The organism is Enterobacter sp. PL_is379 (assembly GCF_055817355.1).
In genome coordinates this window covers 1-115,343 of the sequence record NZ_JBVPGT010000029.1, presented here as the reverse complement: position 1 = coordinate 115,343, position 115,343 = coordinate 1, and the positions used below count along the sequence as shown (strand labels likewise).

Genomic DNA, 115,343 nt, shown 5'->3' with positions numbered 1-115,343 from the left:
TTGTTCATTTTACTCTGTGATGATTTATTTGTCCGATTGTGGCAATGGTTTATTTCTTTAAGTTTTATGAAACAGCTTCGTGAATTAACCGGGAAAAGTCATCAAACGGAACACATATCGCGTGCGGAGCAAGGAAAATGCAGTGAAACGATTAATATTCTCCACCTTGCTATGCGCAACCTCTATGGCCGTCGCTGGGGACGCAAAACGCGCATCCTCCTGATAACCGGTACGGCGGCTGAAGTTGAGCAACTGAATCCCGGCCTCACCACCCAGCTCTGGCAGGAAGATCGCGGCACGTTGCTGTTGTGGGGCGGTGACCTCAACACCCCAGCCGACAGTGTCTGGCTGACCGCACTGCGTAAGCTGCGCCGCCGTCCGGTGGATGGCATGGTGTGGGTCACCTCAGCATTTGATAGGCTTTTAGCGCCGGGGTTGGAGCAACCGTTACCGGTTCCCTCTGAAAGCATCATGGATTCCCTGTCTCATGCCATCAGTAACCGCATGGATGCGCTTGGCTGGAAACTCCCCCTGTACGTCTGGTCCCTACATCCGCGCGCCGGTAAGCCGGAAGGCCGCATCGTGCAGGCGACAGGTTGTCTGCTGCCCGCCGGATGCAGTCTGGAAGCGCTGGCTGACCAACTCGCGGCACTGACGCCGGCATTGACCTCACAGGGTGTGCAGCAGACCTGTGACAAGGTAAGGCATAACTTCCTGCTGTCCCTTGCCGATCAGCTCATTCGTGAGCCGGAAAGCGTGACCGCACCGCTGTCGGTGATGCTCAATCCGTATCGCCCGCTGCCGCTGGCCGGTGTGGTGTTCAGTCAGCCTTCAGCCGGTGCAGAACGCACTGTGCCGCACCACTGGGGCATGGATAAGCGCTGGAATGTTCTGCCTGAATCAGTCCGGACGCTTCCTGACGGGCTGCGTCCTCGCAAGCCCGGTATTCCATGGCGCAAGGTAATGGCATCTGCTGCTGCGCTCACGATGGTGAGCTGGGTTATGTGGATGGGCATCGCGTATGTCACCAACCGCAGCCAGATTGCTGATGCGAATGCCCAGACCGCACTTGCCGCCCTACAGAATCAGCCGCTGGAGCAGCGCCTGCACGCGCTGTCTGAACTTCAGAAAACCATGGCCCGTCTGCAGTACCGCTCTGAGCATGGCGTGCCGTGGTATGAAAAGGCCGGGCTGAGCCAGAATAACGCCCTGCTGGCCGCACTCTGGCCACGCTATCAGGACAGCGCGTTGCCGCTGTTGCGGGATGCGGCTGCAGACCATCTGCAGAAGCAGATCAGTGCCTTTAACGCGCTGCCTCCGGATAGCCCGCTGCGCGAGCAGAAGGCAAAAGCGACCTATGACCAGCTGAAACTTTACCTGATGCTGGCGCGTCCTGAGCATATGGATGGTGCCTGGTTTAGCACGGTGCTGCTTCAGGACTGGCTGAAGCGTGACGGTGTGAAGGACGGTATCTGGCTAGGCGTGGCCCCGTCGCTGCTGTCGTTTTATGGTGCACAACTGGTCACACATCCTGAGTGGAAACTGCGAGCTGATGAAAACATGGTCAGCCAGGCGCGTTCCCTGCTGGTTCGCCTGATGGGGGTGCGTAATAGCGAATCGACTCTGTACCAGAAAATGCTATCACAGGTGGCGCATCTGTATGTCGATATGCGTCTCGAAGATATGACCGGCGATACTGATGCAGCCCGCCTGTTCAGCACCACTGAGATCGTGCCAGGCATGTTTACCCGCCAGGCCTGGGAGCAGGCCGTCCAGCCTGCCATCGAGAAGGTGGTGAAGGCGCGCCGGGACGAACTCGACTGGGTGCTGACTGACAGCAAACGTCCGGTCAATAAGCAGGATGAAATCTCCCCGGAGGCACTTAAAAATCGCCTGACGGAGCGTTATTTTGCCGATTTTGGCGGCGCCTGGCTGGAATTCCTCAACAGCCTGCGCTGGAACCTGGCCACCACGCTGTCGGACTCCATTGACCAGTTGACCCTGATGGCCGACGTGCGTCAGTCGCCTCTGGTGGCGCTGATGAACACTCTGAATGTTCAGGGGCGTACCGGACAGACAGGCGAAGCGATATCAGATTCACTGGTGAAATCAGCCAAAAATCTGCTGGGTGGCGACAACAAAGATGCCATTGACCAAAGTGCCGGTGTTCATGGCCCGCTTGATGCGACCTTTGGCCCGGTCCTGGCACTGATGGATAAAAGCCGCACGGGAGCACAAGAGCAGAGACTGCAGTCGTATCTGACACGTGTGACGCAGGTGCGTCTGCGTCTGCAGCAGGTGACCAATGCCGCCGACCCGCAGGCGATGACCCAGACCATTGCCCAGACCGTATTTCAGGGTAAAGCCGTGGACCTCACCGAAACCCGCGACTACGGCAGCCTGATTGCCGCCGGTCTGGGGCAGGAGTGGAGCGGCTTTGGCCGAACGGTGTTTGTGAATCCAATGGAGCAGGCCTGGCAGCAGGTGCTGACCCCTGCGGCCAACAGCCTCAATGCCCAGTGGCAGCAGGCGGTAGTGGCTGAGTGGAACAGTGCCTTTGGTAGCCGCTATCCGTTTAACAACTCAAGTAGTGATGTCTCGTTGCCGCTGCTGGCCAAATACCTCAACGCGGATTCCGGGCGTATCGCTCAGTTCCTGCAGACCCGTCTCAAAGGCGTGCTGCACAAAGAAGGAAACCACTGGGTGCCGGACAGCATCAACTCGCAGGGGCTGGCCTTTAACCCAGAGTTCCTCAATGCCATTAACACCCTGAGTCATATCTCCGATGTGGCCTTCACCGAAGGCAATGCAGGGATGAACTTCGAACTACGTCCAGGTACTGCCGATGGCGTGATGCAGACCACCATGATTATCGACAGCCAGAAGCTGATATACGTTAACCAGATGCCAGCCTGGAAGCGCTTCACCTGGCCTGCGGATACTGAGGCTCCTGGTGCGAACCTGAGCTGGATAAGCACCCAGGCAGGCACCCGTCAGTATGCGGATATTCCAGGCGCCTGGGGCTGGATACGACTGCTCGACAAAGCTGCCGTCAGTGCTTATTCGGGCGTGGGTAGCAGCTACAGTCTGAGCTGGACGGCGCAGGACGGTCGAACACTCAATTACACCCTGCGTACCGAAGCGGGAGAGGGTCCTCTGGCGCTGCTGAAACTGCGTAATTTCCGCCTGCCAGAGACCATCTTCAGCACGAAAGGCGTGGCAGCATCAGACCAGGTCGCCAGCGCAAGCAATGATACAGAGGACGTATATTGATGAGCACGCTCAACGCTTTACTCCGCGCCTGCCAGACTGAGCAGGAACCACTCCTTGCGACCACCCGTGAGCGGGTTAGGCTCTGGGATAGCTGGCTGCAGCCGCTGTCCGGTCCATCTCCTCAGGGTGACGACCCGGGTTATGACGATGACTTTCAGCAGATGCGCGAGGAGGTCAACAAACTCTCAGGTGCAGATACCGAACTTATCTGCCAGCTTGCAGAGAAGCTTCTGACCACGACCGCCAAAGATATCCGTGTGGCCACCTACTACTGCTGGGCAAAGCTGCACCGCGAAGGTGAGCAGGGGCTCGCTGAAGGTCTTGAACTGCTGTGCGGCCTGCTGGAGCGCTTTGGTACACAACTGCATCCACAGCGTGAGCGCAGCCGTAAGGCGGCACTGGAATGGCTGGCGGGATCGCGAATGACTGACTCTCTTTCCCTGTACCCCGAAGTGGTCAGGAACGATGCGATACGTACCACCGGGGCACTGCTGTTGATAGAGCAACTGACGGAAAATGAGCCGGATGAAATCCGACCGGAACTCAATACGCTGTATGGTGCTCTTGAAAGCCGCTTGCAGAAAGCGGGTGGTGTGGATGCGGTTGTGCCGCAGAACGCCAGTGCCTGCGAAACCCCTGCGACTGCTAGCCACTACGATGCCCCGGTCATCGGACGTATCACCTCCGGTCAGGATTTGCTGGCACAGGCCCGCACGCTCGCCGAATATCTGCGCGAACAGCCGGACGGGTGGCTGTCCGCACACCATCTGATGAAGAGCCTGCGTCACGATACTCTGCGGGCAATTCCGGCCCCGGATGCGCAGGGCCGTACCCGCATCGAACCGCCAAGAGCAGACCAGCGCGCGTTACTTAAACGTCTCTATCTGCAGCAGAACTGGGTAGAGATGCTTGAAACGGCAGATAGCGCCTTTTCCCGCGGTGCTAATCACCTTTGGCTGGATTTGCAGTGGTACATCCACCAGGCCCTGACGAAATCAGGTCAGGACACTCTGGCTGGCATTATTGCCGCTGACCTGAAAGGGTTGCTCACCCGTCTGTCCGGTCTGGAAACGCTCGCGTTCAGTGACGGAACGCCATTTGCGGATGAAGTAACGCTGAACTGGATCCAGCAAAGCGTGATGGACACAACTGGCGGGTGGGGCAATGACACCCCATCCGCTCAGATGTCTGCCAGCAATGATGACATTCTGGCGCTGGAGCCAGAAGCCGTGGTGCTGGCGGACAGTGAAGGCCCGGATACTGCGCTGGCCTGGCTACAGAAGCGCCCGGGTGTGACCACCGATCGCCAGAAGTGGCTGTTACGTCTGCTGATGGGCCGCATTGCTGAGCAGTACGGTAAAAATGAGCTGGCGATGCATCTGTTTGCTGAACTGGGTGATCGCGCCAGAGACGTGACTCTCAGCAACTGGGAGCCTGAGCTGCTGTTCGAGGTACAGGCCCGTCATCTGAAACTCCTGCGCCTGAAAGCCGGCCGCAGTGAGGCTGATAAGGCACGACTTACACCGTTAATGGACAAGTTACTTGCCGGGCTGATCGCTGTCGATCCAGCACGTGGTGCCGTGCTTTGCGGTTAAATGCACAGGAGCAGAAAAAAATGGAAGATTTGACTCTGCGTTATTACGACGCGGAAATGCGCTACCTCCGTGAAGCGGCTAAAGAATTTGCCCAGACCCATCCGGACCGGGCAGCCATGCTGGACCTGGATAAAGCCGGCACACCCGATCCGTATGTAGAGCGCCTGTTTGAAGGCTTTGCTTTCTCTATGGGGCGGCTGCGCGAAAAGATTGACGACGACCTGCCGGAGCTGACTGAAGGACTGGTCAGTATGCTCTGGCCACATTACCTGCGGACCATTCCGTCACTCTCGGTGGTCGCGTTCACGCCTGCGCTTCAGACCGTTAAGATGGCAGAGGTGATGCCCGCGGGGCTGGAAGTGTACTCCCGCCCGGTGGGGCCGAAAAATACGGTCTGCCGTTACCGCACAACCCGCGATGTGATGCTCAACCCGCTGAATATCTCTCGGGTGACCATGACCACTGAGCCGGACGGGCGCTCGTTACTGCGAATGCGCTTTGCCTGCAGCACACAGGCGGACTGGTCCCATGCGGACCTCAGTGACCTGAGCCTCTATCTAGGGGCGGATGCACCGGTCAGCAGCCAGCTACACCTTATGCTGACCAAACGGCAGGCCGCACTCTATATGCGCCTGCCTGGTCAAACTGACCGTATCCGGCTTGACGGATATTTCTCACCGGGCGGCTTTCGTGACGAAGACTGCCTGTGGCCGAAAGGCGATACCGCGTTCAGCGGCTACCAGCTTCTGCTGGAGTATTTCACCTTCCGCGACAAGTTTATGTTTGTCCACCTTAACGGCCTTGAGGGCATCACGCCGCCAGCGGGGGCTGAGTATTTTGATGTTGAAGTGGTGTTCAGTACGCCATGGTCATCTGACCTACCGGTCACTGATGATGCGGTTCGCCTCCACTGCGTGCCGGTGATTAACCTGTTTACGCTGGAGGCTGACCCGCTCACCATCACCGGGCTTGAAAACGAATACCTGCTGCGTCCAAAACGTCTGCAGGACGGACATACCGAGATTTATTCGGTGGATTCAGTCACTGGCTCAAACCGCACCAATGACGCGGAGTATGTTCCGTTTAGCAGCTTCAGGCACAAGGGCGGGATGATGCGCCGTTATGCTCCCCCCCGTTATTACCACACCCGCGTTAAGCGCAGCGTGACCGGGCTCTATGACACCTGGCTTATCCTTGGCGGGCACCAGTGGGAAGATGACCGCCTGTTTGAGCGTGAGGCCGTGTCGCTGCAAATCACCGGCACCAACGGTCAGTTACCACGCCGGGCATTACAGAGCACACTGCTTGACCGCTGTGAGCAGGTGGTGAGTACGCAACTTTCAGTACGTAACCTCTGCAAACCAACGCTGCCAGTCTATCCGCCTTCTGAAGACCGCTTTCACTGGCGGGTTCTGAGCCACCTGGGATCCGGTTTCCTGAACATGATGAGTACCGCCGAAGTGCTGCGCGGCACGCTTGCCCTGTATAACTGGCAGGAAGATGAAATGAACACCCGGCGTCTGGAGGCGATTCAGCATGTAAAGCACCATCGCCTTCAACGCTTTGAACAGGGCTACCTGCTGCGGGGGCTGGATATTGAGGTAACCCTCGACAGCAACGGCTTCACCGGTGAGGGTGATATTCACCTGTTCGGTGAAATGCTCAACCGATTCTTTGCGCTGTATGCCGATATGAACCAGTTCAACCAGCTTACCCTCATTGTTCAGCCAGAAGGAAAATGCATCCGGTGGAAAGAGAATCACAGTCCGCGTCTGCCAGGCTGATAGCGCAACTGGGCGACCGGCTGCCGTACATGAATTTTTACCGTTTCTGTCAGCTACTGGAGCAGAGCCAGCCGGATAAACCGGTCACCGGCAGCACCTGGCAGGTGCGACATGAGCCGGTTCGTTTCCGACCCCATGCGGGGATGGGGTTCCCAGCCTCTGAAATCAAAGGAGCAGAGCTACCGGAACATCCGCACCTTCCACCCACAATCCGTACCACCTTTATGGGGCTCTACGGCGTGGAGTCTCCGCTGCCGACGCACTATATCGATGACATCGCTCAGCGACGGGAAGGGTACGAAGCTAACGCGGACTTCCTCGATATCTTCAACCACCGGCTGATTGCTCAGTACTACCGTATCTGGCGTAAATATTCGTATCCGGCAACGTTTGAAGAAGGCGGTAAGGACAAAACTTCACAGTATCTGCTGGGTTTGGCTGGGCTTGGGATTGACGGCTGCACAGAAAGTATAGCGGCGCCTGCCTCACGCTTTCTGGCGCTGCTGCCGGTGATGTTGTTGCCAGGACGTACTGCGGAAGGCATGGCTTCACTGGTACGTCTTCTGGCGCCTAATACGCAGGCGAAAATCTGGCACCACGACAGGCGTCGGGTACCGCTGAAGAAACCTTTGAGAATGAGCATTAGCCAGCCTGTCACACTGACGCATCGCCCGGTGATGGGCAGTTATGCCACCGATGTGAACAGCCAGGTACTGATGCGTCTGACCACCACAGACCCTGTGGAAGTACCGGGTTGGTTGCCCGGCGGGGTGCTTTACACGGATCTGATGGCGCTATTGCACGTCTATCTTGGCTCTCGCCTGGATGTCCACCTGCAGCTGTGTGTCGACCGTAGACTGCTGCCGGACGCGACAATGAGCACTCAACCCAAAGCGGGTGCAGTGCAACTGGGCCGCACTGCCGTGATGCGACCGCTGAATGCGGCTAAGACAACATCACACCCAAAAACAATAACCATCAATCTTGGCCGCTACGAGCGCGTACAGGAAAACATTCACCGCAAGGAGACTGATGAAGATGGCGATTACCGCTGGTAAATTTCCTCTGGTTACGCTGGCTGTAGGCATTACGCTGATGCTGGCTGGCTGTGGACTTACTCAGAGTGTTACGGACGGCACTGTCGCCGTGACTAAATCGATTTTTTATAAGCAGGTGAAGATCCTGCATCTCGATATTCGTGCCCGTGAAGCCGTGAACAGCAATGCTGGAGGTGTCGCTCTGTCGACGGTGGTGCGTATTTATCAGCTTAAAGACCGCAAAACCTTTGACAGCATGGACTACCCGTCATTGTTTAAAGACGACAGCCAGGCCGTCAAGGCAGACCTCGTGGCGGAGAAAGATATAAGGCTGCAGCCGGGGGGGGCGGTAACGGTTGATATGCCAATGGAAAAAGATGCGCAGTACGTGGCAGTGGCCGGGATGTTTATGTCACCTGACCTGGAGAACAACACCTGGCGTGTAGTATTGAGCCGCGATGAGCTTGATCCGGAGAAGGCCCGGGTGATTGACGCGGGCAGCAATCGACTGACTCTGCAGGCGCTGAAAGATGAGTGAGTCATCCCGTCCTTCACTGTATGAAACACTTTATGGCAACTTCACCGGCGGCCTCGACCTGCATCAGGTCAGCGAGCAGAACCAGGTCATCCTCTCGGTACTGGATAACATGCAGCGTATCCTCAACTGTCGTGCCGGCACGCTGGCGCATCTGCCTGACTACGGCCTGCCGGATATGACCAAAATCCTGCAGGGCATGCCGGGAACGGCTCATGAGCTGATGGGCACATTGTCTGCCGTCCTGTTCAAATACGAACCACGCCTGAAAAAAATAACCGTTGTCCTGCTGGAACAGAACGTCCCCGGTGAACTGCGCTATGCCATTGATGCTGAACTTAAAGGGATTGGCCTGGTGCGCTACGGGACTGAATTTATGCCCGAAGGACGGGTCCTGTTAAGGCATCTCAGACAACAGCAGTATCTCGACGCCACTCTTCGTATATAAGGTCCGATAACATCATGTCTGTAAAATTACAGTTCCTGAAGAAGTTGCAGGCACGCCAACCTGCACCTGTTCCTGCCATCAGCAAGAGTCAGGCTGATATTGCAGAGTTTCGCCAGCGAATGGCCCAGCTTCAGGATCAAATGGACGCGTGGCTGACGGATACGGGACTGAAAGTGGAGCCACTGACCGTATCCGTTCCGGATCTGCTGGTGGAGGGCGGGGTTTTTGAGATTTCCGGTATCGTTTTGCGCTATGACAGCCGGGCGGTCAAATTTATGCCGATCTTTCTGTATGGACAGGGCGTCGCCGGTTGTGTCGAGGTGACTTTCTATTCCGGGGACAAGGTGATTTCTCAAGGACGCCTGTTCATGAGGGTGGGGAACGCAAATGGCTGGATCTTTACTCCCCCTGATACCTCATCCCGGTCCGGACAACTATTTGATGAAGGTGTATTTTTCGGTCTGATTTTAGCGCTGCTGCCATAGGGATATTTCTGAGTCATTGCACTTTTAAACGCAAAATAGCCCCTCACATCAACTGACGAAATTAACCACACGGATATGCAGGCCCTCCAGGATGACCACACATATAACGTTAAAAACCGGCGGTGACCCGCGCACGCTGCCAGATTACGCCGCCCTCCGCGATGAGCTCAGCAAGCTGACGCATCCTGCTCGCCCGGATGTGAACTGGCAATATGTCGAAAAACGCTGCCTCTCTCTGTTTGAACAAAACGGTGTGGAGTTGCAGACTGCGGCCTGGTTCACCCTTGCCCGGACTCACCTGTCTGGATTGGCTGGCCTGAACGAAGGGCTGGCGATTCTGGAGGCCCTGATTAGCCATCAGTGGGACGTTTTCTGGCCGAAGACGCTACATACTCGTCTGGAAATTCTTAGCGGCCTGAGCCAGCGCCTGCAGCAGCGCATGCGTATGCTTCCACTCAACAATAGCCATCTTAGTGAGCTTTATCGTGCTGAAGCGTTGCTTACCCGGCTGAGTGCGGTGCTCCAGCGCCTTGAACTGAAACACCTAAGCCAGTTCGATACGTTACGAACAATGATACGTTCGAATGCTGAACGGCTGGAAAGCAGTAATGACGCATCCGATCTGAATGCACGCATGATGCCCGGTTGCGAATTACCTCAGGAAAGGGCAGAGCCGGTTGACGAAGTGAAATGGGTTTATGTTGTGCAGCCGGAAAATCAGCCCAATGCAGAGGATCGTGCGACAGCGCATGGGGCTGTCAGACCATGGAAACCCTTTGTCGCCGGGATGTGTTCTATGCTGGTGGTCAGCGTCGCCGTGGCGTGGGGAGGGGGCTTTCTGTCCAGACCCGATCCCTTAACGGCTCAGGCTATTGCCTCGCTGGCACCGTTACCTGAAGCGCTTACACCTGCTCAGCAAGACGCGTTAGCACAGCGAGGCACTTTCCCGTCCACGTTTATCACAGAAACGCAGCAGCAGCTTGCCCGACTGGATAAATTGCCTCCTGACTGGAATATTTCCTACAGCCTTCAGCTGTTAGCGCAACTCCAGGCATTGCGGCCGGAGGAAGCAAAGCCGCTCGCCGTACAGTGGCAGCAAAAATTTAACGCGGCGGCGTTGCCTGCTGAGGCCATGAACAGCTGGTATCAGGGAATGATGAAGCTTCAGCAACTGAGCCACCGGCTGAGTAGTCTGGATGAACAAAAAGGAAAATACATCACGGTGAGTGAGCTTAAATCGGTGGTTTTTTCGACTATACAGTCATTTAACCAAACAATACCGGCTGAAGAACAACTCAGACGCCTGTCACAGCATCCAACAGGAGGTGTGCTTCCTGAAGCCGAAAAGACCCAGCTGGAGTTGCGTCTTAAACAGCTGGCAACGCGTTACGCTCAAATAAAACGGGATTCTTCTTCGCAGTGAATTCTGCGGTGGACAGGCGAATTTGTTCAACAACGCGTGGAAGTCAAAGTGTCCCCTGCAGGAATCGAACCTGCAACTAGCCCTTAGGAGGGGCTCGTTATATCCATTTAACTAAGGGGACGAGGCGGCACGAGTATAGCCTTATTTACACTGTGCGTTAAGCGCATCGCCGCCTGACTGCTCAAAGAGTCACCATTCAGGACAATTTTTTTGTCGATTTATCATCATTTTCCCGTGCCTTAAGCTCAGCTTTGCGTTTGTTCGACATGTCGTTACGGATTTGAGCATGGCTTAACAGCGCGAAGATAAACGTTCCGCCGCAGATGTTTCCTGCCAGCGTCGGAAGGGCGAACGGCCAGAAAAAATCGCTCCAGTGAAGCGTACCGTTGAAGACCAGATACAGTATTTCAACGGTACCGACCACGATATGCGTGGTGTCCGCGAGCGCAATCAGCCAGGTCATCAGTATGATCACCACAATTTTGGCGCTCCCCGCTGAAGGAAACATCCAGACCATTGTGGCGATGATCCAGCCGGAGATGATGGCATTCGAGAACATCTCCACCGGGGTGTTTTTCATCACATCCATGCCAATTTTCACAAACGCGTCCCGGGTGGGTTCATCAAAGATCGGCATGTGTTCAAACGCCCAGGCCGCGATGCCCGTGCCGATGATATTACCCAGCAGAACGACGCTCCACAGACGCATTAATAAACCGAAATTGCCGAGGGTGGGGTTTTGCATTACAGGCAGAACGGCGGTCACCGTGTTTTCGGTAAACAGCTGCTGGCGGGCCATGATGACAATAATAAAGCCGAAGGTATAGCCGAGATTCTCGAGTAAAAATCCGCCGGGTACACCCTCCAGCTGCACATGAAATATCCCTTTCGCAAGCAGAGATGCGCCCATTGAGAGCCCGGCAGCGATGGCTGACCAGAAGAGGGCCATCGCGTCGCGCTCCATCTCCTTTTCACCATCCTGACGTATATGTTCGTGGATGGCCATCGCGCGGGAGGGGAGGCGATCTTCATCAATTTCTATCTTCTCGCCGCGCGCTTTCTCCTCGCTTTCAATTTCAAGTTCCTCACTGTTCTCGCCAATTTTTTCTTCGCCCACGTCTTTCATATTTGCTCCCGGAGGTTGATCTTTTTGTTAAGCGTAGCGGCTTTTATCGGAATGCCTGTGGGGATGCTCTTAAATTGGCGGCAATGGCAACAAAGGTGATACATCTCTTTCAAAAGACATTATAAAATTGCCAGCGAAACGAATTCCAAAAGCCAGGCTATGCTGAGATCAGAGTCACGGTGGTTACTGCCCGTAATTGTGCTCATAGACATCGGTAAACGTGCTGTTACAATCGCTTGCACGTTTACAGACGGAGCGTCAACGGCTCCGTTACGGATGGCAATCAACGATAGCCATACTGAACAGGGAGATATTTATGAAACTTCGGCTGTCGGCGCTTGCGCTGGGCGCGACGATGCTTGTGGGCTGCGCCAGCTCCGGTGAGCAAACGGGACGCTCCGATCCTCTCGAAGGATTTAACCGCTCAATGTATAGCTTCAACTACAACGTGCTGGACCCGTATGTGGTTCGCCCGGTGGCAGTAGCATGGCGCGATTATGTTCCACAGCCCGCGCGTAACGGATTAAGTAACTTTACCAGCAACCTCGAAGAGCCTGCGGTAATGGTGAACTATTTCCTGCAGGGCGATCCGTATCAGGGGATGGTGCACTTTACCCGCTTCTTCCTGAACTCCATTCTGGGGATGGGCGGCTTTATTGATGTCGCAGGTATGGCGAACCCGAAACTGCAGCGTGAACAGCCGCACCGTTTTGGTAGTACGCTGGGGCATTATGGCGTTGGTTACGGCCCTTACGTTCATCTGCCGTTCTATGGCAGCTTCACCGTGCGTGATGACGGCGGCGATATGGTCGATACGCTATATCCGGTTCTGTCGTGGCTGACCTGGCCGCTTTCTGTGGGTAAATGGACGGTGGAAGGGATTGAAACCCGTGCGCAACTGCTCGACTCTGATGGTCTGCTGCGCCAGTCTTCTGACCCGTACATTATGGTGCGTGAAGCGTACTTCCAGAATCATGACTTTATCGCCAACGGCGGTAAGCTGAAGCCGGAAGAGAATCCAAACGCGAAGGCTATCGAAAACGAACTAAAAGATATCGATTCACAGTAAATAAAAAAGGTGAGCAATGCTCACCTTTTTTGATTCCAGTACGATTAGAACGCGTAGTTGAAGTTCGTACCGAACAGCCAGGCTTTACCTTCAGAGGTAAACTCGTAAGGGCCTTCCTGGAACGTCACTTTCTGACCGTGCATATAAGAAACGCCCGCATCGATGGATGCATTCTCGTTGAACGCATATGTCGCGCCTGCACTTAACCAGAAGCGGTCCTGATCCGGAATCGAAATGGAACGCTTGTCTGCCGGAACCGGGCTGTCGTCAAATGCAATACCGGAGCGGAAAGTCCAGTTTTTATCGTAGTAGTAGGTGGTACCCAGCGCAATACGATAGGCGTCGTGGAAGCTTTCGTCCTTATAGAACAGCGTTTGACCATTGGTTCCGGTCGCTTTCAGCTCCTGGAACTGGCTCCAGCTGGTATAGGCCAGGCTATAGTGAATAGCCCATTGTGGTGCAACGCGGTTGTAACCGGACACTTCCCACATTTCTGGCAAATGCAGCGACAGTGAACCTGGAACGGTCTGGTTTGACGTTCCCCAAGGAATGGTGGTACCTGCACCGGGAACCAGGTTGTTCACAGGCTTCAGGATGCCGCTCTTGTAATCGCCGTCGAAGTCAATTTTCACTTCGGAACGATAGGTCAGACCCCAGCGGTTGTTTTTATCCAGTTCGTACAGGATACCGGCGTTCCAGCCATAGCCCCACTCATCACCTTCAAGGCTGGCAATTTTATTGCTGTTTTTTGGCAGGCGAGCAGTCTGTTCCCCGGAATAACGTTCGATTTTGGCATCGGCGTAGACGGCATCAAAGCCCAGGCCAAAACTCCAGTTATCGTTCAGGCGATACGCACCGCTCAGGTTGAGGTTCAGCGTGGTAAGGTCTGTTTTACCGCCGTATTCACCTGCCGGGTAGTTGTTATTGAACTCAGTAGCAAGGCCGTAGTTAGACGTTACGGATGCACCCCAGCCAAACTGTTCATTGATAGGCGCAACGAAGTGCAGGTTAGGGATCCATGCTGTTGGGGCAATATTGTCCGCTTTAAGACTCGCACCCGTATAAGGCGACTTACCGGAAATGTTTACATCAGGATCGATATAAACCGCACCGGCAGAGAAGGTCGGACGATCAAACATCATGATCAATGCAGGGTTACGACTCGCGTTACCTGCATCATCAGCAATAGCGCCTTCCCCGGAATATGCGCGGCCAAGGCCAGAGGAAGAAAATTCGTTTAACTGAAAGCCCGCTGACCATGCGGAAGTGGAGACGAGTGCCACTGCGACTGCCAGCGCAGTCTTGTTGAACAGGGTTTTCTGGCTCATGACCATAACCTCATTGAGTTATTTTTATTCAATAATTGTTACATACCGTAACAGGAGCGCGAAGTGTAGGGTCTGAGGTATGACAGACAAATCAGACCAGTGGCCAGAGTATAGGTCTGACCAGCCGGAATGTTGCAAGTTTGTTTATTAATATTTTCAAACATGTTTCGTGAAACGAGATCTGGTTGGCAAAATTGTGACCATCGAGACTCACCCAAAAGGGTGGTTTTTGTTTTAGATCATTTTTTAGTGTGATATTGGTCACTTATCCGATTTTGCGCCATTAACGGCTGGAGAGAGCCCGCGCCGGGGCGTAAAATAGCAGCATCGTGTTTATCTCGCGCGCTGCGCGAATACAGAGGAAATTGAGCTATGAGTAAATGCAGTGCTGATGAAACCCCGGTTTGCTGCTGTATGGATGTTGGGACCATCATGGACAACACCGATTGCACCGCCTCTTACAGCCGCGTATTCACCAACCGTGCCGAAGCGGAAGAGACCCTGACTGCGCTGAGCAAGCGTGCGCGTGACGTTGAATCCGATCCTTGTGAAATCAAGTCTACCTTTACCGAAGTGGAAGGCGGCGTGAAGCTGGACATCGACTTTGTTTTCGCCTGCGAAGCAGAAACGCTGATTTTCCAGTTAGGCCTGCGTTAATTTCTGCGGCCTGATGCCCTCACCCCGGCCCTCTCCCACGGGAGAGGGCGCAAACATTAAAAACGGTAACCTACGGGTTACCGTTTTGCTTTTACCTTGCGCACCCGGCAACATACCGCACAAATGCCCCTGCCATGCAGGGGCATTTTCTTTTTCTTCTCTGTGTTTTAGCTCGCACTTTTTCGTTTCCCCGATTGGCTGAATGTAAAAAAATGGTTAAGACTATTATCAGGTCAGACCACTTTGAGTTTGCAAAAATTTTTTACAGGGGAGTGTTATGAGTCAGGCATTACCGCTTATTACCCGTCAGGGCGATCGCATTGCCATAGTCAGTGGATTGCGCACGCCATTTGCGCGTCAGGCAACGGCGTTTCATGGCATACCGGCCGTCGACCTGGGGAAAATGGTAGTGGGGGAGATGCTGGCTCGCAGCGAAATTCCGCCTGAGGTCATCGAACAGCTGGTTTTCGGCCAGGTCGTGCAGATGCCTGAAGCCCCCAACATTGCGCGGGAAATCGTCCTTGGTACCGGGATGAATGTGCACACCGATGCCTACAGCGTCAGTCGCGCCTGTGCGACCAGTTTCCAGGCCGTGGCGAACGTCGCCGAAAGCCTGATGGCGGGGACTATCCGCGCCGGGATTGCGGGCGGGGCGGACTCCTCTTCGGTACTGCCGATTGGGGTCAGTAAAAAGCTGGCGCGTATCCTGGTCGATGCTAACAAAGCCCGTACGACGGGTCAGAAACTCAAACTCTTCTCGCGTTTACGTCTGCGCGATCTGATGCCCGTGCCACCTGCCGTAGCGGAATATTCCACCGGTCTGCGCATGGGCGATACCGCCGAGCAGATGGCGAAAACCTACGGCATCACCCGTGAACAGCAGGATGCGCTGGCGCATCGCTCGCATCAGCTTGCGGCAAAAGCCTGGTCGGAAGGCAAGCTGACCGACGAGGTCATGACTGCCTATATTCCCCCCTACCGGGAACCGATCGCGGAAGATAACAATATTCGCGGCACCTCGACGCTGGCAGATTACGCCAAACTGCGCCCGGCGTTTGACCGCAAGCACGGCACGGTGACGGCGGCGAACAGTACGCCGCTGACGGACGGGGCCGCCGCCGTGCTCCTGATGACCGAATCCCGTGCGAAGGAGCTGGGCATTACTCCCCTGGGCTATTTACGCAGCTATGCCTTCACCGCCATTGATGTCTGGCAGGACATGCTGTTAGGTCCGGCGTGGTCCACGCCGCTGGCGCTGGAGCGTGCGGGGCTAACGCTGGCCGATTTAACCCTGATTGATATGCACGAAGCATTTGCCGCGCAAACCCTGGCCAACGTCCAGCTGCTGGCAAGCGAGCGTTTCGCACGCGATGTGCTGGGCCGCGCCCATGCTACAGGTGAAGTGGATCAGAGCAAATTCAACGTGCTGGGCGGCTCTATCGCCTATGGTCATCCGTTTGCCGCCACCGGCGCGCGAATGATCACGCAAACATTACATGAACTCCGTCGCCGTGGCGGCGGGTTTGGCCTTGTTACCGCCTGTGCGGCGGGCGGCCTTGGCGCAGCAATGGTTCTGGAGGCTGAATAATGGATATGCCATCTGCATTTAATCTGACGGTTCGCCTCGATAACGTGGCCGTTATCACTATTGATGTGCCGGATGAAAAGATGAATACCCTGAAGGCCGAATTTGGCGTTCAGGTGCGCGCGATGCTAAAGCAGATCCGCGAGAACAAAGCCATTCGCGGCCTGGTGTTTATCTCTGCCAAACCCGACAACTTTATAGCCGGGGCGGATATCAACATGATCGCCCGGGCGCAAAGCGCGCTGGAAGCCGAAGAGCTGGCGCGTCAGGGCCAGCAGGTCATGGCGGAGATAAACGGCCTGCCGATCCCGGTTATCGCCGCGATCCACGGTGCCTGTCTGGGCGGCGGGCTGGAGCTTGCGCTGGTGTGCCACAGCCGTATATGTACCGACGATCCGAAAACCATTCTGGGTCTGCCGGAAGTGCAGCTGGGCTTGCTGCCTGGCTCCGGCGGAACGCAACGACTGCCGCGCCTGGTGGGCGTCAGCACGGCGCTGGAGATGATCTTAACCGGTAAACAGCTGCGAGCTCGTCAGGCGCTGAAGGCCGGTCTGGTCGATGACGTCGTGCCGCAGTCCATTTTGCTGGAGGCCGCCGTTGAGCTTGCGCTGAAAGGGCGTCAGGCAAGACGTCCTCTACCGGTACGCGAGCGCGTGCTGGCCGGCCCGCTGGGCAGAACGCTCCTGTTCAACATGGTGGGCAAAAAGACCGAACAAAAGACCAAAGGCAATTATCCGGCGGCAAAGCGGATCCTGGACGTGATCGAAACCGGGCTGTCGCAGGGCAGCAGTAGCGGCTATGCCGCGGAGGCCAAAGCCTTTGGCGAACTGGCGATGACGCCGCAGTCACAGGCGCTGCGCAGCATCTTCTTCGCCAGCACGGACGTGAAAAAAGACCCGGGCAGCGAGGCATCGCCTGCGCCGCTGCGTGCCATTGGCGTACTGGGTGGAGGACTCATGGGCGGCGGTATCGCTTTTGTTACCGCCAGCAAAGGCAAATTGCCTGTACGCATCAAAGACATTAATCCTAAGGGGATCAACCACGCGCTGCAGTACAGCTGGCAGAACCTTGATCAAAAGGTCAAGCGCCGCCATATCAAGGCAAGCGAGCGTGATAAAACCCTGGCGATGATCTCCGGCACAACGGATTACAGCGGTTTTGCGCACCGCGATCTGGTGATTGAAGCCGTGTTTGAGGATCTTGCGCTTAAGCAGCAGATGGTGGCAGACGTTGAACAGCATTGCGCCGCGCATACCATTTTTGCCTCCAATACGTCGTCATTACCGATTGGCGATATCGCGGCGAAAGCCACGCGTCCGGAGCAGGTGATCGGGCTGCACTTCTTTAGTCCGGTGGAAAAAATGCCGCTGGTGGAAGTTATTCCACACGCAACCACCAGTCCGCAAACCATCGCCACGGTAGTCAAGCTTGCGAAGAAGCAGGGTAAAACGCCGATCGTGGTCGCAGACAAAGCCGGCTTCTACGTCAACCGCATTCTGGCGCCCTACATTAATGAAGCCATGCGGCTGCTGACGGAAGGTGAGAAGATCGAGCACGTTGACGAGGCGCTGGTAAAGTTTGGTTTCCCCGTTGGCCCAATCCAACTTTTGGATGAGGTGGGAATAGACACCGGCACTAAAATTATACCTGTACTGGAGGCGGCTTATGGCGATCGTTTTAGCCCGCCTGCAAACATTGTTTCTGCAATTTTGAAGGACGATCGCAAAGGCAGAAAAAATGAACGCGGTTTCTATCTTTACGGCGCGAAAGGGCGTAAAAGCAAGAAACAGGTCGACCCTTCGGTTTATGGGCTTATTTCGACCACCGGTCAGGGAAAACTGTCCGCCGTTCAGTGCGCTGAACGCTGCGTGATGATGATGCTCAATGAAGCGGCGCGCTGCTTTGGTGAACAGGTTATCAAGAGCGCGCGCGATGGCGACATCGGCGCGGTATTTGGCATTGGTTTCCCGCCGTTCCTTGGCGGCCCGTTCCGTTACATGGATACGCTCGGCGCGGGTGAAGTGGTTGCTATCCTGCAACGTCTGGCTTCGCAATATGGTCCACGGTTTACACCGTGTGACGAATTATTGCAGATGGCGGAACGGGGCCAGACATTTTGGCCTGCAAGGGAAACTGTCCTCGTAAGCTGAGGTCAAAGAAGGGTAAATCCTGAAGTGAATGAACCTGTTCTGGCGATTTTGTAAACAGAGATTGACTATACTTACGCCATTGAGGTAAAAAACAGCGTTTCATTCACCGAATGGATCAGGCACAATGCCCGACCATCGGGTTTTCTACCTCGCAGCATTTATCGCGGGTAGTTAACGCCGGTGATTCTGGTTAACAAAAGCGGTGCAATATGCAAGTTTTTATCATGCGTCACGGCGACGCGGCACTCGATGCCGCCAGTGACTCAGTACGTCCTTTGACCGTCTGTGGCTGCGACGAATCTCGTCTGATGGCGAACTGGCTTAACGGTCAAAAAGTGGACATCGAACGCGTTCTGGTGAGTCCGTTCCTGCGTGCAGAACAGACGCTGGACGTGGTAGGGGAGTGTATGAACCTGCCATCCAGTGTGGATGTTCTCCCTGAACTCACCCCGTGTGGTGATGTCGGCCTTGTCAGCGCCTATCTTCAGGCGCTGTGCAATGAAGGTGTCGCTTCCGCGCTGGTCATTTCCCACCTGCCACTGGTTGGCTATCTGGTATCTGAGCTGTGCCCTGGCGAGACCCCGCCGATGTTCACGACATCCGCCATTGCCAATGTTTCTCTCGACGAAACGGGCAAAGGTGTCTTCAACTGGCAAATGAGTCCGTGCAACCTGAAGATGGCAAAAGCCATCTGACGTGACGTGCGATATGGCGGGGTGCAATGTGCTTCCCGCCATTCTGTCAGGGCAACTCTGGCGGCTGCCACTCTTCCACTTCAATCAACACCAGCAATGCGGCATCTCCGCCGTACTCTTTTGGTGCCTGATGAAACGCCATCACGTGTGGATGCTGAGCCAGCCACAGCGGCGTCTGCTGCTTGAGGATATGTTTACCGTGGCCATGCATCACGCAGGCGCAGAAAACATGTTCACGACGACAGGCTGCAATCAATGCCCCCAGTTCCTGTTTCGCCTGCATCTGCGTTAAACCGTGCAGATCGAGAAACAGCTCCGGCGAATAATCTCCGCGACGTAACTTTTTCAGCTCAAAATGGCTGATGTCTTCGCGTACATATTTCACCGCACCCTGAGTATTGAGCAGCGGCTGAAATTCATCTGAAAAATAGTGGCTGTTATCCGCCTGCTCCTGCAGCAGACGTTTGACCGGTACTTCGCTGATTTTTTTACGCTGCGGGCGATGGACAATCGTGTCCTGCGTGATTTTACGCGTCCCGGTCATTAGCTGCCGGAAGAGCGCCTGATCCTCCTCGCTGAGCGATGTTTTCTTTTTCATTCGTCATTCTCATCTCGTATTTCCGACAGTGTACCCGACTAAACGCATTTTTTAACCTCAAGCGAGACGCGTCATTGCTGATTTATCGCCGTCTTCATGGCAAACTAGCCGCCGAAAATTATGCGAGCATGCCCTGGAGGAAAGAGTGGATAAAATATTTGTCGATGAAGCAGTAAACGAGCTGCATACCATACAGGACATGTTGCGCTGGTCGGTTAGCCGCTTCAGCGCCGCCAATATCTGGTACGGACACGGTACCGACAACCCGTGGGATGAGGCCGTGCAGCTGGTGCTGCCGTCCCTCTACCTGCCGCTGGATATTCCGGAAGACATGCGCACCGCGCGCCTGACCTCCAGCGAAAAACACCGCATCGTTGAGCGCGTGATCCGCCGCGTGAACGAGCGAATTCCGGTCGCCTATCTGACCAACAAAGCCTGGTTCTGCGGCCACGAGTTCTATGTCGATGAACGCGTGCTGGTGCCGCGCTCGCCGATTGGTGAGTTGATTAACAACCACTTTGAAGGCCTGATTGGCCATCAGCCGCAGCACATTCTGGACATGTGTACCGGCAGCGGCTGCATCGCCATCGCCTGCGCTTACGCCTTCCCGGAAGCGGAAGTAGACGCCGTTGATATCTCCACCGACGCGCTGGCCGTGACCGAGCACAACATCGAAGAGCATGGGCTGATCCATCACGTTACGCCAATTCGCTCTGACCTGTTCCGCGATCTCCCAACGCTGCAGTACGATCTGATCGTTACCAACCCGCCGTACGTTGATGCGGAAGACATGTCCGATCTGCCGAACGAATACCGTCACGAGCCGGAGCTGGGTCTGGCGTCAGGATCTGACGGCCTGAAGCTGACCCGCCGCATTCTGGCCTGCGCGCCGGATTATCTGACCGACGACGGCGTTCTGATTTGTGAAGTGGGCAACAGCATGGTACATCTGATAGAGCAGTACCCGGATGTGCCGTTCACCTGGCTTGAGTTCGACAACGGCGGTGACGGCGTCTTTATGCTGACGAAAGCGCAGCTGCTCGACGCGCGTGAACACTTCAGCATCTATAAAGATTAATCCAGCGGGCTTCGGCCCGTTTCACAACGCTCAAACACAAACAACAACATCGGAGCCGTGATGGCAGGAAACAGTATTGGACAGTTATTCCGCGTGACCACCTTTGGCGAGTCGCACGGGCTGGCGCTGGGCTGTATCGTTGATGGCGTACCGCCAGGCATCGAACTGACCGAAGCCGATTTGCAGCACGACCTCGACCGTCGTCGTCCGGGCACCTCTCGCTACACCACGCAGCGTCGCGAGCCGGACCAGGTCAAAATTCTCTCCGGCGTCTTTGAAGGCCGCACTACAGGCACCAGCATTGGTCTGCTGATTGAAAACACCGATCAGCGCTCCCAGGACTACGGCGCCATCAAAGACGTGTTCCGTCCGGGCCATGCCGACTATACCTACGAACAAAAGTACGGCTTCCGCGACTATCGCGGCGGCGGGCGCTCTTCCGCGCGTGAAACCGCGATGCGCGTGGCGGCTGGCGCCATTGCCAAAAAATACCTGCAGCAGAAATTTGGCATCGTTATCCGCGGCTGTCTGACCCAGATGGGCGACATTCCGCTGGCGATCAAAGACTGGGATCTGGTCGAGCAAAACCCGTTCTTCTGTGCCGATGCCGACAAGCTGGACGCGCTGGACGAACTGATGCGCGGCCTGAAAAAAGAGGGCGACTCCATTGGGGCGAAAGTGACCGTCGTGGCCGACGGCGTCCCACCAGGCTGGGGCGAGCCGGTATTTGACCGTCTCGACGCCGACATCGCCCACGCGCTGATGAGTATCAACGCGGTGAAGGGCGTTGAGATTGGCGACGGTTTTGACGTGGTATCCCTGCGCGGCAGCCAGAACCGTGACGAGATCACGAAGGCGGGCTTCCAGAGCAACCACGCGGGCGGCATTCTGGGCGGTATCAGCAGCGGGCAGCAGATTATTGCCAACATCGCGCTGAAGCCAACCTCCAGCATTACCGTGCCGGGCCACACGATTAACCGCGATGGCGAAGAAGTTGAGATGATCACCAAAGGACGTCACGATCCGTGCGTGGGGATCCGCGCGGTGCCGATCGCAGAAGCGATGCTGGCGATCGTGCTGATGGATCACTTCCTGCGCCAGCGCGCGCAGAATGCGGACGTGACGACCACCATTCCACGCTGGTAAACATGAAAAAAACCGCAATTGCTCTGCTGGCGCTGCTGGCCAGTGGAGCCAGTCTGGCCGCAACGCCATGGCAAAAAATCACCCACCCGGTGGCGGGGAGCGCGCAGTCCATTGGCGCCTTTTCCAACGGCTGTATCGTCGGTGCCCAGGAGCTTCCTCTCCAGTCTGATACCTATCAGGTGATGCGCACCGATCAGCGGCGTTATTTCGGCCACCCGGATCTGGTGCTGTTCATCCAGCGTCTGGGAAATCAGGTGCATAACCTGGGGCTGGGCACGATGCTGATTGGCGATATGGGGATGCCTGCCGGGGGTCGCTTTAACGGTGGACACGCCAGTCACCAGACCGGACTGGATGTCGATATCTTCCTGCAGCTGCCGAAAACCCGTTGGACCTCCGCCCAACTGCTGAAACCGCAGGCGCTGGATCTGGTGGCGAGCGACGGCAAGCGCGTTGTGCCGTCCCTGTGGACGCGAGACGTATCCAGCATGATCAAGCTGGCCGCGGAAGATAACGACGTCACGCGGATTTTCGTCAATCCGGCCATCAAGCAGCAGCTCTGCCTGGATGCCGGAACCGATCGCGACTGGCTGCGCAAAGTGCGTCCGTGGTTCCAGCATCGTGCGCACATGCACGTTCGTCTGCGCTGCCCGGCGAATAGCCTGGAATGTGAAGATCAGCCGCTACCGCCGCCAGGCGATGGCTGCGGTGCGGAACTGCAAAGCTGGTTTGAACCGGCAAAACCTGGAACCTCAAAGCCTGAGAAGAAGACACCGCCTCCGTTGCCGCCTTCCTGCCAGGCGCTACTGGATGAGCATGTACTTTAATGGATAATTTCGTCGATCTGTTTATGGTGTCACCGCTACTGCTGGTGGTGCTGTTCTTCGTGGCCATGCTGGCCGGTTTTATTGATGCCCTTGCGGGCGGTGGCGGGTTATTAACCGTACCCGCGCTGCTGGCGGCGGGCATGAGCCCGGCGCAGGCGCTTGCCACGAACAAGCTGCAGGCCTGCGGCGGCTCGCTCTCGGCGTCGATCTATTTTATCCGCCGCAAGGTGGTGAGCCTGGCCGACCAGAAGCTCAATATCCTGATGACCTTTATCGGCTCCACGTCGGGCGCGCTGCTGGTTCAGCACGTGCAGTCGGATATTTTGCGGCAGATCCTGCCGGTTCTGGTCATCTGCATCGGTCTCTACTTCCTGCTGATGCCAAAGCTCGGCGAGGAAGACCGCCAGCGTCGTCTGCACGGCCTGCCGTTTGCCCTGATTGCCGGGGGCTGCGTCGGCTTTTACGACGGATTCTTCGGCCCGGGGGCAGGCTCGTTTTACGCGCTGGCGTTCGTGACGCTGGCCGGGTTTAACCTCGCAAAATCGACCGCTCATGCCAAAGTGCTCAACGCGACCTCGAACCTCGGCGGCCTGCTGCTGTTTATCATTGGCGGCAAGGTCATCTGGGCAACCGGATTCGTCATGATGGCAGGGCAGTTCCTGGGCGCACGCGCGGGTTCGCGTCTGGTGTTAAGCAAAGGACAAAAACTTATTCGCCCGATGATTGTCATCGTCTCGGCCGTAATGAGCGCCAAACTTCTTTATGACAGCCATGGACAGGAGATCCTCACCTGGTTGGGGATGCACTAATGAACAGTACGCATAAATACGAACAGCTGATTGCGATTTTCGACGGCTGTTTTGCTGACGATTTTAATACCCGTCTGATTAAAGGCGACGACGAACCGATCTATCTTCCTGCTGATGCAGAGGTTCCGTATAACCGAATCGTCTTTGCCCACGGCTTTTACGCCAGCGGCTTGCACGAGATTTCACACTGGTGCATTGCGGGGAAAGCGCGGCGCGAGCTGGTGGACTTTGGTTACTGGTACTGCCCGGACGGACGTGATGCCGCCACCCAGGGGCAGTTTGAGGATGTGGAAGTGAAGCCGCAGGCGCTGGAATGGTTATTCTGCGTCGCGGCGGGTTTCCCGTTCAACGTGAGCTGTGACAACCTTGAAGGCGACTTCGAGCCAGACCGTATCGTCTTCCAGCGCCGCGTTCATGCGCAGGTGATGGAATATCTTGAGAAAGGCATCCCGGAACGTCCGGCGCGCCTGATCGAGGCCTTACAGAATTATTACCACACGCCGGCGATAGCGGCGGAATGCTTCCCTTGGCCGGAAGATCTTTAACAGAGGAAAGAAGATGATCGCAGAATTTGAATCACGCATTCTGGCGTTAATTGATGACATGGTGGAACACGCCAGTGATGATGAGCTGTTCGCCAGCGGTTATCTGCGTGGTCACCTGACGCTCGCGGTAGCCGAGCTGGAAGCGGGTGACGATCACTCTGCCGACGCCGTTCACGCTGAAGTCACCCGCAGCCTGGAAAAAGCCATTCTGGCCGGGGAGCTCTCTCCGCGCGACCAGTCACTGGTGCTGGGCATGTGGGACAATTTGTTCCAGCAGGCGAAAGCGAAGTAAATGTTTCACCACCCTCTCCCTGTGGGAGAGGGACGGGTGAGGGCACCTGACCGCACCCTATTTAACCTTTTTCCCCTTCAGCAGTTTCCGTACCCACAAGCGATTCGGATTCAGCCCCGCAAGCGTAACTCTGTCCAGCGGAATCGGCTCGTCGCTCATTTGCGCGGCTAACACTTCTGCCAGCAGCGGGGCAGAGCACAACCCGCGAGACCCTAATCCACCCAGCATATACAGCTCCGGATAAACCGGCGCGCTTACCGCTTTATCCCGGTTATCAGCAAGATCCTGATAGGCCTCAAGCGTCGCGTCGTAGTCCGGCACATTTCCCGCCATCGGCAGATGATCGCGGGTGGCACAGCGAACGCCGCAGCGCGCTTCCCCCTCGCTGACGTCAACCTCTTGCGCCCATGCCGCATCCGGGAAACAGTCAATCAGGCGCTGGCGGTTTTGCGCCTGATCCGCGTCGCTGTAGCGCATATCCGTTTCGCCACGATGATAGCTGGCCCCGATGCAGTGATGGCCATTAGACGGATTTTGTGGCGTCAGGTAGCCGTCATAGCACAGCACCTGACGCAGTTTGCTCAGTTCAGGTGCGGAAGGAATATGGCTCACCTGGCCGCCGACCGGATAAACCGGCAACGTTTCTGTCTGGATAAACTGATTGATGTTATGCCCGTTTGCCAGCACAACGCTGGCATGGCTTACCGCTTTGCCATCCGCAAAACGCAGATTCCAGCGCTCGCTTCGGCTCAGCGATTCAACGGTGTGAGCATAATGCGCCGTCAGCCCGCGCGACTGCGCCAGGGAAATGACCGCCGCGGTCAGTTCAGCCGGGCACAGCCAGCCGCCGAGCGGATACTGAATGCCCCCACAGCCGGTTTCCACGCCAGCGGTGGCTGCCACCTCCTGCGCGCTTACCGCGCGAGCAATCTCGTCAGGCAGGCCCAGCGACAGCATCTGCGTGATTTTTTGCTGGCTCTTTTCATCCCAGCCGAGCTGCGTCACGCCGCACCAGTCATGATCGAACGCCACCGGCAGGGCGTCGTAGAGGCGACGAGCAAAGGTAAACGCCGCCGGGAAAAACCGGAACAGGGCCGGATCGTGCGCGCTTAAAAGCGGATAGAGCGCCCCCTGGCGGTTGCCGGACGCGCCGCTAGCTGGCGCATCGTCAGCACAGTAGAGCGTGACCTGCCAGCCACGGTGGAGAAGCGCGAGAGACAGCAGGGCGCTGGCGATCCCCCCGCCGACTATCGCCACCTCACGTGATGCACTGGCGCGGCGTGCAAACCAGGGCGCCTGAGCGGGAACGTCCAGCGTCTGATCCATCCTGCCGACCAGCATGTCGCGCTTGCGGCCAAAGCCTTTGGTCTTCTGCATGGTAAAGCCCGCCTCCTGCAGCCCGCGGCGGACAAAGCCCGCCGAGGTGAAGGTGGCAAGCGTTGCGCCAGGGCGCGCCAGCCGCGCCATCGCGCTAAACAGATGCTGGCTCCACATGTCCGGGTTTTTGGCGGGGGCAAAGCCGTCCAGGAACCACGCGTCGACCTTCTGATTCATCGAATCATCGAGCGTATCGGTCAGGTCATTGATGTCGCCAAGCCATAAATCCAGCGTCACGCGTCCGCCGTCCAGAATCAGACGGTGACAGCCGCCGATGTGAGGCGGCCACTGTGCCTGAAGCTGTTCCGCCCAGGCGGCAAGCTCTGGCCAGCGCTGATGAGCGAGCCGCAGATCGTGCGCGGTGAGCGGGAATTTTTCGAAACTGATGAAATGTAATCTTTGTAGCGTAGCCTCGGGGTGAGCAGCGTGGAACTGGTTAAACGCCTGCCAGAGGGTTAAAAAATTCAGCCCGGTGCCGAATCCACTTTCCGCGACCACAAACAGGCTCCGCGGGTGCGCCGGGAAGCGGGTGCTGAGCTGGTTTCCGTCGAGGAAAACATAGCGAGTTTCTTCGAGTCCGTTATCATTAGAAAAATAGACGTCATCAAAATCTCGGGAAACAGGTGTACCCTCAGCGTTGAATTCGAGGTTGGCGGGTTGTATAGCGTTTTGTTTCACGTAAGTTACTCGTCTGACAGGCAGTGGCACGATCTTAACGATGTGAGTCCATCGGTGCAAATTTCCGCAGAAAATGTCTGATCGGACTTGTTCGGCGTACAAGTGTACGCTATTGTGCGACTCGAAACTTACTATAGTGCGACTTACAGAGGTATTGAATGAAACGTGCAGTGATTACTGGCCTGGGCATTGTTTCCAGCATCGGTAATAACCAGCAGGAAGTCCTGGCATCTCTGCGTGAAGGACGCTCCGGGATCACTTTCTCTGAAGAGTTTAAAGATTCAGGTATGCGTAGCCACGTATGGGGTAACGTCAAACTGGACACCACCGGTTTGATTGACCGCAAAGTGGTTCGTTTCATGAACGATGCCTCTATTTATGCTTATCTCTCCATGCAGGAAGCGATCAAAGATTCTGGCCTGAGCGAAGAGGTTTATCAGAACAACCCGCGCGTGGGTCTGATCGCCGGTTCTGGCGGCTCATCTAAAGCGCAGGTATTCGGTGCTGACGCAATGCGTAGCCCGCGTGGTCTGAAAGCGGTAGGTCCGTACGTGGTCACCAAAGCCATGGGCTCTGCGGTTTCCGCGTGCCTGGCGACCCCATTCAAAATCCACGGTGTGAACTACTCCATCAGCTCCGCGTGTGCGACTTCCGCGCACTGCATCGGTAATGCTGTTGAGCAGATCCAGCTGGGTAAACAGGACATCGTATTTGCTGGCGGCGGCGAAGAGCTGGGCTGGGAAATGGCCTGTGAATTCGACGCGATGGGCGCACTGTCCACCAAGTACAATGAGACCCCGGACAAAGCATCTCGTACCTACGATGCACACCGTGACGGTTTCGTTATCGCGGGCGGCGGCGGTATGGTTGTGGTTGAAGAGCTGGAGCACGCACTGGCGCGTGGCGCGCACATCTACGCTGAAATCGTGGGCTACGGTGCAACGTCTGACGGCGCCGACATGGTTGCGCCATCCGGCGAAGGCGCGGTGCGCTGCATGAAGATGGCGATGCACGGCGTTGACACCCCAATCGACTACCTGAACTCCCACGGTACCTCTACGCCGGTAGGCGACGTAAAAGAGCTGGGTGCGATCCGTGAAGTCTTCGGCGACAACAGCCCGGCGATCTCCGCGACCAAAGCCATGACCGGTCACTCTCTGGGTGCGGCTGGCGTGCAGGAAGCGATCTACTCGCTGCTGATGCTGGAAAACGGCTTTATCGCTCCAAGCATCAACATTGATGAGATGGACGAGCAGGCTGCTGGCCTGAACATCGTGACCAAACCAACAGAAGCGACGCTGACCACCGTCATGTCCAACAGCTTCGGCTTCGGCGGCACCAACGCCACGCTGGTCATGCGTAAGCTGAAAGCATAAGTTTTATGTTTGATTCAGAAGGGGAGCCATAAGGCTCCCTTTTTTTATGCATTGACAAGCAGCTGATCTCACAGGCAAACTTCACCACTCAACATTATCCTCACGATAATGCGTAAGCGTTTAACGTCAACCAACGCACCTTAATCCTGATAATCAGGTAGAGGGGGCGTGGCATTTCCCCGCCTTACTCTTCATTTCGGAGTAAAGCATGACTGCAGTAACTCAAACAGAAACAACCCCTTCAGCGAACGTCTCGCTGTTCCGTATCGCCTTTGCGGTATTTCTGACCTATATGACCGTTGGCCTGCCGCTGCCGGTGATCCCGCTGTTCGTTCATCAGGAGCTGGGCTATGGCAACACCATGGTCGGCATTGCCGTGGGCATTCAGTTTTTAGCCACGGTATTAACCCGCGGTTACGCCGGACGGCTGGCGGATCAGCACGGTGCTAAACGCTCGGCGCTGCAGGGGATGTTTGCCTGCGGGCTGGCGGGCGGCGCCTGGCTGCTGGCGGCTCTTCTGCCGGTCGATGCTGCATATAAATTTGCGCTGCTGGTGCTGGGCCGTTTAATTCTTGGCTTCGGTGAAAGCCAGCTGCTGACCGGCACCCTGACCTGGGGAATGGGGCTGGTGGGGCCAGCACGTTCCGGCAAGGTGATGTCCTGGAACGGCATGGCCATCTACGGCGCGCTGGCCGCCGGTGCACCGCTTGGCCTGCTGATCAACAGCCAGTTCGGGTTTGCGGCGCTGGCTGCAACGACCATGGCGCTGCCGCTGGTGGCATGGGCGTTTAACGGCTCGGTGTGTAAGGTACCTGCGCACAAAGGCGAGCGTCCTTCCCTGTGGAGCGTGGTTGGTCAAATCTGGCAGCCGGGCCTGGGCCTGGCGCTGCAGGGCGTGGGTTTTGCGGTAATAGGGACGTTTGTATCGCTCTATTTTATGAGCCGCGGCTGGGCGATGGCCGGTTTTACGCTTACTGCCTTTGGCGGCGCGTTTGTGCTGATGCGCGTGCTTTTTGGCTGGATGCCGGATCGCTTCGGCGGCGTGAAGGTGGCGGTGGCATCGCTGGTCATTGAAGCTATCGGTCTTCTGCTGTTGTGGAATGCCCCCGTGGCATCCGTGGCCCTGCTGGGTGCGGCGCTGACCGGCTGCGGCTGTTCTCTGATCTTCCCGGCGCTGGGTGTTGAAGTGGTGAAGCGCGTGGCCCCGCAGGTGCGCGGGACGGCGCTCGGCGGCTATGCGGCGTTTCAGGATATCTCATACGGGGTAACCGGGCCGTTGGCCGGGGGGTTAGCCACCTCGTTTGGCTATCCGTCCGTCTTTCTGGCCGGTGCGGTTTCTGCGGTGGTGGGGATCGTGGTGACGCTGGTGGCGTTTCGCAGGTCGTAGTTTTTGCCCGGTGGCGCTTCGCTTACCGGGCCTACAACCGCACTAGCCGTAGGCCGGGTAAGGCGAAGCCGCCACCCGGCAGTGTTAAGCAACCAGCCAGAAAATCGCCAGGGCAATCAGCAGTGCAATAAACATCAGCCCCGGACGCGCAGAGAGCGTTCTGAATGTCTCGACGACCGGCGCAAACAGCGGGCTGTAGATCGGCTGAACGTTTCTCACCTCCGGCACGCCGCCTTCACGTTCGGCGCGACGAACGAAGATTTGATTGAGCAGATCCTGCACCTGCGCGGTGGTCAGCACCGTCTGCGGCGTGGCCTGCCAGTTTTGCTGGGCGTAATCCCGAATCACGTCGAACTCGTGCGGCTCAAGCGGCTGTTTCAGCGCGGCCTGGACAGTATGCAGGGTAGGGGCATTCTGGGTGCTGAGCGTCTGGCGCGCCTGGAGCCAGGTCACCAGATGGGTAAACTGTTTGGCCGGGATCAGTTCACCCGCCTTCACGCCGGACAGCTCCAGCATGGATTGCCAGATAAGCTTCGTCGGTTCGCCAGTGGCCGCAGCCAGCTTGGTCACCATCTGCTTGAGCGTGTTGTGCTCGGCGGGCAGCAGCGGACGCTCGGTCGACGGGCGCACCTGAGGCTGCGGAATTGACAGCTCGTTGTTCTGCAGCAGGGTCAGCACGGTTTTGAGCTGGTCCGGCGTCAGCTGCCCTAGCGCGGTCTGACCATACTGCTGGCGAATAAAATCACTCACCGCCTGGCGGTTATTACCCTGGCCCAGCAGCTCCGTCAGCTGAGCAACAATCTGGCGCGTGGTGTGGTTCTGCTGCGCGGTCGTAATACGCTGGTTCAGATTTTGCTCGGCAGCAGGGAAATGACGCGACTGCAGCGGTGCGTCGTTCCTCACGCCTAAATCATGCTTTACCCCGGCCCAGACTTCCGCATTCTGCTGTGAAGTCAGCGCAATCAGGCGCGTGATCAGTCGCTCCAGCACGGTGCGCTGTTGCGTGGATAGCGGTTGTTCACCGGCAACGTTTGGCGTGACGGGGCCTTCACCCGGAGGGCGTGGCGGCGTACCTGAAATGGGCTGCATCGTCAAAAATCCTTAAAGTCAAAACTCAGCGTAAACCAGGTATACGTATATGCCTGGCGGCCAGATTATGGCACACTTGGCAGGTTTTCTTCCTCTCAAACAGGTACTCAGACGTGAAAATCCTCGTTGATGAAAATATGCCTTATGCCCGTGAGCTGTTTAGCCGCCTGGGTAACGTTAAGGCTGTCCCTGGTCGCCCGATCCCGGTCAACGAACTGGATGACGCAGACGCGCTGATGGTGCGCTCGGTGACCAAAGTAAATGAGGCGTTGCTCGCCGGTAAAGCGATTAAGTTTGTCGGAACCGCAACGGCAGGGACCGATCATGTGGATGATAAGTGGCTGACGCAGGCTGGAATCGGTTTTTCCGCCGCGCCGGGCTGTAACGCCATTGCCGTTGTGGAATACGTTTTCTCCTCGCTGCTGATGCTGGCCGAGCGCGACGGGTTTGCGCTGAAGGACCGCACCGTGGGGATTGTTGGCGTGGGTAACGTCGGCGGACGCCTGCAAAAGCGTCTTGAAGCGTTAGGGATCCGCACGCTGCTGTGCGATCCGCCGCGCAAAGACAACGGTGATGACGGGGATTTCCGCTCGCTGGACGAGCTGGTCGAACAGTGCGACGTGCTGACTTTCCACACGCCGCTGTTTAAAGAGGGGCCGTATAAGTCGCTGCATCTTGCTGACGAGGCGCTGATCCGTCGGCTGAAGGCTGGCACTATTCTGATAAATGCCTGCCGTGGCCCTGTGGTCGATAACGCTGCGCTGCTGACATGTCTGAATGAAGGACAAGACCTCAGCGTGGTGCTGGACGTCTGGGAGCCGGAGCCGGATCTCAACGTTGAGTTGCTTAACAAGGTGGACGTGGGCACAGCGCATATCGCCGGTTATACCCTCGAGGGGAAAGCGCGCGGCACGACGCAGGTCTTCGAGGCCTACAGCGCTTTTATCGGCCATCCGCAGCAGGTGGCGCTGGATACCTTACTCCCCGCGCCTGAATTTGGCCGCATTACCCTGCATGGTCCGCTCGATCAGGCAACGCTGAAAAGGCTGGTGCATTTGGTGTATGATGTGCGCCGCGATGATGCGCTGCTGCGTAAAGTGGCGGGGATCCCGGGTGAGTTTGATAAGCTGCGCAAGAACTATGTTGAGCGCCGCGAGTGGTCTTCCCTGTATGTAATGTGCGACGACGCCTCGGCGGCGACGCTGCTGCATAAGCTGGGGTTTAACGCCGTTCATCATCCGGCACGTTAATGTCTTCTTAATGCTCCCTGTCGGATACTCCGACAGGGACGCTTTTTTATTTCTGGAGTAAACCACCATGTCTGAAGGCTGGAACATTGCCATTTTAGGTGCCACGGGTGCCGTGGGCGAAGCCCTGCTCGAAACCCTTGCTGAGCGTCAGTTCCCGGTGGGCGATATCTATGCGCTGGCGCGTACCGACAGTGCAGGTGAGCATCTGCGTTTTAACAGTAAATCCGTGATGGTCCAGGACGCGGCAGCATTCGACTGGACCCAGGCGCAGCTGGCGTTTTTCGCTGCGGGCGCTGAAGCGACTGCTGCGTATGTTGAAGAGGCGACCAACGCAGGCTGCCTGGTGATCGACCTGAGCGGCCTGTTCTCAATGGAGCCGGATGTGCCGCTGGTGGTGCCGGACGTGAACCCGTTTGTGCTGGCTGACTACCGCAACCGTAACGTCATTGCGGTGCCCAACAGCCTGACCAGCCAGCTGCTGACTGCCCTGAAACCGCTGATCGACGACGGCGGACTGTCGCGCATTACCGTCACCAGCCTGCTCTCCGCGTCCGCGAACGGTAAAAAGGCCGTTGACGCGCTGGCCGGGCAGAGCGCGAAGCTGCTGAACGGTATCCCGATTGATGAAGATGATTTCTTTGGCCGCCAGCTGGCGTTCAACATGCTGCCGCTGCTGCCGGACCGCGAGGGTTCCGTGCGCGAAGAGCGTCGTATCGTCGATGAAGTGCGTAAGATTTTGCAGGACGATGGCCTGATGATCTCTGCGAACGTCGTGCAGTCCCCGGTCTTTTACGGCCACGCGCAGATGGTCGGCTTTGAAGCGCTGCGTCCGCTGGCAGCAGAAGAGGCGCGCGATGCGTTTGGCCGCGGTGAAGACATCGTGCTCTCTGAAGAGAGCGAGTTCCCGACCCAGGTGGGCGATGCCACCGGCAGCGCGCATCTTTCCGTTGGCTGCGTGCGTAACGATTACGGCATGCCGGAACAGGTTCAGTTCTGGTCCGTTGCCGACAACGTTCGCTTTGGCGGCGCGCTGATGGCGGTCAAAATTGCTGAAAAACTGGTGCAGGAGTACCTGTACTGATGTCAGACGTGGAACAAAAGCCGGTCCATAGAATTGCCCTCGGCATTGAGTACGACGGCAGTAAGTATTATGGCTGGCAGCGTCAGAACGAGGTGCGCAGCGTCCAGGAGAAGCTGGAAAAAGCGCTCTCTCAGGTGGCAAACGAGCCGATTAACGTCCTGTGCGCAGGACGTACGGACGCGGGTGTTCACGGTACGGGGCAGGTCGTGCACTTTGAAACCACCGCCGTGCGTAAGGATGCCGCCTGGACCCTGGGTGTAAATGCGAATTTGCCTGGTGACATTGCGGTGCGTTGGGTAAAAGCTGTGCCGGATGATTTTCACGCGCGTTTCAGCGCCACGGCGCGTCGCTACCGTTATGTCATCTACAACCAGCGCCTGCGTCCGGCGGTGTTAAGCCAGGGCGTGACGCATTTTTATGAACCGCTTGATGCTGAACGTATGCATCGCGCGGCGCAGTGTCTGATTGGTGAAAATGACTTTACGTCGTTTCGTGCGGTGCAGTGTCAGTCCCGCACGCCGTGGCGAAACGTCATGCACATAAACGTCAGCCGTTTTGGCGCGTATGTGGTGGTGGATATCAAAGCCAATGCCTTTGTACATCATATGGTTCGGAATATTGTGGGCAGCCTGATGGAAGTGGGCGCCGGACACCAGCCGGAGAGCTGGATTGCAGACCTGCTGGCAGCGAAGGACAGAACGCTTGCGGCAGCTACGGCGAAAGCGGAAGGGTTGTATCTGGTCTCGGTAGACTATCCGGATCGGTTTGACCTGCCGAAACCGCCAATGGGCCCGCTTTTTTTAGCGGACTAAACAAAGGTGCAATTAGGGCTTAGACAATATGGACGTAATTCGTTTTTTGATTGATTTCATCCTGCATATTGATGTTCACCTGGCGGAGCTGGTCGCGCAGTATGGCGTCTGGGTTTACGCTATTCTGTTCCTCATTCTGTTTTGTGAAACCGGTCTGGTCGTTACCCCATTCCTGCCAGGGGATTCCCTGCTGTTCGTTGCCGGCGCGCTATCGGCGTTACCCACTAACGATCTGAACGTGCATCTTATGGTGGTGCTGATGGTGATTGCCGCTATTGTCGGTGATGCGGTCAACTACACGATTGGACGCGTATTCGGTGAGCGGCTGTTCAGCAATCCGGATTCGAAAATTTTCCGTCGCAGCTATTTAGACAAAACCCATGCGTTTTATGAACGCCATGGCGGAAAAACCATTATCCTTGCGCGCTTTGTGCCTATTGTGCGCACATTTGCACCGTTTGTGGCGGGAATGGGGCATATGTCCTATCGTCATTTTGCCATGTATAACGTCGTGGGGGCGCTGTTGTGGGTGCTGTTGTTTACCTATGCAGGCTACCTGTTTGGCGATCTCCCGGTGGTTCAGGAAAATCTTAAGTTACTGATTGTAGCGATTATTGTGCTTTCCGTACTGCCGGGCGTTATCGAAATTATTCGTCATAAACGTGCGGCGGCAAAACAAGCGAAGTAAATGCACGCTGGCGGTTCGACCACTTTTTTATCCAAAGTTTCGGGCTGTTATGTTTTAATGTGCAACATTCATGGTCTGTTGGAGGCAAAAATGGCATTATTCGCCTCTTATAGCAAAACTGGCAAACGACCAGGTTCAGGCAGAAAGGTTATCAATGAGCTGGATTGAACGAATTAAAAGCAACATTACCCCAACGCGTAAAGCGAGCATTCCTGAAGGGGTATGGACGAAGTGTGATAGCTGCGGTCAGGTTCTGTATCGCGCAGAGCTGGAGCGCAACCTTGAGGTGTGTCCGAAGTGTGACCACCATATGCGTATGTCGGCGCGCAACCGCCTGCATAGCCTGCTGGACGAAGGCTCTCTGGTAGAGCTGGGTAGCGAACTTGAGCCAAAAGACGTGCTGAAGTTCCGCGATTCCAAAAAATACAAAGATCGTCTGGCCTCTGCACAGAAAGAGACTGGCGAGAAAGACGCGCTGATCGTCATGAAAGGCACCCTGCATGAGATGCCGGTTGTTGCCGCTGCGTTTGAGTTCTCCTTTATGGGCGGCTCAATGGGCTCTGTGGTTGGTGCGCGCTTCGTGCGTGCCGTTGAGCAGGCGCTGGAAGACAACTGTCCGCTGATCTGCTTCTCTGCCTCCGGCGGTGCGCGTATGCAGGAAGCGCTGATGTCACTGATGCAGATGGCGAAAACCTCTGCTGCGCTGGCGAAGATGCAGGAGCGCGGTCTGCCGTATATCTCCGTGCTGACCGACCCAACCATGGGCGGCGTCTCCGCGAGCTTCGCAATGCTGGGCGACCTGAACATCGCTGAGCCTAAGGCCCTGATCGGCTTTGCCGGTCCTCGCGTTATCGAGCAGACCGTTCGTGAAAAACTGCCGCCGGGCTTCCAGCGCAGTGAGTTCCTCATCGAGAAAGGCGCCATCGACATGATCGTCCGCCGTCCGGAAATGCGCCTGAAGCTGGCGAGCATCCTGGCGAAGCTGATGAATCTGCCAGCGCCGAACCCGGATGAGCCGCGCGAAGGCGTGGTGGTACCGGATCAGGAACCCGAGGCCTGATAACTGAAAAGGGCAGGGCCGGTTGGCGCTGCCCTTTTGCTTTCTAATCTGTTAATGACAACCGGGCATTATGGAAAATAAAAGCATTCCCCAAGCCACGTCGCCCCTGGCCGCGTGGCTTTCTTATCTGGAAAACCTGCACAGTAAAACCATCGATATGGGGCTTGAGCGCGTAAGCCAGGTCGCCGCGCGTCTTGATGTGCTCAAACCGGCACCTTTCGTGTTCACCGTCGCGGGGACCAACGGTAAAGGCACGACCTGCCGCACGCTGGAATCTGTCCTGATGGCCGCGGGTTACAAAGTTGGCGTGTACAGCTCGCCACACCTGGTCCGCTATACCGAGCGCGTTCGTGTGCAGAACCGCGAACTGCCGGAATCGGCGCATACGGCGTCGTTCGCGGAAATTGAAGCCGCACGAGGTGAGATCTCATTAACCTATTTTGAATACGGCACCCTGTCGGCGCTGTGGCTGTTCAAACAGGCGCAGTTGGATGTGGTGATTCTTGAGGTTGGCCTCGGCGGACGTCTTGATGCGACCAATATGGTGGATGCGGACGTGGCGGTGGTCACCAGCATCGCGCTGGACCATATCGACTGGCTGGGACCGGATCGTGAAAGCATTGGCCGCGAGAAGGCCGGTATTTTCCGCGCAAATAAGCCCGCGGTGGTTGGCGAGCCGGATATGCCGCATACCATTGCTGACGTGGCGAACGAGAAGGGCGCGCGTCTGCTGCGCCGCGACGTTGACTGGCAGTACGAGGTCCAGGATAACGGCTGGCGCTTTAGCGACGCGCAGGGCGCGCTCGACAACCTGCCGCCGCCGCAGGTACCGCAGCCGAACGCGGCAACCGCGCTGGCGGCACTGCGCGCCAGTGGCCTCACGGTCAGCGAGCAGGCGATCCGCGACGGCATTAAGAATGCGCTGTTGCCCGGGCGTTTCCAGATCGTCAGCGAATCACCGCGCCTGATTCTGGACGTGGCGCATAACCCCCATGCGGCGGCGTATCTCGCGGGACGTCTCAATTCGTTACCAAAAACCGGGCGCGTGCTGGCGGTTATCGGTATGCTTCATGATAAAGATATCGGCGGGACGCTGGCCTGCATGGAGAGTGTGGTCGATAGCTGGTATTGTGCTCCTCTGGAGGGGCCGCGCGGCGCGACGGCTGAGCAACTGATGGAACATCTCGGCAAAGGCGCAATCTACAGTAGCGTGGCTCAGGCCTGGCATGCCGCGATGGCGGATGCTAAACCAGAAGATACCGTGCTGGTGTGTGGGTCATTCCACACGGTGGCACATGTCATGGAAGTGATGGACGCGGGGAGAACCGGTGGCGAGTAAGTTTCAGAACCGTTTAACAGGAACCATTGTGCTGGTCGCGCTCGGGGTGATTATTCTCCCGGGTCTGCTCGACGGGCAGAAAAAGCATTATCAGGATGAGTTTGCCGCTATTCCGCTGGTGCCGAAGCCGGGTGACCGCGATGAGCCGGATATGCTGCCTGCGGCGACGCAGGCGCTGCCTGCTCAGCCGCCGGAAGGGGCGGCGGAAGAGGTGCGTGCAGGCGATGCCGCCGCACCATCGCTCGATCCGTCTCGCCTGGCGGCAGCGAGCAACAGCGATATCGATCCGGTGCCGGTCGAGCAGCCTAAACCGGTTGAAAAACCGAAGCCGGTTGAGAAGCCGCAGCCGCAGCCGAAACCGCAGCGGGATAAAGCCGCAGAACAGCTAGCCGCGGCGTCAGAGACACCTCCGCCAGCAAAACCGGCGCAGCAGGATGCCGCTGCCCCAACGGGTAAAGCCTACGTGGTGCAGCTTGGTGCGCTGAAAAACGCCGATAAGGTCAACGAGGTCGTGAGCAAACTGCGCAGTGCGGGATATCGTGTTTACACTTCACCTTCCACGCCGGTGCAGGGTAAAATTACCCGTATCCTCGTGGGGCCAGAAGCGTCCAAAGATAAGCTTAAAGGTTCGCTCGGTGAGCTGAAGCAGATCTCCGGCCTGAGCGGTGTGGTGATGGGCTACAGCGCGAACTGATAAGATCTTACCCATTCCCGGAATGGTTTGCTCCCTCTCCCTTGAGGGAGAGGGTTGGGGTGAGGGGGGAGCAGACGTCCACAGAGACGTCAAATGGACCGTGGCGTTGAACATTTTTTCAGCGCCTTTTTTATTTACGCGCGGGAAGGAAATCCCTACGCAAACGTTTTCTTTTTCTGTTAGAATTCGCCCCGAACTGGATGACAGGGCGTTAAATCGTGGGACACATATGGTCTGGATTGATTACGCCATCATTGCGGTGATTGGTTTTTCCTGTCTGGTTAGCCTGATCCGTGGCTTTGTTCGTGAAGCGTTATCGCTGGTGACATGGGGTTGTGCTTTCTTTGTTGCCAGTCATTACTACACTTACCTGTCTGTCTGGTTCACGGGCTTTGAAGATGAACTGGTCCGAAATGGAATCGCTATCGCGGTGCTGTTTATCGCAACGCTGATTGTCGGCGCTATCGTGAATTACGTGATAGGTCAGCTGGTCGAGAAAACCGGTCTGTCAGGAACGGACAGGGTGCTCGGGATCTGTTTCGGGGCATTACGAGGCGTGCTGATTGTGGCCGCGATCCTGTTCTTCCTGGATACCTTCACCGGGTTCTCCAAAAGCGAAGACTGGCAAAAATCGCAGCTCATTCCAGAGTTCAGCTTCATCATCAGATGGTTCTTTGACTATCTGCAAAGCTCGTCGAGTTTTTTGCCCAGGGCATAAACCCTGAGATGTGGCTTAACGAGGAAAAGACGAATGTGCGGTATTGTCGGTATCGCCGGTTTCATGCCGGTAAACCAGTCGATTTATGACGCGTTAACGGTGCTTCAGCACCGTGGGCAGGATGCTGCGGGTATCATCACCATTGATGCAAACAACTGCTTCCGTTTACGCAAGGCGAATGGCCTGGTAAACGATGTGTTTGAAGCCCGCCATATGCAGCGTCTGCAAGGTAATATGGGGATCGGTCACGTTCGTTATCCTACTGCTGGCAGTTCCAGCGCCTCTGAGGCACAGCCTTTCTACGTCAACTCACCGTATGGCATTACCCTTGCTCATAACGGCAACCTGACCAACGCGCATGAGCTGCGTAAAAAGCTGTTCGAAGAGAAACGTCGCCACATTAACACCACCTCTGATTCTGAAATCCTGCTCAATGTGTTCGCCAGCGAGCTGGATAACTTCCGTCACTATCCGCTGGAAGCAGACAACATTTTTGCCGCGATTGCCGCGACAAACCGTCAGATCCGCGGCGCGTACGCCTGCGTTGCGATGATCATCGGTCACGGTATGGTCGCCTTCCGCGATCCTAACGGCATTCGTCCGCTGGTGCTCGGTAAGCGCGACCTCGGCGATGGCCGTACTGAATATATGGTTGCCTCTGAGAGCGTGGCGCTGGATACCCTGGGCTTCGAATTCCTGCGCGACGTTGCGCCGGGCGAAGCGGTCTACATCACCGAGAAGGGCCAGCTGTTTACCCGCCAGTGTGCCGACAACCCGGTCAGCAACCCGTGCCTGTTTGAATACGTTTACTTTGCCCGTCCGGATTCCTTCATCGACAAGATTTCCGTCTACAGCGCGCGCGTCAACATGGGCACCAAGCTGGGCGAGAAGATTGCCCGCGAGTGGGACGATCTCGACATTGACGTGGTGATTCCTATCCCGGAGACCTCCTGCGATATCGCGCTGGAGATCGCCCGCATTCTGGACAAGCCATACCGTCAGGGCTTCGTGAAGAACCGCTACGTTGGCCGCACCTTTATCATGCCGGGTCAGCACCTGCGTCGTAAGTCCGTGCGCCGCAAGCTGAACGCCAACCGCGCGGAATTCCGCGACAAGAACGTTCTGCTGGTGGATGACTCCATCGTTCGCGGCACCACCTCTGAGCAGATTATCGAGATGGCGCGCGAAGCGGGTGCGAAGAAAGTCTATCTGGCCTCTGCTGCGCCGGAGATTCGCTTCCCGAACGTGTACGGCATCGATATGCCAACCGCCAACGAGCTGATCGCTCACGGCCGTGAAGTGGATGAAATTCGCCAGATCATCGGTGCCGACGGCCTGATTTTCCAGGATCTGAACGATCTCATCGACGCGGTGCGTGCCGAGAACCCGGAAATTCAGCAGTTTGAATGCTCCGTGTTCAACGGTATTTACGTGACCAAAGACGTTGACCAGCAGTACCTCGACTATCTTGATTCGCTGCGCAACGACGATGCGAAAGCCGTCCAGATGCAGAACGATCTCGAAAGTTTAGAGATGCACAACGAAGGTTGATGCTCCGGCAGGTGAGGGCGAATGTCCTCACTTGCAACTCCCCGCAAAATCCTGCACAGTCTGCCCTGAAATCAGTAAGGGCGAAAATCATGAAACGACTCATTGTTGGGCTCAGCGGCGCCAGCGGCGCGATTTACGGCGTACGTCTGTTACAGGTTCTGCGTAACGTGGCGGAAGTCGAGACCCATCTGGTGATGAGCCAGGCGGCGCGTCAGACCCTCTCTCTGGAAACCGATCTCTCCCTGCGCGATGTTCAGGCACTGGCGGACGTGGTTCACGATGCCCGTGATATCGCCGCCAGCATCTCCTCAGGCTCGTTTAAAACGGCTGGCATGGTTATCCTGCCCTGTTCCATTAAAACGCTCTCCGGCATTGTGAACAGCTATACCGACACCCTGGTAACGCGCGCGGCGGATGTGGTGCTGAAGGAGCGTCGTCCTCTGGTGCTCTGCGTGCGGGAAACGCCGCTGCACCTCGGGCATCTGCGCTTAATGACGCAGGCTGCGGAGCTGGGAGCCATCATCATGCCGCCGGTACCGGCATTTTATCATCGCCCGACCTCGCTGGATGACGTGATTAATCAGACCGTTAACCGCGTGCTGGATCAGTTTGACATCGACCTGCCTGACGATCTCTTCACCCGCTGGCAGGGGGCCTGATTCTGTGCACAAACAGAGTGCATGAAAAGACAAGTTGCCCTGTTTCAGGGCAATTATGCAACGGCGATCATATCCTCGACATTTAATTCGTTTTTTCCCTTTTTCTCTCTCCGGTTCGTTCGGCAGACCTGCTATCTTTCACCATTAAGGCAGTATCGCAACGTTTTATTAACATATTTAACGTCGAAGTTTTGACCAGACGGCAATGTGGCATAAGACCTGCAAGATGAAGCCTGCAACACAACACACAACACAATACATAATAAAATCACGGTACTTGAGGGTAAATGTATGAAGAAGACGGTTCTGGCTCTGTCTTTGCTCGTGGGGTTAAGTGCGGCAGCAGGTAGCTACGCAGCGCTTCCACAGACGGTTCGTATCGGTACAGACGCAACCTACGCGCCATTCTCTTCCAAGGATGCGAAAGGCGATTTCGTGGGGTTTGATATCGATCTGGGAAATGAAATGTGCAAGCGCATTGCGGTGAAATGCACATGGGTGGGCAGCGACTTTGACGCGTTAATCCCGTCGCTGAAAGCCAAGAAAATCGACGCCATTATCTCTTCTCTCTCCATCACCGAAAAACGCCAGCAGGAGATTGCCTTCTCTGACAAGCTCTACGCCGCGGATTCTCGCCTGATTGCGCCGAAAGGCTCCCCGATTAAGCCAACCATCGACTCGCTGAAAGGCAAGCATGTTGGCGTGCTTCAGGGATCGACCCAGGAAGGTTATGCCAATGCCACCTGGCGTGAGAAGGGTGTCGACGTGGTGGCTTACCAGAACCAGGATCTGATCTACTCTGACCTGGCGGCAGGCCGTCTGGATGCGGCATTCCAGGATGAAGTCGCCGCGAGTGAAGGCTTCCTGAAACAGCCTGCGGGGAAAGACTACGCGTTTGCGGGCCCGTCGGTGAAAGACAAAAAATACTTTGGTGACGGCACCGGTATTGGCCTGCGTAAGGATGATACCGAGCTGAAAGCCGCCTTCGACAAAGCCTTTGCAGAGCTGCGTAAAGACGGTACTTACGACAAACTGGCGAAGAAATACTTCGACTTCAACGTATACGGTGAATAATACCTGACGCTAACGCACCGGAAAGGTGCGTTACGGGAACGGTTGACCCAATACGGTGCGCTCGTTGCACCGTATTGGATCGCTTTGTGCATACTTACGCATTTATAATGCAAAAATTCCCGCCTGAAGGGCATTAGTCTTTGCCTGTCAGAGGGAATTAATGGCACATTAGCACCACCCCGTCGTCGTAAAAATCCCGTATGAAGACAGTTTGTTGAGGACAAATATGAAAAAACTCGTGTTGTCACTATCTCTGGTGCTGGCCTTTTCCAGCGCTACCGCGGCATTCGCAGCCATTCCGCAGAAAATTCGGATCGGTACCGATCCCACCTATGCGCCGTTCGAATCGAAGAATTCAAAGGGTGAACTGGTTGGTTTTGACATCGATCTGGCCAATGAGCTGTGCAAACGCATCAAAGCACAGTGTACCTACGTTGAGAACCCGCTGGATGCGCTGATCCCGTCCCTGAAAGCGAAAAAAATCGACGTGATCATGTCCTCGCTCTCCATCACTGAAAAACGCCAGCAGGAGATTGCCTTCACAGACAAACTTTACGCGGCCGATTCTCGTCTGGTGGTGGCTAAATCGTCTGACGTTCAGCCAACGCTGGAGTCCCTGAAAGGTAAACGTGTCGGCGTGCTGCAGGGCACTACCCAGGAAACCTACGGTAACGAACACTGGGCGCCGAAGGGGATTGAAATCGTCTCCTATCAGGGCCAGGAAAATATCTACGCTGACCTGACGGCAGGCCGAATTGATGCGGCATTCCAGGATGAAGTCGCGGCAAGCGAAGGCTTCCTGAAAACGCCGGTCGGTAAAGATTACAAGTTTGGCGGCCCGTCCATTAAGGACGTGAAGCTGTTTGGTGTGGGCACCGGTATGGGCCTGCGCAAAGAAGACAACGAGCTGCGTGAGGCGCTGAACAAAGCGTTTGCTGAAATGCGCGCTGACGGCACCTACGACAAGCTGGCGAAAAAGTACTTTGATTTTAATGTTTACGGCGGCTAATCGCCCCGTCAAATAACGTGCGGCCCCTCCCTCTGTGGGAGGGGGAAAGACACGGTTCCACCACTCACGATACGACAGGGCTCGCGGTATGCTGTACGGATTTTCTGGCGTTATTTTACATGGCGCGCTTGTCACCCTTGAGCTGGCTATCAGCTCCGTGGTGCTGGCGGTGCTGATAGGTCTGGCAGGCGCAGGGGCGAAGCTTTCGGCTAACAAACCGCTGGCGCTAATTTTTGAAGGCTACACCACGCTTATTCGCGGCGTTCCCGATCTGGTGCTGATGCTGCTTATCTTTTACGGTCTGCAGATTGCGCTGAACAGCGTGACGGACGCGATGGGCATGGGACAAATTGATATCGACCCGATGGTGGCCGGTATTATTACCCTCGGTTTTATCTACGGTGCCTACTTCACCGAAACCTTCCGCGGTGCTTACATGGCCGTGCCGAAGGGGCACATTGAGGCGGCAACCGCATTTGGTTTTACCTCTTCACAAACGTTTCGTCGGATTATGTTCCCGGCCATGATGCGTTACGCGCTGCCGGGCATCGGCAACAACTGGCAGGTTATCCTCAAAGCGACAGCGCTGGTCTCGCTGCTCGGTCTGGAAGACGTCGTGAAGGCGACTCAGCTGGCGGGCAAGAGCACCTGGGAGCCGTTTTACTTTGCGGTGGTCTGCGGCGTGATTTATCTGGTCTTTACGACCGTCTCCAATGGTGTGCTGCTTCTGCTCGAGCGTCGCTACTCCGTGGGTGTGAAGAGGGCTGACCTGTGATTGAGATCATTCAGGAATACTGGAAATCGCTGCTGTGGACAGATGGCTACCGCTTTACCGGAGTGGCGATTACGCTCTGGCTGCTGATCTCCTCCGTGGTGATGGGCGGCATTCTGGCGGTGTTTCTTGCCATTGGCCGCGTGTCGAACAATAAATTTATCCAGTTCCCGATCTGGCTGTTTACCTACGTGTTTCGCGGTACGCCGCTGTACGTACAGCTGCTGGTGTTCTATTCGGGGATGTATACGCTTGAGATCGTAAAAGGCACTGAGATGCTGAATGCGTTCTTCCGCAGCGGTCTGAACTGTACGGTGCTGGCGTTGACGCTCAACACCTGCGCCTATACCACCGAGATTTTCGCGGGAGCCATTCGTTCGGTTCCGTACGGTGAAATTGAGGCGGCGCGTGCATACGGCTTTTCCTCAGTGAAACTTTATCGCTGCATTATTCTGCCGTCGGCACTGCGTATCGCGTTACCGGCGTACAGTAACGAAGTGATTTTGATGCTGCACTCCACCGCGCTTGCCTTTACCGCGACGGTGCCGGATCTGCTCAAAATCGCGCGCGATATTAACTCCGCGACCTATCAGCCGTTTACCGCGTTTGGCATTGCGGCGGTGCTCTATTTAATTATCTCTTATGTTTTGATTAGCCTGTTCCGTAAGGCTGAAAAACGCTGGTTGCAGCATATAAAACCTTCTTCGACGCACTGAGAAAGATGATGGCTGAGAACAAATTAAACGTTATTGATTTGCACAAACGCTACGGCGAACATGAAGTGCTGAAAGGGGTGTCGCTGCAGGCTAACGCGGGCGACGTGATCAGTATCATCGGCTCATCCGGCTCGGGTAAAAGTACCTTCCTGCGCTGCATTAACTTCCTCGAAAAGCCGAGCGAAGGCTCGATCGTGGTGAGCGGGCAGAACATCAACCTGGTGCGTGACAAAGACGGTCAGCTGAAGGTGGCGGATAAACACCAGCTGCGCCTGCTGCGTACGCGCCTGACGATGGTGTTCCAGCACTTCAACCTCTGGAGCCACATGACGGTGCTGGAGAACGTGATGGAAGCGCCGGTTCAGGTACTGGGGCTGAGCAAGCAGGAAGCCCGCGAGCGTGCGGTGAAATATCTGGCAAAAGTGGGCATCGACGAGCGCCAGCAGATGAAATACCCGGTGCATCTCTCCGGCGGTCAGCAGCAGCGTGTCTCCATCGCGCGCGCGCTGGCGATGGAACCCGAGGTGCTGCTGTTCGACGAACCGACCTCCGCGCTCGACCCGGAACTCGTTGGCGAAGTGCTGCGCATCATGCAGAAGCTGGCCGAAGAGGGCAAAACGATGGTGGTGGTGACGCACGAGATGGGGTTCGCCCGTAACGTCTCGAACCACGTGATTTTCCTGCACCAGGGGAAAATTGAAGAGCAGGGGCATCCGGACGAGGTGCTGGCGAACCCGCAAAGCCCACGTTTGCAGCAGTTCCTGAAAGGCTCCCTGAAGTAAGAGGGCATCAGACCGCAGTGCAGGCCAATCGCCCGGTGGCGCTTCGCTTACCGGGCCTACTAATTCCGTTGTCGGCCGGCATATTCCAGCCGGTACACCCAGTCGTCATAGCGCACGCCGTCAATCTCATACGCCTTTTCCAGCACCTGGATGCGCACAAACCCGGCTTTCTCCAGCACCCGCACCGACCCGCCGTTGTCCGCCAGCACGTACGCGTTAATCGCCTTCACGCCGGTCTGGTTGAACGCATAATCACACACCGCGCGCAGCGCCTCGCTGGCGATACCTTTCCCTTGCGCGGCAGGCACAACCGTATAGCCGATATCCGCCTCTTCACGATTCTCAGCGCTGATTTGCAGGCCGATATCGCCCAGCGGCGTATCATCATCCCGGGCGCGAATGACAAACACATGAGCAGCAGCGAGTCGCGCGGCAAACACGCGTCGGGTCTCTTTTTCCGGGGCGATGGCGGCCATATAGCGCATGATGGCGCGATCTTCACGCAGCGAGCGGAAGAAGGCCCAGTCAGTGGGTTCGAAAGGGGTGAGGTGAAGTCGGGGTGTGATGATGGTTGCCATTGTGACGCCATATCTTCGGAAAATGGCCTGTCACTGTACCATATTCACCGCACCACATCCCCCAGCGCCTCTTCTAATTCATACCAGCGGAACGCAAACCCGGCCGCTTCCAGTCGTTTTGGCAGCGCTCTCTGTCCGCCTAATACCAGAACAGACGCTTCACCCATCAGCAGACGAATGACCGTGGCAGGCACGCGCAAAATTGCCGGACGGTGCAGGGCATGCCCCAGCGCGTGAGCAAACTGTTCATTACGCACCGGATATGGTGCAACCATATTGAACGGCCCGCGCAGATCGTTATCCAGCAGCCAGAGAATCCCGTTGACCATATCGTCGATATGGATCCAGGCCATATACTGACGGCCATTACCAATGGGGCCCCCGAGTCCGAGCCTGAAAGGGGGAAGCATCTTCGCCAGGATGCCGCCTTTCGGCGCCAGAACGACACCGGTCCGCAGCAGGCAGACGCGGGTTCGATCGCTTTGCGCCGCACTGGCGATACGCTCCCACTGGGCACAGAGTTTGTGGGTAAACTCGTTATGGGGTGGTTCTTCCTCGGTCACCACCACCTCGCCGAGATCGCCGTAATAGCCCACCGCTGAACCCGAAATCAGCACTGAAGGTGGGGTGTGGCTATTACGGATCAGCTCGACGAGCTTTTCGGTGATGTTCCACCGGCTGCTGCATAACAGCTGTTTTTGCTCTTCCGTCCAGCGCTTATCGGCGATGGGTTCACCCGCGAGGTTAATGACGGCGTCGAAACCGTCCAGATTTTGCTGATCGGCCAGATTTTTCCAGATATCGACACCCGCCCCCAGCACCTGACGCGCTTTCTCCGGGCTGCGCGTGACTACGGTGATGTCGTGATGCAAGGCCTGCAGACGCGCAATGAGGTGACGACCAATCAGGCCTGTCCCGCCGGTCAGCAAAATCTTCATACAACCTCCAGGTTTACGCCTGGCGCCGCCAGCTTAACGTCATGGAGACGGAATCGGCGTAGCGCAGGGCGTGAAGTTTATCGATCTCAACTTCAGCATAAGTGACCCAGTGATGTTCGCGTGCGATATCGAGCACATCCTGAGTTAATTTTTCCAGCAGAGAGAAGCGGTTATTCTCCACAAACTGGATAATGTTCTTGGTGATTGTGCGGTAGTTCAGCGCGTCATTGATATCTTCGCTGGCGCGCGCTTTGTCTGCGGGATAGTGAATCACCACGTTAATGACAATATCCTGACGGTTGGCGATCTCTTCCTCTTTGATACCGATAAAGGTACGCAGGCGTAAATTTTTTATACGAATAATGGCGTCTGGCTGTGACATTGCAGGTCTTCTCCGTGTCAGTATTTCCTGCCCATAATACATGAGTGCCTCACAGGCACCCAGCCTCATACCGGGTTAAATTTGCTGGATTTTTTGCATCGCCCGCTCGGTCGCCGGGCGGGTCCGGATGCGCTCGAACCAGTTGTTTACCGCTGGGTAAGAGGCCAGGTCAATTCGGTGTTTTTCATGCGTATTCACCCATGGCCAGCAGGCGATATCGGCAATGCTGTAATGATCCCCCCCGAGCCACGGCGTTTTCTTCAGCCGACGGTTCAGAACGTCATAGAGCCGCTGCGTCTCGACCTGATAGCGTTCTATCGCATAGGGAATGGGTTGCGGGGCGTAAGCGGTAAAGTGATGGTTTTGACCCAGCATGGGCCCCAGTCCGCTCGCCTGCCAGAAGAGCCACTGCAGGGTATGGTGACGCTCACGCAGCTCGCCGCTCAGCAGCTTGCCGGTTTTCTCTGCCAGATAGAGCAAAATTTCACCGGATTCAAACAGGCTCAACGGTCTGCCCCCGTCCGCCGGATGGTTATCAATAATGGCCGGGATTTTATTATTCGGCGAGATAGCCAGAAAGAGAGGGCTGAACTGTTCGCCCTTGCTGATATCCACGCGAATGATCCTGTAATCCAGCTCGGCTTCTTCAAGAAAGAGGGTGATCTTATGGCCGTTTGGGGTAGGGGCGTAATAAAGGTCGATCATTCTCAACTCCTGTCCATGCGAAGAGTGGTGCCATGACAAATGAGTATAGGTGGTTGTTGTAAATCGTGAGTTTTCATCAAGTGACAGCGAGGCAAAGAGATTATATGTTGAGTAAAAACCGATCAGCCTATGAGGATGTTATGAACCAGCCCGTCATCACGTTGTGGTCCGATGCGAATTTCTTTTCTCCCTATGTTATGAGCGTATACGTTGCGCTGGCCGAAAAAGGGCTCACGTTTACGCTGAAGACCGTTGATCTCGACGGCGGTGAACATCTTAAACCGCAGTGGCAGGGTTACGATCTGACCCGACGCGTGCCGGTGCTGGAGATTGACGGTTTTGCCCTGAGCGAATCCTCGGCGATTGATGAATATCTGGAAGATCGGTTTGCGCCGCCTGAGTGGGAGCGCATCTATCCTCACGATCTGCAAAAGCGCGCCCGGGCGCGACAGATCCAGGCGTGGTTGCGAAGCGATCTGGTACCGATTCGCGTCGAACGCTCGACGGACGTCGTGTTTGCCGGGGTGAAAAAACCAGCTCTCAGCGCAGAAGGTGCAGAAAGCGCGCAAAAACTCATTGAAACCGCCACCTCTCTCCTCGCACACGGCAACCCGAACCTGTTCGGCGAGTGGTGCATTGCTGATGCCGATCTGGCGTTGATGCTAAACCGCCTGATCCTCAATGGCGATGAGGTGCCGCAGCTGCTGGTGGATTATGCCGCGTTTCAGTGGCAGCGCGCCTCCGTGCAGCGCTATGTGGCACTCTCGGCTAAGCGTGCGGGCTGATAAGCCCTGACGCTTCAGGTATGATGGGGGCAGTCTGTTTTCCCGAGGAGTGACTGATGAAACTGATGTTTGCGTCGGATATCCATGGATCGCTGCCCGCTACCGAGCGTGTCCTCTCCCTGTTTGCACAAAGCGGCGCGCAGTGGCTGATTATTCTGGGCGACGTGCTCAATCACGGCCCGCGCAACGCGCTGCCGGAAGGCTACGCCCCTGCGCAGGTCGCGGAAAAGCTCAACCCGTATGCCTCGCGCATCATCGCCGTTCGCGGCAACTGCGACAGCGAAGTGGACCAGATGCTGCTGCATTTTCCCCTTACTGCGCCGTGGCAGCAGGTGCTGCTGGAACAAAGCCGACTGTTCCTGACCCATGGGCATCTTTTTAGCCCGGATAATCTTCCGGCGCTCGCGGCTGGCGATGTCCTGGTTTACGGTCATACTCATATTCCGGTTGCTGAAAAGCGCGGTGAGATTTATCACTTCAACCCGGGTTCGGTCAGTATCCCGAAAGGTGGCTATTCTGCGAGCTATGGCATGCTGGATGGAAATACCCTGAGTGTTATCACACTTAATGATCAGCAAGTTATTGCGCAAGTAGCGATTAATCCGTAAGTTACACCTCAACTGCAAACGCGCCGAAAGAGCGCTTAGAAGAGAAGGTTTCCCGATGGTGGAGCAGAGTCATTTGGCAAGTACAGAGTGGGTTGACATTGTCAGCGAAGAGAATGAAGTGATCGCGCAGGCCAGCCGCGAACAAATGCGTGCGGAGCGTCTGCGCCATCGCGCAACGTACATCGTTGTGCATGACGGGATGGGCAAAATTCTGGTCCAGCGCCGTACGGATACCAAAGATTTTCTCCCGGGTATGCTGGATGCCACTGCAGGAGGTGTTGTCCAGGCAGATGAAGTGCTGCTGGATTCCGCACGTCGTGAAGCAGAAGAAGAGTTAGGCATTGCCGGTGTGCCGTTTGCCGAGCACGGTCAGTTCTATTTTGAAGACGAAAACTGCCGCGTCTGGGGCGGGCTGTTTAGCTGCGTTTCTCACGGCCCGTTTGCCCTGCAGGAAGAAGAAGTGAGTGAGGTCAACTGGATGACGCCGGAAGAGATCACCGCGCGCTGCGACGAGTTCACGCCGGATTCGTTAAAAGCGCTGGCGCTCTGGATGAGCCGCAACGCCAATAACGAATCGACAAAATCAGAGAAAGAGGAAGAGGCTGAGTAAGCTTCAGCAACTCTCTCTCAGACACAGACTGGACGCGATGGGTTTTTGATCGCGCCAGTCTCCGCCATTCAGGCGCTCCAGTAACGCTTTCCCGGCTTCGATTCCAATCTTACGATGCGGCACCGCCATGGTCGTTAGCGGCGGCTGGCAGACGCGGCTCACGTCGCTATCGCCAAAGCCTACTACCGCCAGATCGTCCGGCACTTTGATTCGCCTGCGCTGGCACTCGTACAGCGCGCCGCACGCCAGCTCGTCAGAGACGCACACCAGCGCATCCAGCTCCGGCCAGGCCAGCAGGAACTCGGGCAACTGTGCTGCACCGGTCGAGAAGCTCGGCGGCATCGCCGCGTTAATGACCCGGTTCGGCGACATATGGTGGCGAAGCATGGCTTTGTACCAGCCCTGCAGATGCTGCTGGAAAATCCACTGTTCCTGGTTGGCGCACAGCAGGCCTATGTTTTGGTAGCCGCGCTTAATCACCATTTCCGTGAGTTCATACATGGCCGCCACGTTATCAATCCCGATATTCATATCAATCGGATCGGCGCGCATGGCACCCATCTCCATCACCGGGATAGAGGCATTTTTCAGCCAGTGGCGAACGGTGTCGGTATGTTCAACGCTGAGCAGGATAGCGGCGGCGATGTTCGACGCCAGCAGCGTCTCCAGCAACTTCTCCTCCTGCTCAAGACGATGCTGGGATTCAGCCAGCATGATCTGATACCCGGCAGGCTGTAGCACCTGCTGTAGCCCTGCGAACATCTCCGAGCAGCCGGCTTCGGAGAGATTAGGCACCACCATGGCTATCGTCCATGACGACGCCGAGGCCAGCGCGCTGGCGGCAAGATTAGGCATATAACCCAGCTCCTGCACGGCAGCTTCAATTTTTTCACGTAGTTTATCGGAAACCTGTTCGGGCGTGCGGAGTGCACGGGACACGGTCATCGTGCCCACACCGGCAAGCTGTGCGACATCGGCGAGTGTCACTTTACCAGTACTGCGCCGTTTTCGGGTTAGAGACATACACCTTCCTGCTGACCAGACGCGTTCTTCTTTTCCTTCGTTTCACGTGACAGGCAGTATACGCCTTAAATCCCTTTTTTTGCTGTGATTTAGCACCGTGATTGCGATTTGATAGCGCTATCACATTTCTGCATGATAACGATTGGTAGCGCTATCTTTGTGATCGCGATCGCAGTCAATCACTGATGCGTTGAATAAAGTTTGCTCATCTTAAGCGTGTCGCGGGAGTGAAAAGTGCTCAAAAAATGGATATATGATACAACCATCACGCTGCAGGAGAGCGTGGAAGGCTGGCCGCAGGCGCTGGAGCTGTGCGCGAAGCCGCTGCTGGATTTGCAGGTGATTGAGCCTGAATACGTCACCGCCATCATCCAGCAGCACCACACGTTAGGACCCTATTATGTGCTGGCACCAGGGCTGGCGATGCCGCATACGCGGCCGGAGGAAGGCGCCAAAGGACTGGGGTTGTCGTTATTAAAACTAAAACAGGGCGTCTCGTTTGGTGCCGGTGAGTTTGACCCTGTCAACGTCATTATTATGCTCGCGGCACCCGACAAAAATAGCCATATCGAGATGATCTCGTCGCTGGCAGAGTTATTTTCCAGCGATACCGATATGGACGAACTGCATCAGGTGAATACCCTGGAGGAAATTAAAACAATTATTAACCGCTTCTGATTTAATTCTTTAATCCGGTTTTTCACAACATTACGCGTCAGCGTGATGGGGCGTACTCTACTCAAAATAAGGGGACAACAATGAAAATCATGGCTATTTGCGGTTCTGGCCTGGGCAGTAGTTTTATGGTCGAAATGAATATTAAAAAGGTGCTCAAAAAGCTGGAGATTGAAGCTGAGGTTGAACACTCCGATCTCTCCTCAGCCACGCCGGGCGCGGCCGATCTGTTCGTGATGGCAAAAGACATTGCCGCCAGCGCCAGCGTGCCGGAAAGCCAGCTGGTGGTGATCAACAACATCATCGACATTAACGAACTTGAAGCGCAGCTGCGCGGCTGGTTCGAAAGACAATAACCCTGATAAGGCGAGGTGGATATGTTTATCCTTGAAACGCTGAATTTCGTTGTTGATATTTTAAAAGTCCCTTCGGTGCTGGTCGGTTTAATCGCGTTAATCGGTCTGGTTGCGCAGAAAAAAGCATTTTCCGACGTGGTGAAAGGGACCATTAAAACCATCCTGGGCTTTATTGTGCTGGGCGGCGGCGCTACGGTGCTGGTGGGGTCATTAAATCCTTTGGGCGGGATGTTTGAACACGCATTTACTATCCAGGGCATTATTCCAAACAATGAAGCGATAGTGTCCATTGCGCTGGAAAAATACGGTGCAGCGACCGCGCTGATTATGGCCTTCGGGATGGTGGCGAATATTATCGTCGCGCGTTTTACCCGCCTGAAGTATATCTTCCTGACTGGACACCACACGTTTTATATGGCGTGCATGATTGGCGTGATCCTGACGGTGGCGGGCTTTGAGGGCGTGGGGCTGGTCTTTACCGGGTCGCTGATCCTCGGCCTGATCATGGCCTTCTTCCCGGCGATTGCCCAGCGCTACATGAAGCGCATTACCGGCAACGATGAGATTGCCTTCGGCCACTTCGGCACGCTGGGCTACGTGCTGTCCGGCTGGATTGGCAGCAAGGTCGGCAAAGGATCCCGCTCAACTGAGGAGATGAACCTGCCGAAGAACCTGAGCTTTCTGCGCGACAGCTCGATCTCCATCTCCCTGACCATGATGATTATCTACCTGATCATGGCGGTGAGCGCCGGTCGCGAGTACGTGGAGGCCACCTTCAGCGGCGGTCAGAACTACCTCGTCTACGCCATCATCATGGCGATTACCTTTGCGGCGGGCGTGTTCATCATCCTGCAGGGCGTACGCCTGATTCTGGCGGAAATCGTTCCTGCCTTTACCGGCTTCTCGGAAAAACTGGTGCCGAACGCGCGTCCTGCGCTGGACTGCCCGGTGGTGTATCCCTATGCGCCAAACGCGGTACTGATTGGCTTCCTGTTCAGTTTCCTTGGCGGGATTGTGGGGTTGTTCATCTGCGGTCAGTTTAGCTGGGTGCTGATACTCCCGGGCGTCGTACCGCACTTCTTCACCGGCGCAACGGCGGGCGTGTTTGGTAACGCCACCGGCGGACGTCGCGGGGCGATGATTGGCGCTTTTGCCAACGGCCTGCTGATTACCTTCCTGCCGGTCCTGCTGCTGCCGGTACTCGGCGCCATTGGCTTTGCCAACACCACCTTCTCTGACGCCGACTTCGGCGCGGTCGGGATTGTGCTCGGCAACCTTGCACGCTTCCTGTCGCCGCTTGCTATCACCGGGCTGGTCGTGGCGCTGTTCGCGCTGCTGGTGGCGTACAACGTCTTCGCGAAAAACAAACCTGCGGGCGGTAACGCGCAGGAAAACACCGGAGCCAAATCATGAATGAGAAAGAGATAACCGAACTCGCGCGTCAGATTCGTCTTGAGACGCTGAAATCCCTGACGCAGCTGGGCTTTGGCCACTACGGGGGCAGCATGTCGGTGGTCGAAACCCTGGCCGTGCTGTACGGCGCGGTGATGAAAATCGACCCGGCGGATCCGGACTGGCCGGAGCGAGACTACTTTGTCCTGTCGAAAGGCCATGCGGGCCCGGCGCTCTACAGTACCCTGGCGATCAAGGGCTACTTCCCGACAGAAGAGCTGAGCACGCTAAACCAGAACGGCACGCGGTTGCCCAGCCACCCGGACCGCCTGAAAACGCGCGGCGTGGACGCCACCACCGGTTCGCTGGGGCAGGGGATTTCCATCGCGGGCGGCATGGCGCTGTCGCACAGGCTGGCCGGGCGACCGAATCGGGTCTTCTGCATCGTCGGCGACGGCGAGCTGAACGAAGGGCAGTGCTGGGAGGCGTTCCAGTTTATTGCCCACCATCGCCTGAATAACCTGACGGTATTTGTCGACTGGAACAAACAGCAGCTCGACGGCGAGCTGGACGAGATCATCAGCGCGTTTGACCTGGAGGGCAAATTCCGCGCCTTTGGCTTTGATGTGGTGACGGTGAAGGGGGACGACATTCCTGTGCTGCTGGAGGTGACGTCGCGGGTTCCGGCTGCTGATGCGCGTCCGTTAGTCGTCATCCTCGACAGTATCAAAGGGCAGGGTGTGCCGTATCTGGAGCAGCTCAGCAACTCGCACCACCTGCGATTGACCGCAGAGAGCAAAGCGGCCCTCAACGAGACGATTCGCCAACTGGAGGCTTCACATGATTAAGGTTGCACCGGCAGGACAGAAAGACGCCGTTGAGATGCGTAAAGTTTACGCTGGCTTCGTGGCAAAACAGATTGAGGCCGGAAGTGACATCATTGCGCTCGAAGCAGACCTGATGAGCTCGATGGCGATGGACGGCGTGGCGCGCGATTATCCGCAGCACGTGATTAACTGCGGCATTATGGAGGCCAACGTCATTGGCACCGCGGCGGGGCTGTCGCTGACCGGACGCAAGCCGTTCGTTCATACCTTTACCGCGTTTGCCAGCCGCCGCTGTTTTGATCAGCTGTTTATGTCCCTGGACTATCAGCGCAACAACGTGAAGGTGATTGCCTCGGATGCGGGCGTGACGGCCTGCCACAACGGCGGAACGCATATGTCGTTTGAGGATATGGGCATCGTACGCGGTCTGGCCCACTCGGTGGTGCTGGAGGTGACCGACGCGGTGATGTTTGAGGACGTGCTGCGCCAGCTTATCGACCTCGAAGGCTTCTACTGGGTGCGGACCATCCGTAAGCAGGCGCCGAGCGTGTATGCCCCGGGTTCCACCTTCACCATCGGCAAAGGCAACGTGCTGCGTGAAGGAACTGATATTACCCTGATTGCCAACGGCATCATGGTGGCGGAAGCGCTGGAGGCGGCACGCCAGCTTGAGCAGGAGGGCGTCAGCGCGGCGGTCATCGACATGTTTACCCTGAAGCCCATCGACCGGATGCTGGTGAAAAACTACGCCGAGAAAACCGGACGCATCGTCACCTGTGAAAACCACAGCATTCACAACGGCCTGGGGTCGGCGGTGGCGGAAGTGCTGGTGGAAACCTGCCCGGTGCCGATGCGGCGGGTGGGCGTCAAGGAGCGCTACGGTCAGGTAGGGACGCAGGATTTCCTGCAGAAGGAATATGGCCTGACGGCACATGACATTGTGTCGGCGGCAAGAGAGCTGCTGTAAATAAAAAAGGCGACCGGTTAAGTGGTCGCCTTTCTTGCCGGATGGCGCTTCGCTTATCCGGCCTACAAAACCGTAGGCCCGGTAAGCGCTAGCGCCACCGGGCTTTTTAACATTACTGCTGCTGCGAAGACTGAATCGCGGTCAGCGCGATGGTATAGACGATATCGTCAACCAGCGCGCCACGGGACAGGTCGTTCACAGGTTTGCGCATCCCTTGCAGCATCGGCCCGATGGAGATCAGGTCTGCAGAACGCTGTACCGCTTTGTAGGTGGTGTTACCGGTGTTCAGATCCGGGAAGATGAACACGGTAGCGCGACCTGCAACCGGCGAGTTCGGCGCTTTGGATTTCGCAACGTCAGCCATAACCGCGGCGTCATACTGCAGCGGGCCGTCGATCATCAGATCAGGACGTTTTTCCTGAGCAATACGGGTCGCTTCACGCACTTTCTCTACGTCGCTACCTGCACCAGAAGTACCGGTGGAGTAGGAGAGCATCGCTACGCGCGGTTCGATACCGAAGGCAATCGCAGAGTCCGCGGACTGGATAGCGATTTCTGCCAGCTGTTCTGCGGTTGGATCCGGGTTGATCGCGCAGTCACCGTAAACGTAAACCTGTTCAGGCAGCAGCATGAAGAACACGGAAGAAACCAGAGAGCTGCCCGGTGCGGTTTTGATCAGCTGCAGCGGTGGACGGATGGTGTTCGCCGTGGTGTGAACCGCACCGGAAACCAGACCGTCAACTTCGTCCTGCTCCAGCATCAGCGTGCCCAGCACCACGTTGTCTTCCAGCTGTTCGCGCGCAACGGCTTCGGTCATGCCCTTGCTCTTACGCAGCTCAACCAGACGGGCAACGTAGCTTTCACGAACCACTTCCGGGTCAACGATTTCGATGCCAGCGCCCAGCTCAACGCCCTGAGACGCCGCTACGCGGGTGATCTCATCCGGGTTACCCAGCAGAACACAGGTCGCGATGCCGCGCTCTGCACAGATAGCAGCCGCTTTAACGGTACGTGGTTCGTCGCCTTCTGGCAGAACAACGCGTTTGCCTGCTTTACGCGCCAGCTCGGTCAGCTGGTAACGGAATGCTGGAGGAGACAGACGACGGCTGCGCTCGGAGGTCGCCGTCAGGGATTCGACCCAATCTGCGTTGATGTAGCCTGCAACGTATTCCTGAACTTTCTCAATACGCTCGTGGTCATCAACCGGCACTTCCAGGTTGAAGCTCTGCAGGCTCAGGGAGGTCTGCCAGGTGTTGGTGTTCACCATGAAGACCGGCAGGCCGGTGGCGAACGCGCGTTCGCACAGCTTGCTGACGCGTGGGTCCATCTCGTAGGCACCGGTCAGCAGGATCGCACCGATTTCCACGCCGTTCATCGCGGCCAGGCAGGCTGCAACCAGCACGTCAGGGCGGTCTGCGGAAGTCACCAGCAGGGAACCTGCGCGGAAGTGTTCCAGCATGTGCGGAATGCTGCGCGCACAGAAGGTCACGGACTTCACGCGGCGGGTGTTGATGTCGCCTTCGTTAACCACAGTGGCGTTCAGGTGACGTGCCATATCGATTGCACGGGTGGCAATCAGATCGAAGCTCCATGGCACCGCGCCCAGTACTGGCAGCGGGCTGGATTCCTGCAGCTTAGCCGGGTCAACTTTGATGACTTTCGCTTTGGACGAGTCGTCGAAGATCTCGGACAGGTCAGGGCGAGTACGACCCTGCTCATCCACCGGTGCGTTCAGTTTGTTCACGATCACGCCGGTGATGTTGGTGTTTTTCGCGCCGCCGAAGCTGCTGCGCGTCAGTTCGATACGCTCATTCAGCTGCTCTGGGGTGTCGGTGCCCTGAGACATCACGAAAACGATCTCTGCGTTCAGGGTTTTCGCGATTTCAAAGTTCAGAGACTGGGCGAACTGGTGTTTGCGGGTCGGGACCAGGCCTTCAACCAGCACCACTTCCGCGTCTTGCGCGTTAGCATGGTAGTTGGCGATGATCTCTTCCATCAGCACATCTTTCTGGTTGCTGGACAGCAGAGACTCAACGTGGCTCATCTTCAGCGGTTCAGCCGCTGGCAGATTGGAATTCTTGCGAACGATGGTGGTGGTCTGGTCTGGCGCATCGCCACCGGCACGTGGCTGGGCGATTGGCTTAAAGACGCTCAGACGAACGCCTTTGCGTTCCATAGCACGGATAACGCCAAGGCTGACGCTGGTCAGGCCGACGCTGGTTCCGGTAGGGATCAGCATAATAGTACGGGACACGGTTTATCCTCTTTCGTTACCGCCCAAATGTAGCGGGTTACAAAACAGCACCGCCAGCATTGCTGGCGGTGTGGAATCAGGCAGTCAGGCGATGCGCGTCTTGCGCAATGACCAGCTCTTCGTTAGTTGGGATAACGATAGCCGGGCGGGTGCCTTCTTTGTTGATGAAGCCAGACTTGCCGAAGCGGGCAGCCAGGTTACGCTCGTGATCAACTTCGAAGCCCAGAACGCCCAGTTTACCCAGGGACAGTTCACGTACCATCGCTGCGTTCTCACCGATACCACCGGTGAAGATAACCGCGTCCAGACGGCCTTCCATCAGCGCAGTGTAAGAACCGATGTACTTCGCCAGACGGTGGCAGTAAACGTCCATTGCACGTTTAGCGTCTTCTTTGTCTGCGTAGTTGTCTTCAACATAACGGCAGTCGCTGGTGACTTCGGTCAGACCCAGCAGGCCAGACTCTTTGGTCAGCATTTTGTTGATCTGGTCAATGCTCATGCCCAGGGTGTCGTGCAGGTGGAAGATGATCGCCGGGTCGATGTCACCGGAACGCGTACCCATCACCAGACCTTCCAGCGGGGTCAGACCCATGGAGGTATCAACACATTTACCGTTACGGATAGCAGAAACAGAACCACCGTTGCCCAGGTGGCAAGTGATGATGTTCACTTCTTCAACCGGCTTGTTCAGAACTTTTGCCGCTTCCTGAGTTACATAGAAGTGGCTGGTGCCGTGTGCGCCGTAACGACGTACGCCGTGTTCTTTGTACAGGCTGTACGGCAGGGCATAGAGGTAAGATTCTTCCGGCATGGTCTGATGGAACGCGGTGTCGAACACGGCCACGTTTTTGTCTTTCAGATTCGGGAAGGATTTCAGCGCTTCAGCGATACCGATCAGGTGAGCCGGGTTGTGCAGCGGTGCGAAGGATGCAGAGTCTTTGATACCCTGAATCACAGACTCGTCGATAACGACAGAGCTGGTGTATTTTTCGCCGCCGTGGACGATACGGTGACCAATCGCAGTCAGCTGAGCAGACAGTTCTGGTTTTTGTGCCAGAATAGTGTTAACGATAAAGTTCAGCGCTTCACTGTGAGCGGCGCCTGCACCTAAAGCCGCTTCTTGTTTGCTGCCGTCCATCTTCCACTTGATACGTGCTTCAGGCAGATGGAAACATTCGGCCAAACCAGAGAGGTATTCGTCACCGTTGAGCGCATCGATGATGGCGAATTTCAGTGAGGAGCTACCGCAGTTCAGAACCAGTACTAACTTACTCGACATGGAAGTACCTATTATTGATACGTGGCTAAAAAAACGTCAGTGAGTCTAACAGCGTAACGCATGATGACTCAGACATTTATGATTAACATCATGCCAAACGAACATTGAGGCATGATGGAAGAAATAACTATGATTTTATGCCATTTTGCACAATTTTCAGCCAATGGCATAATATGCAATAATTTGACGAGTTAATGATTCTCGTCTATGGCCCTATCAGGCTGGCACAGGATACCCGATACGGGGTAGAGATGACAAAATATTTTGAACGTTGTCATAGCTTGTTGTGGTTTTGCACGAAAATTTTAATTTTTATATGTGAAGTTGAGGTACAGCCATGTCGACACCAGAGAACCCGTCCGTAAATTTCTTTAGTCTGTTTCGTCGGGGACAGCATTACGCAAAGACGTGGCCGATGGAAAAGCGCCTTGCGCCTATGTTTATTGAGAATCGCACCATCCGCGCCACGCGCTATGCGATTCGCTTTATGCCGCCTGTCGCTATCTTTACGCTGTGCTGGCAGATTGCGTTGGGTGGGCAGCTTGGACCTGCGGTCGCCACGGCGCTCTTCGCATTAAGCCTGCCGATGCAGGGACTGTGGTGGTTAGGTAAACGGTCCATCACCCCACTTCCCCCTTCTATTTTACACTGGTTTTATGAAGTGCGCGGCAAGCTGGAAGAGGCCGGGCAGGCGCTCGCCCCGGTTGAAGGCAAGCCGGATTACCAGGCGCTGGCGGACACGTTAAAGCGTGCTTTTAAGCAACTCGATAAAACATTCCTCGATGACTTGTGATTGATCATCGAAACGACGACGAAAAGAGGGCACAGTAACAATCAGTTACCGTGTCTTTTTTTTAAGTGCAATGCGCTACAGGAGTCGAAAGATGGAAATGACCCATGCTCAACGTCTGATTTTGTCCAATCAGTACAAAATGATGACTATGCTTGATCCCGATAACGCTGCGCGCTACAGCCGCCTGCAAACTATCGTCGAACGCGGTTTTGGTTTGCAAATGCGCGAACTGGACCGCGAGTTTGGCGAGCTGAAAGAAGAAACCTGCCGCATCGTGATCGACATTATGGAGATGTATCACGCCCTGCACGTCTCCTGGACGAATCTCAAAGATCAGCAGTCCATTGACGAGCGCCGCGTGACCTTCTTAGGCTTTGATGCGGCAACGGAAGCGCGTTATCTGAGCTATGTTCGCTTTATGGTGAATACGGAAGGGCGCTATACCCACTTTGACGCGGGCACCCACGGCTTCAACGCGCAGACCCCGATGTGGGATAAATATCAGCGTATGCTGAGCGCGTGGCATGCCTGCCCGCGTCAGTACCATTTAAGCAGCAACGAAATTCAACAAATCATTAATGCCTGACGGAGGTGCGTGTGCAGTGTAGAGGTTTTCTGTTTGATCTGGACGGTACGCTGGTGGATTCGCTGCCGGTTGTGGAGCGTTCCTGGTGCCATTGGGCTGACAGACATGGCATCGACCATCAGGACGTGCTGAATTTTATCCATGGCAAACAGGCCATTACCTCGTTACGGCACTTCCTGGCCGGACGTTCTGAGGAAGAAATTCAGGCGGAGTTCAAATACCTGGAACACATTGAAGCCACGGATACGGACGGCATTACTGCGTTACCGGGCGCGCGCGAGCTGCTTGAGCATCTGAACGAGGCGCAGATCCCGTGGGCTATCGTCACCTCAGGCTCCATTCCGGTTGCCCACGCCCGTCATAAGGCAGCTGGTTTACCGAAACCGGAAGTGTTTATCACCGCGGAGCGCGTTAAGCGCGGCAAACCTGAACCCGATGCATTTTTACTGGGGGCTGAACTGCTGGGCCTCGACCCCGCAGAGTGTGTGGTGGTGGAAGACGCGGCCGCTGGCGTACTGGCCGGGCTGAACGCAGGAAGTCACGTCATCGCCGTTAACGTTCCGGCCGGATCCCCCCGGCTGGACGAGGCAGATTTGGTGCTGGATTCACTGACGGCCCTGTCTGTTTCAAAAGCCTCTGACGGAGTTGTAACCGTCTCGCTAAAAGTGTAATCCCATGATATGGCCCCACATTGCTGGGGCTTTTTTATGGCAAAATTCCTCATCTTCCACTGACAAGGATAAGTTGTGAACGGTGAACTGATTTGGGTCCTGAGCCTGCTTTTAATCGCCATCCTTCTTTTTGCAACGGGCAAGGTACGCATGGACGCCGTCGCCCTGTTTGTCATCGTCGCGTTTGTGCTGAGCGGTACGCTCACGCTACCGGAAGCCTTCTCCGGATTTAGCGATCCCAACGTTATCCTCATTGCCGCCCTGTTTATCATCGGGGATGGGCTGGTGCGCACCGGTGTGGCGACCATCATGGGGTCGTGGCTGGTGAAGGTGGCGGGCAACAGCGAAACCAAAATGCTGATCTACCTGATGGTGACCGTCGCCGGGCTGGGGGCGTTTATGAGCTCCACGGGCGTGGTCGCCATCTTTATCCCGGTGGTGCTGAGCGTCTCCATGCGGATGCAGAGCTCGCCGTCACGCCTGATGATGCCTCTGAGTTTTGCCGGTTTGATCAGCGGCATGATGACGCTGGTGGCAACGCCGCCGAACCTGGTCGTCAACAGCGAACTGATCCGCGAAGGATTTGAGGGTTTCAGCTTTTTCAGCGTCACCCCGCTGGGGCTGGTCATTCTGGTATTGGGCGTGGTCTACATGCTGCTGACCCGGTTTGCCCTGAAAGGTGAAAAACAGGAAAAAAATAAAGAAGGGTGGAAGCGACGCACCTTCCGCGATTTGATTAAAGAGTACCGCCTTACCGGGCGCGCGCGCCGTCTGGCTATTCGTCCTGGCTCGCCGATGGTGGGGCAGCGCCTTGACGACCTGAAGCTGCGTGAGCGCTATGGCGCGAATGTGATCGGCGTAGAGCGCTGGCGTCGTTTTCGCCGGGTGATTGTCAACGTCAACGGGGTGTCGGAATTCCGCGCACGGGACGTCCTCCTGATTGATATGTCCACTGCGGACGTGGATCTGCGCGAGTTTTGCAGCGAACAGCTGCTGGAACCAATGGTGTTGCGCGGGGAGTATTTCTCCGATCAGGCGCTGGATGTTGGCATGGCCGAAGTATCGCTCATCCCTGAATCGGAACTGTTGGGCAAAACCGTGCGGGAAATGGGGTTCCGAACCCGCTATGGCCTGAACGTCGTGGGGCTGAAGCGCGATGGCGTAGCGATGGAAGGGGCGGTGGTGGATGAGCCGATCCTGCTGGGCGATATATTTCTCGTCGTCGGTAACTGGAAGCTGATAAGCCAGCTCGGACAAAAAGGGCGCGATTTTGTGGTGCTCAACATGCCTGTTGAGGAGAGCGACGCCTCCCCGGCCCACAGCCAGGCCCCGCACGCAATTTTCTGTCTGGTGCTGATGGTGGCGCTGATGTTGACCGATGAGATCCCCAATCCGGTCGCGGCAATTATTGCCTGCCTGTTGATGGGCAAATTCCGCTGTATTGACGCCGAAAGCGCCTATAAAGCCATTCACTGGCCGAGCATTATTCTCATTGTCGGGATGATGCCTTTCGCCCTGGCGCTGCAAAAAACCGGCGGGGTGGATCTTATCGTTAAAGGCTTAATGGACGTGGGCGGCGGGTATGGGCCTTATATGATGATGGTCTGCCTGTTTATCATGTGCGCCACTATCGGTCTGTTTATCTCCAATACCGCGACGGCGGTACTGATGGCGCCGATTGCGCTGGCGATGGCCAAATCCATGGGCGTGTCGCCGTATCCTTTTGCGATGATGGTCGCAATGGCGGCCTCAGCGGCATTTATGACGCCAGTGTCTTCACCGGTAAACACGCTGGTGCTGGGGCCGGGGAACTACACATTCAGTGATTTCGTGAAGCTGGGCGTGCCGTTCACCGTGCTGGTGATGGTGGTATGCGTGGTATTGATACCGGTTCTGTTCCCGTTCTGAGTATTTTGCCGGGTGACGGCTACGCCTTACCCGGCCTGCAATCCCGTAGGCCCTGCAAGCGCAGCACCGCTGGGCGAAGATCAGAGTGGCGAATCCTGGCTAATCTCATCCAGCGACAGATGGAAGCTCGGCACAAACACCTGCATAAAGTAATCCATCTCTTCGCTGCGGCGGGATTCCAGCGTTTTTTCCAGACGCGTTTTTGCCAGTAAAAATTCGTTATTCCCCGCGGACAGCTCTTCCAGACACTTGAGGTAGGCGCAGAGCGCGTCGGCCTGTTTGACCAGCGACTTTTCATCTTCCGTGTACTGATGCTCATCGATGAGCGGCTCAAAGATGTCGCGCAGTTCTTCAGGCACCATGTCAATCAGCTTCTGCTGGGCAATTTTCTCGATGGCCTTATATTCCTGCGCAATCTGCGAGTTGAAATACTTTACCGGCGTAGGCAGATCGCCGGTCAGCACTTCTGACGCATCGTGGTACATCGCCAGCAGGGCAATGCGCTCTGGATTGACCTGACCGTTGAATTTGCGGTTTTTAATGGCGGCCAGTGCGTGAGCAACCATCGCAACCTGCAGGCTGTGCTCTGACACATTTTCCGTGCGGACATTGCGCATCAGCGGCCAGCGGTTGATGAGTTTCAGGCGGGAGAGGTGGGCAAAGAAATGACTCTGACTCATAGGGTACCTTTTGTCTTCACTGCGACAGGCGTTCATTGTGCGGGGAGGGGAGGGAAGATGCAAATCAGGCTACCGAAGTAGCCTGATTTTAAGATTACTGATGGTATCCGGAGAGGAAGCGCCCGAAGCGGCTGATGGCCATTTCCAGATCATCTTCGCGCGGCAGCGTCACGATACGCACGTGATCCGGCCACGGCCAGTTAAACGCCGTACCCTGAACCAGCAGCACTTTTTCCTGGAGCAGGAAATCGAGCACCATTTTCTGGTCGTCATGAATATTAAAGCGCTTCGCGTCAATTTTCGGGAACATGTAGAGCGCGCCATTCGGCTTCACGCAGGAGACGCCAGGAATATCGTTGATCAGTTCCCACGCACGGTTGCGCTGTTCGTACAGGCGACCACCGGGAACGATGAACTCGCTAATGCTCTGATAGCCACCCAGCGCCGTCTGGATCGCGTGCTGCGCCGGAACGTTGGCGCATAAACGCATGGAGGCCAGCATCTCCAGCCCTTCAATATAGCCTTTGGCGTGCTTTTTCGGACCGTTCAGTACCATCCAGCCCTGACGGAAACCGGCCACGCGATAGGTTTTAGACAGGCCGTTAAAGGTGACGGTCAGCAGATCCGGGGCCAGCGCAGCGATTGAGTGGTGCTGTGCCGCGTCGTACAGGATCTTGTCGTAGATTTCGTCGGCGAAAATGATCAGGTTGTGCTGACGGGCCAGCTCGACGATCTCCATCAGCAGCTCTTTCGAGTATACCGCGCCCGTTGGGTTGTTCGGGTTAATGATCACGATGCCGCGCGTGCGGGGCGTAATTTTCGCGCGAATATCATCGAGGTCCGGGAACCAGTCAGAGGACTCGTCGCACAGGTAGTGCACCGCTTTACCGCTGGACAGTGACACGGCTGCCGTCCACAGCGGATAGTCCGGCGCGGGTACCAGCATTTCGTCACCGCTGTTCAGCAGTGCCTGCATCGCCTGCACGATCAGTTCGGAGACGCCGTTGCCGATATAGATATCTTCAACGGTAACATCACGCATACCGCGTGCCTGGTAGTGCTGCATGATGGCTTTACGTGCGGAGTAAAGTCCTTTTGAATCGCAATAGCCTTGTGCAGTCGGAAGGTTGCGGATCACATCAACCAGAATTTCATCCGGCGCTTCAAAACCAAATGGCGCTGGGTTACCAATGTTGAGTTTCAGAACCTTGTTGCCTTCTTCTTCAAGGCGTTTTGCCTCTTTTAGAACCGGGCCGCGGATGTCATAACAGACGTTATCTAGCTTGCTGGATTTTTCGATAGGGGACATGAACCTTTAACCTTTTCGCTATGATTGCCACTCCCTGCCGTGGAAGTCAGCACGGAATAATGTACTCCCCCCTCGCTTCGTTTTGAAGGGTGTGCAGTAGAAGATTTTGTGCCGGGAGCAAAATTTTGATAAATCTTTTTCTCTGGGTGTATGCTTTTATGCTGGCTTAAAGTTGTGCGCACGGTGCCATATTGGGTTAAATGTGCTATTAATTTGTCAAAATTGTGTATATTGTGCTGGTAAAAATAGGTGGGAAGCGGGACAAAGGTGGCAATCACCCTGAGTGACATTTCGTTAAACCTGAATGCTTGATACCTGTTTCTGTAATAGCATGCTGTGGCTAAAAGTTACTCATGTGAAATTAATGTTAAGTGCCATTAATGAATGGTCTTAATCTAAATTAAAATTTATTTATTATTAACCTAAAAAATGCAACTTTAGTTAATTCTAATAAAATTAGTTTAGAAGCTTAACATTCTTCTTTAATCCTCAATATTGCAATAAGACTTATAAATAAAGTGGATTTGGGTTAAGATGTCTTCCAGGAAAGCAGAGTGCAGATACACGTTTTTTGTATATCTGTGACTGGTTTTCCTCATTAATTGATTGTTATTGTTGGAGTTATCTCTGGCTGGAATGTGTCGAACATCTCCTGCTACGTTGACAGCGCTGCGATACAGATGGCAGAAAAGGTGTTATACCTTTAATGTAATTTACATAAACCTGCGAACATCTAAATATCCTGAACGTTTAAGAGAATAAAAATAACGTCATGAAACGTGCTTTCTGACTGTTGATATAAAGCAGCACAATAACTATCTGTCAGGCAGTCTGCCGGGCCGGGATGCGAGGGAAAATCTTCAGAGGGAATTGCTTAACTGTACACACACAGCTTCAACCCGGGCAGCTCCGCACGAGCAACCTGAAAGTGAATAGATATGATAAATGCAAATCGTCCGATAATGAATCTCGACCTCGATCTGCTGAGAACGTTTGTTGCGGTCGCCGATCTCAACACTTTTGCAGCCGCTGCTGCCGCCGTTTGCCGAACTCAGTCTGCCGTCAGCCAGCAAATGCAGCGGCTGGAGCAACTGGTTGGTAAAGAGCTTTTTGCGCGTCATGGGCGTAATAAGCTCTTAACGGAACACGGTATTCAGCTTCTGGGTTATGCCAGGAAAATTCTTCGCTTTAATGATGAAGCATGTATGTCATTAATGTTTAGCAACCTTCAAGGGGTGCTAACGTTAGGCGCATCTGATGAGTCGGCGGATACTATATTGCCGTTTCTTCTCAATCGTATTAGTTCGGTTTATCCGAAGCTTGCGCTGGACGTAAGCGTAAAGCGTAATGCCTTTATGGTTGAGATGTTAAATGAGAATAAAGTCGACCTGGTGGTCACCACGCATCGTCCCGGGCAGTTTGACTGCCTGACGCTGCGTACATCGCCTACGCACTGGTATTGCGCGGCCGAATATGTGCTGCAAAAAGGGGAGCCGGTTCCACTGGTCTTACTGGATGACCCGAGCCCGTTCCGCGATATGGTGCTCACGGCGCTGAATGAGGCCAACATTCCGTGGCGTCTGGCGTATGTGGCTTCCACGCTGCCAGCGGTCCGTGCCGCCGTGAAGGCCGGTCTGGGTGTGACGGCCCGTCCGGTTGAGATGATGAGCCCCGATCTGCGCGTCCTGGGAAAATCCGATGGTCTTCCTGCGCTGCCGGATACGGAGTATCTGCTCTGCCACAATTCGTCCAGCCATAACGAGTTGGCCAAAGTGGTGTTCGAGGCGATGGAAAACTACCATAACCCGTGGCAGTTCGAACGCGTTACCTCCGAAGGGGGGGATGATTCCCTGATCGTTGAAGGGGATTTCGAGTGATCGATAGCTCAAAATTCTGGTAACAAAATGTAAGTGTAAAAAAAAAGCCACTCGTGTGATTTTCACATGCAGTGGCTTTTTTTTAGCAAAAATATCCGCTTATGGCGCATGGGTTTTCAGGATACTTCATATTTATCAATATGCTAAATGCTTTTGCTTAAAACTTGTCCGTTTTCCGTTCTAACTTCAACCACCTACCTCCCATGTTAAAAAAACAGGAAATATGTTGCCGATTTCCTGGTTGAATTAACAAAAGCGTGTCACAGATCAAGAAAATACTCCTATTTGGGGGGAGGAATCGTTGGCAAATCCTGTCAAAATAGGAGGGTTATTTTTTTTACTTCCGAAACGGACACGATTCAACAACATACATTTGACGGAAAGTCATGCACCCACCAGGGTTAAAGGGCACCAAATGTTAATGAGAATCGCTCGATGTAATTTAATGTGAAGAAACCTTTGTTAAAGTTGACAATAGGTTATAGAAAGGAGTAAAAAACCCCATCATTTTGCTGTCTACGTCTCATTTATGACAGTTAGTGTAAGGTTATTTGTTCCTCCCCATGAATCGATGTGATGCCCATCTGCCAGCAAGAGCAGTGTCGTTGGTATCACTTTTGATGAGTAAGCAATGAGTATGTCAACATCCACAGAAGTCATCGCTCATCACTGGGCATTCGCAATCTTTCTTATTGTAGCCATTGGCCTGTGCTGCCTGATGTTAGTCGGCGGCTGGTTCCTGGGCGGTCGCGCCCGTGCAAGGCACAAAAACACACCTTTCGAATCAGGTATTGATTCAGTAGGTACCGCTCGCTTACGCCTGTCTGCCAAGTTTTATCTGGTAGCCATGTTCTTCGTCATCTTCGACGTGGAAGCGCTTTACCTTTTCGCATGGTCGACCTCCATTCGCGAAAGTGGTTGGGTGGGCTTTGTCGAGGCCGCAATTTTCATTTTAGTGCTACTGGCCGGTCTGGTTTATCTGGTGCGTATTGGCGCGCTTGACTGGACGCCTGCGCGTTCACGTCGTGAACACATCAACCCGGAAAACAGTATCTCTAATCGTCAGCAGTAACAGCGAGGCAATAAGATGGATTATACGCTCACCCGCATAGATCCTAACGGTGAGAATGACCGTTACCCCCTGCAAAAACAGGAGATCGTAACCGACCCCCTGGAGCAAGAAGTCAATAAAAGCGTGTACATGGGCAAACTCGAACATGCCATGCACGATATGGTCAACTGGGGTCGTAAGAACTCCATCTGGCCGTACAACTTTGGCCTTTCTTGCTGCTACGTTGAAATGGTGACGTCATTCACTGCGGTGCATGACGTTGCGCGTTTTGGGGCCGAGGTACTGCGTGCTTCACCACGTCAGGCTGACCTGATGGTGGTAGCCGGTACCTGCTTTACCAAGATGGCACCTGTTATTCAGCGTCTTTATGACCAGATGCTGGAGCCTAAATGGGTTATCTCCATGGGCGCATGTGCAAACTCTGGCGGTATGTACGACATCTATTCCGTCGTGCAGGGCGTAGATAAGTTTATCCCAGTGGATGTGTACATCCCGGGTTGTCCGCCTCGTCCGGAAGCCTACATGCAGGCGCTGATGCTGCTGCAGGAGTCTATCGGTAAAGAACGTCGCCCACTGTCGTGGGTTGTTGGCGATCAGGGTGTGTATCGCGCGAACATGCAGTCTGAGCGCGAGCGTAAACGTGGTGAACGTATTGCCGTCACCAATCTGCGTACGCCTGACGAAATTTAATTTGCGCCTGTAGGCCTGGAGAACACCTTCGCATATCACTACTCAAATAGCGCGAAGCCAGGCTCAACAGTCACCACGGACCATTTGCAATGGTGAACAATATGACCGACTTAACCGCGCAAGAAGCCGCCTGGCAGACCCGGGATCATCTGGATGACCCAGTCATTGGCGAACTGCGCAACCGTTTTGGGCCGGATGCCTTTACTGTTCAGGCTACCCGCACCGGGGTACCCGTTGTTTGGGTGAAGCGTGAGCAATTGCTGGAAGTTGTCGATTTCCTCAAGAAATTGCCAAAACCGTACGTCATGCTGTTTGACTTACACGGCATGGATGAACGTCTGCGTACCCACCGCCAGGGTCTCCCTGCTGCGGATTTTTCCGTTTTCTACCACCTGATCTCAATAGACCGTAATACGGATATCATGCTCAAGGTGGCATTGTCTGAAAACGACATGCATCTGCCGACGATCACCAAACTTTTCCCGAACGCCAACTGGTACGAGCGTGAAACCTGGGAAATGTTCGGCATGACCTTTGACGGCCACCCGCACCTGACGCGCATCATGATGCCGCAGACCTGGACAGGCCACCCGCTGCGTAAAGACTACCCGGCACGTGCCACCGAATTCGATCCGTTTGAGCTGACCAAAGCCAAGCAGGATCTGGAGATGGAAGCGCTGACCTTCAAACCGGAAGACTGGGGCATGAAGCGCGGTACCGACAACGAGGACTTCATGTTCCTTAACCTCGGTCCGAACCACCCATCTGCGCACGGTGCATTCCGTATTATTCTTCAGCTTGATGGCGAAGAGATTGTCGACTGCGTACCTGACATCGGTTACCACCACCGTGGTGCTGAGAAGATGGGCGAGCGTCAGTCCTGGCACAGCTACATTCCTTATACCGACCGTATTGAGTACCTCGGCGGCTGCGTCAACGAGATGCCATACGTGCTGGCCGTTGAGAAACTGGCGGGTATCGTTACGCCGGATCGCGTTAACGTGATTCGCGTCATGCTGTCAGAGCTGTTCCGTATCAACAGCCACCTGCTGTATATCTCCACCTTCATTCAGGACGTCGGCGCGATGACCCCGGTCTTCTTCGCCTTTACCGACCGTCAGAAAATCTACGATCTGGTGGAAGCGATTACCGGTTTCCGTATGCACCCGGCCTGGTTCCGTATCGGCGGTGTGGCGCACGATCTGCCGCGCGGCTGGGACCGTCTGCTGCGTGAATTCCTCGACTGGATGCCAAAACGTCTGGCCTCTTACGAGAAAGCCGCGCTGCGCAATACCATCCTGAAAGGCCGTTCCCAGGGCGTTGCTGCCTACGGCGCGAAAGAAGCGCTGGAGTGGGGGACGACTGGTGCAGGTCTGCGTGCGACCGGTATTGATTTCGACGTGCGTAAAGCCCGTCCTTACTCTGGCTATGAGAACTTCGACTTTGAAGTCCCGGTGGGCGGCGGTGTTTCCGACTGCTACACCCGCGTGATGCTGAAAGTAGAAGAGCTGCGCCAGAGTCTGCGCATCCTTGAGCAGTGCCTCAACAACATGCCGGAAGGCCCGTTCAAGGCGGATCACCCGCTGACGACGCCGCCACCGAAAGAGCGCACGCTGCAACATATCGAAACCCTGATCACCCACTTCCTGCAGGTTTCCTGGGGTCCGGTCATGCCGGCGCAAGAATCCTTCCAGATGATTGAAGCGACCAAGGGTATTAACAGTTACTACCTGACCAGTGACGGCAGCACCATGAGCTACCGTACCCGCGTGCGTACGCCGAGCTTTGCGCACCTGCAGCAGATCCCGTCCGCCATCCGCGGCAGTCTGGTCTCCGACCTGATTGTGTATCTGGGTAGTATCGACTTTGTTATGTCAGATGTGGACCGCTAATTATGCACGAGAATCAACAACCACAAACCGAGGCTTTTGAGCTGAGTGAAGCAGAACGTGCCGCCATTGAGCACGAGATGCACCACTACGAAGACCCGCGTGCGGCGTCCATTGAAGCGCTGAAAATCGTACAGAAACAGCGTGGCTGGGTGCCGGATGGGGCGATCTATGAGATCGCGAAAGTGCTGGGTATTCCGGCAAGTGACGTAGAAGGCGTAGCCACGTTCTACAGCCAGATCTTCCGTCAGCCGGTAGGCCGCCATGTGATCCGCTACTGTGACAGCGTAGTCTGCCACATCACCGGTTATCAGGGCATTCAGGCTGCGATTGAGAAGAAGCTCAATATCAAGCCGGGCCAGACCACGTTCGATGGACGCTTTACTCTGCTGCCAACCTGCTGCCTGGGTAACTGCGACAAGGGGCCGACCATGATGATTGATGAGGACACTCACAGCCATCTGACGCCGGAAGCGATTCCTGACCTGCTGGAGCAGTACAAATGAAAACTGTAATTCGTACTGCTGAGACGCATCCGCTGACCTGGCGTCTGCGCGATGACAAACAGCCGGTATGGCTCGACGAATACCAGAGCAAAAACGGCTATGCCGGCGCGCGTAAAGCCCTTGGCGGCATGGCGCCGGACGACATCGTTAACGCGGTTAAAGAGTCTGGCCTGAAAGGGCGCGGCGGTGCGGGCTTCTCCACCGGTCTGAAGTGGAGCCTGATGCCAAAAGACGAATCCATGAACATCCGTTACCTGCTGTGTAACGCCGATGAAATGGAGCCGGGCACCTATAAAGACCGCCTGCTGATGGAACAACTGCCGCACCTGCTGGTGGAAGGCATGCTGATCTCCGCGTTTGCGCTGAAAGCGTACCGTGGCTACATCTTCCTGCGCGGTGAGTACATCGAAGCGGCGGAAAACCTGCGTCGTGCGATTGCCGAAGCCACCGAAGCGGGCCTGTTGGGTAAAAACATCCTGGGCACCGGGTTTGACTTCGAACTGTTCGTGCACACCGGCGCCGGGCGTTACATCTGCGGTGAAGAAACCGCGCTGATTAACTCCCTGGAAGGCCGCCGCGCGAACCCGCGTTCCAAGCCACCGTTCCCGGCAAGCTCCGGCGTATGGGGTAAACCGACCTGCGTAAACAACGTCGAAACCCTGTGTAACGTTCCGGCTATCCTCGCCAACGGCGTGGAGTGGTATCAGGGCATCTCCTCAAGCAAAGATGCCGGTACCAAGCTGATGGGCTTCTCCGGTCGCGTTAAAAATCCTGGCGTCTGGGAACTGCCGTTCGGTACTACCGCACGTGAAATTCTTGAAGACTACGCGGGCGGCATGCGCGATGGCCTGAAATTCAAAGCCTGGCAGCCGGGTGGGGCAGGGACTGACTTCCTGACCGAAGCCCACCTTGACCTGCCGATGGAATTCGAAAGCATTGGTAAAGCAGGCAGCCGTCTGGGTACGGCGCTGGCGATGGCCGTCGACCACGAGATCGGCATGGTCTCGCTGGTGCGTAACCTGGAAGAGTTCTTCGCCCGCGAGTCCTGCGGCTGGTGTACACCGTGCCGTGATGGTCTGCCGTGGAGCGTGAAGATCCTGCGTGCAATCGAACGTGGCGAAGGCCAGCCTGGGGATATCGAGACGCTTGAGCAACTGTGTCGATTCTTAGGCCCGGGTAAAACCTTCTGTGCCCACGCACCGGGTGCCGTCGAACCTCTGCAGAGCGCGATCAAATATTTCCGCGACGAGTTCGAAGCAGGCATCAAGCAGCCGTTCAGCAATACCCATGCAATCAATGGGATTCAGCCGAACCTGCTTAAAGCGCGCTGGTAACGACAAGAATTTTGATTAACGCTCGGTTTCGACCGAGCCAACTGGAAGCATGCTAATGGCTACGATTCATGTAGACGGCAAAGAATACGAAGTCAACGGGGCGGACAACCTGCTGGAAGCTTGTCTGTCTCTTGGCCTCGATATTCCGTACTTTTGCTGGCATCCGGCGCTGGGCAGCGTCGGTGCTTGCCGCCAGTGTGCGGTGAAGCAATATCAAAACGCGGAAGACACGCGTGGTCGCCTGGTGATGTCCTGTATGACGCCAGCCACCGAAGGCACCTTTATTTCGATTGATGACGAAGAAGCCAAACAGTTCCGCGAAAGCGTGGTGGAGTGGTTGATGACCAACCACCCGCACGACTGTCCGGTTTGTGAAGAGGGCGGTAACTGCCACCTTCAGGATATGACCGTGATGACCGGTCACAGCTTCCGTCGCTATCGCTTTACCAAGCGTACCCACCGTAACCAGGACCTGGGGCCGTTCATCTCTCACGAAATGAACCGCTGCATCGCCTGCTACCGCTGCGTGCGTTACTACAAAGACTATGCAGACGGTCAGGATCTGGGCGTGTATGGCGCGCATGACAACGTCTACTTCGGTCGTCCGGAAGACGGCGTGCTGGAGAGCGAATTCTCCGGTAACCTGGTAGAAATCTGCCCGACCGGCGTATTCACGGATAAAACCCACTCCGAGCGTTACAACCGTAAATGGGACATGCAGTTTGCGCCAAGCATCTGCCAGCAGTGTTCCCTCGGCTGTAACACCAGCCCGGGTGAGCGCTACGGCGAACTGCGCCGTATCGAAAACCGTTACAACGGTACCGTTAACCACTACTTCCTCTGCGACCGCGGTCGTTTCGGCTATGGCTATGTGAACCTGAAAGACCGTCCGCGTCAGCCGGTTCAGCGCCGTGGCGACGACTTCATTACCCTGAACGCTGAACAGGCGATGCAGGGCGCGGCAGATATTCTGCGCCAGTCGAAGAAAGTGATCGGTATCGGCTCCCCGCGGGCCAGCATCGAAAGCAACTTCGCGCTGCGCGAGCTGGTCGGGGCGGAAAACTTCTATACCGGCATCGCCCAGGGCGAGCAGGAACGTCTGCAGCTGGTACTGAAAGTGCTGCGTGAAGGCGGTATTCATACCCCTGCGCTGCGCGAAATCGAATCCTATGATGCGGTTCTGGTGCTGGGTGAAGACCTGACGCAGACGGGCGCACGCGCGGCTCTGGCGGTTCGTCAGGCGGTGAAGGGTAAAGCACGTGAAATGGCAGCGGCGCAGAAAGTGGCTGACTGGCAGATTGCGGCGATCCTGAACATCGGTCAGCGCGCGAAGCATCCTCTGTTTGTGACCAACGTCGACAACACCCGTCTGGACGACATCGCGGCGTGGACCTACTGCGCACCGGTTGAAGATCAGGCGCGCCTTGGCTTTGCCATTGCCCACGCGCTGGACAGCAACTCTCCGGCGGTAGAACTGGATCGCGATCTGCAGAACAAGGTTGACGTGATTGTTCAGGCCCTGGCAGGTGCGAAGAAACCGCTGATTATTTCCGGGACCAACGCCGGCAGCGCTGAGATCATTCAGGCGGCAGCCAATGTGGCCAAAGCCCTGAAAGGCCGCGGTGCGGACGTTGGCGTGACCATGATTGCCCGTGCGGTGAACAGCATTGGTCTGGGCATGATCGGCGGTGGCTCGCTGGAAGCTGCGTTAAGTGAACTGGAATCCGGTTCTGCTGACGCCGTTGTGGTGCTGGAAAACGACCTGCATCGCCACGCCTCTGCCGCTCGCGTTGACGCCGCGCTCTCCAAAGCGCCGCTGGTGATGGTCATTGACCATCAGCGCACCGCGATTATGGACAAAGCGCACCTGGTGCTCTCTGCGGCAAGCTTCGCAGAAAGCGACGGTACGGTTATTAACAACGAAGGCCGCGCACAGCGTTTCTTCCAGGTTTATGACCCGGCGTACTACGACAGCAACACCGTGATGCTGGAAAGCTGGCGCTGGCTGCACTCCCTGCACAGCACCGTGCAGAGCCGTGAAGTGGACTGGACGCAGCTCGACCACGTTATCGACGCGGTGGTGGAAAAACTGCCTCAGCTGGCAGGCATTAAAGATGCCGCGCCTGAAGCCAGCTTCCGCATTCGCGGCCAGAAACTGGCGCGTGAACCGCACCGTTACAGCGGCCGTACCGCAATGCGCGCCAATATCAGCGTGCACGAACCGCGCCAGCCTCAGGATAAAGACACCATGTTCGCCTTCTCCATGGAAGGGAACAACCAGCCGTCTGCACCGCGTTCGCAAATCCCGTTCGCATGGGCACCGGGCTGGAACTCCCCGCAGGCGTGGAACAAGTTCCAGGCTGAAGTGGGCGGCTCCCTGCGCCACGGCGATCCGGGCGTGCGTCTGATTGAAGCTTCCGAAACCGGTCTGGACTTCTTCACCACCGTACCGGCGAGCTTCCAGGCGCAGGACGGTAGCTGGCGTATTGCGCCGTACTACCACCTGTTCGGTAGCGACGAGCTGTCCCAGCGTTCACCGGTCTTCCAGACCCGTATGCCGCAGCCGTACATCAAGCTTAACCCGGCGGATGCCGCGAAGCTTGGCGTTAACGCGGGTGCGAACATCGCCTTTAGCTATGACGGCCAGACCATCAGCCTGCCGCTGATTATTTCTGAAAGCCTGACAGCAGGGCAGGTCGGTCTGCCGATGGGTATGCCTGGCATCGCGCCGGTTCTGGCGGGTGCGCGTCTTGATAATCTGCAGGAGGCAAAAGCATGAGTTGGTTAACGCCGGATCTTATCGACATCCTGCTGAGCATTCTGAAAGCGATTGTTATCCTGCTGGTGGTGGTCACCTGCGGTGCGTTCATGAGCTTTGGTGAACGTCGTCTGCTCGGTCTGTTCCAGAACCGTTACGGACCGAACCGCGTGGGCTGGGGTGGTTCACTCCAGCTGGTCGCGGATATGATCAAGATGTTCTTTAAAGAGGACTGGATCCCGCGCTTCTCGGATCGCGTGATCTTTACTCTGGCACCGATGATCGCCTTCACCTCGCTGCTGCTGGCGTTTGCTATCGTGCCGGTCAGCCCGACCTGGGTGGTCGCTGACCTGAACATCGGCATTCTGTTCTTCCTGATGATGGCAGGCCTCGCGGTTTACGCGGTCCTGTTCGCAGGCTGGTCCAGTAACAACAAATACTCGCTGCTGGGTGCGATGCGTGCTTCCGCGCAGACCCTGAGCTACGAAGTGTTCCTGGGTCTCTCCCTGATGGGCGTGGTGGCGCAGGCCGGTTCATTCAACATGACCGACATCGTCAACAACCAGGCCGACATCTGGAACGTTATTCCGCAGTTCTTTGGGTTTATTACCTTTGCCATCGCGGGCGTGGCAGTGTGTCACCGTCACCCGTTTGACCAGCCAGAAGCCGAACAGGAACTGGCCGACGGTTACCACATCGAATATTCCGGTATGAAATTCGGTCTGTTCTTCGTGGGCGAGTACATCGGTATTGTCACCATTTCCGCGTTGATGGTAACGCTGTTCTTCGGTGGCTGGCATGGCCCGTTCTTACCGCCGTTCATCTGGTTCGCGCTGAAAACCGCGTTCTTCATGATGATGTTCATTTTGATTCGCGCAGCGTTACCGCGTCCGCGTTATGACCAGGTAATGTCCTTCGGCTGGAAAGTGTGCCTGCCGCTGACGCTCGTCAACTTGTTGGTAACGGCCGCTGTCATTCTCTGGCAGCAGCCATAAGGGGCAATAGACCATGACCTTAAAAGAATTACTGGTAGGCTTCGGTACCCAGGTACGCAGTATCTGGATGATCGGCCTGCACGCGTTTGCCAAACGCGAAACCCGGATGTACCCGGAAGAGCCGGTATATCTGCCGCCGCGCTACCGTGGCCGTATCGTGCTGACGCGCGACCCGGACGGTTCCGAGCGCTGCGTTGCCTGTAACCTGTGTGCGGTAGCGTGTCCGGTAGGCTGTATCTCTCTGCAGAAAGCCGAGACGGTAGACGGCCGCTGGTACCCTGAGTTCTTCCGCATCAACTTCTCACGCTGCATCTTCTGCGGTCTGTGTGAAGAAGCGTGCCCAACCACGGCGATTCAGCTGACTCCAGACTTCGAGCTGGGTGAGTACAAGCGTCAGGACCTGGTGTACGAGAAAGAGGATCTGCTGATTTCCGGTCCGGGCAAATACCCGGAATATAACTTCTACCGGATGGCGGGTATGGCAATCGACGGCAAAGATAAGGGCGAAGCAGAGAACGAAGCTAAGCCTATCGACGTCAAGAGCCTGTTACCGTAAGGAGAGGGCAATGGAATTCGCTTTTTATATCTGTGGCCTTATCGCCATCCTGGCTACGCTGCGAGTGATCACGCACACCAATCCGGTGCATGCGCTGCTGTACTTAATCATCTCGCTGCTGGCCATTTCCGGGGTGTTCTTCGCACTGGGCGCGCACTTCGCCGGTGCGCTGGAAATCATCGTCTACGCCGGGGCCATCATGGTGCTGTTCGTGTTCGTGGTGATGATGCTGAACCTGGGCGGCTCTGAAATTGAGCAGGAACGTCAGTGGTTAAAACCGCAGGTGTGGATCGGCCCGGCAATTTTGTCGGCCATCATGCTGGTGGTGATCGTTTACGCCATTCTGGGTGTTAACGATCAGGGCATCGACGGCACGCCGATTGGCGCGAAAGAGGTCGGTATCACGCTCTTTGGCCCATACGTTCTGGCAGTGGAACTGGCCTCAATGCTGCTGCTGGCAGGTCTGGTTGTGGCTTTCCACGTTGGCCGCGAAGAGCGTGCTGGCGAGGTGCTGAGCAACCGCACTGACGACCGCGCGAAAAGAAAAACGGAGGAGCGCGCATGATCCCCTTAACACATGGACTGATCCTCGCTGCGATTTTATTCGTTCTGGGTCTGACCGGTCTGGTTATCCGCCGCAATCTGCTGTTTATGCTGATCGGGCTGGAAATCATGATTAACGCCTCCGCGCTGGCCTTCGTGGTCGCCGGAAGCTACTGGGGCCAGACCGATGGTCAGGTGATGTACATTCTCGCCATCAGCCTCGCGGCTGCCGAAGCGAGTATTGGCCTGGCGCTGTTGCTGCAGCTCCATCGTCGCCGCCAGAATCTGAACATCGATTCAGTAAGTGAGTTGCGTGGATGAACATGCTTGCCTTAACCATTATTTTTCCGCTGATTGGCTTCGTGCTGCTGGCGTTTTCTCGCGGCCGCTGGTCTGAGAATCTGTCTGCAACCGTCGGCATGGGCTCTGTTGGCCTGGCCGCGCTGGTGACAGCGTATGCGGGTATCGACTTCTTTAACAACGGGCGTCAGCCTTTCAGCGTGCCGCTGTGGACGTGGATGTCGGTCGGTGATTTCAACATCGGTTTCAACCTGGTGCTGGACGGCCTCTCGCTGACCATGCTTTCCGTGGTTACCGGCGTTGGCTTCCTGATCCACATGTTCGCCTCCTGGTATATGCGCGGTGAAGAGGGGTACTCCCGCTTCTTCGCCTACACCAACCTGTTTATCGCCAGCATGGTGGTTTTGGTCCTGGCCGATAACCTGCTGCTGATGTATCTGGGCTGGGAAGGCGTGGGTCTGTGTTCTTACCTGCTGATCGGTTTCTACTATACCGATCCGAAGAATGGCGCAGCGGCCATGAAAGCGTTCATCGTGACCCGCGTGGGTGACGTCTTCCTCGCTTTCGCGCTGTTCATTCTTTACAACGAACTGGGCACGCTGAACTTCCGCGAAATGGTGGAACTGGCGCCAGCGCACTTCGCCGCAGGCAATAACATGCTGTGGTGGGCAACGCTGATGCTGCTGGGTGGTGCTGTGGGTAAATCCGCGCAGCTGCCGCTGCAGACATGGCTGGCCGACGCGATGGCGGGTCCAACTCCTGTTTCCGCGCTGATCCACGCCGCGACCATGGTAACCGCAGGCGTCTACCTGATTGCGCGTACCCATGGCCTGTTCCTGATGACTCCGGAAATTCTGCATCTGGTGGGTATCGTTGGTGCGGTCACGCTGGTGCTGGCAGGCTTTGCCGCGCTGGTGCAGACCGACATCAAACGCGTCCTCGCGTACTCCACCATGAGCCAGATTGGTTACATGTTCCTGGCGCTGGGCGTTCAGGCGTGGGACGCAGCCATTTTCCACCTGATGACGCACGCGTTCTTTAAAGCGCTGCTGTTCCTCTCATCCGGTTCGGTGATTCTGGCCTGCCATCACGAGCAGAACATCTTCAAGATGGGCGGACTGCGTAAGTCCATTCCGCTGGTGTATGTCTGCTTCCTGGTGGGCGGCGCGGCGCTGGCGGCACTGCCGCTGATCACCGCGGGCTTCTTCAGTAAGGACGAAATCCTTGCGGGTGCCATGGCGAATGGTCATATCAATCTGATGGTTGCGGGTCTGGTCGGTGCGTTCATGACCTCCCTGTATACCTTCCGTATGATTTTCATCGTATTCCACGGTAAAGAACAAATTCACGCTCACGCAGGGAAGGGGATCACCCATCACCTGCCGCTGATTGTGCTGCTGGTACTCTCCACCTTCGTTGGCGCGATGATTGTGCCGCCGCTGCAGGGCGTACTGCCAGACACCACCGAGCTTGAGCACGGTCGCGTTCTGACGCTTGAAATCACCTCCGGTGTGGTCGCTATCGCGGGCATCCTGATCGCGGCATGGCTGTGGCTGGGCAAACGTACGCTGGTGACTGCCGTTGCCAACAGTGCGCCAGGCCGCCTGCTGGGCACCTGGTGGTACAACGCGTGGGGCTTCGACTGGCTGTACGACATGATCTTCGTTAAGCCGTTCCTGGGCATTGCGTGGCTGGTGAAGCGCGACCCACTGAACAGCCTGATGAATATCCCGGCGATCCTCTCCCGCTTTGCAGGTAAAGGCCTGCTGTACAGCGAGAACGGTTACCTGCGCTGGTATGTGGCGTCCATGAGCATCGGTGCGGTTGTCGTGCTGGCGCTGCTGATGGTGTTGCGTTGATCGTTAAGTGAATTTTATTCGAATTCGTTGAAAATCAGGCCCCTACTGGGGGCCTTAAAAAGGAATGTAAATCGCCATGTTACTACCCTGGCTAATATTAATTCCCTTCATCGGCGGCTTCCTGTGCTGGCAGACTGAACGCTTTGGCGTGAAGATGCCGCGCTGGATTGCGCTGATCACCATGGGATTGACGCTCGCGCTTGGCCTGCAACTGTGGTTGCAGGGCGGTTACTCACTGACCCAGTCTGCGGGCATTCCGCAGTGGCAGTCTGAGTTCATCCTGCCGTGGATCCCACGTTTCGGCATTACGATCCACCTGGCGATTGACGGTCTGTCGCTGCTGATGGTGGTGCTGACCGGTCTGCTCGGTGTTTTGGCGGTACTCTGCTCCTGGCGTGAAATCGAAAAATACCAGGGCTTCTTCCACCTGAACCTGATGTGGATCCTGGGCGGCGTGATCGGCGTGTTCCTTGCCATCGACATGTTCCTGTTCTTCTTCTTCTGGGAGATGATGCTGGTGCCGATGTACTTCCTGATCGCGCTGTGGGGCCACAAGGCGTCCGACGGTAAAACGCGTATCACGGCGGCAACCAAGTTCTTCATCTATACCCAGGCGAGTGGTCTGGTGATGTTGATTGCCATTCTGGCGCTGGTGTTTGTTCACCATAACGCGACCGGAACCTGGACCTTCAACTACGAAGAACTGTTGAAGACGCCAATGTCCCACGGCGTTGAATACCTGCTGATGCTGGGCTTCTTCATCGCCTTCGCGGTGAAAATGCCGGTGGTTCCGCTGCACGGCTGGCTGCCAGACGCGCACTCTCAGGCACCAACGGCGGGTTCCGTTGACCTGGCGGGCATCTTGCTGAAAACGGCGGCCTACGGTCTGCTGCGTTTCGCTCTGCCGCTGTTCCCGAACGCCTCCGCAGAATTCGCACCGATTGCCATGTGGCTGGGTGTGATCGGTATCTTCTACGGTGCCTGGATGGCCTTCACGCAGTACGACATCAAGCGTCTGATTGCCTACACCTCCGTTTCCCACATGGGCTTCGTGCTGATTGCTATCTACACCGGCAGCCAGCTGGCGTACCAGGGGGCGGTGATCCAGATGATTGCGCACGGTCTGTCCGCAGCCGGTCTCTTCATCCTGTGCGGCCAGCTGTATGAACGTCTGCACACCCGTGACATGCGTATGATGGGCGGTCTGTGGAGCAAAATTAAGTGGCTGCCAGCGCTCTCCATGTTCTTCGCGGTGGCGACTCTGGGGATGCCGGGTACCGGTAACTTCGTCGGCGAATTTATGATTCTGTTCGGCAGCTTCAAAGTGGTACCGGTGATTACCGTGATCTCCACCTTTGGTCTGGTGTTCGCTTCCGTCTACTCGCTGGCGATGCTGCACCGCGCGTACTTCGGTAAAGCGAAGAGCGAAATTGCTGCACAAGAACTGCCGGGGATGTCGCTGCGTGAGCTGTTCATCATCCTGCTGCTGGTCGTACTGCTGGTGCTGCTGGGCTTCTTCCCGCAGCCGATTCTGGATACCTCGCACAGCGCGATGGGCAATATCCAGCAGTGGTTTGTTAATTCTGTTTCTACTACAAGGCCGTAATTCGCCATGACAATAACTCCACAACAACTGATCGCGCTGCTACCGCTGCTGATCGTCGGATTGACGGTGGTGGTTGTGATGCTCTCCATTGCGTGGCGACGCAATCACTTCCTGAATGCCACGCTGTCGGTCATCGGCCTGAACGCCGCGTTAGTCTCTCTCTGGTTTGTTGGTCAGGGTGGGGCGATGGACGTCACCCCGCTGATGCGCGTTGACGGTTACGCCATGCTGTATACCGGTCTGGTGCTGCTGGCGAGCCTGGCAACCTGTACCTTTGCGTACCCGTGGCTCGAAGGCTACAACGACAACAAAGAAGAGTTTTACCTGCTGGTTCTGATTGCCGCGCTGGGCGGCATTCTGCTGGCGAATGCGAACCACCTGGCCGCGCTGTTCCTCGGCATTGAGCTGATCTCTCTGCCGCTGTTCGGTCTGATTGGTTACGCCTTCCGCCAGAAGCGCTCCCTGGAAGCAAGCATCAAGTACACCATCCTGTCTGCGGCGGCGTCCTCGTTCCTGCTGTTTGGTATTGCGCTGGTGTATGCACAGTCCGGTAACCTCTCCTTCATGGCGCTCGGCAAGAGCCTCGGTGACGGCATGCTGCATGAGCCGCTGCTGCTGGCGGGTCTGGGCATGATGATCGTTGGCCTTGGCTTTAAACTCTCTCTGGTGCCGTTCCACCTGTGGACGCCAGACGTCTACCAGGGCGCTCCGGCTCCGGTGTCGACCTTCCTGGCGACGGCGAGCAAAATCGCTATCTTCGGTGTGGTCATGCGTCTGTTCCTGTACGCACCGGTAGGTGACAGCGAAGCGGTTCGCGTGGTGCTGGGCATTATCGCGTTCGTCTCCATCATCTTCGGTAACCTGATGGCGCTGAGCCAGACCAACATCAAGCGTCTGCTGGGCTACTCGTCTATCTCTCATCTGGGCTACCTGATGGTGGCGCTGATTGCGCTGCAGAGCGGTGAGATGTCGATGGAAGCCGTGGGCGTCTATCTGGCCGGCTACCTGTTCAGCAGCCTCGGCGCCTTCGGCGTGGTGAGCCTGATGTCCAGCCCGTATCGTGGTCCGGATGCCGATTCACTGTTCTCCTACCGTGGTCTGTTCTGGCACCGTCCGATCCTGTCTGCGGTGATGACGGTGATGATGCTCTCTCTGGCAGGTATTCCGATGACGCTCGGCTTTATCGGTAAGTTCTACGTGCTGGCCGTCGGTGTGCAGGCGCACCTGTGGTGGCTGACTGCGGGCGTGGTGATTGGCTCCGCGATTGGTCTCTACTACTACCTGCGCGTGGCCGTGAGCCTGTACCTGAGCGCACCTCAGCAGCTCAACCGCGATGCCCCAACCAACTGGCAGTACAGCGCCGGTGGTATCGTAGTGCTTATCTCCGCGCTGCTGGTGCTCATCTTCGGTATCTATCCGCAACCGCTGATTGAGATCGTGCAGCGAGCAATGCCATTAATGTAAAGACAAAAAACCCGCCTCGGCGGGTTTTTTTATGGTTTTCTCCCTCTCCCCGTGGGAGAGGGCCGGGGTGAGGGCACCAGCCCGCACCATGCTTAAGCCAGCTGCTTCCGGCTAATCAACGGCCCGTCAATCTTCTTCATCGAGCGGTCCAGCACTTCCTCAATCACTGACGACAGCTCGTTCAGCTCAAACTTCGCCACATACCCGTCCGCCTTCACCTTACGAATATGGTCTTCGTTGGCGTTGCCGGAAAGGGAAGAGTGGATCACTACCGGAATATCTTTCAGTACCGGGTCGGTTTTGATTTTGCGCGTCAGCGTAAAGCCGTCCATTTCTGGCATTTCGAGGTCGGTCAGCACCAGCGCGATCTTATCGGTGATGGGAACCCCTTCAGCCTGGGCCTGTGCCGCCAGCACGCCAATTTTCTCCCACGCTTCTTTGCCGGTGATATGCAGCTGGGCCGGGATCTCCATTGCCTGCAGACCTTTCTCCAGCATCGAGCGCGCCACTTTGGAGTCTTCCGCGACGATGGCGACAGCGCCTGGCTTGATATGGAATTTGGTGGTCTTCAGGTTCGTGGCGTGCAGATCGTGATTGGCCGGGGTGATGTCATACAGGATCTGCTCAACGTCCAGCACCATCGCCAGATCGTTGGTATCGGTCTTCTCGTCAAGACACGCGATACTGGTGATGTAGCGGCCGCTGACGGCGGTTTCCGCCGCGTGCACCTGCTTCCAGTCCAGACGCATGATGTTCTCAACCGATTCCACGGCAAACGCCTGCACGCTGCGCGCATATTCGGTGATCAGCAGAATGTTCAGCCCGGTGGTGGGCTTACAGCCCGCCACGGCGGCCAGGTCAATCACCGGGATCACCTGATCGCGAATATTCACCATTCCCATCAGCGGTGACTTCATCCCGGCGGGTTTCGTGAACTCCGGCATCGGCACAATTTCACGCAGCTTAAAGACGTTAATGCCAAACAGCTCAGATTTATTTTCGTTCAGAGAGGTGCCAAGACGGAACAGCAACAGTTCAAAACGGTTCGACAGGGTCAGATTCGCCCTGTCATCAATATCTTTCTGGAAATTATCCATTCTACCCTCGAGAGAAATGCTGACCTTTTAATCGTTATCGGCATCCTGAGGGAAAAATGAAGGACTAAACGCTGACCTGAGCGAAATCTTCGGCCAGCTCACATTCCGGAAACAGCGTGCGGCACTCTGCCAGCAGGCTTGCGCATCCCCGCGCGTCGTAGCGCGAGCTGACGTGGGTGACGATGAGCCTCCCGACGCCCGCGTCACGGGCAAGCTGTGCCGCCTGACGCGTGGAGCTATGGCCTCGACTGTTGGCTTTCTCTTCCATCGCCGTTTCAAGCGTCGCTTCATGCACCATCACGTCCACGCCCTGGGCCAGCGTGAGCGCCGCCGGGCACGGGGCCGTATCGCCAAAAATAGCTATTTTTTTGCCCGGCTGCGGTGCGGCGAGATAATCCTGACCGTTGATGACGCGCCCGTCCTCCAGCGTGACGGTCTCTCCATGCTTCAGACGCTGGAACAGCGGTCCGGGTTTTACGCCATCGGCCATCAGTGCGGCGGCGTCCAGCGCGCCGGGTTTGTCATGCGCGTCAATGCGATAGCCATAGCACTCGACAGGGTGATTGAGCGGCTGAGCGCTCACCTTATAATCGCCGTCATCGAAAATCAGGCCTTCGCTAATCTCAACGACCTCCAGCGGATAATCCGTCCACGACCCGCTCAGGCGCAGCGTGGTTTCAACAAATTCACGAATACCCGCAGGCCCGTAAATCGTCAGCGGGTTGGCGTTACCGGCCATCGAGCGGCTGCACAGCAGGCCGGGAAGGCCAAACAGATGGTCGCCATGCAGATGGGTGATAAAAATTTTATCCAGCTTGCCGGGGTGATAAGCGGTGTGTAACAGCTGATGCTGCGTCCCTTCACCACAGTCAAACAGCCACAGCCCGCCGCGGGTGGGGTGTTTAAGATCCAGCAGTATCGCCGTCACATTTCGTGAGCGGGTTGGCACGCCCGCGGACGTACCCAGAAAAATCAGTTCCATAACGCAATCAGCCCTTTGCCGAACGGGGAGGGGTTTAGTATAACGTGATGAACCCCAGGAAGGAGACTGACATGATCCAGTGGCAAGATTTACACCATAGTGACCTCACCGTTCATTCACTTTACGCCCTGCTGAAGCTGCGCTGCGAAGTGTTTGTGGTTGAACAGACCTGCCCGTATCAGGACATCGACGGCGATGACCTCGTCGGCGAGAACCGCCATATCCTCGGCTGGCGGGATAACGAGCTGGTGGCGTATGCGAGGATTCTGAAAAGCGAAGACGATTTTGAGCCTGTTGTCATTGGCCGCGTCATCATCAGCGGCAAAGCGCGTGGTGAAAAACTCGGCTATCAGCTGATGGAGAAAACGCTGGAGGCGTGCCAGAAACAGTGGCCGGACAAAGCGTTATACCTGGGCGCGCAGGCGCACCTGCAGTCCTTCTACGGCCACTTTGGCTTCGTGCCCGTCACCGAGGTGTACGATGAAGACGGCATTCCCCACATCGGCATGGCGCGGGAAGCGAAGCAGGCGTAATGACGAGTCGTTGGCTATAGTTAGCGGACTGGTGTACTAACATGGAGAAAAATATGTCATTTCAATCCTGGGATACCCGTATCGACGACGACCTGGCCTTACTGAGCGAAACGCTGGAAGAGGTGTTACGTTCCTCGGGCGACCCTGCCGATCAGAAATATATTGAGCTAAAAGCCCGCGCCGAGCAGGCGCTGCATGAAGTGAAAAACCGCGTCAGCCATGCGTCTGATACCTACTACTACCGCGCCAAAAAAGCGGTGTACCGTGCCGATGATTACGTGCATGAAAAACCGTGGCAGGGTATTGGAGTCGGCGCTGCCGTCGGGCTGGTGCTGGGGCTGCTGTTGGCCCGTCGTTAAGCCGCTTAACCACTCCCTATACGTGGGTACTGCTATTTATTGCCAGTACCCCGTATAATACGAGGCTTTAACAGGGAGAGGTTCGCGTGAATTCGATTTTCCTCGCGCTGGAGCAACTGCGTACCCAGCTATCGCAAGCGTTACCCGCAGCACCCGGCATACGTCATTTCGACGTCTCTTTCCCGTTAAACGACGCTTTCGACCCTCTCGCCTGGCTTGGGGCGCAGCAGTGTTATCCGCAGTTTTACTGGCAGCAGCGTAACGGCGATGAAGAGCTGGCCGCGCTGGGAGCGGTTATCCCTTTTTCCTCTCTGGCGTTAGCCTCGCAGTTTTTGCGCGAGCAAAACGCGGCAGGTGATACCCGCATCTGCGGCCTGAACGCCTTTAATCCGGAGCAGAGCAGCCTCTTTTTACCGCGGCTGCTCTGGCGACGCACCGCCGGCACCGCCACGCTGCGCCTGCAGCTGTGGAGCGATTATTCACTTCAGGAAGATGCCCACGCCGCGCGGGATTTTTTACAGCAGCTCCGTCCTGCGAGATCTATCCGTCCACTGTCCGTTCAGGTTGAGCACGAAACCCATCAGCCGCAGCAGGCCGAATGGCTAAAACTTATCCTCAGGGCGACGGAGACCATCGCGCGCGGTGATTTTGAAAAAGTGGTTCTCGCCCGGGCAACCGATCTGCAGTTCACACAGCGCGTTAACCCTGTCGCGCTGATGGCGGCCAGCCGCGCCCTGAATTTACACTGCTACCATTTCTGCATGGTATTCAACGCCAGCAACGCGTTTCTTGGCTCGACGCCCGAGCGTCTCTGGCGGCGGCGCGGCACGCTGCTGCGCACGGAAGCGCTGGCGGGCACCGTTGCCAGCCATACCGATGATAGCCAGGCGCAGCGTCTCGGCGAGTGGTTGCTTAACGACGATAAAAACCAGCGCGAAAATATGCTGGTCGTGGAAGATATCTGCCAGCGTCTTCAGCACTACACGCAGACGCTTGAGGTACTGCCCCCTCAGGTGGTGCGCCTGCGTAAAGTGCAGCATTTGCGCCGCTGTATCTGGACCGAGCTCAAACAGGCCGATGATGAGCAGTGTCTGCTCATGCTACAGCCGACCGCGGCCGTAGCCGGATTACCCCGACAGCCTGCGCGCGAGTTTATCCAGAAGGTTGAGCCCTTTAACCGCGAGTGGTACGCCGGTTCTGCCGGGTATTTATCCCCCGATCAGAGTGAGTTCTGCGTGGCGTTGCGCTCCGCCCGCGTCCAGGATGACTCCCTGCGGCTCTATGCCGGTGCCGGCATTGTCAGCGGGTCTGACCCGGAACAGGAGTGGCAGGAGATCGAAAACAAAGCGGCCGGATTGCGCTCTCTGCTCCTAAGGGATTAATACTGAATCGCGCAATCCCGATTCATATCAAAATTCCAATTTTTTCTATTATTTATACTGTGTCGCATTCTTGATACCGGACAATCTCATGTCAGTAAGTTCTTTTAACCGACGCTGGGCGGCGGTGATCCTTGAAGCCCTGACGCGCCACGGCGTCAGGCACGTGTGTATTGCACCGGGTTCTCGCTCAACGCCGCTGACGCTGACGGCCGCCGAAAACCGGGCGTTGATTCATCACACCCACTTTGATGAGCGTGGCCTCGGGCATCTCGCGCTGGGTCTGGCGAAGGTCAGCAAAGAGCCCGTGGCGGTGATCGTCACTTCCGGTACCGCCGTGGCGAACCTCTATCCGGCTCTGATTGAAGCCGGGTTAACCGGTGAAAAACTGATCTTACTGACGGCCGATCGCCCCCCTGAGCTTATCGACTGCGGCGCCAATCAGGCCATCCGTCAGCCGGGGCTCTTTTCTTCTCATCCTTCGCAGACGATTTCGCTGCCCCGTCCCACCCAGGATATTCCGGCAAGCTGGCTGGTCTCCACCGTCGATCACGCTCTGGAGACGTTGCGCAGCGGGGCGTTGCACATTAACTGCCCGTTTGCCGAGCCGCTGTACGGTGAGCTGGACGATACGGGTCTTGACTGGCAGCAATCCCTTGGCGACTGGTGGGAGAGTGAAAAACCGTGGCTTCGCGAGCAGACGCACCTTGAGAGCGCGAAGCAGCGCGACTGGTTCTTCTGGCGGCAGAAGCGCGGCGTGGTGATTGCCGGGCGCATGAGCGCCGCCGAAGGCAAGCTTGTCGCCGAATGGGCGCAAACCCTGGGCTGGCCGCTGATAGGCGACGTGCTTTCCCAGACCGGTCAGCCGCTGCCGTGCGCCGACCTCTGGCTGGGTAATGCCAAAGCGGTCACCGAGCTGTCGCAGGCGCAGATTGTGGTTCAGCTTGGATCGAGTTTGACCGGCAAACGGTTACTGCAGTGGCAGGCCACCTGCACGCCGGAAGAGTACTGGCTGGTGGACGCGCTGGAAGGGCGGCTTGACCCGGCGCACCACCGCGGACGTCGTCTGATCAGCCGTATCGACGCCTGGCTGACGCTTCATCCGGCTGAAAAACGCAAGCCCTGGGCGGTTGCCATCCCGAACCTTTCGCGCCAGGCGTGGGAACTGACCAAAGCGCACTGTGAGGCGTTTAGCGAGGCCGGGCTGGCGCACCGTATTCGCCAGTGCCTGCCTGAACAGGGGCAGCTGTTTGTCGGCAACAGCCTGGTCGTGCGGCTGATTGACGCTTTTTCGAAGCTGCCCGGGGGCTACCCGGTGTACAGCAATCGTGGCGCCAGCGGTATCGACGGGCTGATCTCCACGGCGGCGGGCGTGCAGCGCGCCAGCGCGAAATCAACGCTGGCGATCGTGGGCGATCTCTCCGCGCTCTACGATCTCAACGCGCTGGCGCTGCTGCGTCAGGCGTCAGCCCCGTTCGTGCTGATTGTGGTCAACAACAACGGCGGGCAGATTTTTTCCCTGCTGCCTACGCCGCAGAGCGAGCGCGAGCGCTTCTATCTGATGCCGCAGAACGTGCAGTTCGAACACGCCGCGGCGATGTTTAGCCTGAAATACCATCGCCCGGAAAGCTGGGAACAGCTGGACGCGGCGTTAAGCAGCGCCTGGAAGCTGCCGGGTGCGACGCTGATTGAGCTGGTGGTAAACGATGCTGACGGTGCGCAGACCCTGCAAAGCCTGCTGGCGCAGGTGAGCCAGCTGTGATCCTCTCGGGCGTGCAGCAGGCCGGAAAACCAGGCTATCCCTGGCTGGTCTTTTTGCACGGTTTTTCCGGCGATTGCCGCGAGTGGCAGGTTGTTGGTGAGCGACTCCGTGACTACCCCCGGCTGTATCTGGATCTGCCGGGGCACGGTGGATCCCGGAATCTGGGCGTCACGGGCTTTGACGAGATGAGCAGGCTACTCACCCAAACTCTTATTAGTTACAACATACTGAATTTCTGGCTCATCGGGTACTCCCTCGGCGGCCGCATTGCAATGTTCCATGCCTGCCAGCAGCCAAAGGGGCTGCAGGGCGCAATAGTGGAGGGAGGACATCCGGGCCTGCAGGATGCCGATGCGCGACAGGCGCGGCTGGTATCCGACCGCCGTTGGGCAACGCGTTTTCGCAGCGAACCGCTGGAGAAGGTGTTCGCTGACTGGTATCAACAGCCCGTGTTCGCCTCCCTCACTGACGCCCAGCGCGAGGCGCTGATTACCCTCCGCAGCCAGAACGACGGCGCGATGCTGGCTATGATGCTTGAGTCGACCTCGCTGGCCGTGCAGCCCGACCTGCGTGCTGCCCTGAGCGCGCGCGATTTCTCTTTTGATTATCTCTATGGCGAACGTGACGAGAAGTTCGCGGCCCTTGCCGCGGAGCTGAACGTTGTTCGCCATGCAATTCCCAACGCCGGACACAACGCCCACCGGGAAAACCCCGATGCGGTTGCGGCAAGTCTGGCTCAGATACTGCGTCTTCGAATAAAGGACACTCTATGATCTACCCTGATGAAAACATGCTTTACGCCCCGGTTGAATGGCAGGACTGCTCCGAAGGCTACACCGACATTCGTTACCACAAATCCACCGACGGCATTGCCAAAATCACCATCAACCGCCCGCAGGTGCGTAACGCCTTCCGCCCGCTGACCGTGAAAGAGATGATTCAGGCCCTGGCGGATGCGCGCTACGACGATAACATCGGCGTGATTGTCCTGACCGGCGAAGGCGAGAAAGCGTTCTGCTCCGGTGGCGATCAGAAAGTGCGCGGTGACTACGGCGGATACCAGGACGACGCGGGTACGCATCACCTGAACGTCCTCGATTTCCAGCGTCAGATCCGCACCTGTCCAAAACCGGTGGTGGCGATGGTGGCGGGCTACTCTATCGGCGGCGGCCACGTCCTGCACATGATGTGTGACCTGACCATTGCCGCCGAGAACGCCATCTTCGGCCAGACCGGCCCGAAAGTAGGATCCTTCGACGGCGGCTGGGGTGCCTCCTACATGGCGCGCATCGTCGGGCAGAAAAAAGCCCGCGAAATCTGGTTCCTGTGCCGTCAGTACAACGCGCAGGAAGCGCTGGATATGGGCCTGGTGAATACCGTGGTACCGATTGCCGATCTCGAAAAAGAGACCGTTCGCTGGTGCCGTGAAATGCTGCAAAACAGCCCGATGGCGCTGCGCTGCCTGAAGGCCGCGCTCAATGCCGACTGCGACGGTCAGGCGGGTCTGCAGGAGCTGGCGGGCAACGCCACCATGCTGTTCTACATGACCGAAGAGGGTCAGGAAGGGCGCAACGCGTTTAACGAAAAACGCCAGCCGGACTTCAGCAAATACAAACGGAATCCGTAATGCGTCGCGCGCAGGTTTACCGCTGGCAGATACCGATGGACGCGGGCGTGGTGCTGCGTGAAAGGCGGTTAAAAACCCGTGACGGCTTCTTCGTGCATCTGCAGCAGGGCGAGCGGGAAGGCTGGGGCGAGATTTCGCCTCTGCCGGGCTTTAGCCAGGAGTCACTGGATGACGCGCAGACGGCCTTGCTGGCTTGGGCGGACGCGTGGCGCGGGGGGGCGGATCCGGTGCTGCCGGAGGTGCCTTCCGCGGCCTTTGGTATCAGCTGCGCGCTGGCGGAGCTGGACGGCAGACTGCCGGAAGCGGGGAATTACCGCGCGGCGCCGCTCTGTACGGGCGATCCTGACGAGCTGTTCGCGCTGCTCTCCGCCATGCCGGGCGAGAAGGTGGCGAAAATTAAAGTCGGTCTCTATGAAGCGGTGCGCGACGGCATGGTCGCCAACCTGCTGCTGGAGGCGATCCCCGATCTGCATCTGCGTCTGGACGCCAACCGCGCCTGGACGCCGCTCAAGGCGCAGCAGTTTGCAAAGTACGTCAACCCGGCCTACCGCAGCCGCATTGCCTTCCTCGAAGAACCGTGCAAAACCCGCGACGATTCGCGCGCGTTTGCCCGCGAAACCGGGATTGCCATCGCCTGGGATGAAAGCCTGCGCGAGGACGATTTTGAATTTGTCGCCGAGCCCGGCGTCAGCTCGGTGGTGATTAAACCGACGCTGACCGGCAGTCTGGCGAAGGTGCGCGAGCAGGTCGCAGCAGCGCACGCCTCAGGGCTGACGGCGGTCATCAGCTCGTCGATTGAGTCCAGCCTTGGGCTGACCCAGCTGGCGCGCATTGCCGCCTGGCTAACGCCGGATACGGTTCCTGGCCTCGACACGCTGAACCTGATGCAGGCTCAGCTTATCCGCCCGTGGCCGGACAGCGCGCTGCCGTGCCTCGACGTCGAGGCGCTGGAGCCGCTGCGATGAGTTTTACCGACTGGCCGTGGCGGCACTGGTGCGCGCTGTCTGCTGATAAACCGGCCCTCAGGCTGAACGATGAGGTGCTCAGCTGGCAGCAGCTGTGCACCCGCGTCGACCGGCTTGCGGCAGAGTTTCACCGGCAGGGCGTGGAGGAGGGCAACGGCGTGCTGCTGCTGGCCCATAATCATCCGCAAACCCTGCTGGCGTGGCTGGCGCTCCTCCAGTGCGGGGCGCGTATTCTTCCCGCTAATCCGCAGCTTCCGCGCCTGCTGCTGGACGTGCTGCTTCCGCAGATGACGCTGTGCTTTGCGCTGGTGCTGGACGGCAGCTACGACGCTCTTCCTGCCCTGCATATGCACGAGACAGCCGATGCGTATTGCGCTGCGTGGCAACCGGCGCGGCTGGCCTCCATGACGCTGACCTCCGGCTCCACCGGGCTGCCTAAGGCAGCGGTGCATACGTGCGAGGCGCATCTCGCCAGCGCGCGCGGCGTTTTGTCGCTGATGCCCTACGGTGAAGACGACGACTGGCTGCTCTCGCTACCGCTGTTTCACGTTTCCGGCCAGGGAATTTTATGGCGCTGGCTGCAGGCCGGCGCGCGGTTAACCGTACGCGAGAAACAGCCTCTTGAGCAGGCGTTGCGCGGCTGCACCCACGCCTCGCTGGTGCCGACCCAGCTCTGGCGCTTGCTGAATGCGCACCAGCCTGTCGCACTGAAAGCGGTGCTGCTGGGCGGGGCGGCCATCCCTGTTGAATTGACCGAACAGGCGCGAGAGCAGGATATATGCACCTTCTGCGGCTACGGTCTGACCGAGTTTGCCTCTACCGTTTGTGCGAAAGAGGCGGACGGCGAGCCGGACGTGGGCTGTGCGCTGCCGGGCAGAGAGGTGCAGGTGGTTAATGGTGAAGTCTGGATCCGGGCGCAAAGCATGGCCTCAGGCTACTGGCGAGACGGCGAACTGATTCCGCTGACCAACGCGCAGGGTTGGTTCGCCACACGCGATCGCGGCGAATGGCATGACGGCCGTCTGACGATCCTTGGCCGCATGGACAACCTCTTTTTTAGCGGCGGAGAAGGGATCCAGCCGGAATCGCTGGAGCGCGTTATCGCCACGCACCCGCAGGTTAACCAGGTGTTTGTCGTCCCGCTGGACGACGCTGAATTCGGGCAACGTCCGGTGGCGGTGGTGGAGTGTGAGCCGGGAACGGATATCACCTGCTTACCCGACTGGGTCAGGGATAAGGTCGCGCGTTTTGAGCAACCCGTCCGCTGGCTGGTGTTACCGACTGAACTCAAAAATGGCGGCATCAAAGTCTCACGCCGCGCGCTGCAGCAGTGGGTGAACGCATCGCTGAAGGGATAATAGCCGTTTCAAAAAGTTACAATCTACAGACCGGCCGCACGCAGAGTGCTTGATCCCCGGGAGACTCCGGTTAAAATCTCGCGGTTTTGGGACTTCTTTATAATAATTGTGCGGGATCACGACAATGAAAAAAGTGGCATTACTGGGCTTCGGCCTGATGGTTGTATCGGCGGCGGCGAACGCCATTAGCATTAACGGCTCGGCGGGTCAGGATTATACCCACCTGGGCTTTGGCATGGGTACTGAGACATCCGGTCTGGCGATGACCGGCGGCTGGACGCATAACGATGACGACGGCGACGCGGCCAGCCTCGGCCTGGGTCTCAACGTTCCTCTTGGCCCGTTCCTGGCGACCGTCGGCGGTAAAGGCATCTATACCAACCCAAATGACGGTGATGAAGGGTACGCGGCGGCAGTGGGCGGCGGCCTGCAGTGGAAAATTGGCGACAGCTTCGGCCTGTTTGGTGAGTACTACTATTCGCCGGACTCCCTCTCCAGCGGTATCGAAAGTTATGAAGAGGCCAACGCCGGTGCGCGCTGGACCATCATGCGTCCGATTACCATCGAAGCTGGCTATCGCTATCTGAACCTGGCCGGTAAAGACGGCAACCGTGACAATGCGCTGGCCGACGGCCCGTACGTGGGCGTTAGCGCAGGCTTCTAATCACTCCGGCGCGGCGTTCTGTCGCGCCAGTTTCTCTCTTCTCCACCCCGCGTTTGCGCTATAGTGTTTTGACCATATAAGCGGGAGAACATAATGATTAACGTGGAGATGTTATCCACCGGCGACGAAGTGCTGCATGGACAAATTATTGATACCAATGCTGCCTGGCTTGCCGATCTTTTCTTTGAGCAAGGATTACCGTTAACGCGCCGCAATACCGTAGGCGACAATCTTGAGTCGCTGGTCGCTATTCTGCGTGAGCGCAGCGAGCACTGCGACGTGCTGATTGTGAACGGCGGACTCGGCCCCACCGGCGACGATCTCAGCGCCCTGGCCGCCGCGACCGCAAAAGGCGAAGGGCTGGTGCTGCACGAGGCGTGGCTTTCGCAGATGGAGCGCTTTTTCTCCGAACGTGGCCGCGTCATGGCCCCAAGCAACCGCAAACAGGCTGAAATTCCCGCCAGTGCTGAACTGGTCGATAACCCGGTGGGTACCGCGTGCGGGTTTGCTATGCAGCTGAACCGCTGCCTGATGTTCTTTACGCCGGGTGTGCCCTCAGAATTTAAAGTGATGGTCGAGCAGCAGGTCCTGCCGCGCCTTCGCGATCGTTTTACCCTGCCTGAACCGCCGCTGTGCCTGCGTCTGACCACCTTTGGCCGCTCGGAAAGCGATCTGGCCCAGAGCCTCGATCATCTTCCGCTGCCGCCAGGCGTGTCCATGGGCTATCGCTCCTCCATGCCGATCATTGAACTTAAGCTGACAGGCCCGGCCGAACAGAAAGAGGCGATGCTGGCCCTGTGGCCAGAGGTGCAGCGCGTGGCGGGCGAAAGCCTGATCTTTGAAGGTACGGAAGGGTTGCCCGCGCAGATTGCGACGCATCTGCAGGCGCGTCAGCTGAGCGTGACCTTAAGCGAGCAGTTCACCGGTGGCCTGCTGGCGCTGCAGCTGTCGCGCGTCAACGCGCCGCTGCTGGCCAGCGAAGTGGTGCCGTTCCAGCAGGAGACCCTGGCGCAGACCGCCCGCTGGGCGTCCGAGAGAAGGGTGAAGCATTTTGCCGGTCTGGCGTTGTTTGTCGGGGGGCTGGACGAGGAATACCTTAACTTCGCGCTGGCGACGCCGGAAGGCACCTGGGCGCTGCGGGTTAAAATGAGCATCACCCGCCATAGCCTGGCGGTGCGTCAGGAGGTTTGCGCGATGATGGCGTTGAACATGCTGCGCCGCTGGCTGAATGGTAAAGAGGTTGCCAGCGAGCACGGCTGGATCCATGTGGTCGAGTCGCTGTTTATCGAGTAAAACCTGTGCCGGGGCCTTTCGCCCCGGCACTGTTCAGCCCAGCGCCTTCGCCAGCAGGGTAATCGGATGTTCACAGCGCTTGCTGGTGGACATCTCAATCTGCCACTTGCAGGTTTCGCAGTCCGTTACCACGATATCCGCGCCGCTCTCTTCAATCTGACGGAACAGCGGGGCGCCAATCGCCTGTGACGTTTCGTAGTTTTCACGCTTAAAGCCGTAGGTCCCCGCAATCCCGCAGCAGCGCGAATCCAGCACCGTCAGCTCCAGGCCTGGAATAAGCCGCAGCAGCTCAAGCGTATAGAGCGACCAGCCCATTTTTTCCATGTGACACGGCGTGTGATAGACCACTTTCAGCGGTAATGTCCCCAGCGGCAACGTCTGCCCGCTATCCAGTTTGCGCCACAGGAAGCGTGTCGCCAGCTCGATGTGCTCGCGCAGGCCGGTGTTATCCACGTCCAGCAGATGCGGATACTCATCGCGCAGTGTGAAGGTACAGGTGGACGAGGTCGCCAGCACCGGAATACCTTTATCGACAATGGCTTCGCGCAGGGAGGTGACATTGCTTTGAGCCTGCCTGCGCGCTTTATCGGTAAACCCGTTGGCAATTAGCGGTACGCCGCAGCACTTCTCTTTGTTCAGTAACTGAACGCCCGTGCCCATGGCGTTCAGCACCTTCAGCAGATCTTTACCCAGCTGCGGGTGGTTGTAGTTCACATAGCAGCCGTGGAAAAAGGCCACCTGGTCGGCGTACTGCGCCTGTTGCGCCGCGACGGATTTGTACCAGCGGCGGAAGGTGCCGTGAGAATATTTCGGCAGGCTGCGGTGATGGTCTATCTTCAGCGTGGCATCCAGCAGCTGACGCACCGGTTTGAGCGAGGTCGCGGCATTCACGATGGGGGCAAAGGGCGTCGAGACGCTGCCCATCAGATCGGTGTGGCTCAGGATCGCATCGCGCAGTGTCGGTTTTTGCGTGCTGTAGCGCGCCCGGGCGCGCTGAATGATATCGCCGATTTTCACATCCGACGGGCAGGCGACTTCGCAGCGTTTGCAGTTAATGCAGTATTTCAGCGCTTCATCGTACAGCTTGCCGTCCTTCAGGCGCAGGCGCTCGCCGTCCGGCCCGGCTTGCTTTGGTCCGGGATAGCGTGGGTTAACGCCGCTGACCGGGCAGACGGTGGTACACACCGTGCATTTGATGCAGCTTTCAAAACGGGTGTCGTTCATTGTTCAGCCTCCGTGCGCTGGCTAATCTGCTCTGCCACATACAGCGCCGTGACGGCGCAGACCCCGCCACCGCATCCCTGGGCAATGGGATCGTACCCGCCCAGCAGCGAGCCGATGGCAAAGAGATTCCTGACGGGTTTACCGGAAAGCTGCGGATGCAGCTGGTTATCGACAATCACGCCGAACTGTTGCCAGGGCTGCGGCGAGAAGAAATCACTCTGATACCAGTCCGCGCGTGAGGCACGCTGGCGAACATCCAGCCCCATAATGGCTTCCCGGATGCCCTCCCGGCTGCTCAGCAGCCCGTTGCTGAAGAAGCTGCCGCTTGCCAGCACCGTATAGCGGGCGCGAAGCGGAATATCGTCGTGGTTGCGCGTCCAGATTTCGCTCACCGCGCCGTCGGTCAGGGTGATTTTTTTCACCTCATCACCCGCCATCCACACGCCGCCCTGCGCGACAAACTGACGCTGGAGCTGGGTATGCAGGCGAATGCCGGGTACGGAAGGGGGCAGCGTTGGCAGCAGGCCGAGCGAGCAGGGCAGACGATCCGAGAGCCAGCGCCAGAGTCGGTTGTCGCGTAAACCGAAGCAGGCGGGCATCAGCAGGGCATCGCAGGTTTCGCCGAGCGGCCTGAGCGCGTCATACAGCAGCGGCCATTTGTCCTCGTTATCAAGAAAACGGGCGATATTCACCGCGCGAAACTCGCTCGGGTTATCGCGCAGGACATCAAGCTCGGGCAGTTCTATCTCTGCCGTTTCCGCGTTAACGCCCTGGCGACAGAGCGACGCCGCTGCGAGATGGGGCTGGAAATCCAGAAAGCCGCTAATCCCTACCACCCGCACACGTCCCGCGCGAATGGGGGCAATGGGCACCTCCTCCGGGCTGAGCCACGCGGAACGCAGGGTGCCGAGCGGCGTAACGCGCTGGTGATTGAGCCGGGCGCTGCCCTGCAGACGTGCGCCGCAGTCCGCCAGCAGCGCTTCGGTTTCCAGCGCAAAGCGGTCAATATGCTGCGCGCCAATCAGGTGATACGGGTGTTCCGGCGGCAGCTTATCGCGGTACGCTTCGTCCACCAGATCCAGCGAGCCCGACGAGAAGTGCAGGGCGCTCTGGCCCCGGGTGATAATGGCGCAGCGCAGCCCCTGCTTCGTGAGTTTGATGCCGCAGAGCAGGCCTGCCAGCCCGCCGCCGACGATTACGGTATCAAATTTCATCGCGTTGCTCCTTCTCAAGACCGCAAAGCCCCTGGTAGACCCAGCGGGTAAATTCGCTTTCGCGCAGGGCATCGCCCCAGGCGACAGGCTGAATGCCTTTCCAGCGCTCGTTTAAAAACGCGCTGAGCTGATCGAGCGACTGGGTGGCGGTGGTGGTGTGAAAACGCTGCAGCAGACCGGCGGCACGACAGGCGCACAGCTCGCCCTGACAGGTGCCCATTCCGACGCGGGTGCGGCGGCGAAGATCGAGCAGGCTGTTGACCGTCAGATTCTCCACCGCGTACTGCACCTCACCGGCGGTGACGGCTTCGCACTCGCACACCAGGCTGCGGCTCAGTCGTCCTTCACCGAGCCACTGTGGCGTTCTGTCGCCGTGGCGGTAAATAGCGGACCCGCGCAGCGGCGCAGGCAGGGAGATAATTTTTTGCAGCGTCTTCTCGGTGGACTGACGCGAGCCGGGCAGGGCTTGTTCTGCCGTCACGCACCGTTCGGTATTGCCCAGCTTGCGGCAGACGGCATCGGTCGCCCACTCGGCCATCAGGCGGTAGGTCATCAGCTTGCCGCCGGTGATGGTGATAAACCCGTCCATGCCGTCGCGTTCGGCGTGATCGAGCAGCACGATGCCCCGGCTGACGTTACGTCCGCTCGGGTCGTTGTCGCTGGCGACCAGCGGACGCACGCCCGCGTAGGCGCGCAGAATACGCGTCTGGGCCATCACCGGCGCCAGTTTTTCCCCTTCGCGCAGCAGGATGTCCACCTCTTCAGCGGTGACGCGGTTGTAGTCAATCTCGCTGTAGTCCACGTGGGTTGAAGTCGTCCCGATTAACGAAATGGTATCTCCCGGCACGAGGATATCGGCGTCAGACGGTTTGCGGCAGCGGTTGATCACGTGGTTATTGATGCGGTGGTCGAGGATCAGCAGCGAGCCTTTCGCCGGGAACATGCGCACCGAAAGGTCCGCGTATTCCGCAATCCGCTGCCCCCAGATCCCCGCCGCGTTGACCACAACGGCGGCATACAGCTCGCTGTGTTCGTTATATTGCGTATCAAGGATCCGCACGCCGCAGATACGATGGCCTTCGCGGATAAGCCCGGTCACTTCATGCCCGGTCAGGATATGCGCGCCATGCTCCCGGGCGTCCAGCATATTGGCGGCGGTCAGGCGGAACGGATCGACGGTGCCGTCAGGGACCTTCACCGCGCCGATAAGCGCCGGGTTAACCGACGGTTCCAGCCGCCGCGCCAGCGCCGGATCCAGGGCCTCAGCCTGAATGCCCGCGGCGCTGCAGGCGGTAATAAAGGTGTCCTGAAAGGCGAGATCATCTTCGGGAAGGGTAATAAAGAGGCCGTCGGTCGGCTCAATGCAGTGGCGGGCGATACGCTTGAGGATCTGGTTTTCAGCAATACATTCGCGCGCGGATTCAGCGTCGGTGACCGCATACCGCGCGCCGCTGTGCAGCAGGCCGTGGTTACGCCCGGTTGCGCCCGTAGCGATATCATGGCGTTCCAGAAGCGTGACGCTCAGGCCGCGAAGGGCGCAATCGCGTGCGATCCCGGCGCCGGTTGCGCCACCGCCAATGATTATCACATCGCTGTAGCGAGGATCGTGAATGGTCATTGTTTACCCTCTATGTTCGTTTTTTATCATTTAGCCATATTAATTTTGTGGTTTGTTTGATTTCGAACATAAACGCGCGGAATTCGAAAGTGAAACGTGATTTCATGCGCTTTTTTGCGCATTCTGTCATATTTCTGTAACAATCTGTGCGTTGATTCACAGTAACAATCACCGTGATTTCTTAACATCCCCGCCTCTGGAATTCAGGTGCGAGCCACCTGCTCATTCATTTCAAGGCCACGGAGGCTGTTATGCTCAGTATCTTCAAACCTGCGCCCCACAGGGCGCGTCTGCCAGAGGCAGAAATAGATCCGCTCTATCGCCGTCTGCGTTGGCAAATCTTCCTGGGGATCTTCTTCGGGTACGCGGCGTACTACCTTGTACGTAAAAACTTCGCGCTCGCCATGCCGTATCTGGTGGAGCAGGGCTTTTCCCGCGGCGATCTGGGGTTCGCGCTGTCGGGGATCTCCATCGCCTACGGTTTTTCCAAATTCATCATGGGCTCCGTGTCGGATCGCTCGAATCCGCGCGTGTTCCTGCCCGCCGGTCTGATCCTGGCGGCCGCGGTGATGCTGTTCATGGGCTTTGTGCCGTGGGCAACCTCCAGCATTGCCATCATGTTCGTGCTGCTGTTCCTCTGCGGCTGGTTCCAGGGGATGGGGTGGCCGCCGTGCGGACGCACCATGGTGCACTGGTGGTCGCAGAAGGAGCGCGGCGGCATCGTGTCGGTGTGGAACTGTGCCCATAACGTGGGTGGCGGTATTCCGCCGCTGCTGTTCCTGCTGGGGATGGCCTGGTTCAACGACTGGCACGCTGCGCTGTATATGCCTGCCTTTGGCGCCATCGTGGTGGCGATTTTCGCTTTCGCGCTGATGCGTGATACGCCGCAGTCCTGCGGCCTGCCGCCGATTGAAGAGTACAAAAACGACTATCCGGATGATTACAGCAAGGAGCACGAAGAGGAGCTGACCGCAAAACAGATCTTCATGAAGTACGTCCTGCCGAACAAGCTGCTGTGGTACATCGCGGTGGCGAACGTGTTCGTTTACCTGCTGCGCTACGGCATCCTCGACTGGTCGCCAACCTACCTGAAAGAGGTAAAGCACTTTGCGCTGGATAAATCGTCCTGGGCCTATTTCCTGTATGAATATGCCGGGATCCCGGGCACGCTGCTTTGTGGCTGGATGTCGGACAAGGTGTTTAAGGGTAACCGCGGTGCGACGGGCGTCTTCTTTATGACCCTGGTGACCATCGCGACCGTTGTTTACTGGCTCAACCCGCCGGGCAACCCATCAGTAGACATGGCCTGCATGATCGTCATCGGCTTCCTGATTTATGGTCCGGTAATGCTGATCGGTCTGCATGCGCTGGAGCTGGCACCGAAAAAAGCGGCAGGCACGGCGGCAGGCTTTACCGGCCTGTTCGGTTACCTCGGCGGTTCGGTCGCGGCGAGCGCCATTGTGGGCTACACCGTTGACTTCTTCGGCTGGGACGGCGGCTTTATGGTGATGATCGGCGGTAGCGTGCTGGCGGTACTGCTGCTGATTGTTGTGATGATCGGTGAGAAACGTCACCACGCGGAAGTGCTGGCACGTCGTCAATAAGGAGCTTTACGATGAAATTAACTCAGTTAGCGACAGGCCTGCTGCTGGCGGGCCTGATGACAGGCTCCGCGCTGGCGGCGGATAAAATCGTTATTGCCCACCGTGGCGCGAGTGGCTATCTGCCGGAGCATACGCTGCCGGCGAAAGCGATGGCCTATGCGCAGGGCGCGGATTACCTCGAGCAGGATCTGGTGATGACGAAGGACGACCAGCTGGTTGTCCTGCATGACCACTATCTGGACCGCGTGACGGACGTGGCGGAGCGTTTCCCGGACCGCGCGCGAAAAGATGGCCGCTACTACGCCATTGATTTCACCCTGGCGGAGATCCGTTCCCTGAAGTTTACCGAAGGCTTCGAGATTGAAAACGGCAAGAAAGTGCAGGTCTATCCGGGACGTTTCCCGATGGGCAAATCTGACTTCCGCATTCATACCTTCCAGGAAGAGATTGAGTTTGTTCAGGGGCTGAACCACTCAACCGGTAAAAATATCGGTATCTACCCGGAGATCAAAGCGCCGTGGTTCCACCATCAGGAAGGAAAAGACATTGCCGCAAAGACGCTGGAGGTGCTGAAGCAGTACGGCTACACCAGCAAGAAGGACAAAGTCTACCTGCAGTGTTTTGATGCCGCCGAGCTGAAGCGCATCAAAACCGAGCTGGAGCCGAAGATGGGCATGAACCTCAACCTGGTGCAGCTGATTGCCTACACTGACTGGAATGAAACCCAGGAGAAACAGCCGGACGGGAAGTGGGTTAACTACAACTACGACTGGATGTTTAAGCCGGGCGCGATGAAGCAGATTGCGCAGTACGCCGACGGCATCGGGCCGGATTATCACATGCTGGTGGCGGAAGGCTCCACGCCGGGCCACGTGAAGCTGACGGCGATGGTGAAAGAAGCACATGCCAGCAAGATGCAGGTGCATCCGTACACGGTGCGTGCAGACCAGTTGCCGGAGTATGCCACGGACGTGAATCAGCTTTATGAGATGTTGTATAATCAGGCGGGCGTGGACGGACTGTTTACGGATTTCCCTGATAAAGCGGTGACGTTCTTAAAATAGAAAAAGGGCCGTAAGGCCCTTTTTTACATCTCGATCTCAATATCGCCTTTTGCCCGGCAGCAGCAGGGCAAAATTTCCCCTTCGTTGATAAAGGCCAGCGGCTCGGTCAGCCAGTCCACCTGGCCGGCGACCAGACGGCAGCGGCAGGAGCCGCAGTAGCCGGAACGACACTGGTACTCTACTTCTACCTGATGCGCCTCAAGCGCCACCAGCAGAGAAGGGTGCTCCTCCCGACACAGTACCTCAGTGCCGGAAAGACTTAACGTGACGCGTGACATCAGAGCTGGAAATTGCTCAGGTCGTCGGTGTTGACTTCAGAATCAATCTGACCGACCAGATAAGAGCTGACTTCCACTTCCTGCGGCGCAACCTGCACGTTATCGGACACCAGCCAGGTGTTGATCCACGGGATTGGGTTAGAGCGCGTCTGGAACGGCAGGTCGAGACCGACGGCCTGCATGCGGATGTTGGTGATGTACTCAACGTACTGGCACAGGATGTCTTTGTTCAGACCAATCATGGAGCCGTCGCGGAACAGGTAATCTGCCCACTCTTTCTCCTGCTGAGCCGCCAGTACGAACAGGTCGTAGCACTCCTGCTTGCACTCTTCGGCGATTTCCGCCATCTCCGGATCGTCCGTACCGCTGCGCAGCAGGTTCAGCATGTGCTGGGTACCTGTCAGGTGCAGGGCTTCATCGCGGGCAATCAGACGGATGATTTTGGCGTTGCCTTCCATCAGCTTGCGCTCGGCAAAGGCGAAGGAGCAGGCGAAGCTGACGTAGAAGCGGATCGCTTCCAGCGCGTTAACGCTCATCAGGCACAGATACAGCTGCTTTTTCAGCGCGCGCAGGTTCACGGTAATGGTTTTACCGTTCACGTTGTGGGTGCCTTCGCCCAGCAGATGCCAGTAGCTGGTCATCTCGATCAGTTCGTCGTAGTAATGGGCAATGCCTTCCGCGCGCTTCTGGATCTGCTCGTTGGTGACGATATCGTCAAACACCACCGCCGGATCGTTCACGATGTTGCGGATGATGTGGGTGTAAGAGCGGGAGTGGATCGTCTCGGAGAACGCCCAGGTTTCCACCCAGGTTTCCAGCTCTGGAATGGAGATCAGCGGCAGCAGCGCCACGTTCGGGCTACGGCCCTGAATAGAGTCCAGCAGCGTCTGGTACTTCAGGTTGCTGATGAAGATATGCTTTTCGTGATCCGGCAGCGACTGGTAGTCAATACGGTCGCGGGAGACATCCACTTCTTCCGGGCGCCAGAAGAAGGAGAGTTGCTTTTCAATCAGCTTTTCGAAGATGTCATATTTTTGCTGATCGTAGCGTGCCACGTTGACCGGCTGGCCGAAGAACATCGGCTCTTTGAGCTGGTCGTTTTTCGTCTGTGAAAAGGTGGTATATGCCATGAGTGTGTCCTAAAAACGTAGGCCGGGTAAGCGTAGCGCCACCCGGCATTTACATTAGATCTTACATGCGCCGCTTTCGCAGCCATCGTCCTGAATTGACGGAACCAGGTCGTCCTGCGCGTCTTCCGCACCGTCACGGGTGTTGTGATAGTACAGCGTTTTCACGCCAAACTTGTAGGCGGTGAGCAGGTCTTTCAGCAATTGCTGCATCGGAACCTTGCCTGACGGGAAGCGCGTCGGGTCATAGTTGGTATTGGCAGAGATCGACTGGTCGATAAACTTCTGCATGATACCCACCAGCTGCAGGTAGCCGTCGTTGTTTGGCATTTCCCACAGCAGCTCGTAGTTGTTGCCCAGCGTTTCGTAGTCCGGTACGACCTGACGCAGCACGCCGTCTTTCGACGCTTTGATGCTGACGTGGCCGCGCGGCGGTTCGATACCGTTGGTGGCGTTAGAGATCTGCGAAGAGGTCTCGGACGGCATCAGAGCTGAGAGCGTGGAGTTACGCAGGCCGTGCGTTTTAATGGACTCGCGCAGGCCTTCCCAGTCGAGATGCAGCGGCTCGCTGACGATCGCATCCAGGTCTTTTTTGTAGGTGTCGATCGGCAGAATGCCTTTCGCATAGGTGGTTTCGTTGAACCACGGGCACGCGCCTTGCTCTTTCGCCAGCTCGTTAGAGGCTTTCATCAGGTAGTACTGAATGGCTTCAAACGTCTGGTGCGTCAGGTTGTTAGCGCTGCCGTCGGAGTAACGCTTGCCGTTTTTCGCCAGCCAGTAGGCGAAGTTGATCACGCCGATACCCAGGGTACGGCGGCCCATCGCACCGCGTTTCGCTGCCGGGATTGGGTAATCCTGGTAGTCCAGCAGGGCGTCGAGGGCACGAACCGCCAGCACGGCCAGCTCTTCCAGCTCGTCCAGGCTTTTAATCGCGCCCAGGTTGAACGCGGACAGCGTACACAGCGCGATTTCGCCGTTTTCGTCGTTCACGTCTTCCAGCGGTTTGGTCGGCAGAGCGATCTCCAGGCACAGGTTAGACTGGCGCACTGGTGCAACAACCGGGTCAAACGGGCTGTGGGTGTTGCAGTGGTCAACGTTCTGGATGTAGATACGGCCGGTAGAGGCACGTTCCTGCATCATCAGGGAGAACAGGTCTACCGCCTTCACGCGCTGCTTGCGGATGCTGTCGTCTTTTTCATATTTGGTGTACAGACGCTCGAACTCGTCCTGATCGGCGAAGAACGCGTCATACAGGCCTGGAACGTCGGACGGGCTGAACAGGGTGATGTCTTCACCTTTCAGCAGACGGGTGTACATCAGCTTGTTGATCTGCACGCCGTAGTCCATGTGACGCACGCGGTTGCCTTCGACACCACGGTTGTTTTTCAGAACCAGCAGGCTCTCCACTTCCAGGTGCCACATCGGGTAGAACAGGGTCGCAGCACCGCCGCGCACGCCGCCCTGAGAGCAGGATTTTACTGCCGTCTGGAAGTGCTTATAGAACGGGATACAGCCGGTGTGGAACGCTTCACCGCCGCGAATCGGGCTGCCCAGCGCACGGATGCGGCCGGCGTTGATGCCGATACCTGCACGCTGGGAAACGTATTTCACAATGGCGCTGGAGGTGGCGTTGATGGAATCCAGGCTGTCACCACACTCGATCAGGACGCAGGAGCTGAACTGACGGGTAGGGGTGCGCACGCCAGACATGATTGGCGTCGGCAGAGAAATTTTGAACGTTGATACCGCATCGTAGAAACGCTTCACGTAATCCAGACGGGTATCACGCGGGTAGTTAGAGAACAGGCAGGCGGCCACCAGAATGTAGAGGAACTGGGCGCTTTCGTAGATCTCACCGGTTACGCGGTTCTGAACCAGGTATTTGCCTTCGAGCTGCTTCACCGCCGCGTAGGAGAAGTTCATGTCGCGCCAGTGATCGATAAACCCGTTCATCTGCTCGAACTCTTCTTCCGTATAGTCTTCCAGCAGATGCGTGTCGTATTTGCCCAGCTCAACCATTTTCACCACGTGATCGTAAAGCTTCGGCGGCTCAAACTGGCCGTAGGCTTTTTTACGCAGGTGGAAAATCGCCAGACGTGCAGCGAGGTACTGATAATCCGGTGCTTCGCGGGAGATGAGGTCTGCCGCCGCTTTGATGATGGTTTCGTGGATATCAGACGTTTTGATGCCGTCGTAGAACTGAATATGAGAACGCAGTTCAACCTGGGAGATAGATACGTTGTTCAGTCCTTCTGCTGCCCAGTCGAGAACTCGATGGATTTTGTCCAGATTGATACGCTCGGTAGTACCGTCGCGCTTTGTCACCAGCAGACTCTGATTCATGTGGGTTTTACCTGTCCGTGAAATAAAAAATATCCCCCGCTTATCCACAGATCCGTCTTGTGACTAACTCTGTGGATAAATACTACATATAGGGGGTTTGCGATAAGAAAAACGCTATATGGTGAGTATTCTAGTATCGAATCTTTTCAGCACAAGGGTTGATTTTGACGTTAAATTGAGGTTGTGAAAGGGTAAAAAAGGCTAAGTCCTCGTACCGTAAGGCCTGGAAGACATGTCAATAATTAAGAAAAAAAATTCAAAATTTGATCGAGTGCTGATTTCTTCAACGAGAGGTCAGAATTGCGCAACATGATGTCGCGCAATCTTTATAAGAATAACGAATGACGTTAGTCGTTTTTGGCGGTTGTGTGCAACATATAGTTAACATCAACGCCCGGTGCGAGTTTGAATTTATTGGTCAGCGGATTGTAGTGCAGGCCGATGATGTGCTGCTCTTTGAGCCACGTCTGATCAACCCAGCTTAACAGCTCTGCAGGCTTTATGAATTTCTTCACGTCGTGGGTCCCTTTCGGCACCATGCGCAGCACATACTCCGCGCCGACAACGGCCATCAGCCAGGCTTTAGCATTGCGGTTGAGGGTTGAGAAGAAGACCTGGCCGCCCGGTTTTACCAGTTTTGCACAGGCGTGCACCACCGACTGCGGATCGGGAACGTGCTCCAGCATCTCCATGCAGGTCACCACATCGTACTGATGGGCGTGTTTTGCCGCGTGCTCTTCTACGGTTTCCTGCACGTATTCCACCTGTATACCGGACTCCAGCGCATGAAGACGGGCCACCTGCAGCGGTTCAAAGCCCATATCCAGGCCCGTAACATTCGCCCCTTCGCGCGCCATGCTCTCAGCCAGGATGCCGCCGCCGCAGCCGACGTCGAGCACTTTCTTACCGAACAGACCGCCGGAACGCTCCGCGATATAGCCCAGACGCAGCGGGTTAATACGGTGCAGCGGTTTGAACTCACCTTCGAGATCCCACCAGCGGGACGCCACCGCTTCAAATTTGGCAATCTCTTCGTGGTCAACGTTGTGAACCACCGGGGATTTTTCGGCATTCATGGGCGCTTTTACTCCTTATTTAGCAAGACGAATGAGTATATCAGGCAATCCCCGTGAATAAAGCGTATAGGTTTACCTCAATCACCTCGGCTGTGTTATAATTTGCGACCTTTGAATCCGGGATACAGTAGAGGGATAGCGGTTAGATGAGCGACCTTGCGAGAGAAATTACACCGGTTAACATCGAGGAAGAGCTGAAGAGCTCCTATCTGGACTATGCGATGTCGGTCATTGTTGGCCGTGCGCTGCCGGACGTCCGCGATGGCCTTAAGCCGGTACACCGTCGCGTACTATACGCCATGAACGTATTGGGCAATGACTGGAATAAAGCCTATAAAAAATCTGCCCGCGTCGTCGGTGACGTCATCGGTAAATATCATCCGCATGGTGATACTGCCGTTTATGACACCATCGTTCGTATGGCGCAGCCATTCTCCTTGCGCTACATGCTGGTAGATGGCCAGGGTAACTTTGGTTCAGTCGACGGCGACTCCGCTGCGGCGATGCGTTATACGGAAATCCGTATGTCGAAAATCGCTCATGAGCTGATGGCCGACCTGGAAAAAGAGACCGTTGATTTCGTCGATAACTACGACGGCACCGAGCGCATCCCAGATGTGATGCCCACCAAGATCCCGAACCTGTTGGTTAACGGTTCGTCCGGTATCGCGGTCGGTATGGCAACCAACATTCCGCCGCACAATATCACCGAGGTGATCAACGGCTGCCTGGCCTATATCGACGATGAAGACATCAGCATTGAAGGGCTGATGGAACACATCCCGGGCCCGGACTTCCCGACGGCGGCGATCATCAACGGTCGTCGCGGTATTGAAGAAGCGTACCGCACCGGTCGCGGCAAGATTTACATCCGTGCCCGCGCCGAAGTGGAAGCGGACGCTAAAACCGGCCGTGAAACCATCATTGTTCACGAGATCCCGTATCAGGTGAACAAAGCGCGTCTGATTGAAAAAATCGCCGAGCTGGTAAAAGAAAAACGCGTTGAAGGCATCAGCGCGCTGCGTGACGAGTCTGACAAAGACGGTATGCGCATCGTGATTGAGATTAAACGCGACGCGGTGGGTGAGGTTGTGCTGAACAACCTGTACTCCCAGACTCAGCTTCAGGTCTCCTTCGGTATCAACATGGTTGCACTGCACCATGGTCAGCCGAAGATCATGAACCTGAAAGAGATCCTGAGCGCGTTCGTGCGTCACCGCCGTGAAGTGGTGACCCGCCGTACCATCTTCGAACTGCGCAAAGCGCGCGACCGTGCGCACATCCTTGAAGCGCTGGCGGTTGCGCTGGCCAACATCGACCCGATCATCGAACTGATCCGTCGTGCGCCAACCCCGGCGGAAGCGAAAGCTGCCCTGATTTCCCGTCCGTGGGATCTGGGTAACGTCGCCGCGATGCTGGAACGTGCGGGCGATGACGCAGCGCGTCCTGAGTGGCTGGAACCTGAATTCGGCGTGCGTGACGGTCAGTATTACCTGACTGAACAGCAGGCCCAGGCGATTCTGGATCTGCGTCTGCAGAAACTGACCGGCCTTGAGCATGAAAAACTGCTCGACGAATACAAAGAGCTGCTGGAACAGATTGCTGAGCTGCTGCACATCCTGGGCAGCGCAGAGCGTCTGATGGAAGTGATCCGTGAAGAGCTGGAGCTGGTCCGCGATCAGTTCGGCGACGAGCGCCGCACCGAAATCACCGCGAACAGCTCTGATATCAACATTGAAGATCTGATCAACCGCGAAGACGTGGTGGTCACCCTGTCTCACCAGGGCTATGTGAAGTATCAGCCGCTGACCGACTACGAAGCACAGCGTCGTGGCGGTAAAGGCAAGTCTGCGGCACGTATTAAAGAAGAAGACTTTATTGACCGCCTGCTGGTGGCTAACACCCATGACACGATCCTTTGCTTCTCCAGCCGCGGTCGTCTGTACTGGATGAAAGTCTATCAGCTGCCGGAAGCGAGCCGTGGCGCACGTGGTCGTCCAATCGTTAACCTGCTGCCGCTGGAAGCGGACGAACGTATCACCGCCATCCTGCCGGTACGCGAGTACGAAGAGGGCGTGAACGTCTTTATGGCGACCGCCAGCGGTACCGTGAAGAAAACCGCGCTGACCGAGTTCAGCCGTCCGCGTTCTGCCGGTATTATCGCCGTGAACCTGAACGAAGGCGACGAGCTGATCGGTGTGGATCTGACCTCCGGTTCTGATGAAGTGATGCTGTTCTCTGCGGCCGGTAAAGTGGTGCGCTTTAAAGAGAACGCCGTCCGTGCGATGGGTCGTACCGCGACGGGCGTGCGTGGTATCAAGCTGGCTGGCGAAGACAGCGTGGTTTCTCTGATTATTCCGCGCGGTGAAGGGGCTATCCTGACCGTAACGCAGAATGGTTACGGTAAACGTACGGCGGAAGGGGAATACCCAACCAAGTCTCGCGGCACGCAGGGCGTTATCTCTATCAAAGTTACCGAGCGCAACGGTTCCGTTGTGGGCGCGGTGCAGGTGGACGATGCGGACCAGATCATGATGATCACCGATGCCGGTACGCTGGTGCGTACCCGCGTGTCTGAGATCAGCGTGGTAGGGCGTAATACCCAGGGCGTAATCCTCATCCGTACAGCGGAAGATGAGAACGTGGTGGGTCTGCAGCGCGTTGCTGAGCCGGTGGATGACGAAGAGCTCGACTCCATCGACGGTAGCGTTGCGGAAGGCGATGATGATATCGCGCCGGAAGTCGACACTGACGATGACGCAGCGGATGATGCTGACGAGTAATGTCTTCTGATGCAAAAAAGGGCCGGATTCCGGCCCTTTTCTTTTGCACAAGCAGATAAGTCAACGTTGCGACCTGGCGCGTTTACCGCTACCTTAACCACATTCTTTTGACCCCGACGGCGGAGCCTCGCCCCCTTGAAATACCTCGTCTCCTTTCGTACTACGCTGAAAGTCTCTCGCTATCTGTTTCGGGCGCTGGCGCTCTTGCTTTGGCTGCTGGTGGCCCTGTTCTCGGTGTTTTACATCGTTAACGCGCTGCACCAGAAAGAAGCGGAGATCCGCCAGGAGTTTAACTTAAGCTCCGACCAGGCCCAGCGTTACATTCAGCGAACGTCTGACGTGATGAAGGAGCTGAAGTATATTGCCGAAAATCGTCTGACGGCGGAAAACGGCATCCTTGCACTTCGCGGGCGTGATGACAAAACCGAAGTTCCGGACTTCCAGCCGCTGTTCCCGGACTCCGATTGCTCCACCATGAGCAATTCCTGGCGCGGGTCGCTGGAATCCCTTGCCTGGTTTATGCGCTACTGGCGCGACAATTTCTCCGCCGCCTATGACCTGAACCGCGTCTTCCTGATTGGCAGCGAGAATCTCTGCATGGCTGACTTTGGCCTGCGCGACGTGCCCGTTGAGCGTGACGATGCGCTGAAAAGCCTGCATGAACGTATTGTGAAATACCGCAATGCGCCGCAGGACGAACGCGGCAATAACATCTTCTGGGTGAGCCAGGGCCCGCGTCCGGGCGTGGGCTATTTCTACGCTCTGACGCCGGTGTATCTCGGCAATCGCCTGCAGGCGCTGCTGGGGATTGAGCAGACCATTCGCATGGAAAACTTCTTCACCCCGGGCAGCCTGCCCATGGGGGTGACCATTCTGGATGAAAACGGTCATCAGCTGATCTCGCTTGCCGGGCCCGATAACCGGCTTAACGTCGAACCCCACTGGATGCAGGAGCGGTCGTGGTTTGGCTATACCTCGGGTTTCCGCGAACTGGTGCTGAAGAAGAGCCTGCCGCCTTCCTCGCTGAGTATCGTCTATTCGCTGCCGGTGGACATGGTGCTTGAGCGGATACGCATTCTCATCATGAATGCCATTCTGCTGAACCTGATCGCGGGTGGGGCGCTGTTCACCCTGGCGCGCATGTATGAGCGAAAAATCTTTATTCCCGCCGAGAGCGACGCCCAGCGGCTGGAGGAACACGAGCAGTTTAACCGGAAGATTGTCGCTTCGGCGCCGGTGGGGATCTGTATTCTGCGTACCCAGGACGGTACCAACATCCTGAGTAACGAACTGGCACATAACTACCTGAATATGCTGACGCATGAGGACCGGCAGAGGCTGACGCAGATTATCTGCGGCCAGCAGGTTAACTTTGTCGACGTGCTCACCAGCACGCACACCAACCTGCAGATTAGCTTTGTCCATTCCCGCTATCGCAATGAAAACGTGGCGATTTGCGTGCTGGTGGATGTCTCCGCGCGCGTGAAAATGGAAGAGTCGTTGCAGGAGATGGCGCAGGCGGCAGAGCAGGCCAGCCAGTCGAAATCCATGTTCCTTGCGACCGTCAGCCACGAGCTGCGAACGCCGCTGTACGGGATCATCGGTAACCTCGACCTGCTGCAGACGAAAGAGCTGCCGAAAGGGGTCGACAGGCTGGTGACGGCGATGAACAACTCCTCCAGCCTGCTGCTGAAAATCATCAGCGATATTCTCGACTTCTCTAAAATTGAGTCTGAGCAGCTGAAAATCGAGCCGCGGGAGTTCTCGCCGCGCGAGGTCATGAACCATATCAGCGCCAACTATCTGCCACTGGTCGTGCGTAAACAGCTGGGGCTCTACTGCTTTATTGAGCCGGATGTGCCGCTGACGCTGCACGGCGATCCGATGCGCCTGCAGCAGGTCATCTCTAACCTGCTCAGCAACGCCATAAAATTCACCGATACCGGCTGTATTGTGCTGCACGTCTGTCGGGCGGGGGATTACCTGAGCATTCGCGTGCGCGACACGGGTGTCGGCATCCCGGCGAAAGAAGTGGTTCGTCTGTTCGATCCGTTCTTCCAGGTCGGTACCGGCGTGCAGCGTAACTTCCAGGGAACCGGACTGGGGCTGGCGATTTGTGAGAAGCTCGTCAGCATGATGGACGGTGATATCTCGGTGGATACCGAGCCCGGCATGGGCAGCCAGTTCACCATCCGCATTCCGCTCTATTCGGCGCAGTATCCGGCAAAATCCACGGTAGACGGGCTGAGCGATAAGCGCTGCTGGCTGGCGGTGCATAACGCCTCGCTGAATGACTACCTGACGGCGCTGCTTGCCCACAGCGGCGTGAGGGTGTGCCGCTATGAAGGTCAAACGCCGGACGTGGACGATGTGCTGATCGCCGACGAGATGCCGGATCAGCCGTGGCAGGGAAGAGGGTCGGTGCTCTTCTGTCGTCGCCACATCGGCATTCCTGTCGAGCGTGCGCCTGGGGAATGGGTACACAGTGTCGCAACCCCGCACGAGCTGTTGAGCCTGCTGGCGCGCATCTACAAAGTGGAGCTGGAAGAGCGCGACGGCGCGGGCGGATTGCCGTCACCCGAGTCTCTGGCGTCAGTGAATGACGATATGATGATTCTGGTGGTGGATGACCATCCGATTAACCGCCGCCTGCTGGCTGACCAGCTTGGATCGCTGGGCTACCAGTGCAAAACGGCCAATGACGGTGTGGATGCGCTGAATGTGCTGAGTAAAAATCATATTGATATCGTACTTAGCGACGTCAACATGCCAAACATGGACGGCTACCGTCTGACGCAGCGCATCCGACAGTTGGGCCTGACGCTGCCGGTGGTGGGCGTAACGGCGAACGCGCTGGCGGAAGAGAAGCAGCGCTGTCTGGAGTCAGGCATGGACAGCTGTCTGTCGAAACCGGTGACGCTGGACGTGCTGAAGCAGACATTGTCGATTTACGCGGAGCGCGTGAGAAAAACAAGAATATAAAAAAGGCCCGCAAGGGCCTTTTAAGCTTTTCACCCTCTCCCGGTGGGAGAGGGGCGGGGTGAGGGCATCAGGCCGCACACCCGTTGAGATCAATCCTTGTCCGTTGCGCTCAGCGTGACGGAGGAGAGATAGTTCAGCAGTGCAATATCGTTGTCCACGCCCAGTTTCATCATCGCTGATTTCTTCTGGCTGCTGATGGTTTTAATGCTGCGGTTCAGCTTCTTGGCGATCTCGGTCACCAGGAAACCTTCGGCGAACAGGCGCAGAACTTCACTCTCTTTCGGCGACAGGCGTTTGTCACCGTAGCCACCCGCGCTGATTTTTTCCAGCAGACGAGAGACGCTCTCAGGCGTGAACTTCTTGCCTTTCTGCAGCGCAGCAAGCGCTTTTGGCAGATCGGTCGGTGCGCCCTGTTTCAGCACAATCCCTTCGATGTCCAGATCCAGTACCGCGCTCAGGATCGCCGGGTTGTTGTTCATGGTCAGAACAATGATCGAGATATCCGGGAAGTGACGTTTAATATATTTGATGAGCGTGATCCCATCACCGTACTTGTCTCCAGGCATGGAGAGATCGGTAATGAGCACGTGTGCATCAAGCTTTGGGAGATTATTGATCAGTGCTGTAGAGTCTTCAAATTCACCGACTACATTCACCCACTCGATCTGTTCAAGTGATTTGCGAATACCGAACAGTACAATCGGATGGTCATCGGCAATAATTACGTTCATATTGTTCATGTATAAGGCTACCTTGCTACAGCAAGCTTTTGACGTAGGCGTCAATGTCGCTGATGTATTTTTCAATGCCAGAGGCATCTTTCTCACGAATTAGATGTTCCAGCGTTTCACATAACTGCTTGCCGGGAACCAGATTAAGCATGGCAAACACCCCTTTAAGCCGGTGTGCTGTCTGTGCCAGCGCTGCAAAATCATTCGCAGCGGACTCAGTATACAACCGCTTAACATCATCTGGTACTGTATCAACAAAGAGTGAATAGTATCCGCTGGCGTGAAGCTCGGCATTTTCATTGCCGCCTAACGGGGATTCCGCTATCTCTTCCTGCGCCAGCTGCTCTTCTATTAGTTGTAGTACAGCTTCCTGCATCGCATTGCTTATATTAAAGTTGACGCGCAGCTGGCCAGGGCCGATTTTCCGCACGCCTGACTCATCATCGCTTAAAAGCAAGCCGGAGGCAGTAAGATTAGACGGATTATCAGTTAAAAACAGATCAAATTCTTGACTTGCAAGTCTTTCATCCGGCGTGATGCAGGCCGCACCCCAGTTTTCTAACTGGCGAACGACAATATTGCGGATCTCGTTCGAGGTCACATCGACCATCACCACGACATCATCCAGCAGACGTTCTTCATCTTCTTCCTGCGGATTGGCCGCCATTTTCACGTGCAGAGAATAACGGGTGCCGAGGGATTCACGGGCTTTGATATTCAGATGGCCGCCGAGCTTACGCGCCAGCTGATCGCACAGCCAGAAGGTCAGGGCATTGGCCTTGCCGTAGCGATCGCTTTGCGTGTCATTCAGGAACGGGAAGTGCAGATTATCAATTTCACTCGTGGTGACGCCTTCCCCGGTGTCCAGGATGCGGAACGTCAGGCGGTCTTCTGCTGACTCCTCAGTGCCAACTTCGAGGGTGATCTTGCCAATCTGCGTGGTGGTCACGGCGTACTGAATAATCATCAGCAGAATACGCCGCAGCGCTTCACGATCGCCGTGGCGTTCGTCATTCGCAGGGAGATTGTTATTGATCAGCAGCTGCAAACCTTTGCGCTTAATGACGGGCAGCACTTCCGGCACCACTTCATCGATCAGTTCCTGAATGGAGAAGAGGGTTGGGGTTCCCTTCCAGAAATCATTCTCCAGCATGTTCGCCAGCTGGATCTCATCAACCATTCTGACCAGCGAATCGGCCTGGCAGGCAAGCTGGTGGCTTTCAGCGGTGTTTAACGCCGCCGCCTGGGTTGCCAGCGTTTTTAACGGCTGCTTGAAGGCATCGCCAATGTTCTGCATGAATGCGGCGCGCCCCTGCTGGTTTTTCTCATACAGTCTTTGTGCCTGCTTGAGCTTTTTATTGACCAGCACTTCGCGATCCTGGTCGCGAATAATGAAGATTTGCGTGCGGGGAGCCACCTGGCTGCGGAACTGACGGATTTCGTACAGTTCATTGTTGATGGTGGCCTGAATCACCCCCTGATGCTGATCCGCCATGGTGGTGATGTTCTGCAGGTTAAGATGCGGCAGCAGATGGTCGGCAATTTTGTTGCTCATCACTGTACGATTCGCCTCCTGGTCGTGAACTAAGACCCCAAGCGGCAGCACGGAAACAATCTCTTCATTCAATGCACGCAATACGCGCAGCTCATTGCTGGTGCCGGCCGGAACCGCAGAGGCGTCGCTCTGACGCCCCGTCTGGAAACGGAAGGTGCTGTAGCCAAACAGCGCCAGCGCCAGCAGACCGATATTTAACAGCAGAGGCAGCAGGATATTTTGCAGGGTATCGAGCAACAGCGTGCCAAACGGCACCTGCCACACCAGACGCATACCGGTCGAATTCAGCGATGAGGCAATTTCGATTTTCGAGCCGTTAAAGGAGATCGATACGCTCTCTGCGGCCTCTTTGTCAGACGCCGCCCGCATGTTCTGGGTGCTGCTGTCGGGCTCCAGACGGAAGCTGTCGAGCGGCATGTCCGGCGGGATTAAATCATTAATCGGTAAATCGAAGGCCACCACCGTCGCCAGGTGTCCTGGCTGGTTGAACGTAGTGCGCAGGGTAAAATAATGACCGTTTTGCCAGGCCAGACGACGCAGGGAAGAGAAGCTCTCACGTTCATCGAGGGCATTCGCCTGCTGCAGCATCTCTGCCCGGCGGGAATCGACGATGCTGCCCACGGTGGTCTCTTTAAATCCGGAAGAGAGATCTTTTAACGGCAGCGTGGAGATCAGGATCATGCTGTTGTCCTGACCGTTCAGATAGTACATCGACCATGGCACCGTTTCGGCACCCCAGAGAGTATCCAGATAGGTCGAAATACGCTGCGTCATCTCAAGCGTCGCGCTGTCGTGAGAGCCAAAAATAAGCGCCTCGGTCTTACGCTGCGGTTTTTCGAGATAGTAGACATCCTGCTTAAGCCGTGTCTCCTGAAGTCCATCTCCGGCCGAGGAGGCCGGGGCGGCCGCGATATTGTCGTAAATCTGCCAGGTGGCGTAGCGCCAGGTATCGATGCGCTTATGCACGGCGTGGGTGATATCGACGACCTGATAGCTCTTATCCTTCAGCCAGGCGTTAACCGCGCTTTGTACCATCACCCCCATGGTCACTAACAGCACAACGATCAGAAGAAGAAAGAAACGGGTGATGCTCCCGGGAAGGAGGGAAAATTTGCTCGGGGCGGTAGTTTCAGTCTGACTCATTGATATCTTTAACCCGTCATGGTCATGCTCTGTGGCGATAGGGCAGTATAAAGCGTAATAACTGAATTTCCAGCGCCACTGCCCGGGAAGAGTCGACTTTTTCAACGGACAATATCGGCGGCAGGTGGCGCACTAAACATGTACAAACACGCCGTGCGCGTACAAATAATAAGTGCGCTTAGCCAGCAAATAGCACGAATTAACAAGAAATTAAGTTTTACATCAATATTTCGCCAGCGAAGGATAGCAGTGAAGATTTAGTTAATAGTCGTTACAGTTTCGGTGCGGTAGCACAAAAAATGAGAAGTTACGTAAAGAAAGGTAAAAAAAAACCGAATGCGAAGCATTCGGCTCAATTAGGGATAAACAGACATTCAAAACTGAATGACGGTAATAAATAAAGTTAATGATGATAGCGAGAGATATTTTAGAGATTAGGCGCGATCTTGTTTTGTCATTCAGTGCTGTAACGATTTTTATTATAAGTGGTTGATTTTTATGTGTGTTATTTTTCTTTTGATTATAAATGCTAAATTTCTAAGCTATTTGTGCTTTGTAAAAGTTCCTTGATATTTACATTTTGAAACATGTTCATAGATAAATGAAACATCTTCAAAGTTTTCGTATCATATTCGCATTGGATTATTCTGTGATTTTGCGGAGAATGAAATTGCCGACTGGTTAATGAGGGTTAACCAGTAAGCAGTGGCAATTATAAGGCATATAACAGAGGGTTAATAAAATGAAAGTTAAAGTACTGTCCCTCCTGGTACCAGCACTCCTGGTGGCAGGCGCAGCAAATGCGGCCGAAATTTATAACAAAGATGGCAACAAATTAGATCTGTACGGTAAAGTTGATGGTCTGCACTATTTCTCTGACGACAAGGGTAACGACGGCGACAAGACCTACATGCGTCTTGGCTTCAAAGGCGAAACTCAGGTTAACGATCAACTGACCGGTTACGGCCAGTGGGAATACCAGATTCAGGGCAACACCACTGAAGGTGACAATCAGTCCTGGACGCGTGTGGCGTTCGCGGGTCTGAAATTCGCTGAGGCGGGTTCTTTCGATTACGGTCGTAACTACGGCGTAATCTACGACGTAACTTCCTGGACTGACGTTCTGCCAGAATTTGGCGGCGATACCTACGGCGCTGACAACTTCCTGCAGCAACGTGCTAACGGCGTCGCGACCTACCGTAACCAGGAC

General features: G+C 56.5%; 102 protein-coding genes and 1 tRNA gene (1 of these 103 running past the window's edge). 77 read left to right on the top strand and 26 right to left on the bottom strand.

Translation table 11 applies throughout. From position 1 onward, the window contains the following. The 8 genes from AC0TOY_RS13060 to AC0TOY_RS13025 form a co-directional block, all read left to right on the top strand. A protein-coding gene (locus tag AC0TOY_RS13060) for an ImcF-related family protein (protein ID WP_473721931.1) crosses the window boundary here: on the top strand, window positions 1-3,273 show its 3' portion. It extends 150 nt beyond the left edge of the window; only the last 3,273 of its 3,423 coding nucleotides appear in the window; its start codon lies off the left edge, out of view; its stop codon occupies window positions 3,271-3,273. Further along, a complete protein-coding gene (gene tssA, locus AC0TOY_RS13055; RefSeq protein ID WP_024907649.1) occupies window positions 3,273-4,868 on the top strand; it encodes a type VI secretion system protein TssA in 1,596 nt (531 codons plus the stop codon). Before AC0TOY_RS13060 ends, tssA begins: the two co-directional genes overlap by 1 nt. A 20-nt stretch (window positions 4,869-4,888) precedes the next feature. Continuing rightward, a complete protein-coding gene (tssF, locus tag AC0TOY_RS13050; protein ID WP_061714702.1) occupies window positions 4,889-6,652 on the top strand; it encodes a type VI secretion system baseplate subunit TssF in 1,764 nt (587 codons plus the stop codon). Then, window positions 6,607-7,710, top strand: a complete 1,104-nt coding sequence (tssG, locus tag AC0TOY_RS13045) for a type VI secretion system baseplate subunit TssG (RefSeq protein ID WP_473721930.1) — start codon at window positions 6,607-6,609, stop codon at window positions 7,708-7,710. Before tssF ends, tssG begins: the two co-directional genes overlap by 46 nt. After that, on the top strand, window positions 7,691-8,227 hold the full coding sequence (gene tssJ, locus AC0TOY_RS13040; RefSeq protein ID WP_473721929.1) for a type VI secretion system lipoprotein TssJ: 537 nt from the start codon (window positions 7,691-7,693) through the stop codon (window positions 8,225-8,227). The genes tssG and tssJ overlap by 20 nt, the downstream gene beginning before the upstream one ends. Next, a complete protein-coding gene (tssE, locus tag AC0TOY_RS13035; protein ID WP_024907653.1) occupies window positions 8,220-8,672 on the top strand; it encodes a type VI secretion system baseplate subunit TssE in 453 nt (150 codons plus the stop codon). The genes tssJ and tssE overlap by 8 nt, the downstream gene beginning before the upstream one ends. Before the next feature lie 14 nt (window positions 8,673-8,686). Beyond that, window positions 8,687-9,157, top strand: coding sequence for a hypothetical protein (locus AC0TOY_RS13030; RefSeq protein WP_473721928.1), 471 nt, complete (start codon window positions 8,687-8,689; stop codon window positions 9,155-9,157). A 91-nt stretch (window positions 9,158-9,248) separates the two neighbouring features. After that, window positions 9,249-10,580 (top strand): VasL domain-containing protein, encoded by a 1,332-nt coding sequence (locus AC0TOY_RS13025; RefSeq protein ID WP_061714704.1) that lies wholly within the window; start codon window positions 9,249-9,251, stop codon window positions 10,578-10,580. A gap of 49 nt (window positions 10,581-10,629) precedes the next feature. Here AC0TOY_RS13025 and AC0TOY_RS13020 read toward each other — a convergent pair. Next, window positions 10,630-10,701 (bottom strand) — tRNA-Arg (locus AC0TOY_RS13020). A 75-nt stretch (window positions 10,702-10,776) separates the two neighbouring features. After that, on the bottom strand, window positions 10,777-11,706 hold the full coding sequence (locus tag AC0TOY_RS13015; RefSeq protein WP_024907656.1) for a formate/nitrite transporter family protein: 930 nt from the start codon (window positions 11,704-11,706) through the stop codon (window positions 10,777-10,779). A 316-nt stretch (window positions 11,707-12,022) separates the two neighbouring features. On the opposite strand from AC0TOY_RS13015, the gene mlaA reads away from it, so the two are divergent. Beyond that, on the top strand, window positions 12,023-12,775 hold the full coding sequence (gene mlaA / locus AC0TOY_RS13010; RefSeq protein ID WP_024907657.1) for a phospholipid-binding lipoprotein MlaA: 753 nt from the start codon (window positions 12,023-12,025) through the stop codon (window positions 12,773-12,775). Between the two features lie 44 nt (window positions 12,776-12,819). On the opposite strand, the gene fadL is transcribed toward mlaA, so the two are convergent. Continuing rightward, window positions 12,820-14,103 carry a long-chain fatty acid transporter FadL gene (gene fadL, locus AC0TOY_RS13005; RefSeq protein ID WP_024907658.1) on the bottom strand — a complete coding sequence of 428 codons (1,284 nt, stop codon included), beginning with the start codon at window positions 14,101-14,103 and terminating at the stop codon, window positions 12,820-12,822. A gap of 372 nt (window positions 14,104-14,475) precedes the next feature. Here fadL and AC0TOY_RS13000 point away from each other — a divergent pair, with 372 nt between their 5' ends. The 4 genes from AC0TOY_RS13000 to sixA all read left to right on the top strand — a co-directional run bounded on the left by AC0TOY_RS13000 (window position 14,476) and on the right by sixA (window position 19,190). Further along, complete coding sequence (locus AC0TOY_RS13000) at window positions 14,476-14,760, top strand: YfcZ/YiiS family protein (RefSeq protein ID WP_024907659.1); 285 nt, start codon at window positions 14,476-14,478, stop codon at window positions 14,758-14,760. A gap of 277 nt (window positions 14,761-15,037) precedes the next feature. Next, window positions 15,038-16,348 (top strand): acetyl-CoA C-acyltransferase FadI, encoded by a 1,311-nt coding sequence (fadI, locus tag AC0TOY_RS12995; RefSeq protein ID WP_473721927.1) that lies wholly within the window; start codon window positions 15,038-15,040, stop codon window positions 16,346-16,348. Continuing rightward, window positions 16,348-18,495, top strand: a complete 2,148-nt coding sequence (gene fadJ, locus AC0TOY_RS12990) for a fatty acid oxidation complex subunit alpha FadJ (protein ID WP_473721926.1) — start codon at window positions 16,348-16,350, stop codon at window positions 18,493-18,495. The genes fadI and fadJ overlap by 1 nt, the downstream gene beginning before the upstream one ends. A gap of 209 nt (window positions 18,496-18,704) precedes the next feature. Further along, a complete protein-coding gene (gene sixA / locus AC0TOY_RS12985) occupies window positions 18,705-19,190 on the top strand; it encodes a phosphohistidine phosphatase SixA (protein ID WP_024907662.1) in 486 nt (161 codons plus the stop codon). A gap of 46 nt (window positions 19,191-19,236) precedes the next feature. On the opposite strand, the gene smrB is transcribed toward sixA, so the two are convergent. Then, on the bottom strand, window positions 19,237-19,788 hold the full coding sequence (gene smrB, locus AC0TOY_RS12980) for an endonuclease SmrB (protein WP_407820690.1): 552 nt from the start codon (window positions 19,786-19,788) through the stop codon (window positions 19,237-19,239). 145 nt (window positions 19,789-19,933) lie between these two features. Between smrB and prmB the strand changes: the two genes are divergently transcribed. The 6 genes from prmB to AC0TOY_RS12950 are packed head-to-tail and all read left to right on the top strand — an operon-like array spanning window position 19,934 to window position 24,485. Then, window positions 19,934-20,866 carry a 50S ribosomal protein L3 N(5)-glutamine methyltransferase gene (gene prmB / locus AC0TOY_RS12975; protein ID WP_008502612.1) on the top strand — a complete coding sequence of 311 codons (933 nt, stop codon included), beginning with the start codon at window positions 19,934-19,936 and terminating at the stop codon, window positions 20,864-20,866. A 60-nt stretch (window positions 20,867-20,926) separates the two neighbouring features. Further along, window positions 20,927-22,012: a chorismate synthase gene (gene aroC / locus AC0TOY_RS12970; protein WP_024908934.1), complete on the top strand. Its 1,086-nt coding sequence runs from the start codon at window positions 20,927-20,929 to the stop codon at window positions 22,010-22,012. A gap of 2 nt (window positions 22,013-22,014) precedes the next feature. Then, on the top strand, window positions 22,015-22,839 hold the full coding sequence (mepA, locus tag AC0TOY_RS12965) for a penicillin-insensitive murein endopeptidase (protein WP_024908935.1): 825 nt from the start codon (window positions 22,015-22,017) through the stop codon (window positions 22,837-22,839). Further along, window positions 22,839-23,648 (top strand): sulfite exporter TauE/SafE family protein, encoded by an 810-nt coding sequence (locus tag AC0TOY_RS12960; RefSeq protein ID WP_473721925.1) that lies wholly within the window; start codon window positions 22,839-22,841, stop codon window positions 23,646-23,648. The genes mepA and AC0TOY_RS12960 overlap by 1 nt, the downstream gene beginning before the upstream one ends. Next, window positions 23,648-24,193, top strand: a complete 546-nt coding sequence (locus tag AC0TOY_RS12955; protein WP_473721924.1) for an elongation factor P hydroxylase — start codon at window positions 23,648-23,650, stop codon at window positions 24,191-24,193. The genes AC0TOY_RS12960 and AC0TOY_RS12955 overlap by 1 nt, the downstream gene beginning before the upstream one ends. Before the next feature lie 13 nt (window positions 24,194-24,206). Continuing rightward, window positions 24,207-24,485, top strand: coding sequence for a YfcL family protein (locus AC0TOY_RS12950; protein ID WP_024908938.1), 279 nt, complete (start codon window positions 24,207-24,209; stop codon window positions 24,483-24,485). A gap of 57 nt (window positions 24,486-24,542) precedes the next feature. Here AC0TOY_RS12950 and mnmC read toward each other — a convergent pair whose 3' ends face one another. Then, entirely contained in the window at window positions 24,543-26,540 is a 1,998-nt protein-coding gene (mnmC, locus tag AC0TOY_RS12945) for a bifunctional tRNA (5-methylaminomethyl-2-thiouridine)(34)-methyltransferase MnmC2/FAD-dependent 5-carboxymethylaminomethyl-2-thiouridine(34) oxidoreductase MnmC1 (protein ID WP_407858837.1), read from the bottom strand. 158 nt (window positions 26,541-26,698) lie between these two features. On the opposite strand from mnmC, the gene fabB reads away from it, so the two are divergent. Next, a complete protein-coding gene (gene fabB / locus AC0TOY_RS12940; RefSeq protein WP_023336433.1) occupies window positions 26,699-27,916 on the top strand; it encodes a beta-ketoacyl-ACP synthase I in 1,218 nt (405 codons plus the stop codon). Window positions 27,917-28,124: 208 nt separating this feature from the next. Further along, the gene (locus AC0TOY_RS12935) at window positions 28,125-29,303 is read left to right on the top strand and encodes an arabinose transporter (protein ID WP_473721923.1); all 1,179 of its coding nucleotides are present in this window, start codon (window positions 28,125-28,127) and stop codon (window positions 29,301-29,303) included. Window positions 29,304-29,387: 84 nt separating this feature from the next. Here AC0TOY_RS12935 and flk read toward each other — a convergent pair whose 3' ends face one another. Further along, window positions 29,388-30,392, bottom strand: a complete 1,005-nt coding sequence (flk, locus tag AC0TOY_RS12930) for a flagella biosynthesis regulator Flk (protein WP_032646631.1) — start codon at window positions 30,390-30,392, stop codon at window positions 29,388-29,390. 113 nt (window positions 30,393-30,505) lie between these two features. Between flk and pdxB the strand changes: the two genes are divergently transcribed. The 15 genes from pdxB (at window position 30,506) to hisP (ending at window position 44,597) form a co-directional block, all read left to right on the top strand. Continuing rightward, on the top strand, window positions 30,506-31,642 hold the full coding sequence (gene pdxB / locus AC0TOY_RS12925; protein ID WP_024908942.1) for a 4-phosphoerythronate dehydrogenase PdxB: 1,137 nt from the start codon (window positions 30,506-30,508) through the stop codon (window positions 31,640-31,642). 67 nt (window positions 31,643-31,709) lie between these two features. Beyond that, window positions 31,710-32,723: an aspartate-semialdehyde dehydrogenase gene (locus AC0TOY_RS12920; RefSeq protein ID WP_024908943.1), complete on the top strand. Its 1,014-nt coding sequence runs from the start codon at window positions 31,710-31,712 to the stop codon at window positions 32,721-32,723. Further along, window positions 32,723-33,535, top strand: coding sequence for a tRNA pseudouridine(38-40) synthase TruA (gene truA, locus AC0TOY_RS12915; protein ID WP_023312566.1), 813 nt, complete (start codon window positions 32,723-32,725; stop codon window positions 33,533-33,535). Before AC0TOY_RS12920 ends, truA begins: the two co-directional genes overlap by 1 nt. 28 nt (window positions 33,536-33,563) lie before the next feature. Beyond that, window positions 33,564-34,223, top strand: a complete 660-nt coding sequence (locus AC0TOY_RS12910; protein ID WP_008502599.1) for a DedA family protein — start codon at window positions 33,564-33,566, stop codon at window positions 34,221-34,223. A gap of 154 nt (window positions 34,224-34,377) precedes the next feature. After that, window positions 34,378-35,283 carry an acetyl-CoA carboxylase, carboxyltransferase subunit beta gene (accD, locus tag AC0TOY_RS12905; RefSeq protein ID WP_003861408.1) on the top strand — a complete coding sequence of 302 codons (906 nt, stop codon included), beginning with the start codon at window positions 34,378-34,380 and terminating at the stop codon, window positions 35,281-35,283. Between the two features lie 70 nt (window positions 35,284-35,353). After that, window positions 35,354-36,622 carry a bifunctional tetrahydrofolate synthase/dihydrofolate synthase gene (folC, locus tag AC0TOY_RS12900; RefSeq protein ID WP_473721922.1) on the top strand — a complete coding sequence of 423 codons (1,269 nt, stop codon included), beginning with the start codon at window positions 35,354-35,356 and terminating at the stop codon, window positions 36,620-36,622. Beyond that, a complete protein-coding gene (gene dedD, locus AC0TOY_RS12895) occupies window positions 36,612-37,316 on the top strand; it encodes a cell division protein DedD (RefSeq protein ID WP_024908946.1) in 705 nt (234 codons plus the stop codon). Before folC ends, dedD begins: the two co-directional genes overlap by 11 nt. 229 nt (window positions 37,317-37,545) lie before the next feature. Then, window positions 37,546-38,034 (top strand): colicin V production protein, encoded by a 489-nt coding sequence (cvpA, locus tag AC0TOY_RS12890; RefSeq protein WP_000262116.1) that lies wholly within the window; start codon window positions 37,546-37,548, stop codon window positions 38,032-38,034. Window positions 38,035-38,067: 33 nt separating this feature from the next. After that, window positions 38,068-39,585, top strand: coding sequence for an amidophosphoribosyltransferase (purF, locus tag AC0TOY_RS12885; RefSeq protein WP_024908947.1), 1,518 nt, complete (start codon window positions 38,068-38,070; stop codon window positions 39,583-39,585). An 89-nt stretch (window positions 39,586-39,674) separates the two neighbouring features. Then, window positions 39,675-40,244, top strand: coding sequence for a UbiX family flavin prenyltransferase (locus AC0TOY_RS12880; RefSeq protein ID WP_024908948.1), 570 nt, complete (start codon window positions 39,675-39,677; stop codon window positions 40,242-40,244). 291 nt (window positions 40,245-40,535) lie between these two features. Next, window positions 40,536-41,318 (top strand): lysine/arginine/ornithine ABC transporter substrate-binding protein ArgT, encoded by a 783-nt coding sequence (argT, locus tag AC0TOY_RS12875; RefSeq protein ID WP_023312560.1) that lies wholly within the window; start codon window positions 40,536-40,538, stop codon window positions 41,316-41,318. A 226-nt stretch (window positions 41,319-41,544) separates the two neighbouring features. Further along, a complete protein-coding gene (hisJ, locus tag AC0TOY_RS12870) occupies window positions 41,545-42,327 on the top strand; it encodes a histidine ABC transporter substrate-binding protein HisJ (RefSeq protein ID WP_024908950.1) in 783 nt (260 codons plus the stop codon). Between the two features lie 88 nt (window positions 42,328-42,415). Then, a complete protein-coding gene (locus tag AC0TOY_RS12865; protein ID WP_024908951.1) occupies window positions 42,416-43,102 on the top strand; it encodes a histidine ABC transporter permease HisQ in 687 nt (228 codons plus the stop codon). Next, complete coding sequence (locus AC0TOY_RS12860) at window positions 43,099-43,815, top strand: ABC transporter permease (protein ID WP_008502590.1); 717 nt, start codon at window positions 43,099-43,101, stop codon at window positions 43,813-43,815. Before AC0TOY_RS12865 ends, AC0TOY_RS12860 begins: the two co-directional genes overlap by 4 nt. 8 nt (window positions 43,816-43,823) lie before the next feature. Continuing rightward, window positions 43,824-44,597, top strand: coding sequence for a histidine ABC transporter ATP-binding protein HisP (hisP, locus tag AC0TOY_RS12855; RefSeq protein WP_010433274.1), 774 nt, complete (start codon window positions 43,824-43,826; stop codon window positions 44,595-44,597). Window positions 44,598-44,656: 59 nt separating this feature from the next. Here the strand turns inward: hisP and AC0TOY_RS12850 are convergent, their stop codons facing one another. The 4 genes from AC0TOY_RS12850 to yfcG all read right to left on the bottom strand — a co-directional run bounded on the left by AC0TOY_RS12850 (window position 44,657) and on the right by yfcG (window position 47,200). Then, window positions 44,657-45,175 (bottom strand): GNAT family N-acetyltransferase, encoded by a 519-nt coding sequence (locus AC0TOY_RS12850; protein ID WP_473721921.1) that lies wholly within the window; start codon window positions 45,173-45,175, stop codon window positions 44,657-44,659. Between the two features lie 44 nt (window positions 45,176-45,219). Continuing rightward, window positions 45,220-46,113, bottom strand: a complete 894-nt coding sequence (locus AC0TOY_RS12845; protein ID WP_045908733.1) for a TIGR01777 family oxidoreductase — start codon at window positions 46,111-46,113, stop codon at window positions 45,220-45,222. Window positions 46,114-46,126: 13 nt separating this feature from the next. After that, window positions 46,127-46,495 carry a dihydroneopterin triphosphate 2'-epimerase gene (gene folX, locus AC0TOY_RS12840; protein WP_023616057.1) on the bottom strand — a complete coding sequence of 123 codons (369 nt, stop codon included), beginning with the start codon at window positions 46,493-46,495 and terminating at the stop codon, window positions 46,127-46,129. 75 nt (window positions 46,496-46,570) lie between these two features. Continuing rightward, complete coding sequence (yfcG, locus tag AC0TOY_RS12835; RefSeq protein ID WP_024908954.1) at window positions 46,571-47,200, bottom strand: GSH-dependent disulfide bond oxidoreductase; 630 nt, start codon at window positions 47,198-47,200, stop codon at window positions 46,571-46,573. Window positions 47,201-47,340: 140 nt separating this feature from the next. Here yfcG and yfcF point away from each other — a divergent pair, with 140 nt between their 5' ends. The 3 genes from yfcF to yfcD are packed head-to-tail and all read left to right on the top strand — an operon-like array spanning window position 47,341 to window position 49,203. Beyond that, window positions 47,341-47,985: a glutathione transferase gene (gene yfcF, locus AC0TOY_RS12830; RefSeq protein ID WP_032646620.1), complete on the top strand. Its 645-nt coding sequence runs from the start codon at window positions 47,341-47,343 to the stop codon at window positions 47,983-47,985. Window positions 47,986-48,041: 56 nt separating this feature from the next. Next, window positions 48,042-48,593: a phosphodiesterase gene (gene yfcE / locus AC0TOY_RS12825; protein WP_473721920.1), complete on the top strand. Its 552-nt coding sequence runs from the start codon at window positions 48,042-48,044 to the stop codon at window positions 48,591-48,593. A gap of 55 nt (window positions 48,594-48,648) precedes the next feature. Continuing rightward, window positions 48,649-49,203, top strand: a complete 555-nt coding sequence (gene yfcD / locus AC0TOY_RS12820) for an NUDIX hydrolase YfcD (RefSeq protein ID WP_473721919.1) — start codon at window positions 48,649-48,651, stop codon at window positions 49,201-49,203. Between the two features lie 3 nt (window positions 49,204-49,206). On the opposite strand, the gene AC0TOY_RS12815 is transcribed toward yfcD, so the two are convergent. Further along, window positions 49,207-50,226, bottom strand: coding sequence for a LacI family DNA-binding transcriptional regulator (locus AC0TOY_RS12815; RefSeq protein WP_024908958.1), 1,020 nt, complete (start codon window positions 50,224-50,226; stop codon window positions 49,207-49,209). A gap of 234 nt (window positions 50,227-50,460) precedes the next feature. On the opposite strand from AC0TOY_RS12815, the gene AC0TOY_RS12810 reads away from it, so the two are divergent. The 5 genes from AC0TOY_RS12810 (at window position 50,461) to AC0TOY_RS12790 (ending at window position 54,443) form a co-directional block, all read left to right on the top strand. Beyond that, complete coding sequence (locus tag AC0TOY_RS12810) at window positions 50,461-50,904, top strand: PTS sugar transporter subunit IIA (RefSeq protein WP_473721918.1); 444 nt, start codon at window positions 50,461-50,463, stop codon at window positions 50,902-50,904. Between the two features lie 80 nt (window positions 50,905-50,984). After that, window positions 50,985-51,257 (top strand): PTS sugar transporter subunit IIB, encoded by a 273-nt coding sequence (locus AC0TOY_RS12805; RefSeq protein ID WP_024908960.1) that lies wholly within the window; start codon window positions 50,985-50,987, stop codon window positions 51,255-51,257. Between the two features lie 21 nt (window positions 51,258-51,278). Further along, window positions 51,279-52,670, top strand: coding sequence for a PTS ascorbate transporter subunit IIC (locus AC0TOY_RS12800; protein WP_023312548.1), 1,392 nt, complete (start codon window positions 51,279-51,281; stop codon window positions 52,668-52,670). Further along, window positions 52,667-53,497, top strand: coding sequence for a transketolase (locus tag AC0TOY_RS12795; RefSeq protein ID WP_024908961.1), 831 nt, complete (start codon window positions 52,667-52,669; stop codon window positions 53,495-53,497). The genes AC0TOY_RS12800 and AC0TOY_RS12795 overlap by 4 nt, the downstream gene beginning before the upstream one ends. Next, the gene (locus AC0TOY_RS12790; protein WP_090419965.1) at window positions 53,490-54,443 is read left to right on the top strand and encodes a transketolase family protein; all 954 of its coding nucleotides are present in this window, start codon (window positions 53,490-53,492) and stop codon (window positions 54,441-54,443) included. The genes AC0TOY_RS12795 and AC0TOY_RS12790 overlap by 8 nt, the downstream gene beginning before the upstream one ends. A 112-nt stretch (window positions 54,444-54,555) precedes the next feature. Here AC0TOY_RS12790 and pta read toward each other — a convergent pair whose 3' ends face one another. Together pta and ackA are read right to left on the bottom strand one after the other, a co-directional pair. Next, window positions 54,556-56,697 carry a phosphate acetyltransferase gene (gene pta / locus AC0TOY_RS12785; RefSeq protein WP_032646614.1) on the bottom strand — a complete coding sequence of 714 codons (2,142 nt, stop codon included), beginning with the start codon at window positions 56,695-56,697 and terminating at the stop codon, window positions 54,556-54,558. Window positions 56,698-56,773: 76 nt separating this feature from the next. Further along, the gene (ackA, locus tag AC0TOY_RS12780) at window positions 56,774-57,976 is read right to left on the bottom strand and encodes an acetate kinase (protein WP_024908964.1); all 1,203 of its coding nucleotides are present in this window, start codon (window positions 57,974-57,976) and stop codon (window positions 56,774-56,776) included. Window positions 57,977-58,313: 337 nt separating this feature from the next. Here ackA and yfbV point away from each other — a divergent pair, with 337 nt between their 5' ends. The 4 genes from yfbV to AC0TOY_RS12760 all read left to right on the top strand — a co-directional run bounded on the left by yfbV (window position 58,314) and on the right by AC0TOY_RS12760 (window position 61,934). After that, the gene (yfbV, locus tag AC0TOY_RS12775) at window positions 58,314-58,769 is read left to right on the top strand and encodes a terminus macrodomain insulation protein YfbV (protein WP_008502875.1); all 456 of its coding nucleotides are present in this window, start codon (window positions 58,314-58,316) and stop codon (window positions 58,767-58,769) included. 91 nt (window positions 58,770-58,860) lie between these two features. Beyond that, the gene (locus tag AC0TOY_RS12770) at window positions 58,861-59,355 is read left to right on the top strand and encodes a YfbU family protein (RefSeq protein WP_008502874.1); all 495 of its coding nucleotides are present in this window, start codon (window positions 58,861-58,863) and stop codon (window positions 59,353-59,355) included. 11 nt (window positions 59,356-59,366) lie between these two features. Then, entirely contained in the window at window positions 59,367-60,026 is a 660-nt protein-coding gene (locus AC0TOY_RS12765) for a sugar phosphatase (RefSeq protein WP_024908965.1), read from the top strand. A 75-nt stretch (window positions 60,027-60,101) separates the two neighbouring features. After that, window positions 60,102-61,934, top strand: a complete 1,833-nt coding sequence (locus AC0TOY_RS12760; protein WP_024908966.1) for an SLC13 family permease — start codon at window positions 60,102-60,104, stop codon at window positions 61,932-61,934. Between the two features lie 80 nt (window positions 61,935-62,014). Here AC0TOY_RS12760 and yfbR read toward each other — a convergent pair whose 3' ends face one another. Beyond that, on the bottom strand, window positions 62,015-62,614 hold the full coding sequence (gene yfbR, locus AC0TOY_RS12755; protein ID WP_024908967.1) for a 5'-deoxynucleotidase: 600 nt from the start codon (window positions 62,612-62,614) through the stop codon (window positions 62,015-62,017). 94 nt (window positions 62,615-62,708) lie between these two features. Beyond that, window positions 62,709-63,923 (bottom strand): alanine transaminase AlaA, encoded by a 1,215-nt coding sequence (gene alaA / locus AC0TOY_RS12750; RefSeq protein ID WP_008500204.1) that lies wholly within the window; start codon window positions 63,921-63,923, stop codon window positions 62,709-62,711. A gap of 938 nt (window positions 63,924-64,861) precedes the next feature. Between alaA and lrhA the strand changes: the two genes are divergently transcribed. The 14 genes from lrhA to nuoN all read left to right on the top strand — a co-directional run bounded on the left by lrhA (window position 64,862) and on the right by nuoN (window position 81,372). After that, window positions 64,862-65,800 (top strand): transcriptional regulator LrhA, encoded by a 939-nt coding sequence (gene lrhA / locus AC0TOY_RS12745; protein WP_021241557.1) that lies wholly within the window; start codon window positions 64,862-64,864, stop codon window positions 65,798-65,800. A gap of 631 nt (window positions 65,801-66,431) precedes the next feature. Next, the gene (nuoA, locus tag AC0TOY_RS12740; RefSeq protein ID WP_006176516.1) at window positions 66,432-66,872 is read left to right on the top strand and encodes an NADH-quinone oxidoreductase subunit NuoA; all 441 of its coding nucleotides are present in this window, start codon (window positions 66,432-66,434) and stop codon (window positions 66,870-66,872) included. A gap of 15 nt (window positions 66,873-66,887) precedes the next feature. Next, complete coding sequence (gene nuoB / locus AC0TOY_RS12735; protein ID WP_003861482.1) at window positions 66,888-67,562, top strand: NADH-quinone oxidoreductase subunit NuoB; 675 nt, start codon at window positions 66,888-66,890, stop codon at window positions 67,560-67,562. Between the two features lie 89 nt (window positions 67,563-67,651). Next, complete coding sequence (gene nuoC / locus AC0TOY_RS12730) at window positions 67,652-69,454, top strand: NADH-quinone oxidoreductase subunit C/D (RefSeq protein ID WP_023312537.1); 1,803 nt, start codon at window positions 67,652-67,654, stop codon at window positions 69,452-69,454. A gap of 2 nt (window positions 69,455-69,456) precedes the next feature. Then, window positions 69,457-69,957 (top strand): NADH-quinone oxidoreductase subunit NuoE, encoded by a 501-nt coding sequence (gene nuoE / locus AC0TOY_RS12725; RefSeq protein WP_006176513.1) that lies wholly within the window; start codon window positions 69,457-69,459, stop codon window positions 69,955-69,957. Beyond that, window positions 69,954-71,291, top strand: a complete 1,338-nt coding sequence (nuoF, locus tag AC0TOY_RS12720; RefSeq protein ID WP_008500209.1) for an NADH-quinone oxidoreductase subunit NuoF — start codon at window positions 69,954-69,956, stop codon at window positions 71,289-71,291. The genes nuoE and nuoF overlap by 4 nt, the downstream gene beginning before the upstream one ends. Window positions 71,292-71,346: 55 nt before the next feature. Continuing rightward, window positions 71,347-74,070 (top strand): NADH-quinone oxidoreductase subunit NuoG, encoded by a 2,724-nt coding sequence (gene nuoG / locus AC0TOY_RS12715; RefSeq protein ID WP_024908968.1) that lies wholly within the window; start codon window positions 71,347-71,349, stop codon window positions 74,068-74,070. Beyond that, window positions 74,067-75,044, top strand: coding sequence for an NADH-quinone oxidoreductase subunit NuoH (gene nuoH, locus AC0TOY_RS12710; protein WP_008500211.1), 978 nt, complete (start codon window positions 74,067-74,069; stop codon window positions 75,042-75,044). Before nuoG ends, nuoH begins: the two co-directional genes overlap by 4 nt. A gap of 13 nt (window positions 75,045-75,057) precedes the next feature. Further along, entirely contained in the window at window positions 75,058-75,600 is a 543-nt protein-coding gene (gene nuoI / locus AC0TOY_RS12705; protein WP_003861491.1) for an NADH-quinone oxidoreductase subunit NuoI, read from the top strand. Between the two features lie 10 nt (window positions 75,601-75,610). After that, on the top strand, window positions 75,611-76,165 hold the full coding sequence (gene nuoJ / locus AC0TOY_RS12700) for an NADH-quinone oxidoreductase subunit J (protein ID WP_008500212.1): 555 nt from the start codon (window positions 75,611-75,613) through the stop codon (window positions 76,163-76,165). Beyond that, entirely contained in the window at window positions 76,162-76,464 is a 303-nt protein-coding gene (nuoK, locus tag AC0TOY_RS12695; protein ID WP_003861496.1) for an NADH-quinone oxidoreductase subunit NuoK, read from the top strand. Before nuoJ ends, nuoK begins: the two co-directional genes overlap by 4 nt. After that, a complete protein-coding gene (gene nuoL / locus AC0TOY_RS12690; RefSeq protein WP_024908969.1) occupies window positions 76,461-78,302 on the top strand; it encodes an NADH-quinone oxidoreductase subunit L in 1,842 nt (613 codons plus the stop codon). The genes nuoK and nuoL overlap by 4 nt, the downstream gene beginning before the upstream one ends. A 76-nt stretch (window positions 78,303-78,378) precedes the next feature. Continuing rightward, window positions 78,379-79,908 (top strand): NADH-quinone oxidoreductase subunit M, encoded by a 1,530-nt coding sequence (nuoM, locus tag AC0TOY_RS12685; RefSeq protein ID WP_024908970.1) that lies wholly within the window; start codon window positions 78,379-78,381, stop codon window positions 79,906-79,908. Between the two features lie 6 nt (window positions 79,909-79,914). Beyond that, on the top strand, window positions 79,915-81,372 hold the full coding sequence (nuoN, locus tag AC0TOY_RS12680) for an NADH-quinone oxidoreductase subunit NuoN (RefSeq protein WP_061714719.1): 1,458 nt from the start codon (window positions 79,915-79,917) through the stop codon (window positions 81,370-81,372). A gap of 92 nt (window positions 81,373-81,464) precedes the next feature. Here the strand turns inward: nuoN and AC0TOY_RS12675 are convergent, their stop codons facing one another. Continuing rightward, window positions 81,465-82,469 carry a chemotaxis protein gene (locus AC0TOY_RS12675; protein WP_024908219.1) on the bottom strand — a complete coding sequence of 335 codons (1,005 nt, stop codon included), beginning with the start codon at window positions 82,467-82,469 and terminating at the stop codon, window positions 81,465-81,467. A 64-nt stretch (window positions 82,470-82,533) separates the two neighbouring features. Beyond that, complete coding sequence (gene rbn / locus AC0TOY_RS12670) at window positions 82,534-83,451, bottom strand: ribonuclease BN (protein ID WP_473721917.1); 918 nt, start codon at window positions 83,449-83,451, stop codon at window positions 82,534-82,536. A gap of 71 nt (window positions 83,452-83,522) precedes the next feature. Between rbn and AC0TOY_RS12665 the strand changes: the two genes are divergently transcribed. The 10 genes from AC0TOY_RS12665 to AC0TOY_RS12620 all read left to right on the top strand — a co-directional run bounded on the left by AC0TOY_RS12665 (window position 83,523) and on the right by AC0TOY_RS12620 (window position 93,391). After that, window positions 83,523-83,984 carry a GNAT family N-acetyltransferase gene (locus AC0TOY_RS12665; RefSeq protein WP_048992437.1) on the top strand — a complete coding sequence of 154 codons (462 nt, stop codon included), beginning with the start codon at window positions 83,523-83,525 and terminating at the stop codon, window positions 83,982-83,984. A gap of 53 nt (window positions 83,985-84,037) precedes the next feature. Beyond that, window positions 84,038-84,343 (top strand): stress response protein ElaB, encoded by a 306-nt coding sequence (gene elaB / locus AC0TOY_RS12660; RefSeq protein ID WP_008500219.1) that lies wholly within the window; start codon window positions 84,038-84,040, stop codon window positions 84,341-84,343. A gap of 86 nt (window positions 84,344-84,429) precedes the next feature. Continuing rightward, window positions 84,430-85,725 carry an isochorismate synthase MenF gene (gene menF / locus AC0TOY_RS12655; RefSeq protein ID WP_473721916.1) on the top strand — a complete coding sequence of 432 codons (1,296 nt, stop codon included), beginning with the start codon at window positions 84,430-84,432 and terminating at the stop codon, window positions 85,723-85,725. A gap of 88 nt (window positions 85,726-85,813) precedes the next feature. Then, window positions 85,814-87,484: a 2-succinyl-5-enolpyruvyl-6-hydroxy-3-cyclohexene-1-carboxylic-acid synthase gene (gene menD, locus AC0TOY_RS12650; protein ID WP_473721915.1), complete on the top strand. Its 1,671-nt coding sequence runs from the start codon at window positions 85,814-85,816 to the stop codon at window positions 87,482-87,484. Next, on the top strand, window positions 87,481-88,257 hold the full coding sequence (menH, locus tag AC0TOY_RS12645) for a 2-succinyl-6-hydroxy-2,4-cyclohexadiene-1-carboxylate synthase (protein WP_473721914.1): 777 nt from the start codon (window positions 87,481-87,483) through the stop codon (window positions 88,255-88,257). The genes menD and menH overlap by 4 nt, the downstream gene beginning before the upstream one ends. Continuing rightward, window positions 88,254-89,111: a 1,4-dihydroxy-2-naphthoyl-CoA synthase gene (menB, locus tag AC0TOY_RS12640; protein WP_014832749.1), complete on the top strand. Its 858-nt coding sequence runs from the start codon at window positions 88,254-88,256 to the stop codon at window positions 89,109-89,111. The genes menH and menB overlap by 4 nt, the downstream gene beginning before the upstream one ends. Further along, window positions 89,111-90,076, top strand: a complete 966-nt coding sequence (menC, locus tag AC0TOY_RS12635; protein WP_473721913.1) for an o-succinylbenzoate synthase — start codon at window positions 89,111-89,113, stop codon at window positions 90,074-90,076. Before menB ends, menC begins: the two co-directional genes overlap by 1 nt. After that, the gene (menE, locus tag AC0TOY_RS12630; RefSeq protein ID WP_473721912.1) at window positions 90,073-91,434 is read left to right on the top strand and encodes an o-succinylbenzoate--CoA ligase; all 1,362 of its coding nucleotides are present in this window, start codon (window positions 90,073-90,075) and stop codon (window positions 91,432-91,434) included. Before menC ends, menE begins: the two co-directional genes overlap by 4 nt. Window positions 91,435-91,558: 124 nt before the next feature. Beyond that, window positions 91,559-92,098, top strand: a complete 540-nt coding sequence (locus AC0TOY_RS12625; protein ID WP_024908211.1) for a YfaZ family outer membrane protein — start codon at window positions 91,559-91,561, stop codon at window positions 92,096-92,098. Window positions 92,099-92,191: 93 nt separating this feature from the next. Further along, the gene (locus AC0TOY_RS12620; RefSeq protein ID WP_473721911.1) at window positions 92,192-93,391 is read left to right on the top strand and encodes a nicotinamide mononucleotide deamidase-related protein YfaY; all 1,200 of its coding nucleotides are present in this window, start codon (window positions 92,192-92,194) and stop codon (window positions 93,389-93,391) included. A gap of 33 nt (window positions 93,392-93,424) precedes the next feature. Here the strand turns inward: AC0TOY_RS12620 and glpC are convergent, their stop codons facing one another. From glpC to glpA, 3 genes are read right to left on the bottom strand one after another with little or no spacing between them, the layout of a single operon-like run. Further along, complete coding sequence (glpC, locus tag AC0TOY_RS12615; protein ID WP_473721910.1) at window positions 93,425-94,615, bottom strand: anaerobic glycerol-3-phosphate dehydrogenase subunit GlpC; 1,191 nt, start codon at window positions 94,613-94,615, stop codon at window positions 93,425-93,427. Then, a complete protein-coding gene (glpB, locus tag AC0TOY_RS12610; RefSeq protein ID WP_024908208.1) occupies window positions 94,612-95,829 on the bottom strand; it encodes a glycerol-3-phosphate dehydrogenase subunit GlpB in 1,218 nt (405 codons plus the stop codon). Before glpB ends, glpC begins: the two co-directional genes overlap by 4 nt. After that, window positions 95,819-97,447, bottom strand: coding sequence for an anaerobic glycerol-3-phosphate dehydrogenase subunit A (gene glpA / locus AC0TOY_RS12605; RefSeq protein ID WP_420278530.1), 1,629 nt, complete (start codon window positions 97,445-97,447; stop codon window positions 95,819-95,821). The genes glpB and glpA overlap by 11 nt, the downstream gene beginning before the upstream one ends. 251 nt (window positions 97,448-97,698) lie before the next feature. Here glpA and glpT point away from each other — a divergent pair, with 251 nt between their 5' ends. After that, the gene (gene glpT / locus AC0TOY_RS12600) at window positions 97,699-99,051 is read left to right on the top strand and encodes a glycerol-3-phosphate transporter (protein WP_024908206.1); all 1,353 of its coding nucleotides are present in this window, start codon (window positions 97,699-97,701) and stop codon (window positions 99,049-99,051) included. A gap of 11 nt (window positions 99,052-99,062) precedes the next feature. Next, window positions 99,063-100,115: a glycerophosphodiester phosphodiesterase gene (glpQ, locus tag AC0TOY_RS12595; protein ID WP_473721909.1), complete on the top strand. Its 1,053-nt coding sequence runs from the start codon at window positions 99,063-99,065 to the stop codon at window positions 100,113-100,115. A gap of 23 nt (window positions 100,116-100,138) precedes the next feature. Here the strand turns inward: glpQ and yfaE are convergent, their stop codons facing one another. From yfaE to ubiG, 4 genes are all read right to left on the bottom strand, one after another. Beyond that, window positions 100,139-100,393, bottom strand: a complete 255-nt coding sequence (gene yfaE, locus AC0TOY_RS12590) for a class I ribonucleotide reductase maintenance protein YfaE (RefSeq protein WP_008500234.1) — start codon at window positions 100,391-100,393, stop codon at window positions 100,139-100,141. Next, on the bottom strand, window positions 100,393-101,523 hold the full coding sequence (nrdB, locus tag AC0TOY_RS12585) for a class Ia ribonucleoside-diphosphate reductase subunit beta (protein WP_023312514.1): 1,131 nt from the start codon (window positions 101,521-101,523) through the stop codon (window positions 100,393-100,395). Before nrdB ends, yfaE begins: the two co-directional genes overlap by 1 nt. 54 nt (window positions 101,524-101,577) lie before the next feature. After that, the gene (nrdA, locus tag AC0TOY_RS12580; protein WP_032646595.1) at window positions 101,578-103,863 is read right to left on the bottom strand and encodes a class 1a ribonucleoside-diphosphate reductase subunit alpha; all 2,286 of its coding nucleotides are present in this window, start codon (window positions 103,861-103,863) and stop codon (window positions 101,578-101,580) included. A gap of 347 nt (window positions 103,864-104,210) precedes the next feature. After that, a complete protein-coding gene (gene ubiG / locus AC0TOY_RS12575) occupies window positions 104,211-104,939 on the bottom strand; it encodes a bifunctional 2-polyprenyl-6-hydroxyphenol methylase/3-demethylubiquinol 3-O-methyltransferase UbiG (protein ID WP_024908203.1) in 729 nt (242 codons plus the stop codon). A 146-nt stretch (window positions 104,940-105,085) separates the two neighbouring features. On the opposite strand from ubiG, the gene gyrA reads away from it, so the two are divergent. After that, window positions 105,086-107,722, top strand: a complete 2,637-nt coding sequence (gene gyrA / locus AC0TOY_RS12570) for a DNA topoisomerase (ATP-hydrolyzing) subunit A (RefSeq protein WP_024908202.1) — start codon at window positions 105,086-105,088, stop codon at window positions 107,720-107,722. Window positions 107,723-107,857: 135 nt separating this feature from the next. Next, on the top strand, window positions 107,858-110,704 hold the full coding sequence (gene rcsC, locus AC0TOY_RS12565) for a two-component system sensor histidine kinase RcsC (RefSeq protein ID WP_061714731.1): 2,847 nt from the start codon (window positions 107,858-107,860) through the stop codon (window positions 110,702-110,704). Between the two features lie 89 nt (window positions 110,705-110,793). Here the strand turns inward: rcsC and rcsB are convergent, their stop codons facing one another. Continuing rightward, window positions 110,794-111,444, bottom strand: coding sequence for a response regulator transcription factor RcsB (gene rcsB, locus AC0TOY_RS12560; RefSeq protein WP_003859405.1), 651 nt, complete (start codon window positions 111,442-111,444; stop codon window positions 110,794-110,796). Between the two features lie 16 nt (window positions 111,445-111,460). Beyond that, on the bottom strand, window positions 111,461-114,133 hold the full coding sequence (rcsD, locus tag AC0TOY_RS12555) for a phosphotransferase RcsD (RefSeq protein ID WP_473721908.1): 2,673 nt from the start codon (window positions 114,131-114,133) through the stop codon (window positions 111,461-111,463). A gap of 742 nt (window positions 114,134-114,875) precedes the next feature. Here rcsD and AC0TOY_RS12550 point away from each other — a divergent pair. Then, a partial coding sequence (locus AC0TOY_RS12550; RefSeq protein WP_473713410.1) for a porin occupies window positions 114,876-115,343 on the top strand: 468 nt, incomplete at its 3' end.

Coding starts and splice junctions, on each gene's coding strand:
- tssA (WP_024907649.1), top strand. CDS start 3,273: ATGAGCACGCTCAACGCTTTACTCCGCGCCTGCCAGACTGAGCAGGAA.
- tssF (WP_061714702.1), top strand. CDS start 4,889: ATGGAAGATTTGACTCTGCGTTATTACGACGCGGAAATGCGCTACCTC.
- tssG (WP_473721930.1), top strand. CDS start 6,607: ATGCATCCGGTGGAAAGAGAATCACAGTCCGCGTCTGCCAGGCTGATA.
- tssJ (WP_473721929.1), top strand. CDS start 7,691: ATGGCGATTACCGCTGGTAAATTTCCTCTGGTTACGCTGGCTGTAGGC.
- tssE (WP_024907653.1), top strand. CDS start 8,220: ATGAGTGAGTCATCCCGTCCTTCACTGTATGAAACACTTTATGGCAAC.
- AC0TOY_RS13030 (WP_473721928.1), top strand. CDS start 8,687: ATGTCTGTAAAATTACAGTTCCTGAAGAAGTTGCAGGCACGCCAACCT.
- AC0TOY_RS13025 (WP_061714704.1), top strand. CDS start 9,249: ATGACCACACATATAACGTTAAAAACCGGCGGTGACCCGCGCACGCTG.
- AC0TOY_RS13015 (WP_024907656.1), bottom strand. CDS start 11,706: ATGAAAGACGTGGGCGAAGAAAAAATTGGCGAGAACAGTGAGGAACTT.
- mlaA (WP_024907657.1), top strand. CDS start 12,023: ATGAAACTTCGGCTGTCGGCGCTTGCGCTGGGCGCGACGATGCTTGTG.
- fadL (WP_024907658.1), bottom strand. CDS start 14,103: ATGAGCCAGAAAACCCTGTTCAACAAGACTGCGCTGGCAGTCGCAGTG.
- AC0TOY_RS13000 (WP_024907659.1), top strand. CDS start 14,476: ATGAGTAAATGCAGTGCTGATGAAACCCCGGTTTGCTGCTGTATGGAT.
- fadI (WP_473721927.1), top strand. CDS start 15,038: ATGAGTCAGGCATTACCGCTTATTACCCGTCAGGGCGATCGCATTGCC.
- fadJ (WP_473721926.1), top strand. CDS start 16,348: ATGGATATGCCATCTGCATTTAATCTGACGGTTCGCCTCGATAACGTG.
- sixA (WP_024907662.1), top strand. CDS start 18,705: ATGCAAGTTTTTATCATGCGTCACGGCGACGCGGCACTCGATGCCGCC.
- smrB (WP_407820690.1), bottom strand. CDS start 19,788: ATGAAAAAGAAAACATCGCTCAGCGAGGAGGATCAGGCGCTCTTCCGG.
- aroC (WP_024908934.1), top strand. CDS start 20,927: ATGGCAGGAAACAGTATTGGACAGTTATTCCGCGTGACCACCTTTGGC.
- mepA (WP_024908935.1), top strand. CDS start 22,015: ATGAAAAAAACCGCAATTGCTCTGCTGGCGCTGCTGGCCAGTGGAGCC.
- AC0TOY_RS12960 (WP_473721925.1), top strand. CDS start 22,839: ATGGATAATTTCGTCGATCTGTTTATGGTGTCACCGCTACTGCTGGTG.
- AC0TOY_RS12955 (WP_473721924.1), top strand. CDS start 23,648: ATGAACAGTACGCATAAATACGAACAGCTGATTGCGATTTTCGACGGC.
- AC0TOY_RS12950 (WP_024908938.1), top strand. CDS start 24,207: ATGATCGCAGAATTTGAATCACGCATTCTGGCGTTAATTGATGACATG.
- fabB (WP_023336433.1), top strand. CDS start 26,699: ATGAAACGTGCAGTGATTACTGGCCTGGGCATTGTTTCCAGCATCGGT.
- AC0TOY_RS12935 (WP_473721923.1), top strand. CDS start 28,125: ATGACTGCAGTAACTCAAACAGAAACAACCCCTTCAGCGAACGTCTCG.
- flk (WP_032646631.1), bottom strand. CDS start 30,392: ATGCAGCCCATTTCAGGTACGCCGCCACGCCCTCCGGGTGAAGGCCCC.
- AC0TOY_RS12920 (WP_024908943.1), top strand. CDS start 31,710: ATGTCTGAAGGCTGGAACATTGCCATTTTAGGTGCCACGGGTGCCGTG.
- truA (WP_023312566.1), top strand. CDS start 32,723: ATGTCAGACGTGGAACAAAAGCCGGTCCATAGAATTGCCCTCGGCATT.
- AC0TOY_RS12910 (WP_008502599.1), top strand. CDS start 33,564: ATGGACGTAATTCGTTTTTTGATTGATTTCATCCTGCATATTGATGTT.
- accD (WP_003861408.1), top strand. CDS start 34,378: ATGAGCTGGATTGAACGAATTAAAAGCAACATTACCCCAACGCGTAAA.
- folC (WP_473721922.1), top strand. CDS start 35,354: ATGGAAAATAAAAGCATTCCCCAAGCCACGTCGCCCCTGGCCGCGTGG.
- cvpA (WP_000262116.1), top strand. CDS start 37,546: ATGGTCTGGATTGATTACGCCATCATTGCGGTGATTGGTTTTTCCTGT.
- purF (WP_024908947.1), top strand. CDS start 38,068: ATGTGCGGTATTGTCGGTATCGCCGGTTTCATGCCGGTAAACCAGTCG.
- AC0TOY_RS12880 (WP_024908948.1), top strand. CDS start 39,675: ATGAAACGACTCATTGTTGGGCTCAGCGGCGCCAGCGGCGCGATTTAC.
- argT (WP_023312560.1), top strand. CDS start 40,536: ATGAAGAAGACGGTTCTGGCTCTGTCTTTGCTCGTGGGGTTAAGTGCG.
- hisJ (WP_024908950.1), top strand. CDS start 41,545: ATGAAAAAACTCGTGTTGTCACTATCTCTGGTGCTGGCCTTTTCCAGC.
- AC0TOY_RS12865 (WP_024908951.1), top strand. CDS start 42,416: ATGCTGTACGGATTTTCTGGCGTTATTTTACATGGCGCGCTTGTCACC.
- hisP (WP_010433274.1), top strand. CDS start 43,824: ATGGCTGAGAACAAATTAAACGTTATTGATTTGCACAAACGCTACGGC.
- AC0TOY_RS12850 (WP_473721921.1), bottom strand. CDS start 45,175: ATGGCAACCATCATCACACCCCGACTTCACCTCACCCCTTTCGAACCC.
- AC0TOY_RS12845 (WP_045908733.1), bottom strand. CDS start 46,113: ATGAAGATTTTGCTGACCGGCGGGACAGGCCTGATTGGTCGTCACCTC.
- folX (WP_023616057.1), bottom strand. CDS start 46,495: ATGTCACAGCCAGACGCCATTATTCGTATAAAAAATTTACGCCTGCGT.
- yfcG (WP_024908954.1), bottom strand. CDS start 47,200: ATGATCGACCTTTATTACGCCCCTACCCCAAACGGCCATAAGATCACC.
- yfcF (WP_032646620.1), top strand. CDS start 47,341: ATGAACCAGCCCGTCATCACGTTGTGGTCCGATGCGAATTTCTTTTCT.
- yfcE (WP_473721920.1), top strand. CDS start 48,042: ATGAAACTGATGTTTGCGTCGGATATCCATGGATCGCTGCCCGCTACC.
- yfcD (WP_473721919.1), top strand. CDS start 48,649: ATGGTGGAGCAGAGTCATTTGGCAAGTACAGAGTGGGTTGACATTGTC.
- AC0TOY_RS12815 (WP_024908958.1), bottom strand. CDS start 50,226: ATGTCTCTAACCCGAAAACGGCGCAGTACTGGTAAAGTGACACTCGCC.
- AC0TOY_RS12805 (WP_024908960.1), top strand. CDS start 50,985: ATGAAAATCATGGCTATTTGCGGTTCTGGCCTGGGCAGTAGTTTTATG.
- AC0TOY_RS12800 (WP_023312548.1), top strand. CDS start 51,279: ATGTTTATCCTTGAAACGCTGAATTTCGTTGTTGATATTTTAAAAGTC.
- AC0TOY_RS12795 (WP_024908961.1), top strand. CDS start 52,667: ATGAATGAGAAAGAGATAACCGAACTCGCGCGTCAGATTCGTCTTGAG.
- AC0TOY_RS12790 (WP_090419965.1), top strand. CDS start 53,490: ATGATTAAGGTTGCACCGGCAGGACAGAAAGACGCCGTTGAGATGCGT.
- ackA (WP_024908964.1), bottom strand. CDS start 57,976: ATGTCGAGTAAGTTAGTACTGGTTCTGAACTGCGGTAGCTCCTCACTG.
- yfbV (WP_008502875.1), top strand. CDS start 58,314: ATGTCGACACCAGAGAACCCGTCCGTAAATTTCTTTAGTCTGTTTCGT.
- AC0TOY_RS12770 (WP_008502874.1), top strand. CDS start 58,861: ATGGAAATGACCCATGCTCAACGTCTGATTTTGTCCAATCAGTACAAA.
- yfbR (WP_024908967.1), bottom strand. CDS start 62,614: ATGAGTCAGAGTCATTTCTTTGCCCACCTCTCCCGCCTGAAACTCATC.
- alaA (WP_008500204.1), bottom strand. CDS start 63,923: ATGTCCCCTATCGAAAAATCCAGCAAGCTAGATAACGTCTGTTATGAC.
- lrhA (WP_021241557.1), top strand. CDS start 64,862: ATGATAAATGCAAATCGTCCGATAATGAATCTCGACCTCGATCTGCTG.
- nuoA (WP_006176516.1), top strand. CDS start 66,432: ATGAGTATGTCAACATCCACAGAAGTCATCGCTCATCACTGGGCATTC.
- nuoB (WP_003861482.1), top strand. CDS start 66,888: ATGGATTATACGCTCACCCGCATAGATCCTAACGGTGAGAATGACCGT.
- nuoC (WP_023312537.1), top strand. CDS start 67,652: ATGGTGAACAATATGACCGACTTAACCGCGCAAGAAGCCGCCTGGCAG.
- nuoE (WP_006176513.1), top strand. CDS start 69,457: ATGCACGAGAATCAACAACCACAAACCGAGGCTTTTGAGCTGAGTGAA.
- nuoF (WP_008500209.1), top strand. CDS start 69,954: ATGAAAACTGTAATTCGTACTGCTGAGACGCATCCGCTGACCTGGCGT.
- nuoG (WP_024908968.1), top strand. CDS start 71,347: ATGGCTACGATTCATGTAGACGGCAAAGAATACGAAGTCAACGGGGCG.
- nuoH (WP_008500211.1), top strand. CDS start 74,067: ATGAGTTGGTTAACGCCGGATCTTATCGACATCCTGCTGAGCATTCTG.
- nuoI (WP_003861491.1), top strand. CDS start 75,058: ATGACCTTAAAAGAATTACTGGTAGGCTTCGGTACCCAGGTACGCAGT.
- nuoJ (WP_008500212.1), top strand. CDS start 75,611: ATGGAATTCGCTTTTTATATCTGTGGCCTTATCGCCATCCTGGCTACG.
- nuoK (WP_003861496.1), top strand. CDS start 76,162: ATGATCCCCTTAACACATGGACTGATCCTCGCTGCGATTTTATTCGTT.
- nuoL (WP_024908969.1), top strand. CDS start 76,461: ATGAACATGCTTGCCTTAACCATTATTTTTCCGCTGATTGGCTTCGTG.
- nuoM (WP_024908970.1), top strand. CDS start 78,379: ATGTTACTACCCTGGCTAATATTAATTCCCTTCATCGGCGGCTTCCTG.
- nuoN (WP_061714719.1), top strand. CDS start 79,915: ATGACAATAACTCCACAACAACTGATCGCGCTGCTACCGCTGCTGATC.
- AC0TOY_RS12675 (WP_024908219.1), bottom strand. CDS start 82,469: ATGGATAATTTCCAGAAAGATATTGATGACAGGGCGAATCTGACCCTG.
- rbn (WP_473721917.1), bottom strand. CDS start 83,451: ATGGAACTGATTTTTCTGGGTACGTCCGCGGGCGTGCCAACCCGCTCA.
- AC0TOY_RS12665 (WP_048992437.1), top strand. CDS start 83,523: ATGATCCAGTGGCAAGATTTACACCATAGTGACCTCACCGTTCATTCA.
- elaB (WP_008500219.1), top strand. CDS start 84,038: ATGTCATTTCAATCCTGGGATACCCGTATCGACGACGACCTGGCCTTA.
- menD (WP_473721915.1), top strand. CDS start 85,814: ATGTCAGTAAGTTCTTTTAACCGACGCTGGGCGGCGGTGATCCTTGAA.
- menB (WP_014832749.1), top strand. CDS start 88,254: ATGATCTACCCTGATGAAAACATGCTTTACGCCCCGGTTGAATGGCAG.
- menC (WP_473721913.1), top strand. CDS start 89,111: ATGCGTCGCGCGCAGGTTTACCGCTGGCAGATACCGATGGACGCGGGC.
- menE (WP_473721912.1), top strand. CDS start 90,073: ATGAGTTTTACCGACTGGCCGTGGCGGCACTGGTGCGCGCTGTCTGCT.
- AC0TOY_RS12625 (WP_024908211.1), top strand. CDS start 91,559: ATGAAAAAAGTGGCATTACTGGGCTTCGGCCTGATGGTTGTATCGGCG.
- AC0TOY_RS12620 (WP_473721911.1), top strand. CDS start 92,192: ATGATTAACGTGGAGATGTTATCCACCGGCGACGAAGTGCTGCATGGA.
- glpC (WP_473721910.1), bottom strand. CDS start 94,615: ATGAACGACACCCGTTTTGAAAGCTGCATCAAATGCACGGTGTGTACC.
- glpB (WP_024908208.1), bottom strand. CDS start 95,829: ATGAAATTTGATACCGTAATCGTCGGCGGCGGGCTGGCAGGCCTGCTC.
- glpA (WP_420278530.1), bottom strand. CDS start 97,447: ATGACCATTCACGATCCTCGCTACAGCGATGTGATAATCATTGGCGGT.
- glpT (WP_024908206.1), top strand. CDS start 97,699: ATGCTCAGTATCTTCAAACCTGCGCCCCACAGGGCGCGTCTGCCAGAG.
- glpQ (WP_473721909.1), top strand. CDS start 99,063: ATGAAATTAACTCAGTTAGCGACAGGCCTGCTGCTGGCGGGCCTGATG.
- yfaE (WP_008500234.1), bottom strand. CDS start 100,393: ATGTCACGCGTCACGTTAAGTCTTTCCGGCACTGAGGTACTGTGTCGG.
- nrdB (WP_023312514.1), bottom strand. CDS start 101,523: ATGGCATATACCACCTTTTCACAGACGAAAAACGACCAGCTCAAAGAG.
- nrdA (WP_032646595.1), bottom strand. CDS start 103,863: ATGAATCAGAGTCTGCTGGTGACAAAGCGCGACGGTACTACCGAGCGT.
- ubiG (WP_024908203.1), bottom strand. CDS start 104,939: ATGAATGCCGAAAAATCCCCGGTGGTTCACAACGTTGACCACGAAGAG.
- gyrA (WP_024908202.1), top strand. CDS start 105,086: ATGAGCGACCTTGCGAGAGAAATTACACCGGTTAACATCGAGGAAGAG.
- rcsB (WP_003859405.1), bottom strand. CDS start 111,444: ATGAACAATATGAACGTAATTATTGCCGATGACCATCCGATTGTACTG.
- rcsD (WP_473721908.1), bottom strand. CDS start 114,133: ATGAGTCAGACTGAAACTACCGCCCCGAGCAAATTTTCCCTCCTTCCC.